Annotated in this window: 97 protein-coding genes (2 of these 97 running past the window's edge); 55 read left to right on the top strand and 42 right to left on the bottom strand. The window is 72.4% G+C overall.

The features are described 5' to 3' along the window. Window positions 1-687: the 3' portion of a hypothetical protein gene (locus J2S55_RS11265; RefSeq protein WP_306859549.1), read on the top strand. It extends 6 nt beyond the left edge of the window; 687 of the gene's 693 nt are visible here — the last part of the coding sequence; the start codon falls outside the window, past its left edge; it ends in the stop codon at window positions 685-687. Window positions 688-873: 186 nt separating this feature from the next. On the opposite strand, the gene J2S55_RS11260 is transcribed toward J2S55_RS11265, so the two are convergent. The 5 genes from J2S55_RS11260 to J2S55_RS11240 form a co-directional block, all read right to left on the bottom strand. Beyond that, the gene (locus J2S55_RS11260) at window positions 874-1,590 is read right to left on the bottom strand and encodes an ABC transporter permease (RefSeq protein ID WP_306859547.1); all 717 of its coding nucleotides are present in this window, start codon (window positions 1,588-1,590) and stop codon (window positions 874-876) included. Window positions 1,591-1,592: 2 nt separating this feature from the next. Beyond that, a complete protein-coding gene (locus tag J2S55_RS11255; protein ID WP_306859545.1) occupies window positions 1,593-2,507 on the bottom strand; it encodes an ABC transporter ATP-binding protein in 915 nt (304 codons plus the stop codon). Further along, on the bottom strand, window positions 2,504-3,382 hold the full coding sequence (locus tag J2S55_RS11250) for an ABC transporter permease (protein ID WP_306859543.1): 879 nt from the start codon (window positions 3,380-3,382) through the stop codon (window positions 2,504-2,506). The genes J2S55_RS11255 and J2S55_RS11250 overlap by 4 nt, the downstream gene beginning before the upstream one ends. Beyond that, window positions 3,375-4,280: an ABC transporter ATP-binding protein gene (locus J2S55_RS11245; RefSeq protein WP_306859541.1), complete on the bottom strand. Its 906-nt coding sequence runs from the start codon at window positions 4,278-4,280 to the stop codon at window positions 3,375-3,377. The genes J2S55_RS11250 and J2S55_RS11245 overlap by 8 nt, the downstream gene beginning before the upstream one ends. An 83-nt stretch (window positions 4,281-4,363) precedes the next feature. After that, window positions 4,364-5,323, bottom strand: a complete 960-nt coding sequence (locus J2S55_RS11240; protein WP_306859539.1) for a DUF389 domain-containing protein — start codon at window positions 5,321-5,323, stop codon at window positions 4,364-4,366. Window positions 5,324-5,441: 118 nt separating this feature from the next. On the opposite strand from J2S55_RS11240, the gene J2S55_RS11235 reads away from it, so the two are divergent. Further along, window positions 5,442-5,870, top strand: a complete 429-nt coding sequence (locus tag J2S55_RS11235) for a protein-tyrosine phosphatase family protein (protein ID WP_306859537.1) — start codon at window positions 5,442-5,444, stop codon at window positions 5,868-5,870. Window positions 5,871-5,922: 52 nt separating this feature from the next. Here J2S55_RS11235 and coaA read toward each other — a convergent pair whose 3' ends face one another. Next, window positions 5,923-6,855: a type I pantothenate kinase gene (gene coaA, locus J2S55_RS11230; RefSeq protein ID WP_306859535.1), complete on the bottom strand. Its 933-nt coding sequence runs from the start codon at window positions 6,853-6,855 to the stop codon at window positions 5,923-5,925. Between the two features lie 140 nt (window positions 6,856-6,995). Here coaA and glmS point away from each other — a divergent pair, with 140 nt between their 5' ends. The 8 genes from glmS to J2S55_RS11190 all read left to right on the top strand — a co-directional run bounded on the left by glmS (window position 6,996) and on the right by J2S55_RS11190 (window position 15,423). Continuing rightward, window positions 6,996-8,840, top strand: coding sequence for a glutamine--fructose-6-phosphate transaminase (isomerizing) (gene glmS / locus J2S55_RS11225; protein ID WP_306859533.1), 1,845 nt, complete (start codon window positions 6,996-6,998; stop codon window positions 8,838-8,840). Window positions 8,841-9,077: 237 nt separating this feature from the next. Continuing rightward, a complete protein-coding gene (locus J2S55_RS11220; protein WP_306859531.1) occupies window positions 9,078-9,428 on the top strand; it encodes a holo-ACP synthase in 351 nt (116 codons plus the stop codon). Window positions 9,429-9,604: 176 nt separating this feature from the next. After that, the gene (locus J2S55_RS11215) at window positions 9,605-11,197 is read left to right on the top strand and encodes an NAD(P)H-hydrate dehydratase (RefSeq protein WP_306859529.1); all 1,593 of its coding nucleotides are present in this window, start codon (window positions 9,605-9,607) and stop codon (window positions 11,195-11,197) included. A gap of 17 nt (window positions 11,198-11,214) precedes the next feature. Beyond that, window positions 11,215-12,342: an alanine racemase gene (gene alr, locus J2S55_RS11210; RefSeq protein WP_306859527.1), complete on the top strand. Its 1,128-nt coding sequence runs from the start codon at window positions 11,215-11,217 to the stop codon at window positions 12,340-12,342. 20 nt (window positions 12,343-12,362) lie between these two features. Continuing rightward, a complete protein-coding gene (locus J2S55_RS11205) occupies window positions 12,363-13,430 on the top strand; it encodes an alpha/beta fold hydrolase (protein WP_306859525.1) in 1,068 nt (355 codons plus the stop codon). An 86-nt stretch (window positions 13,431-13,516) separates the two neighbouring features. Continuing rightward, window positions 13,517-13,960, top strand: coding sequence for a tRNA (adenosine(37)-N6)-threonylcarbamoyltransferase complex ATPase subunit type 1 TsaE (tsaE, locus tag J2S55_RS11200; protein WP_370879619.1), 444 nt, complete (start codon window positions 13,517-13,519; stop codon window positions 13,958-13,960). A gap of 221 nt (window positions 13,961-14,181) precedes the next feature. Then, window positions 14,182-14,802, top strand: coding sequence for a hypothetical protein (locus J2S55_RS11195; RefSeq protein WP_306859523.1), 621 nt, complete (start codon window positions 14,182-14,184; stop codon window positions 14,800-14,802). 6 nt (window positions 14,803-14,808) lie between these two features. Further along, window positions 14,809-15,423: a class F sortase gene (locus J2S55_RS11190; protein ID WP_306859521.1), complete on the top strand. Its 615-nt coding sequence runs from the start codon at window positions 14,809-14,811 to the stop codon at window positions 15,421-15,423. Between the two features lie 180 nt (window positions 15,424-15,603). On the opposite strand, the gene J2S55_RS11185 is transcribed toward J2S55_RS11190, so the two are convergent. Then, on the bottom strand, window positions 15,604-16,788 hold the full coding sequence (locus tag J2S55_RS11185) for a Cmx/CmrA family chloramphenicol efflux MFS transporter (RefSeq protein ID WP_306859520.1): 1,185 nt from the start codon (window positions 16,786-16,788) through the stop codon (window positions 15,604-15,606). A 479-nt stretch (window positions 16,789-17,267) separates the two neighbouring features. On the opposite strand from J2S55_RS11185, the gene tsaB reads away from it, so the two are divergent. The 3 genes from tsaB to tsaD are packed head-to-tail and all read left to right on the top strand — an operon-like array spanning window position 17,268 to window position 19,424. Then, window positions 17,268-17,951 carry a tRNA (adenosine(37)-N6)-threonylcarbamoyltransferase complex dimerization subunit type 1 TsaB gene (gene tsaB, locus J2S55_RS11180; RefSeq protein ID WP_306859518.1) on the top strand — a complete coding sequence of 228 codons (684 nt, stop codon included), beginning with the start codon at window positions 17,268-17,270 and terminating at the stop codon, window positions 17,949-17,951. Beyond that, window positions 17,948-18,400, top strand: a complete 453-nt coding sequence (rimI, locus tag J2S55_RS11175) for a ribosomal protein S18-alanine N-acetyltransferase (RefSeq protein WP_306859516.1) — start codon at window positions 17,948-17,950, stop codon at window positions 18,398-18,400. Before tsaB ends, rimI begins: the two co-directional genes overlap by 4 nt. Then, window positions 18,393-19,424, top strand: coding sequence for a tRNA (adenosine(37)-N6)-threonylcarbamoyltransferase complex transferase subunit TsaD (gene tsaD, locus J2S55_RS11170; RefSeq protein WP_306859515.1), 1,032 nt, complete (start codon window positions 18,393-18,395; stop codon window positions 19,422-19,424). The genes rimI and tsaD overlap by 8 nt, the downstream gene beginning before the upstream one ends. A gap of 63 nt (window positions 19,425-19,487) precedes the next feature. Here the strand turns inward: tsaD and J2S55_RS11165 are convergent, their stop codons facing one another. Then, a complete protein-coding gene (locus tag J2S55_RS11165; RefSeq protein WP_306859513.1) occupies window positions 19,488-20,681 on the bottom strand; it encodes a hypothetical protein in 1,194 nt (397 codons plus the stop codon). Window positions 20,682-20,873: 192 nt separating this feature from the next. Beyond that, on the bottom strand, window positions 20,874-22,040 hold the full coding sequence (locus J2S55_RS11160) for a class I SAM-dependent methyltransferase (protein ID WP_306859511.1): 1,167 nt from the start codon (window positions 22,038-22,040) through the stop codon (window positions 20,874-20,876). A gap of 356 nt (window positions 22,041-22,396) precedes the next feature. Between J2S55_RS11160 and groES the strand changes: the two genes are divergently transcribed. From groES to J2S55_RS11140, 4 genes are all read left to right on the top strand, one after another. Next, window positions 22,397-22,708, top strand: coding sequence for a co-chaperone GroES (gene groES / locus J2S55_RS11155; RefSeq protein WP_012887898.1), 312 nt, complete (start codon window positions 22,397-22,399; stop codon window positions 22,706-22,708). 90 nt (window positions 22,709-22,798) lie between these two features. Continuing rightward, window positions 22,799-24,424: a chaperonin GroEL gene (gene groL, locus J2S55_RS11150; protein WP_306859509.1), complete on the top strand. Its 1,626-nt coding sequence runs from the start codon at window positions 22,799-22,801 to the stop codon at window positions 24,422-24,424. A 275-nt stretch (window positions 24,425-24,699) separates the two neighbouring features. Next, window positions 24,700-25,344, top strand: a complete 645-nt coding sequence (locus tag J2S55_RS11145) for a sigma-70 family RNA polymerase sigma factor (RefSeq protein WP_306859507.1) — start codon at window positions 24,700-24,702, stop codon at window positions 25,342-25,344. Between the two features lie 136 nt (window positions 25,345-25,480). Further along, a complete protein-coding gene (locus J2S55_RS11140; RefSeq protein ID WP_306859505.1) occupies window positions 25,481-25,624 on the top strand; it encodes a hypothetical protein in 144 nt (47 codons plus the stop codon). On the opposite strand, the gene J2S55_RS11135 is transcribed toward J2S55_RS11140, so the two are convergent. Next, window positions 25,585-25,962 (bottom strand): DUF5319 family protein, encoded by a 378-nt coding sequence (locus tag J2S55_RS11135; RefSeq protein WP_306859503.1) that lies wholly within the window; start codon window positions 25,960-25,962, stop codon window positions 25,585-25,587. The two genes, J2S55_RS11140 and J2S55_RS11135, sit on opposite strands and share 40 nt — an antisense overlap. 103 nt (window positions 25,963-26,065) lie before the next feature. Continuing rightward, window positions 26,066-27,076, bottom strand: a complete 1,011-nt coding sequence (locus J2S55_RS11130) for a helix-turn-helix transcriptional regulator (protein ID WP_306859501.1) — start codon at window positions 27,074-27,076, stop codon at window positions 26,066-26,068. Window positions 27,077-27,629: 553 nt separating this feature from the next. Here J2S55_RS11130 and guaB point away from each other — a divergent pair. The 3 genes from guaB to J2S55_RS11115 all read left to right on the top strand — a co-directional run bounded on the left by guaB (window position 27,630) and on the right by J2S55_RS11115 (window position 31,510). Further along, window positions 27,630-29,111 carry an IMP dehydrogenase gene (guaB, locus tag J2S55_RS11125; RefSeq protein ID WP_306859499.1) on the top strand — a complete coding sequence of 494 codons (1,482 nt, stop codon included), beginning with the start codon at window positions 27,630-27,632 and terminating at the stop codon, window positions 29,109-29,111. Between the two features lie 136 nt (window positions 29,112-29,247). Next, complete coding sequence (locus J2S55_RS11120) at window positions 29,248-30,366, top strand: GuaB3 family IMP dehydrogenase-related protein (protein WP_306859497.1); 1,119 nt, start codon at window positions 29,248-29,250, stop codon at window positions 30,364-30,366. Window positions 30,367-30,574: 208 nt separating this feature from the next. Next, window positions 30,575-31,510, top strand: a complete 936-nt coding sequence (locus J2S55_RS11115) for a hypothetical protein (RefSeq protein ID WP_306859495.1) — start codon at window positions 30,575-30,577, stop codon at window positions 31,508-31,510. Here the strand turns inward: J2S55_RS11115 and J2S55_RS11110 are convergent, their stop codons facing one another. The 4 genes from J2S55_RS11110 to J2S55_RS11095 are packed head-to-tail and all read right to left on the bottom strand — an operon-like array spanning window position 31,511 to window position 35,476. Then, on the bottom strand, window positions 31,511-32,335 hold the full coding sequence (locus tag J2S55_RS11110) for a class II fructose-bisphosphate aldolase (RefSeq protein WP_306859493.1): 825 nt from the start codon (window positions 32,333-32,335) through the stop codon (window positions 31,511-31,513). It abuts the gene before it with no gap. A gap of 52 nt (window positions 32,336-32,387) precedes the next feature. Beyond that, window positions 32,388-33,434 (bottom strand): 1-phosphofructokinase family hexose kinase, encoded by a 1,047-nt coding sequence (locus tag J2S55_RS11105; protein ID WP_306859491.1) that lies wholly within the window; start codon window positions 33,432-33,434, stop codon window positions 32,388-32,390. Continuing rightward, window positions 33,431-34,567, bottom strand: a complete 1,137-nt coding sequence (gene nagA, locus J2S55_RS11100) for an N-acetylglucosamine-6-phosphate deacetylase (RefSeq protein ID WP_306859488.1) — start codon at window positions 34,565-34,567, stop codon at window positions 33,431-33,433. Before nagA ends, J2S55_RS11105 begins: the two co-directional genes overlap by 4 nt. Before the next feature lie 36 nt (window positions 34,568-34,603). Beyond that, window positions 34,604-35,476 carry an SIS domain-containing protein gene (locus J2S55_RS11095; protein WP_306859486.1) on the bottom strand — a complete coding sequence of 291 codons (873 nt, stop codon included), beginning with the start codon at window positions 35,474-35,476 and terminating at the stop codon, window positions 34,604-34,606. Between the two features lie 104 nt (window positions 35,477-35,580). On the opposite strand from J2S55_RS11095, the gene J2S55_RS11090 reads away from it, so the two are divergent. Next, window positions 35,581-36,351, top strand: a complete 771-nt coding sequence (locus tag J2S55_RS11090) for a DeoR/GlpR family DNA-binding transcription regulator (protein WP_306859484.1) — start codon at window positions 35,581-35,583, stop codon at window positions 36,349-36,351. A 303-nt stretch (window positions 36,352-36,654) separates the two neighbouring features. Then, entirely contained in the window at window positions 36,655-38,409 is a 1,755-nt protein-coding gene (locus J2S55_RS11085; RefSeq protein ID WP_306859482.1) for a glycerol-3-phosphate dehydrogenase/oxidase, read from the top strand. Window positions 38,410-38,595: 186 nt separating this feature from the next. On the opposite strand, the gene J2S55_RS11080 is transcribed toward J2S55_RS11085, so the two are convergent. Further along, complete coding sequence (locus J2S55_RS11080) at window positions 38,596-40,746, bottom strand: beta-propeller domain-containing protein (protein ID WP_306859480.1); 2,151 nt, start codon at window positions 40,744-40,746, stop codon at window positions 38,596-38,598. A gap of 87 nt (window positions 40,747-40,833) precedes the next feature. Between J2S55_RS11080 and J2S55_RS11075 the strand changes: the two genes are divergently transcribed. After that, entirely contained in the window at window positions 40,834-42,399 is a 1,566-nt protein-coding gene (locus J2S55_RS11075; RefSeq protein ID WP_306859478.1) for a succinic semialdehyde dehydrogenase, read from the top strand. Between the two features lie 217 nt (window positions 42,400-42,616). Next, the gene (locus J2S55_RS11070; RefSeq protein ID WP_306859476.1) at window positions 42,617-44,308 is read left to right on the top strand and encodes a GMC oxidoreductase; all 1,692 of its coding nucleotides are present in this window, start codon (window positions 42,617-42,619) and stop codon (window positions 44,306-44,308) included. 18 nt (window positions 44,309-44,326) lie between these two features. On the opposite strand, the gene J2S55_RS11065 is transcribed toward J2S55_RS11070, so the two are convergent. Beyond that, window positions 44,327-44,794: an Lrp/AsnC family transcriptional regulator gene (locus tag J2S55_RS11065; protein ID WP_306859474.1), complete on the bottom strand. Its 468-nt coding sequence runs from the start codon at window positions 44,792-44,794 to the stop codon at window positions 44,327-44,329. 69 nt (window positions 44,795-44,863) lie between these two features. Between J2S55_RS11065 and J2S55_RS11060 the strand changes: the two genes are divergently transcribed. From J2S55_RS11060 to guaA, 3 genes are all read left to right on the top strand, one after another. Then, the gene (locus tag J2S55_RS11060; protein WP_306859472.1) at window positions 44,864-46,282 is read left to right on the top strand and encodes a pyridoxal phosphate-dependent decarboxylase family protein; all 1,419 of its coding nucleotides are present in this window, start codon (window positions 44,864-44,866) and stop codon (window positions 46,280-46,282) included. A gap of 10 nt (window positions 46,283-46,292) precedes the next feature. Continuing rightward, window positions 46,293-47,813 (top strand): DUF885 family protein, encoded by a 1,521-nt coding sequence (locus tag J2S55_RS11055; protein ID WP_306859470.1) that lies wholly within the window; start codon window positions 46,293-46,295, stop codon window positions 47,811-47,813. 142 nt (window positions 47,814-47,955) lie between these two features. Beyond that, a complete protein-coding gene (gene guaA / locus J2S55_RS11050) occupies window positions 47,956-49,527 on the top strand; it encodes a glutamine-hydrolyzing GMP synthase (RefSeq protein WP_370879618.1) in 1,572 nt (523 codons plus the stop codon). A gap of 58 nt (window positions 49,528-49,585) precedes the next feature. Here guaA and J2S55_RS11045 read toward each other — a convergent pair whose 3' ends face one another. Beyond that, entirely contained in the window at window positions 49,586-49,993 is a 408-nt protein-coding gene (locus tag J2S55_RS11045; protein ID WP_306859465.1) for a hypothetical protein, read from the bottom strand. Window positions 49,994-50,049: 56 nt separating this feature from the next. Next, window positions 50,050-50,418, bottom strand: coding sequence for a nuclear transport factor 2 family protein (locus J2S55_RS11040; protein WP_306859463.1), 369 nt, complete (start codon window positions 50,416-50,418; stop codon window positions 50,050-50,052). A 290-nt stretch (window positions 50,419-50,708) separates the two neighbouring features. Here J2S55_RS11040 and J2S55_RS11035 point away from each other — a divergent pair, with 290 nt between their 5' ends. After that, on the top strand, window positions 50,709-51,965 hold the full coding sequence (locus tag J2S55_RS11035) for an acyltransferase family protein (RefSeq protein ID WP_306859461.1): 1,257 nt from the start codon (window positions 50,709-50,711) through the stop codon (window positions 51,963-51,965). On the opposite strand, the gene J2S55_RS11030 is transcribed toward J2S55_RS11035, so the two are convergent. Further along, window positions 51,872-52,744, bottom strand: a complete 873-nt coding sequence (locus J2S55_RS11030; protein WP_306859459.1) for a polysaccharide deacetylase family protein — start codon at window positions 52,742-52,744, stop codon at window positions 51,872-51,874. The two genes, J2S55_RS11035 and J2S55_RS11030, sit on opposite strands and share 94 nt — an antisense overlap. A gap of 289 nt (window positions 52,745-53,033) precedes the next feature. Here J2S55_RS11030 and J2S55_RS11025 point away from each other — a divergent pair, with 289 nt between their 5' ends. From J2S55_RS11025 to pseH, 4 genes are read left to right on the top strand one after another with little or no spacing between them, the layout of a single operon-like run. Beyond that, complete coding sequence (locus J2S55_RS11025) at window positions 53,034-55,409, top strand: hypothetical protein (RefSeq protein ID WP_306859457.1); 2,376 nt, start codon at window positions 53,034-53,036, stop codon at window positions 55,407-55,409. 53 nt (window positions 55,410-55,462) lie between these two features. Then, the gene (locus J2S55_RS11020; RefSeq protein WP_306859455.1) at window positions 55,463-55,729 is read left to right on the top strand and encodes an acyl carrier protein; all 267 of its coding nucleotides are present in this window, start codon (window positions 55,463-55,465) and stop codon (window positions 55,727-55,729) included. Further along, window positions 55,726-56,769 carry an HAD-IIIC family phosphatase gene (locus J2S55_RS11015; protein WP_306859453.1) on the top strand — a complete coding sequence of 348 codons (1,044 nt, stop codon included), beginning with the start codon at window positions 55,726-55,728 and terminating at the stop codon, window positions 56,767-56,769. The genes J2S55_RS11020 and J2S55_RS11015 overlap by 4 nt, the downstream gene beginning before the upstream one ends. 5 nt (window positions 56,770-56,774) lie before the next feature. Beyond that, the gene (gene pseH, locus J2S55_RS11010; protein WP_306859451.1) at window positions 56,775-57,263 is read left to right on the top strand and encodes a UDP-4-amino-4,6-dideoxy-N-acetyl-beta-L-altrosamine N-acetyltransferase; all 489 of its coding nucleotides are present in this window, start codon (window positions 56,775-56,777) and stop codon (window positions 57,261-57,263) included. Window positions 57,264-57,682: 419 nt separating this feature from the next. Here pseH and J2S55_RS11005 read toward each other — a convergent pair whose 3' ends face one another. Together J2S55_RS11005 and J2S55_RS11000 are read right to left on the bottom strand one after the other, a co-directional pair. Further along, a complete protein-coding gene (locus J2S55_RS11005; protein ID WP_306859449.1) occupies window positions 57,683-58,921 on the bottom strand; it encodes a PseG/SpsG family protein in 1,239 nt (412 codons plus the stop codon). After that, a complete protein-coding gene (locus tag J2S55_RS11000) occupies window positions 58,918-59,655 on the bottom strand; it encodes a cytidylyltransferase domain-containing protein (protein ID WP_306859447.1) in 738 nt (245 codons plus the stop codon). Before J2S55_RS11000 ends, J2S55_RS11005 begins: the two co-directional genes overlap by 4 nt. A 104-nt stretch (window positions 59,656-59,759) precedes the next feature. Here J2S55_RS11000 and pseB point away from each other — a divergent pair, with 104 nt between their 5' ends. From pseB to J2S55_RS10950, 10 genes are all read left to right on the top strand, one after another. Continuing rightward, window positions 59,760-60,743, top strand: coding sequence for a UDP-N-acetylglucosamine 4,6-dehydratase (inverting) (gene pseB / locus J2S55_RS10995; protein WP_306859445.1), 984 nt, complete (start codon window positions 59,760-59,762; stop codon window positions 60,741-60,743). Then, window positions 60,743-61,867: a DegT/DnrJ/EryC1/StrS family aminotransferase gene (locus tag J2S55_RS10990; protein ID WP_306859443.1), complete on the top strand. Its 1,125-nt coding sequence runs from the start codon at window positions 60,743-60,745 to the stop codon at window positions 61,865-61,867. The genes pseB and J2S55_RS10990 overlap by 1 nt, the downstream gene beginning before the upstream one ends. Window positions 61,868-61,878: 11 nt before the next feature. Next, window positions 61,879-62,709 (top strand): hypothetical protein, encoded by an 831-nt coding sequence (locus J2S55_RS10985; RefSeq protein ID WP_306859441.1) that lies wholly within the window; start codon window positions 61,879-61,881, stop codon window positions 62,707-62,709. Beyond that, complete coding sequence (locus tag J2S55_RS10980) at window positions 62,699-64,492, top strand: class I SAM-dependent methyltransferase (protein ID WP_306859439.1); 1,794 nt, start codon at window positions 62,699-62,701, stop codon at window positions 64,490-64,492. The genes J2S55_RS10985 and J2S55_RS10980 overlap by 11 nt, the downstream gene beginning before the upstream one ends. A 25-nt stretch (window positions 64,493-64,517) precedes the next feature. Next, window positions 64,518-66,368, top strand: a complete 1,851-nt coding sequence (locus J2S55_RS10975; protein WP_306859438.1) for a glycosyltransferase family 2 protein — start codon at window positions 64,518-64,520, stop codon at window positions 66,366-66,368. Continuing rightward, a complete protein-coding gene (pseI, locus tag J2S55_RS10970) occupies window positions 66,358-67,398 on the top strand; it encodes a pseudaminic acid synthase (RefSeq protein WP_306859436.1) in 1,041 nt (346 codons plus the stop codon). The genes J2S55_RS10975 and pseI overlap by 11 nt, the downstream gene beginning before the upstream one ends. A 275-nt stretch (window positions 67,399-67,673) precedes the next feature. Continuing rightward, complete coding sequence (locus tag J2S55_RS10965; protein ID WP_306859434.1) at window positions 67,674-71,270, top strand: bifunctional glycosyltransferase/CDP-glycerol:glycerophosphate glycerophosphotransferase; 3,597 nt, start codon at window positions 67,674-67,676, stop codon at window positions 71,268-71,270. A gap of 314 nt (window positions 71,271-71,584) precedes the next feature. Then, the gene (locus J2S55_RS10960) at window positions 71,585-72,406 is read left to right on the top strand and encodes a CDP-alcohol phosphatidyltransferase family protein (RefSeq protein WP_306859432.1); all 822 of its coding nucleotides are present in this window, start codon (window positions 71,585-71,587) and stop codon (window positions 72,404-72,406) included. A 25-nt stretch (window positions 72,407-72,431) separates the two neighbouring features. Next, window positions 72,432-73,442 (top strand): sulfotransferase family protein, encoded by a 1,011-nt coding sequence (locus tag J2S55_RS10955; RefSeq protein WP_306859430.1) that lies wholly within the window; start codon window positions 72,432-72,434, stop codon window positions 73,440-73,442. 2 nt (window positions 73,443-73,444) lie between these two features. Further along, window positions 73,445-74,488, top strand: a complete 1,044-nt coding sequence (locus J2S55_RS10950) for a sulfotransferase family protein (RefSeq protein WP_306859428.1) — start codon at window positions 73,445-73,447, stop codon at window positions 74,486-74,488. A gap of 34 nt (window positions 74,489-74,522) precedes the next feature. Here J2S55_RS10950 and J2S55_RS10945 read toward each other — a convergent pair whose 3' ends face one another. From J2S55_RS10945 to J2S55_RS10935, 3 genes are all read right to left on the bottom strand, one after another. Continuing rightward, the gene (locus J2S55_RS10945; protein ID WP_306859427.1) at window positions 74,523-75,587 is read right to left on the bottom strand and encodes a glycosyltransferase; all 1,065 of its coding nucleotides are present in this window, start codon (window positions 75,585-75,587) and stop codon (window positions 74,523-74,525) included. 68 nt (window positions 75,588-75,655) lie between these two features. Next, window positions 75,656-78,553, bottom strand: coding sequence for a bifunctional glycosyltransferase/CDP-glycerol:glycerophosphate glycerophosphotransferase (locus J2S55_RS10940; RefSeq protein WP_306859425.1), 2,898 nt, complete (start codon window positions 78,551-78,553; stop codon window positions 75,656-75,658). 20 nt (window positions 78,554-78,573) lie between these two features. Beyond that, window positions 78,574-81,774 carry an AfsR/SARP family transcriptional regulator gene (locus J2S55_RS10935; RefSeq protein WP_306859424.1) on the bottom strand — a complete coding sequence of 1,067 codons (3,201 nt, stop codon included), beginning with the start codon at window positions 81,772-81,774 and terminating at the stop codon, window positions 78,574-78,576. 171 nt (window positions 81,775-81,945) lie between these two features. On the opposite strand from J2S55_RS10935, the gene J2S55_RS10930 reads away from it, so the two are divergent. Further along, the gene (locus tag J2S55_RS10930) at window positions 81,946-82,503 is read left to right on the top strand and encodes an RICIN domain-containing protein (RefSeq protein WP_306859422.1); all 558 of its coding nucleotides are present in this window, start codon (window positions 81,946-81,948) and stop codon (window positions 82,501-82,503) included. Between the two features lie 265 nt (window positions 82,504-82,768). Here the strand turns inward: J2S55_RS10930 and J2S55_RS10925 are convergent, their stop codons facing one another. The 8 genes from J2S55_RS10925 to J2S55_RS10890 form a co-directional block, all read right to left on the bottom strand. Then, window positions 82,769-83,674 (bottom strand): SRPBCC family protein, encoded by a 906-nt coding sequence (locus tag J2S55_RS10925; RefSeq protein ID WP_306859420.1) that lies wholly within the window; start codon window positions 83,672-83,674, stop codon window positions 82,769-82,771. A 174-nt stretch (window positions 83,675-83,848) separates the two neighbouring features. Then, window positions 83,849-84,733 (bottom strand): FAD binding domain-containing protein, encoded by an 885-nt coding sequence (locus J2S55_RS10920; protein WP_306859418.1) that lies wholly within the window; start codon window positions 84,731-84,733, stop codon window positions 83,849-83,851. Then, window positions 84,730-87,228, bottom strand: coding sequence for a xanthine dehydrogenase family protein molybdopterin-binding subunit (locus J2S55_RS10915; RefSeq protein WP_306859416.1), 2,499 nt, complete (start codon window positions 87,226-87,228; stop codon window positions 84,730-84,732). Before J2S55_RS10915 ends, J2S55_RS10920 begins: the two co-directional genes overlap by 4 nt. Further along, window positions 87,225-87,722, bottom strand: a complete 498-nt coding sequence (locus tag J2S55_RS10910; protein ID WP_306859414.1) for a (2Fe-2S)-binding protein — start codon at window positions 87,720-87,722, stop codon at window positions 87,225-87,227. The genes J2S55_RS10915 and J2S55_RS10910 overlap by 4 nt, the downstream gene beginning before the upstream one ends. Before the next feature lie 92 nt (window positions 87,723-87,814). Beyond that, complete coding sequence (locus J2S55_RS10905; RefSeq protein WP_306859412.1) at window positions 87,815-88,240, bottom strand: nuclear transport factor 2 family protein; 426 nt, start codon at window positions 88,238-88,240, stop codon at window positions 87,815-87,817. Between the two features lie 61 nt (window positions 88,241-88,301). Then, window positions 88,302-89,195 carry a pyridoxamine 5'-phosphate oxidase family protein gene (locus J2S55_RS10900; protein ID WP_306859410.1) on the bottom strand — a complete coding sequence of 298 codons (894 nt, stop codon included), beginning with the start codon at window positions 89,193-89,195 and terminating at the stop codon, window positions 88,302-88,304. A gap of 18 nt (window positions 89,196-89,213) precedes the next feature. Beyond that, a complete protein-coding gene (locus J2S55_RS10895; protein ID WP_306859408.1) occupies window positions 89,214-89,657 on the bottom strand; it encodes a VOC family protein in 444 nt (147 codons plus the stop codon). Window positions 89,658-89,973: 316 nt separating this feature from the next. Further along, on the bottom strand, window positions 89,974-90,549 hold the full coding sequence (locus tag J2S55_RS10890) for a CGNR zinc finger domain-containing protein (protein ID WP_306859406.1): 576 nt from the start codon (window positions 90,547-90,549) through the stop codon (window positions 89,974-89,976). A gap of 227 nt (window positions 90,550-90,776) precedes the next feature. Here J2S55_RS10890 and J2S55_RS10885 point away from each other — a divergent pair, with 227 nt between their 5' ends. Next, window positions 90,777-91,736, top strand: a complete 960-nt coding sequence (locus tag J2S55_RS10885) for a phosphotransferase (protein WP_306859404.1) — start codon at window positions 90,777-90,779, stop codon at window positions 91,734-91,736. A gap of 234 nt (window positions 91,737-91,970) precedes the next feature. Then, on the top strand, window positions 91,971-92,729 hold the full coding sequence (locus J2S55_RS10880; RefSeq protein ID WP_306859402.1) for a dienelactone hydrolase family protein: 759 nt from the start codon (window positions 91,971-91,973) through the stop codon (window positions 92,727-92,729). Between the two features lie 276 nt (window positions 92,730-93,005). Here J2S55_RS10880 and J2S55_RS10875 read toward each other — a convergent pair whose 3' ends face one another. The 3 genes from J2S55_RS10875 to J2S55_RS10865 form a co-directional block, all read right to left on the bottom strand. Continuing rightward, complete coding sequence (locus J2S55_RS10875; protein WP_306859400.1) at window positions 93,006-93,392, bottom strand: hypothetical protein; 387 nt, start codon at window positions 93,390-93,392, stop codon at window positions 93,006-93,008. A gap of 349 nt (window positions 93,393-93,741) precedes the next feature. Next, window positions 93,742-93,948: a hypothetical protein gene (locus tag J2S55_RS10870; RefSeq protein ID WP_306859398.1), complete on the bottom strand. Its 207-nt coding sequence runs from the start codon at window positions 93,946-93,948 to the stop codon at window positions 93,742-93,744. After that, the gene (locus J2S55_RS10865; protein WP_306859396.1) at window positions 93,938-95,644 is read right to left on the bottom strand and encodes a PspC domain-containing protein; all 1,707 of its coding nucleotides are present in this window, start codon (window positions 95,642-95,644) and stop codon (window positions 93,938-93,940) included. The genes J2S55_RS10870 and J2S55_RS10865 overlap by 11 nt, the downstream gene beginning before the upstream one ends. Window positions 95,645-95,786: 142 nt before the next feature. Between J2S55_RS10865 and J2S55_RS10860 the strand changes: the two genes are divergently transcribed. The 6 genes from J2S55_RS10860 to J2S55_RS10835 all read left to right on the top strand — a co-directional run bounded on the left by J2S55_RS10860 (window position 95,787) and on the right by J2S55_RS10835 (window position 101,379). Further along, window positions 95,787-97,001, top strand: a complete 1,215-nt coding sequence (locus J2S55_RS10860) for an ATP-binding protein (RefSeq protein WP_306859393.1) — start codon at window positions 95,787-95,789, stop codon at window positions 96,999-97,001. Between the two features lie 70 nt (window positions 97,002-97,071). After that, entirely contained in the window at window positions 97,072-97,710 is a 639-nt protein-coding gene (locus tag J2S55_RS10855; protein WP_306859391.1) for a response regulator, read from the top strand. Between the two features lie 79 nt (window positions 97,711-97,789). After that, window positions 97,790-99,238 carry a glutamate-cysteine ligase family protein gene (locus tag J2S55_RS10850; RefSeq protein ID WP_306859389.1) on the top strand — a complete coding sequence of 483 codons (1,449 nt, stop codon included), beginning with the start codon at window positions 97,790-97,792 and terminating at the stop codon, window positions 99,236-99,238. A gap of 74 nt (window positions 99,239-99,312) precedes the next feature. Continuing rightward, a complete protein-coding gene (locus tag J2S55_RS10845) occupies window positions 99,313-99,963 on the top strand; it encodes a neutral zinc metallopeptidase (protein ID WP_306859386.1) in 651 nt (216 codons plus the stop codon). Window positions 99,964-100,064: 101 nt separating this feature from the next. After that, window positions 100,065-100,328 (top strand): WhiB family transcriptional regulator, encoded by a 264-nt coding sequence (locus tag J2S55_RS10840; RefSeq protein WP_306859384.1) that lies wholly within the window; start codon window positions 100,065-100,067, stop codon window positions 100,326-100,328. Window positions 100,329-100,515: 187 nt separating this feature from the next. Beyond that, window positions 100,516-101,379, top strand: a complete 864-nt coding sequence (locus J2S55_RS10835; protein ID WP_306859382.1) for a CPBP family intramembrane glutamic endopeptidase — start codon at window positions 100,516-100,518, stop codon at window positions 101,377-101,379. 183 nt (window positions 101,380-101,562) lie between these two features. Here J2S55_RS10835 and J2S55_RS10830 read toward each other — a convergent pair whose 3' ends face one another. Both J2S55_RS10830 and J2S55_RS10825 read right to left on the bottom strand, forming a co-directional pair. After that, window positions 101,563-102,303: an ABC transporter permease gene (locus J2S55_RS10830; RefSeq protein WP_306859380.1), complete on the bottom strand. Its 741-nt coding sequence runs from the start codon at window positions 102,301-102,303 to the stop codon at window positions 101,563-101,565. 45 nt (window positions 102,304-102,348) lie between these two features. Beyond that, complete coding sequence (locus J2S55_RS10825) at window positions 102,349-103,068, bottom strand: PIG-L deacetylase family protein (protein WP_306859378.1); 720 nt, start codon at window positions 103,066-103,068, stop codon at window positions 102,349-102,351. A 122-nt stretch (window positions 103,069-103,190) separates the two neighbouring features. On the opposite strand from J2S55_RS10825, the gene pcrA reads away from it, so the two are divergent. Then, window positions 103,191-105,449, top strand: a complete 2,259-nt coding sequence (gene pcrA, locus J2S55_RS10820; RefSeq protein WP_503167707.1) for a DNA helicase PcrA — start codon at window positions 103,191-103,193, stop codon at window positions 105,447-105,449. A 457-nt stretch (window positions 105,450-105,906) separates the two neighbouring features. Here the strand turns inward: pcrA and J2S55_RS10815 are convergent, their stop codons facing one another. The 3 genes from J2S55_RS10815 to J2S55_RS10805 form a co-directional block, all read right to left on the bottom strand. Further along, window positions 105,907-106,821, bottom strand: coding sequence for a hypothetical protein (locus tag J2S55_RS10815; RefSeq protein ID WP_306859375.1), 915 nt, complete (start codon window positions 106,819-106,821; stop codon window positions 105,907-105,909). A gap of 227 nt (window positions 106,822-107,048) precedes the next feature. Beyond that, a complete protein-coding gene (locus J2S55_RS10810) occupies window positions 107,049-107,933 on the bottom strand; it encodes a hypothetical protein (RefSeq protein WP_306859373.1) in 885 nt (294 codons plus the stop codon). 414 nt (window positions 107,934-108,347) lie between these two features. Next, complete coding sequence (locus J2S55_RS10805) at window positions 108,348-109,205, bottom strand: hypothetical protein (RefSeq protein ID WP_306859371.1); 858 nt, start codon at window positions 109,203-109,205, stop codon at window positions 108,348-108,350. 378 nt (window positions 109,206-109,583) lie between these two features. Here J2S55_RS10805 and J2S55_RS10800 point away from each other — a divergent pair, with 378 nt between their 5' ends. Then, on the top strand, window positions 109,584-112,490 hold the full coding sequence (locus tag J2S55_RS10800; protein ID WP_306859368.1) for a YbhB/YbcL family Raf kinase inhibitor-like protein: 2,907 nt from the start codon (window positions 109,584-109,586) through the stop codon (window positions 112,488-112,490). 144 nt (window positions 112,491-112,634) lie between these two features. Here the strand turns inward: J2S55_RS10800 and J2S55_RS10795 are convergent, their stop codons facing one another. Beyond that, window positions 112,635-113,387 carry a hypothetical protein gene (locus J2S55_RS10795; protein ID WP_306859366.1) on the bottom strand — a complete coding sequence of 251 codons (753 nt, stop codon included), beginning with the start codon at window positions 113,385-113,387 and terminating at the stop codon, window positions 112,635-112,637. Window positions 113,388-113,629: 242 nt separating this feature from the next. Between J2S55_RS10795 and icmB the strand changes: the two genes are divergently transcribed. Next, window positions 113,630-114,037, top strand: a complete 408-nt coding sequence (icmB, locus tag J2S55_RS10790) for a coenzyme B12-dependent isobutyryl CoA mutase small subunit (RefSeq protein ID WP_306859364.1) — start codon at window positions 113,630-113,632, stop codon at window positions 114,035-114,037. Between the two features lie 130 nt (window positions 114,038-114,167). After that, window positions 114,168-114,440, top strand: partial view of an ADP-forming succinate--CoA ligase subunit beta gene (sucC, locus tag J2S55_RS10785; RefSeq protein WP_306859362.1) — the 5' end (the start) only. 909 nt of this gene lie beyond the right edge of the window; only the first 273 of its 1,182 coding nucleotides appear in the window; the start codon lies at window positions 114,168-114,170; the stop codon falls past the right edge of the window.

The raw sequence follows: 114,440 nt of genomic DNA, 5'->3' as shown, positions 1-114,440 counted from the left end.
GACAACCGTTCCAGCGGAGCCGTACGGCGCGCCGCCGGCCGCGGAGCCGGCGCGGCCCTCGTCCTCATCCTCGTCGCCCTCGCCGCACCCGCGGCGGCGTCCCCGCACAGGCCGTCCCCGGGCGAGGGCCGGGGCGGGGACCGGGGCGGGGAGACCGCCGGGACGGCCCCCACGCTGAGCATCAGCGTCGACAACGGCCGCACCAGCGCCCGGCAGGGGGACCGGCTCAGCTACACCGTGACCGTCCGCAACACCGGCACGGCCGACGCGGACGACCTGCGGCTGACGCAGAGCCTGCCGGCCGGGCTGAAGCTCCTGTCGGCCGACCGCCACGGCGAGGCGGAGCCGGGGCGGGTCGTCTGGACCGTCGACCTGAAGGCGGGCAAGGACACCGCCTTCCACACCACCGCCGAGGTGCAGGCCACGCCGGACGACCTGCTGCGCCTGGCCACCGTCGCCTGCGCGAGCACCGAGGCGGCCGACCGGCCGATCGTCTGCGCCACCCACTCCGACGAGCTGCCGGCCGGCGCCGCGGCGGCGGCCGCCGCCCACGGGGCGGCCGTGCCGGCGGCCGTCCGGCCCTGGTATCTCCTGGTGGCGGCCGGGACGCTGATCCTGGTGGCGTTCGGGCTGCGGACCGGCCTCCTCGCCAGGCTCCGCGACCGCTGTCGGCGGTCGCCCTCGTGACGACCCGCCCCCGGAGCCCCCGGATCCCGAGCCCCGCCGTCACACCCGGGGTCCGGCCGCTCCGAGCGCGGTGGGCCCCGACCGATCCAAGCGCGCTCCGAGTACGATCCGTCCCGGCCGCTCCGAGCGCGCTCGGCCCGGCCGGGCCGTGCGCGTGCGCCCCCGCGGCGGAGGGCGCACGCGCGGTCACTCGTCGCCGGTGAGGGAGAAGCTCCGCAGGCGCTGGCCGGCCCAGACGACGGCGCCGACGGTGACGGCCAGCAGCGCGGGTACGGCGAAGCCGAGCGTGATCTCGGTGGTGAGGAACGGTGAGGACGACAGCTGGTCGGCGACCGACTGGGCCCACTGCTGGATGGAGAACCTGCGGGCCCCGGGGACGAAGTTGCCCACCACGCCCTCCCAGACCAGCGCGTAGGCGATGCCGATCGTCACCGCGTGGCGAGTGAGCACGCCCAGCAGCATGAACACCGCGGCGTAGGCGATGCCGCCGACGAGGGCGCCGAGGGCGAAGCCGTAGGCGATCCCGGATTCGAGGCCGACCAGCAGGTAGGCCGCCACGAACGTCGGCACGGCGGCGAACAGCGCGAGGACCGAGGCGGCGACCAGGAACTTGGTCTGCGCGATGACCGGGCGGGAGATCGGCTTGGCCAGCAGGTGGATGATCGTGCCGTCGTCGATCTCGGGCGCGATCACGCCGGTCCCCGCGATCAGGCCCAGCAGCGGCAGCATGGTGCCGACGGCGAAGGTCCGCATGAGCGTGACTGTGGCGTTCTCGCCCCCGCTGTCGATCAGCCGCAGGAGCAGGGCCAGCCCGATCAGCACCAGCGGCAGCATGACCAGCAGCCAGACCCGCCGGCGGCCGAGCAGCGCCCGGTAGGAGATTCCGGCGATGACACCGTTCATGGTCAGCTGCTCCTGTTGATCAGGTAGGAGAAGACGCTCTCCAGGTCTTCGTCGGCCGGGGAGATCTGCCAGACCCGCACGCCGCTGTCCCGGGCGATCCGGGGCAGCAGCCAGGTGAACCGGCGGAAGTCGACGGCCTGCACCTCCAGGCCGGCCCCGGTGAGCGAGACCGACCCCGAGGAGGCGTCGGCGATCAGGGCCGAGGCCAGGCGGCGGTCGTCGCTGGAGCGGACCCGGAACACGTGGGGCCGGTCGGTCATCCTGCGGCGGATCTCACGGAAGTCGCCGGAGGCGGCGTGCCGGCCGGCGACCAGGACCTCGATGTGCTGGGCGACCCGCTCCACCTCCTCCAGGATGTGCGAGCTGAACAGGATGGTCTTGCCCGCGGTGCCCATGGCGCCGATCAGGTCCATCAGGTGCAGCCGCTGGCGCGGGTCCATGCCGTTGAACGGCTCGTCGAGCAGGAGCACCTCCGGGTCGTGCACGAGCGCGGCGGCGACCTTGACGCGCTGGCGCATGCCCTTGGAGTAGGTCTCGACCCTGCGGTCCTTGGCCGGCTCCATCTCGACCATGGCCAGCGCCTTGCGCGCGGCGTCGTCGGGGTTGGGCAGGCGGTGGAGCCTGGCGCTGGACAGCACGTACTGCCAGCCGGTGAGGAAGCCGTAGACGGCCTCCCGCTCGGGGACCAGGCCGATCGAGCGGTAGACCTCGTGGTTGCGCCAGATCTTCGTGCCGTCCAGGGTCACCGTGCCGCCGGAGGGGGCCAGGAAGCCGGCCATCATGTGCAGCAGCGTGGACTTGCCCGCGCCGTTGGGGCCGAGCAGGCCGGTGACGCCCGGGCCGATGGTCATGGTGACGTCGTTGACGGCGACCACGTTGCCGTACCAGCGTGAGACCTGGGCCAGTTCGATTCTCATCGCGCGGCCGCCTTCCGGTAGCGCAGGATCAGGGCGGTCACCGACAGCGCGATCAGCCCGAGCAGTATCAGGATCGTCACCGCCACGCCCGCCCCCGTCGGGTAGGTGGTGGGCGCCGCGGGGGCCGCGCCGAAGATCCCCACCTGCACCGCGGCGTCGACGAGGAAGAACGGGTTGATCATCCAGGCCCACGCGGCGGCGGTGTAGTTGTTCACCGACTCCATCGTCGCGGCGACGACGGTGGAGACGGCCGAGGTGAGCAGGTAGAAGGCGATGACCGAGGCCACCCCCAGACCGCGCCTGGGGGTGAAGGAGGCGATGGCCACGCCGAGGCAGGACAGCAGCACGGCGTAGACGACGGCCCCGGCCATGCCGGTCAGGTAGGCGGTGGTGTGCGCCGGCCCGGGCAGGTCGATGACCACCTCGCCGACGAACAGCACGGTGAGCGGGACCGCCAGCAGCAGGAACATCGCCACGGCCATCGCCGCCAGCTTCGCCCCGACGTAGTCGGCCAGCGTCACCGGGCGCGACAGGTAGAGGGGCAGCACGCGGAAGCGCAGGTCGGGCGCGACCGCGTATGGGGACTGCGAGGCGAGGAAGATCGCCAGTACGGCCTGCATGGTGACCGCGTAGGCGGTGTAGCCGATCACCTCCTGCTTGATCAGCGCCATGGCGGCGATGGAGACGACCGCGGGGAGCATCATGACGCCCGCTAGCAGGAACGGGATGATCTTCGAGCGGGCGGTGCGGCCCAGTCCGAACACCCCGCGCAGGCTGTGCACGGCCAGCGACACGGCGGCGTGGGCACGGCCGAGCCGCACCCCCTCGTAGTGGCGGTATCCGATGTCGTGGATGACACCCGTCGGCTCAGACATTGACCGGCTCCCTGAAGACGTCCTCGATGCGCTGGCGGCCCTGCTCCATGCGGACGAGGCAGAGGTCGAGATCGCAGACGGCGTCGCGGAGGGTGTCGAAGGTCTCCGGCGCCCGGATGCCGACCAGGAGCATCCGGCCGTGGACGGTGACGGTCTCGCCCAGCTCGGCCAGGCGCGCCGCCAGGGCCTCCTGACCCTCCTCGACCTCCACGGCCACGGTCTGGGTGTTCTGGGTGAACTCGGAGATGGACGACGAGCGCAGCAGCCTGCCGCCGTCGATGACGATGACGTGGTCGCAGACCCGCTCCAGCTCGCCCAGCAGGTGGGAGGTGACCAGCACGCTGATGCCGAACTCGGTGCCGATCCTGCGGATCAGCGCGAGCATCTCGTCGCGGCCCTGCGGGTCGAGGCCGTTGGTGGGCTCGTCCAGCAGGACCAGGCGCGGATCGTGCACCAGGGCCTGGGCCAGCTTGACCCGCTGCTTCATGCCGGTCGAGTAACCGCCCATCGCGCGGTAGCGCTCCTCGTAAAGTCCCACGTGGCGCAGCACGTCGGCGGCGCGCTCCCGGGCCGCGGTGCGCGGCAGGCCCGACATCTGGGCCATGTGCACGGTGAACTCGGTGGCGGACAGGTCCGGCGGCAGGCAGTCGTGCTCGGGCATGTAACCCACGGCCCGGCGGATCTCGGCGCCGTGGGTCGTGACGTCCATGCCGAGCACCTGGGCGCCTCCGGCGGAGGGTTCGAGCAGGCCCAGCAGGATCTTTATCAGCGTGGACTTGCCCGCGCCGTTGGCGCCGACCAGGCCGGTCACGCCGGGATCGACGGTGACGGTGAGCCGGTCCAGTGCCGTCACCCGGGGGAAACGTCTGGTCAGTCCCTCGGTGGCGAGGATAGTCATGGTCGGACACTACCTACCGGATGGCGCGGATTCCTCCGCCCCGCGAAGGAGCCGCCCCTCATCCGCAAGGGCGGGCCGGGCTCCTACCCGGGCCCGGGGCCGCCCGGCCGCCGGAGCGGGAGCCGCACGCCGAACCTCGACCAGTAGGCCCGCTGGACGATCAGCGTCACGGTGCCGGAGATGACCATGCCCGCGATGTTCACCCCGAGCTGGGCGACCGACCACGCCATGTCGTCCCAGCGGGACAGCGCCGCGGCGACCGCGAAGTATCCGGCGGCGGGGACCGTGGTCACCGAGATGAACACGCCGACCAGGGCCGAGGACTTGCCCGCGGTGACCGACAGCACCCCGGCCGCCCCGGCGAGCAGCGCCACGATGAAGGACCACCTGTCGGGTTTGACGATGAACTCGATCTCCTTGTGGCCGGTCAGGCTGGACGGCTCGATCCAGCCCAGCCCGCGCGAGACCAGCGCGCAGGCGAAGGTGACCGCGACGGCGGCCGCGAAGCCGACGGCCAGCGTGCGGAGGGCGGTGCCGATCAGCCGCCGGTCGCCCCGGAGCAGACCGAAGCAGACGGCCGCGATCGCCCCGAACTCCGGCCCCAGCACCATCGCGCCGACGATGAGGACCGGCGAGTTGACGATCACGCCTATCGCCGCGATCTGGGTGGCGATCGCCAGGAACGCCAGGAAGGCCCAGGTGAGCCGGGAGTCGTCGCTGACCCGCCGGGCGAACTCCGCCCAGACCACGGCGTCGTCCCCCTCGCCCGGCGCCTCCCGCTCGGCGCGGTCGGCCGCCTCCGAGAGCGACAGGTCGACCTGCTCGGCCGCGATGGAGCCCTCCGCCCACAGGCCGAGCCGCTGGAGCCGCTCGATCACCTCGTTGGCGGCCTCCCGCGCGACGTCGAACTGGACCAGGTCGCCCTTGGGGGAACGGGCCGCGCCGGGGAGCAGGACCAGGTTGACCACCCCCACGGCGCCGTCGAGCAGCTCCAGGACGTCGTCCGTCAGCTCCGCCGGACTGATCACGCGTAGATGCAGCACGGAGCCAACCCTAGGTCGTGATCCGCCGTTCACCGGAGCCCGGGGACCGGCCCGCGGCCCCCGGGGATCCGCGGAAAACCGCCTGACCGGCGACGGGCGGGGCGGTTACGCTCGCATCATGATCGCTACATGGGAGCCTGCGGCGCCGGGTGTGCTACGGCTGCCCTCGGGCCGGCTCGTCCGCGGCCGGGGACTGAGGCGGCCGCTGCCGCAGGGGCCGGAGCCCGCCTTCGCGCTCTACCTGCTGGGCCGCCGGCCACCGCCCGTCGCCTGGGAGAGCCGCTGGCTGCGCTGGCCCGACTTCTGGCTGCCGTCCGACCGCGCGGCGACCGCCGACGCGCTGCGCGAGGCATTGGCGCGGGCCGGGTCCGAACGCGTCGAGATCGCCTGCGCCGGCGGGCAGGGGCGCACCGGCACGGCCCTGGCCTGCCTCGCCGTACTCGACGGGGTCCCCGGCGGTGAGGCGGTCGCCTACGTCCGCGAGCACTACGCTCCACACGCCGTCGAGACGCCCTGGCAACGCCGCTTCGTCGCCCGCTTCCCGTAGACCCCGGCCGCCGGGGCACCCCGCAGGGCCCGGTCCGGGGCGTGCGCCGGGGTCAGACGCGGCGCAGCCGCACCCGCCGGATCGAGTGGTCGGCGCCCTTGTGCAGCACCAGGCCGGCCCTGCCCCGGGTGGGGGCGATGTTCTCCACGAGGTTGCGCTCGTTGATGTCGCGCCACACGTTCCTGGCGAACTCGGTCGCCTCGGCCTCCGACAGCTCGGCGAGGTGTCTGAAGTAGGACTTGGGGTCCTCGAAGGCCGTGCGGCGGAGCTTGTGGAAGCGGTCGACGTACCAGTCGCGGATGTGCTCGACCTTGGCGTCGACGTAGATGGAGAAGTCGAAGTAGTCGTTGACCGCGAGCGCGGTGGGCGGGGCGGGCTGCAGGACGTTGAGGCCCTCGACGATGAGGATGTCGGGCCGGCGCACGGTCTGGGTCGCCCCGGGCACGATGTCGTACTCCAGGTGGCTGTAGACGGGGGCGCTCACCTCGGGCAGGCCGGCTTTGACGTCGGCGACGAACCTGACCAGGGCCCGCCGGTCGTAGCTGTCCGGGAAGCCCTTCCTGTGCATGATGTCCTTCTCGGCGAGGACCTTGTTCGGGTGCAGGAAGCTGTCGGTGGTGATCCGGTCCACCCGGGGGTGCTCGGGCCAGCGGGCCAGCAGGGTGTGCAGCAGCCGGGCGGTGGTCGACTTGCCGACCGCGACGCTGCCGGCGACCCCCAGGATGTACGGTGCCGGCCGCTGGCTGGCCCCGAGGAAGGTGTTGAGCGCCGCGCTGCGCTGCCTGGCCCCGGTGAAGTGCAGGTTGAGCAGTCGGGTGAGCGGCAGGTAGATGTCGGTGACCTCGGCCAGGTCGATCGGGTCGTCGACGCCGCGCAGCTCCTCAAGCTCGTCCTCGGTGAGTGTCAGGGGCGTGTTCTTGCGGAGCTCGCTCCACTGCGCCCGGCTCAGTTCGACGTACGGCGTCGCGTCCCACCCGTTGGCCATAGCCCCGAAGCCTACTGATCGGTCGTAAGTGCTTCGGGGTGGGTACGGCGTTGCCCGATCCCGGGCAGGATTCTTGGGTTCTCCAGGGGGTTCTCCATAGGCTCGGCGGTCGATCTTTCCCATGACGAAGGGGGTTGGCCATGTGTGGAATCGTGGGATACGTCGGCAGGCGGCAGGCCGTCGAGGTCGCGATCGAGGGGCTCGGCCGTCTGGAATACCGCGGGTACGACTCGTCCGGGGTCGCCCTCGTCGGGGCCGACGGGGCGCTGACCGTGGAGAAGCGGGCGGGCAAGCTGGTCAACCTGCGCGCCAGACTGGCCTCGCGGCCGGCGCCGCCGGCGACGGCGGGGATCGGGCACACCCGGTGGGCCACCCACGGCGCGCCGACCGACCGCAACGCCCACCCGCACACCGACTGCGAAGGACGGATCGCGGTCATCCACAACGGCATCATCGAGAACTTCGCCGAGCTCAGGGCCGAGCTGGAGAACGACGGGCACAAGCTCGTCTCCGAGACCGACACCGAGGTGGTGGCGCACCTGCTGGAGCGCTCGTCCGGGGACGGCCTGGCGGAGGCGATGCGCCGGGTGTGCCGGCGGCTGGAGGGGGCGTTCACGCTGCTGGCGATCTCGGTGGACGAGCCGGAGGTGGTGGTGGGGGCGCGGCGGAACTCGCCGCTGGTGGTCGGGCGCGGTGAGGGGGAGAACTTCCTCGGCTCGGATGTGGCGGCGTTCATCGCCTACACGCGGGAGGCGGTCGAGCTCGGCCAGGACCAGGTCGTGGAGCTGCGCCCGTCGGGGATCACGGTCACCGACTTCCACGGCCACCCGGCCCGGACGCGGGAGTACCACGTGGACTGGGACGCCTCCGCCGCGGAGAAGGGCGGCCACGACTACTTCATGCTCAAGGAGATCGCCGAGCAGCCGAGGGCGGTCGCCGACACGCTGCTCGGCCGGATCGGGCCCGACGGGCGGCTGGTACTGGACGAGATGCGGCTGTCGGACCAGGAGCTGCGGGACATCAGCAAGATCATCGTGGTCGCGTGCGGGACCTCCTACCACGCCGGGCTCATCGCGAAATACGCCATCGAGCACTGGGCCGGTGTGCCGTGCGAGGTCGAGCTGGCCAGCGAGTTCCGCTACCGCGACCCGATCCTCAACCGCGACACGCTGATCATCGTGATCACCCAGTCCGGCGAGACGATGGACACGCTGATGGCCGTACGGCACGCCCGCGAGCAGCGGTCCCGGGTGCTGGCCATCTGCAACGTCAACGGCTCCACGATCCCGCGAGAGTCCGACGCCGTCCTCTACACCCACGCGGGCCCGGAGATCGCCGTCGCCTCCACCAAGGCGTTCCTGACCCAGCTCGTGGCCTGCTATCTCGTGGCGCTCTACCTGGCCCAGACCCGGGGCACCAAGTTCGGCGACGAGATCTCCCAGATCATCGACCACCTGTCCCGGATGCCGCTCAAGGTGGAGGAGGTGCTCGGGACCGTGGAGCCGGTCCGCGCGCTGGCCCGCTCGCTGGCGACCGAGCGCTGCGTGCTCTTCCTCGGCCGTCACGTGGGCTTCCCCGTCGCGCTGGAGGGGGCGCTGAAGCTCAAGGAGCTGGCCTACATGCACGCCGAGGGCTTCGCCGCGGGGGAGCTCAAGCACGGCCCGATCGCGCTGATCGACGAGGGGCTGCCGGTCGTGGTCGTCGTCCCTTCACCGTCGGGCCAGCGGGTGATCCACGACAAGATCGTGTCCAACATTCAGGAGATCAGGGCCAGGGGCGCCAAGACCATCGTCATCGCGGAGGAGGGGGACAGCGCGGTCGAGCCCTACGCCGACACGCTGATCCGCATCCCCGTCGTGCCGACATTGCTGCAGCCCCTGGTGGCCACGGTTCCGCTGCAGGTCTTCGCCTGTGAGCTGGCCGCGGCCAAGGGGCACGACGTCGACCAGCCCCGCAACCTGGCCAAGTCCGTCACGGTGGAGTAGGCGTCCTCGCCGTGGCCGTCCCCGGCGGCCCGGGGGTCCGGGTGGTCCGGGGTGGCCCGCCGGGGCGCGGTGGAGGCCGGTGACCTCCCCCCGGACGGGTAATCCACAGCCTGTGGACAACGCCTCTGGATTACCCGTCCGGGAAAGTGGGAAGAGATCGGGATCGCCGTACGGGCCGGCCCTTCCGGACGGCCGCCGTGGAGGGCCGCGGCGCGCGGGCTCCGCTAGCCTGGAGCCGTGATCGTGGGCATCGGCGTGGACGTCGTGGACGTGGCCCGGTTCGAGGCGACGCTGGAGCGGACCCCCGCGCTGCGGACGCGGCTGTTCACCGACGTCGAGCGGGTGCTGGCCGTGCAGTCCCTGGCCGCGCGGTTCGCGGCCAAGGAGGCGGTGGCCAAGGCGCTCGGCGCGCCCCCGGGGCTGGCCCACCTGGACGCCGAGGTGCGGACCGGCGAGCACGGCCGGCCGGAGCTGCACGTGAGCGGCCGGGTCGCCGAGGTCGCGGCCGCGCTCGGCGTGACGCGCTGGCACGTGTCGTTGACGCACGACGGAGGCGTGGCCGTCGCCTACGTGATCGCCGAGGGCTGACCCGTCCCGGCACGCGCGGGGGAGGATCTGGCACGCCCCGGACGCGCGGGCGACCGTCCCACCCCGGCCCCGGCCCCGGCCCCGACTCCGGTGCCGTCCCCGCCCATCCCGGAGGCACGGGTGATGGGCCCTGCCGGAGCACACGCCGGTGATCGGCGGGGGATAGCGTCAGAACCATGCTGAGCGCGTACACCACCGATCAGATCAGGGCGGCCGAGGCGGCGCTGATGGCCGGACTGCCCGAGGGCACGCTGATGGAGCGGGCGGCCGCCGGCCTCGCGGTGACCTGCGCCAAGATGCTCGGCCGGGTGTACGGCTCCCGCGTCGTGCTGCTGATCGGCAGCGGTGACAACGGGGGTGACGCCCTCTACGCCGGGGCGCGCCTCGCGTCCCGGGGGGCCAGGGTGGAGGCGATCCTCGCCGGGACGCGGGTCCACGGGGCCGGGCTGGCGGCCCTGCGGCGGGCCGGGGGCCGGGTGACCGACCTCCGCGACCACGCGGCGTCCAGGGACGGCGTGACGGATCTCCACGGTGCCCCGGCCGGAGGCGAGGGGGAGGACTCCCCGGACGGCCGGGCGCAGGCGCCGGGAGCCGCGTCCGGGGGCGGGACGGGCACCGCGGTGGCCCGCGGGCTCATCCAGGCCGCCGACCTGGTCGTGGACGGGCTGGTCGGGATCGGCGGGTCGGGACCCCTGCGCGAGCCGTACGCCACCCTCGCGGAGCTGGCCGGCGAGGCGCCCGGCGCGGTGGTCGCGGTGGACGTGCCGAGCGGCGTGGACGCCGGCAGCGGGCAGGTCGACGGGGCCGCGGTCCGGGCGGACGTCACCGTGACGTTCGGCGCCCGCAAGGTCGGCCTGCTCGTCGACCCGGGCGCGGTGAACGCGGGCCGGGTGGAGTTCGTCGACATCGGGCTCGGACCGTGCCTGCCCGATCCCGAGGCGACCGCGCTGACCGGCGTCGACGTGGCGCTGATGCTGCCCAGGCCGGACGCGGAATCCGACAAATACCGCAGGGGCGTCGTCGGCATCGCCGCCGGGAGCCACCGCTACACCGGCGCCGCGGTGCTGGCCGTCGGCGGGGCGGTCCGGGCGGGGGCGGGCCTGGTCCGCTACGCGGGGGTGGCCGAGCCGGCGGCCCAGGTGCGGGCCCGCTGGCCGGAGGCCGTGATCACGCCCTTGCGGCCGGGCGAGGGGATCGACGAGGTGGGCCGGGTGCAGGCGTGGGTGCTCGGCCCCGGGCTCGGCACCGGGCCCGAGGCGCTCGCCGTCGCCCGTTCGGTGCTGGCGAGCGACGTCCCGGTCCTCGTGGACGCCGACGGCCTGACGCTGGTCGCCCAGGACAGGTCGCTGCTCCGCCGCGCCGCGCCGGTGCTGATCACCCCGCACGCGGGTGAGCTGTCCCGGCTGCTGGAGGTGCCGCGGGCGCGGATCGAGGCCCGGCGGCTGGAGCACGTACGGCGGGCCGCGTCGGAGCTGGGCGTGACCGTGCTGCTGAAAGGCTCGACCACGCTGGTCGCCCAGGAGGGGCTGCCGGTCAGGATCAATCTCACCGGCAGCCCCTGGCTGGCCACCGGTGGCACCGGCGACGTGCTGGCCGGGCTCGCGGGCATGCTGCTGGCCGGGGGACTCAGCGCCTACGACGCGGCCTCCTGCGCCGCCCACCTGCACGGAACGGCGGGGCGGAACGGCCCGCTCTCAGCCTGGACCGTGGTCGAATCCTTACCCACAGTCATCAAATCACTCACCGGTCGGCTCCAGGGGGACGACTGACCTGCCAGACTGAAAAGATGAGTTTCCCGATGAACCCGGCCGAGGCACGGGTGGACCTCTCGGCGATCCGGGACAACATCGCCCTGCTCAAGGAGCACGCTCCCGGCGCCGAGACGATGGCTGTGGTCAAGGCCGACGGTTACGGACACGGGCTGGTCGCCTGCGGCCGGGCCGCCCTGGAGGGCGGGGCCACCCGGCTCGGCACCGCCTACATCCGTGAGGCGCTGGAGCTGCGGGCCGCGGGGATCACCGCGCCGATCCTGTCATGGATCATCCCGCCCGGCGAGCCGCTGGACCAGGCGGTCGCCCAGGACGTGGAGCTGTCGGCCGCCACGCCGGCGCTGGTGGACGAGATCGCCCGGACCGCCCACCGCGCGGGCCGGACCGCCCGGGTGCACCTGAAGGCCGACACTGGCCTCACCCGCGGCGGTGCGGCGCTCGACGAATGGCCCGCGCTGGTGGACCGTGCCATGGCCCGGCAGGCCGAGGGGACGGTCGAGGTCGCCGGGCTCTGGTCGCACTTCGCCTGCGCCGACATCCCGGGCCACCCGTCCGTCGACGCCCAGCTCGCCGTCTTCGACGAGGCCCTGGTCATCGCGGAGAAGGCGGGCGCCGGAGGCTCCCACGTGCTCCGGCACATCGCCAACTCGGCGGCGGTGCTGACGCTGCCGCAGGCGCGCTACGACATGATCCGGGCGGGCATCGCGGTCGTCGGCCTGAGCCCCGTGCCCGAGCTCGGGGACTTCGGCCTCCGCCCCGCGATGACCCTGGTGGCGCGGACCGCGCTGGCCAAGCGGGTCCCGGCGGGTTCGGGGGTGTCCTACGGGCACCTCTACGTGACAGATCGCGAGACCACGCTTGGCCTGATCCCCCTCGGGTATGCGGACGGCGTCCTGCGGCACGCCACCAACCGGGCGGAGGTGCTGGCGGGTGGCCGGCGGCGGCGGATCGCCGGACGGGTCTGCATGGACCAGTTCGTGATCGACATGGGGGACGACCCGCTGGAGGAGGGGGACGAGGTGATCCTGTTCGGCGACGGTTCGCAGGGCGAGCCGACCGCACAGGAGTGGGCGGATTCCCTTGGCACGATCACGCATGAGATCGTGACCAGGATCGGTTCGCGGGTCCCACGCGTTTACCGGTGAGAGGCATCCCAGGGGGTCGCATGAGCACTACCACACGGCGCAGGGTCGGAATCGCGGGCGCGATCGTCGGTGTGGCATCAGCGGGAGTGGCCGCCGCGGCCCTCGCCAAGCGATACGCCGTCGGCCGCATCAGGCTCCGGCCCGACCTGGAGGCGAACGAGCCGCTGGGCGAGCTGCGCGGCCGACCGGCCACGGTCGTCACCTCCGACGGCGTGTCCCTCTACACCGAGGTGGACGGACCCGAGGACGCCCCGCTGACCGTGGTGCTGTGCCACGGCTACACCCTCAACCTCGACTCCTGGCACTACCAGCGGCGCGACCTGCGCGACTCCCACCGGCTGGTCCTGTGGGACCAGCGCTCCCACGGGCGCTCGCCGCGCACCACGGCCGAGGACTCCACCATCGACCGGCTCGGCGACGATCTGGCCGAGGTGATCGACGCGCTGGTGCCCGGGCCGTGCGTGCTGGTGGGGCACTCCATGGGAGGCATGACGGTCATGGCGCTGGCCGACCGGCACCCCGAGCTGTTCGGCGACAGGATCAAGGGCGTCGCGCTGATCTCCACCTCCTCGGGCAAGCTGGCCGAGATCTCGCTGGGCCTGCCCGCGCTGCTGGCCAAGGCGGTGCACAAGATCACCCCGGGCACGGTGTCGGTGCTGGGCCGTAACGGCACGCTGGTGGACCGGGGCCGCGAGGCGGGCAACGACGTGGCCTTCCTGGCCTTGCGCCATCTGGGCTTCGGCGACTCCAAGAACGTCAGCCCCACGGTGGTGGACTTCGCCGAGTCGATGATCCGCTCCACCCCGTTCGAGGTGATCGCCGACTTCTACCCGGCGCTGATGTCGCACGACAAGCTGAACGCGCTGCGGGTGCTGGACGGCCTGCCCACCTCCATCATGGTCGGCGACAAGGACTGGCTGACGCCGGTGGAGCACAGCAGGGCGATGGCGGAGGCGCTGCCCCGCGCCCAGTTCACCGAGGTCCCCGACAGCTCGCACCTGGTGCAGCTGGAGCGGCCCACCGTCGTCAACGACGCGCTGCGTGACCTGCTCAAGCGGGCGGCGGCCGACGGCGGCGCCGAGCGGTGAGACCGGGGCCCCGGGGCGGGAGCATTCCCGCCGGAGCCGCCCCGGGGGCTCCGGCGGGCGTGACCATCGACAGGAGTGATCAAGCAGTGAGAATCGTGGCGACCGCCGAAGAGATGCGCGAGCTGGGCGCGGAGCTGGCCGGGCTGTTCCGCCCGGGAGACCTGGCGGTGCTGTCCGGGCCGCTCGGCGCGGGCAAGACGACCCTGGTCCAGGGGATCGCCGACGGGCTCAAGGTGCGCGGGCCGATCACCTCCCCGACCTTCGTCATCGCCCGGGTGCACCCCTCGCTGTCGGGCGGCCCCGCGCTGGTGCACGCCGACGCCTACCGGCTCGGCGGCGACCTGGAGGTCGACGACCTCGACCTGGACGCCTCGCTGGAGGATTCGGTGACGGTCGTGGAGTGGGGTGAGGGCCTGGTCGAGGGGCTCACCGAGGACCGTCTGGAGATCTCCATCGAGCGGGGCGAATCCGGTGAGGAACGGACAGTACGGCTCCGCGGGATCGGCGCCCGCTGGGAGGGCGTCGTCTGATTCACCCCCGTAGCCGCGGGAATCCTGGCACTCTGGCACTACATCCCACTTGATGTAGATCATCACCATTGAAGATCGACTCTGACGCTTTCGCCCATGTTTAATGGGGAAGTGGTGGGAAGTTGTGCCGGGTGAGGGTCGTCGGCCGGACTGCGGAGTGGAGTGCGACGGTGCCAAGGGTCAGACGTGTCGCGGTTCTAGGGGCCATCACCCTTTTCGGGATGGCCGGGATGGTCGGATGCACGGCCGAGGCGAACTCGGGCGCTCCCACGGGGACCGCCTCGCCCACCGCCTCGGGATCGGGGATCAGCAGGCAGGACATCGAGGTCCAGCTCCAGCCGGCCCGTGTCAAGGCCGGACAGAAGGTGTGGGTGCTGGCGAACTGCCCGATCCCCCAGGGAGGGCCCGAGCACCGCGGCACCGCCTCGTCCAAGATCTTCCGCACGCCCGTCACGCTCGATCCGATCCTCACCACGCCCACCCCGGTGCCCTCGGCCAGCGCCACCCCCGTGGCCAAGCCGTGGGTCCGCGGCCAGGCCACCGTCGCCACCGGTAGCGCGACCGGGGTCTACGACGTCAACGCCAGGTGCGAGGGGACCAACGACACCGGCAAGGCCAGCCTCAGGGTCGTGACCGACGCCAAGCCGACCCCGAAGGACACCCCCACCTCCAAGCCGACCCGGACCGTCATCAGCACCCACGCGCCGGGCACGGGCGGCGGCGGCACCGCGGCCGGCGGCCCCCAGGACGCGGGCATGCCGTCCGGCGTGACCTGGGCCCTGGTGGCGGCGGTCCTCGCCGGCGGCATCGGCTTCGTGGCCGTGCGCCGACGCCGTCCGTGACACCCGATGGCCGAATCCCCTCGCTGGTCACGGATCATCGTGGCCGGGCTCGTCACCGGTGCCGTCATGGTCGCCTTCCACCGGGGCGGCGGCGGTGACACGCCGCCGGTCCGGCCCTCGGTCGTGCCCAGCCGCATCGACATCCCGTCGCTGGGCATCAAGGCACCCCTGATGAAGCTCGGCGTGACCGACGGCCAGATCGAGCTCCCGCCGTACGAGAAGCCGGACACGGCGGGCTGGGTCAAGGACAGCGCGGTCCCCGGCGACCAGGGCTCCGCGGTGATCCTCGGGCACGTGGACACCAAGACCGACCCCGCGGTCTTCTACCGGCTCAAGGAGATCCGGGAGGGGCAGGTCGTGAAGGTCGCGCGCAGTGACGGCAAGGTCGCCCAGTATCGCGTGGACTCCGTCGAGCGGGTGAGCAAGGAGCGCTTCCCGGCGGACAAGGTCTATCTGGAGGACGGGCTCCGGCTGATCACCTGCGGCGGCGACTTCGACTGGGACAAGCGCGAATACCGCGACAACGTGATCGTCTACGCCACCCTGGTCAAGCCGGCCCGCGAGAACGCCTGGCCAGGGACCCGCCTGACCCCGGACCCACCTGGCCAGGGACCCGCCTGACCCCGGACCCGCTTGGCCAGGGACTCGCCTGACCCCGGACCCGCCTGGCCAGGGAGCCGCCTGACCCCGGACCCGCTTGGCCAGGGAGCCGCCTGGCCAGGGAGCCGCCTGTCCGCGGACTCGCCTGGCCAGGGACCTGCCCGACCCCGGACCCGCCTGGCCAGGGAGCCGCCTGTCCGGCTACAGAGCCGCCGCCGGCGCCTTCCCGCGCCGGTCCGCCGCCCTGCGCCAGACCCCCCGGGCCAGGCCGGCTGTGACGAGTGCGAGGGCCACCAGCAGCGCGCTGACCCACAGCGGCGAGCGGTAGCCGAGCCCCGCGCCGATGGCGGCCCCGCCGAGCCAGGGGCCGATCGCGGCGCCCACGTTGAACGCGGCCGTGGCGGACCCGCCGGCCAGGGTCGGCGCCTCGGCCGCCGCGTAGAGCGCCTGCGAGATCAACGTCGACCCGACGGCGAAGGAGAGGGTCCCCTGGACGAAGACGAGCACGATCGTGATCACCGGGTTTCCGGCGGTCACCGCGGCCACGGTCCAGCCGGCGAGCAGGGCCACCCCGCCGGCCACCAGGAGCGGGACGGGCCGCACGTCGGCGTAGCGGCCGCCGACGGTGACACCGAGGAACGACCCCAGGCCGAACAGCGCCAGTACGGCGGGCACCCACGCGGGTCCGATCCCGGTGACGGTGGTGACCAGCGGCGCGAGGTAGGTGAACGTGCAGAACGTCGTGCCGTTCACGAGGGCCCCCAGCAGCAGGGTCACCAGGAGCCGCGGACTGCGCAGCGAGCGCAGCTCCCCGCGCGCGCTCGCGGGGGCGGTCCCGGAGCCGCCGGCCGGCACCGACCGCAGGATCGCGACGACGGCCGGCACCGACATGAGGGCCACCGCCCAGAACGCCGAGCGCCACCCCCACAGCTGGCCGAGCAGCGCGCCGGCGGGGACGCCCACGACACAGGCGACGGTGACGCCGCCGAGCAGGACGGAGGTGGCCCGGCCCTTGGCGTCCGGCGCGACCATGCCGGTCGCGGTCGCCAGGGCCACCGCCAGGAATCCGGCGTTGGCCAGCGCCCCGACGGACCGCGTGGCCAGCAGCACCCCGTAGCTGGTGGTGACCGCGCCGAGGACATGGACGAGCAGGAAGACGAGCAGGAAGGTCAGGAGCGAGCGGCGCCGTGACCAGCGCAGGCTCACCATCGCCATCAGCGGCGCACCGATGACCATCCCCACCGCGAACGCCGAGGTCAGAAACCCCGCGGTGGGGATGGACACGTGCATGTCCCGGGCGATGTCCGGCACGAGGCCGGACAGCATGAACTCGGAGGTCCCCTGAGCGAAGACCGCCAGTCCGAGCAGGTAAAGAACGAATGGCATGACAAGAACTCCGCAACCACATCGCGGATCGGCAAGGAAGCGGCAGGCCGCGGCGGCCCCCGGACCGGCGTCGCGGATGACGACCGTCCGGCCGGAGGGCGCGGCCGGCGCGCGGAAGGGCCTGCCGGCGTCACGGAGGTGACGCGCGGTCCAGGCCGGACACAGCCCGCACTACGGTGATCCGGTGGCAGTGGGCACGGCCGACGGCGCCCGCGGCCTCATGGGCGGCAGGACTGCGATACGCCGACGTGGATGGCCACCGGAAGTCCGGTGGCTAGAGTCTTGACGCCTCGGGGCTGGACATGGGCACAGGCTAGCGACCCCGGGCGCGGCACGTCCACGCGTTTGTCGGTGGACCCGTCGCGCGGCGGTGCCGGCCGCCTCCGGCGTGGGTCGCGCCCGTGCCGGGAGCGGTTCCGGGGCGGACCGGTGGAGCGGAGTGGGCCCTGACGCCCCATGACGGACTAGGCTAACTGTCCGTGCTGGTCCTGGCCTTTGATACCGCGACCCCCGCCGTCACCGCAGCCCTGCACGACGGTGAGAGGGTCCTCGCCGAGTCGGCGACCGTTGACGCGCGCCGCCACGGTGAGCTGCTCGTACCCACGATCAAGACGGTCCTGCAGGAGGCCGGAGTCTCGCTCGGCGACGTCACCACCGTCGTCGCGGGCTCCGGCCCCGGCCCCTACACCGGCCTGAGGGTCGGCCTGATGACCGCCCAGGCCCTCGCGACGTCACTGGGCGTCCCGGCCTACGGCGTGTGCACGCTCGACGCCGTCGCCTACGGCAGCGGGCTGACCGGGCCGTTCCTGGTGGCCACCGACGCGCGGCGCAAGGAGGTGTTCTGGGGGCACTACGAGGACCCGCGGGTCCGGCTGTCCGGCCCCGCGGTGGACAGGCCGCACGACCTGCCCGCGGAGCTCCCGCTCGTCGGCGCGGGCGCGCGGATGTACGCCGAGGTCGTCGGGCCCTCCCGCCTGGCCGACGCGCCGCAGTACCCCTCCGCGGGGGCGCTGGCGGCGCTGGCCGCCGAGCAGCTCGTCGGGTCCGACGTCCGGGAGGTCGTGGAGAGCGGCACGCACCCCGTGCTGAGCCTGCCCCACCCGATCTACCTGCGCCGCCCCGACGCCCAGGTGCCCTCGGCGCCGAAGAAGGTCTCCGCATGACCGCCGCGCTGCGCCTGATGACCGTAGACGACCTGCCCGCCGTGCTGGAGATCGAGCGGGAGACCTTCCCGCGCGACGCGTGGAGCGAGGGCATGCTCCGCGGCGAGCTCGACGACCAGCCCCGGACCCGGCACTACGTGGTGGCCCTGGTGGACAAGGAGATCGTCGGCTACGCCGGGCTCTTCGCGGCCGGGGACCAGGCGGACGTGCAGACCATCGCCGTCTCGGCCCACCGGCGCCGGGCCGGGATCGGCGCGGCCCTGCTGGCCGAGCTGCTGGCGGAGGCCGTACGGCGGGGCGCGCACGCGGTGTTCCTGGAGGTCCGCGCCGACAACCCGGACGCGCAGGCGATGTACGACCGCTTCGGGTTCGAGCGGATCGGCCTGCGCCGCCGCTACTACGAGGACGGCACCGACGCGATCACGATGAAGAAGGACCTCAATGCGTGACGAACCTCTAGTCCTGGGCATCGAGACCTCCTGCGACGAGACCGGGGTGGGCATCGTCCGGGGGCACACCCTGCTGGCCAACGCGATCGCCTCCAGCGTCGAGCAGCACGCCCGGTTCGGCGGCGTGGTGCCGGAGGTGGCCTCCCGGGCGCACCTGGAGGCGATGACCCCGACCGTCGAGCGGGCCCTGGAGCAGGCCGGCCTGCGCTTCACCGACATCGACGCGATCGCGGTGACCGCCGGGCCCGGCCTGGCCGGCGCGCTGCTCGTCGGCGTCGCCGCCGCCAAGGCCTACGCGCTCGGCCTGGGCCTGCCGCTGTACGGCGTCAACCACCTGGCCGCCCACGTGGCCGTGGACCAGCTCGAACACGGCGCCCTGCCCAAGCCGTGCATCGCCATGCTGGTCTCGGGAGGCCACTCCTCCCTGCTGCTGGTGCCCGACGTCGCCAAGGACGTCATCTCGCTGGGGTCCACGGTCGACGACGCCGCGGGCGAGGCGTTCGACAAGGTGGCCCGGGTGCTCGGCCTGCCCTTCCCCGGCGGCCCCTACATCGACCGCGCGGCCCAGGACGGCTCCGGCACTGCCATCGCCTTCCCCCGCGGCAAATACGACGACGGGACGCTGGACTTCTCCTTCTCCGGGCTGAAGACCGCCGTGGCGCGCTGGGTGGAGGCGCGGGAGCGGACCGGCGAGGCGATCCACGTGCCCGACGTGGCGGCCTCGTTCCAGGAGGCCGTGGTCGACGTGCTGACCCGCAAGGCCCTGCAGGCGTGCCGCGAGCACGGCGTCCGGGACCTGCTGATCGGCGGCGGCGTGGCGGCCAACTCCCGGCTGCGCGCCCTCGCCCGGGAGCGCTGCGAGGCGGCCGGCGTACGGCTGCGCGTCCCGCGCCCGGGGCTGTGCACCGACAACGGGGCCATGGTGGCCGCGCTCGGCTCCGACCTGGTGGCGGCCGGCATCACCCCGTCCCCGCTGGACATCCCCGCCGACTCCTCACTGCCGATCACCACAGTCCACGTGTGACCTCGCGGATCCGCCCGCGCGTGTCCGCCGGCGGAGTCCGCGGCGGGGCGCCGCCGTAGGGGGTCAGTCCTTGTCGTTGCGGGTGGGGCGCAGCAGCGCCTCGGCGAGGGCCAGCATGGTCTCCTCAAGGGCGCTCAGGTGGCGGGTGAGGTCGGTCCGGGCCGGCTCCACGGCCTCGCCGAGGGCCTCGGCCAGCTGCTCGCGGTCGGGCTGGGCGCGGAGCATGTCGGCCAGGGGGAGGAGAGCGGCCTGGGTCTGGACGACGCGCTCGTCCAGGGAGGCCAGCCGGCCGGCGTGATCGGCGGTCTGGGCGTCGATGAGCTCGCCGACGTTCAGGACGGCGGGCAGCCCGTCGACGCGCCGGCCGACGGCCTCGACGTGGTCGTCGACGCCCTCCAGCCGGAGCCCGAGCTTCTCCGCGTGGCCCTCCAGCGTGCACAGGCGGGAGCCGACGGCGTCGACCCGGCCGGTGACGCGGCCCTCGACGTCGTCGAGCCGCTCGTCGAGGGCGTCGAAGCGGCCGTCGGTGCGGGCCGTGAGCAGCTCGACCCGGCCGTTGACCTGCTCGACCGCGGCCAGCAGGCGCCCGGCCGCCTCGCCGACGCTCTCCCGCACGCTCGCGGACAGGTCGAGCAGCCCCGACTCCAGGCGATCGGCGCGCTGGGTGAGCTCGGCCAGCGACCTGTCCAGGCGGGTGAAGCGGCCGGCCGCGGCCTCCATGCCGGCCTGGAGCCGGCCCAGGCGCTCGGCGAGGTCGCCCACCAGGTCGCCGACGCCCTGGGTGCCGTCGGCGATCGACTGGAGGCGGACGAGCGCCTCGTCCACGCTCTCGCCGACGGTGCCGACGTCGGCCCAGAGGCTCGGCAGCTCGCCGATGGGCGTGACCTGGTCGCGGACGGTCTCGACCCCCTGGCCGAGGGAGCCGACGCGCTCGCCCACGGCGTCCACGTGGTCGCGGACCGCCTCGACGTGCTGGGCCAGACCCTCGGCCCACGCCGGCGGGCGGACGGCGATGTCGTCCAGGCGGCCGTGGACGGATTCCAGCGTCCCGCCCAGCCCGCCGAGCTCGCGCTCCCTGACCTCCCGCAGCAGCCACTCCATGCCCTCCAGGCGCTGGCGGATCTCATCCAGCACGGCGCCCTGGGTGCGCTGTTCGTACACGTGGTCCTGGGCGGCCCGGGCGAGGAGCTCGCGCATCCGGTCGGAGATGGCGGTCTGACTGCCTGCCTGGAGCAGGGTGTGGTCGGAGTGATCCACCGAGAGCTCCTTCACCCGCCGACGGTGAGCCGCGCGGCGGGGTTGGTCCTTTTTGCTGGCGAACGCGGTCGAACCGCAGGCGGGGGAAGAACTCCCGCCTGGCAACCCTAGCCTCTGGATCAAGGTTTTTCGGAGCGGAATTTAAAAGATCGTGATTGCCAATGGAATGTCGGAATTTGCCGTTTCGGCAGGTCAAGAAGGGGTGCAGATGAGGGCGAACGGCCTTTCGACAATCCGGGTGAGAATGACGACCGCCGAGCGGTCACCGGATAGTCGCAGGTCTTTCCGCAGGCGTTCGACATCGACCGCGGAACCGCGCTTTTTGATCGTCGCATTGCCGACCCCGCGCTCGCGGAGCGCCGCCCGCAGCCGTTTGAGCGAGAACGGCAGCATCTCGTGGACCTCGTACCGTGACGCCCACGGCGTCTCCACGGCGGCGTCCCCGGTGATGTAGGCGATGTGCGGGTCGAGCAGGTGGCCGCCGACCATCGCGGCGATCTCCGCGACGAGGTGGGCCCGGATGGCCGCGCCGTCCGGTTCGTACACGTAGCGGCCCACGGGACCGTGCCCGGCCGGGCCGAGCGCCGGGTCGGACGTCACCGTCGCGCCCGCCGGCAGGATCGTGGCCCTGCGCCCCGCGCCGCCGGCCAGCCCGCCGCACCAGATCACGGCCTCCTTGACGTCGCCCTTGTAGGAGACCCACTCGGCCTCGGCCCCGGCGGGGATGAACTCGTAGGGGATGCCGGGGGCGACCTTCAGGCAGGCCGCCTCGGCCCGCGCCACCATCGTCAGCACGTCGGGCCAGGGTGGCGAGTAGGCCATCGGGTCGAAGGTCCGGCCCCGCGCGGTACGGCGGGCGGGGTCGGCGAACAGGACGTCGAAGGCGGCCGGGTCGATCGTGGCCGCGTCGGCCGCGCGGACCGAGACCCGGTCCCCGAACCCGAGGGCGTCGGCGTTGGCCCGGGCGACCGCGGCCGTGAGCGGGTCGGCGTCGACGGCCTCCACCACGCATCCGGCCCTGGCCAGCGCGAGGAGGTCCCCGCCGATGCCGCAGCAGACGTCGGCGACCCGGGAGCCCGGGGCGATGCGGCGGGCCCGGTGGTCGGCGACCTCGCGGCGGGTGGACTGCTCCAGACCGCCCGGGGTGAAATACATGAGATCGGCGTCGTCGCCGAACTTCTCCCTGGCCCGCCGCCTGAGCGTGGCCTGCGTGAGCGCCGCCGAGGTCAGATCGGCGTCGTAGGTCTTCCGGAGCCGCGTCACCGCCGCCACCGGGTCGTCGCCCGCGATCTCGGCCGCCGCCCCCAGGGCCTCCTGGCCGCGCGGCGTCAGCAGCTCCCGGAATGCGTCAAGGTCCACGCCGTCCGACGTTACCGCCTGGCCGAGGTGCCGCCCTCCGCCTCGTCCGGCGGCTCGGGCCCGGCGGCTCGGGCCCGGCGGCTCGGTCCGGCCCGGTCCGGTCCGGCCCGGTCCGGTCCGGTCCGGCGGCCCGGTCCGCGCGGGCCGGAACCCCTCGACGCCGGGGGGCCGACGTTCGCGGGAAGCGCACAAGGGCGGTTCGTGTTGACTGTCAAGCCCTCCTTGCATACTGTTCCGTATTGGCACTCTCCCCTTGAGAGTGCCAATAAATATGCGACGAGGCAGGTCTGACACCCGCGACGGCAGACCGCTGGTCGCCTCTTCTAGATCATCCAAATCTGAAGGGGAGGTCCGACGTGACGACCGCCACCAAGGTTCCCGTTAAGCCGCTCGGCGACCGCATCGTGGTCCAGCCGCTTGAGGCCGAGCAGACCACCGCTTCCGGCCTCGTGATCCCGGACACCGCCAAGGAGAAGCCGCAGGAGGGCAAGGTCCTCGCGGTGGGCCCCGGCAACTGGGACGAGGACGGGGACAAGCGTATCCCGCTCGACGTCAAGGAGGGCGACATCGTCCTCTACAGCAAGTACGGCGGCACCGAGGTGAAGTACGGCGGCGAGGAGTACCTGGTGCTCTCCGCCCGCGACGTGCTCGCCATCATCGAGAAGTAATCCACGCTTCATAAAGATGACGTATCGAGCCCCGGGCCGCGCGAGCGCCCGGGGCTTTGATGCGCCGACGTGCTTTTAGAGAGGACTGTCATGCCGAAGATCCTGTCGTTCGAGGAGGACGCCCGCCGCGCTCTTGAGCGTGGCGTGAACGCCCTCGCGGACGCCGTCAAGGTCACGCTCGGCCCGCGCGGCCGCAACGTCGTCATCGACAAGAAGTTCGGTGCGCCGACCATCACCAACGACGGTGTCACCATCGCCCGCGAGGTCGAGCTGGAGGCTCCGTACGAGAACCTCGGCGCCCAGCTCGCCAAGGAAGTCGCCACCAAGACCAACGACATCGCCGGTGACGGCACGACCACCGCCACCGTCCTCGCCCAGGCGATGGTCCGCGAGGGTCTGCGCAACGTCGCCGCCGGTGCCCAGCCGCTGTCGCTCAAGCGCGGCATCGACCTGGCCGCCAGGGCCGTCAGCGACAAGCTGATCGAGTCGGCCCGCCCGGTCGAGGACAAGAAGGAGATCGCGCACGTCGCGACGATCTCCGCGCAGGACGCCAAGATCGGCGAGCTGATCGCCGAGGCGTTCGACAAGGTGGGCAAGGACGGTGTCATCACCGTCGAGGAGTCCAACACCATGGGCCTGGAGCTGGAGTTCACCGAGGGACTCCAGTTCGACAAGGGCTACCTGTCGCCCTACATGGTGACCGACCAGGAGCGCATGGAGGCGGTCCTGGAGGACCCCTACATCCTGATCACCCAGGGCAAGGTCTCCTCCGTCGCCGACTTCCTGCCGCTGCTGGAGAAGATCGCCCAGACCAAGAAGGCGCTGCTCGTCATCGCCGAGGACGTCGAGGGCGAGGCCCTGGCCGTCCTGGTCACCAACAAGATCCGCGGCACCTTCACCTCCGTCGCGGTCAAGGCCCCCGGCTTCGGCGACCGCCGCAAGGCCATGCTGCAGGACATCGCGATCCTCACCGGCGGCGAGGTCGTCAGCGAGGAGGTCGGCCTCAAGCTGGAGCACGTCGGCCTTGAGGTGCTCGGCACCGCCCGCCGCGTCGTGATCACCAAGGACGCCACCACCGTCGTCGACGGTGCCGGCGACCAGCAGGCGATCTCCGACCGGGTCAAGGAGATCAAGCTCGCCATCGAGCAGTCCGACTCCGACTGGGACCGCGAGAAGCTCCAGGAGCGCCTGGCCAAGCTCTCCGGCGGTGTCTGCGTGCTGAAGGTCGGCGCGGCCACCGAGGTGGAGCTCAAGGAGAAGAAGCACCGCCTGGAGGACGCGATCTCCGCCACCCGCGCGGCGATCGAGGAGGGCATCGTCTCCGGCGGTGGCTCCGCGCTCATCCACGTCTCCAAGGTCCTGGACGACCTCGGTCTGTCCGGCGACGAGGCGACCGGCGTCGCCGTGGTCCGCAAGGCGCTCATCGAGCCGGCCCGCTGGATCGCCGAGAACGCCGGCCTTGAGGGCTACGTGGTGACCACCAAGGTCGCCGAGCTCTCCGTGGGCGAGGGCCTCAACGCCGCCACCGGCGAGTACGGTGACCTGATCAGCCAGGGCGTCATCGACCCGGTCAAGGTCACCCGCTCGGCCGTCCAGAACGCCGCCTCCATCGCCGGCATGCTGCTGACGACCGAGGCCCTCGTGGTGGACAAGCCCGAGGAGGAGGCCCCGGCCGCCGCCGGCGGCCACGGCCACGGTCACGGCCACGGCCACTGATCTCCACCGGATCCGGTACGGCCCGCGTCCCCTCGGGGGGTGCGGGCCGTTCGGTTTTCCGGTAAACCGAAAGGGACCCCAAAGCGTCATCGCCGGCCGCGCGGAAGGCCAAACATCCTTCTAACAAATAGCCGACATATTCGGCTATCCAATGAAATATTTGCGCATACCAAGGTCATTGCTGTCGCCATTCGATTACGCCCCGTTATCTCCGCCTCAATGTGACCAATCCGTAGCCGTTCGCCATGACGACAGGCCCGATCGGGGCGGGCATCATGCCTAACGTGACCGAGGGATGCGTCGCCGACGCCAAAAGTGGGGTAAGGCTTGCGACGAGATCTGACGGGGTCGCCCACAGGGATGATCTCAAGGATCTGACGAGCCTCGCCGTTCAGGGTGATCGCACCGCGATCGAAACCCTGATCGCGCAGTTACGGCCAATGGTCGTCCGTTATTGCCGTGCTCGTCTCGGCCGGGTCTCCGGTCAGTATCACATCGCAGACGACGTGGCCCAGGAAGTATGCATCGCGGTGCTGTCCGCGCTGCCCCGCTACCGGGACATGGGACGCCCGTTCGCGTCCTTCGTCTTCGGCATCGCCTCCCACAAGGTGGCCGACGCGCTGCGCAGCTCCGTGCGCTCCGCCGTGCCCACCCAGGACCTCCCGGACGGGCCCGACGAGGGCCCGGGGCCGGAGGAGACCGTGGTCCGCTACATCGAGGCCGAGCACGCCCGCAGGCTGCTGTCCAGGCTCCCCGACAACCAGCGCCAGCTGCTCATGCTCCGGGTGGTGTCGGGCCTCTCGGCGGAGGAGACGGGTAATGTACTCGGCATGTCACCAGGTGCGGTCCGGGTCGCCCAGCATCGGGCGCTGGCCCGGCTGCGGGCGATGGCGGAGCTGGAGCTGGAGTCGACGGCTTGACCGCCGAGCAGCCGAGCGTGGTCCGGCGGTGCGCGGCGCCGGGCGCGGCCCGCGGCGCCGGCGGGCGGGCGGGGCCATGACGGCGGTCCATCCGCGGCGTCCGGCCCGCAGATACGGGCCGGAGGAGGATCCGGCCGTGGCCGAGACCGACGCGGTCCTGGAGGCGCTCTCCCGGAGGGAGGCCGTCCCCACCTCCGATGTCGCCGTCAACCTGCTGGCCGCGCTGATCGACGACGTCGATCAGCGCTGTTCCTCGGTGTCGATCACCCCGTCCACGTAACCCCGGGCGTACTCCCAGGTGACGTAGTCGGTGGGGTCGGGCTGGTAGGCGGGCTCGTGCACCTGCGGCTGGCCGTTCTCGATCATCTGCCGCAGGTTGCCGCGCAGCAGCTCCCAGTCGAAGTAGTGCTGCTCGCCGCACTCCGGGCAGTCGAGGACCAGGCCGAGCACCCCCTGGGGCTCCAGCAGCGAACGGAAGACCTCCACGTCGGCGAGATCGGTCATGGCCTCGTCGCGTTCGGCTGAGGTCAGCGGCTCGGGGTCGTCGGGCTCTCCCAGCGCCGCCGCCGGGTCGTCGGGGTCATCCGCGAACGGGTCGCGAGGGACATCGTCGAGCACGTTCCCACCTTATGACCTCGATGCGGCCAACAGGGGCCGAACTACACCAGTCGCCCACGACCAGGTCCCGAACCGCGCCAGCCGCCCACGACCGGGTCCGGAACTACACCAGCCACCCACGGCGGGCGGCCTCCACGCCCGCCTGGAAGCGCGACTGCGCGCCGAGCTCGGCCATGGCGTCGGCGAACCGGGCCCGCACCGTCCGGACCGAGATCCCGAGCTGCCGGGCGATCACCTCGTCGGAGACCCCCTGGGCGGCCAGCCGCAGCACCCGCGCCACGCCGTCGCCGCGGTGCGTCCACGGCAGCGGTGCCGCGCGGGTCCACAGCTCCTCGAAGAGCGAGCGCAGCGCGGCCACCACGATGGCCGCCCGGACCAGGTGGAAGTTGTAGGCGTTCTCGGCGAGGGCGCCGCCCCACTGGGCGGGCATGCCCGCGGCGTCGGTCCCGGCGATCAGGAACCAGCTCGGCACCACGTCGAGGGTGCGGATCTGGGCCCCGGCCCGCTCGAACTGGTCCAGCTTGTCCCGCAGGCCGGCGGTCTCCAGCGTGTGGACCGGGATGACGACCCGGCAGGAGAGCAGGCCGCTGCGCTGGGCCCCGATCCACTGGTCGGCGTAGCGGTGCGCGAAGTCGCTCATCGTCCGGGTGTCGGGGACGGCCGACAGCAGCTCCAGCGGCGGCGCCTGGACCGCCATGCCGATCACGCTCTCGTAGAGCTCGTCGGCCCCGCCGACCAGGTCCACCGCGAACTGGCCGGTCTGGTAGTCGAGCCCGGCGTCGTACTGGTGGATGAAGCCGCGGATCGACCCGAGCACGGTGTCGATCCTGCGGCTCTCGGCGGCGAGGCGGTCCAGCCGCTCGGCGATCAGGTGGCCGAGCGCCGCGGCGGGGTGCCTGGCGAGATACTCCCCGGCCTGCTCGTCGACCACGCCCAGCCGCACGAGGCTGGCCAGCTCGCGCTCCAGCGCCTCGGGCGAGCGGTCGGTGGCGTCGGCGAGCGCGGCGCAGGTGGCGCGGTGCAGACGCAGCACCGTGTTGTACAGCGCGGTCTGGCCCGGGGTGAGGCCCAGGGTCGCGAGCGGATCGGGCGGTGCGGATGTGTCGATGCGCATCGGGGAGGGGCTCCTGAGGTGACACGATCCCGAGAGAATAACCCGGCGAATCATCCCTGTCCGGACGTTGCCAGGACTGGCGCGCCCGGCATCGGGCTCCGCCTCCGGCCCGAGGCTCCGCCCGCCGTCACGTTGCGCGCGGCCCGCGGATCGGCCCGCCGGCGCGACGTGCGCGGGGCCTGACCCGGCCCGGCGCCGGGCTCCGCGCCCGGCCCGCGGATCCGCCCGCCGGCGCGTCACGTCCGCGGCGCGCCACCGCGGTGCAACTTCGTGCAATTGCACGTTTGCCCATTGCGGGTGGACAGGCGGTGACGCACCCTTGACAGAGCGTCGGCACCGGTCACGAGCGCCGCCGCCCGGACGCGGAGGGGGGTCCGGCGGCACGCAGGCGCCTTGTGGCGGTGCCGGTGACCGGGGGACCGGGCGGGTCACCGACCGCTCGGTCCCTCGTTTATCCCCGATGTCCCCCTGGTTTGGAGCCAGACTCTAAACTATGACCAGGGGGCCGGCGCCTTTCCCCGCTTATGAGAGCGCCGTGGTAGGAGGGTTGCAGATGGCCAGGTTCACCGAGCCAGGACTCACGTTCGACGACGTGCTCCTGGTGCCCGCTTATTCGGATCTGCAGCCGGGGGAGGCGGATACCAGCACGCGGCTGTCTCGCGGGATCACCCTGCGCATCCCGCTGGTGTCGGCGGCGATGGACACCGTCACCGAGGCCCGCATGGCGGTGGCGATGGCCCGCCAGGGCGGCATCGGCATCCTGCACCGCAACCTCTCCATCGAGGACCAGGCCCAGCAGGCCGATCTCGTCAAGCGCTCCGAGGCCGGGATGGTCACCAACCCGGTCACCTGCTCGCCGGACGACACCCTCGCCGACGTCGAGCGCCTGTGCGCCACCTACCGGATCTCCGGTGTCCCGGTGACCGACCCGACCGGTGTGCTCGTCGGCATCGTCACCAACCGCGACATGCGCTTCGAGACCGACCAGCGCCGTCCCGTGCGCGAGGTCATGACCCCGATGCCGCTGGTCACCGCGCCGGTCGGGGTGTCCAGGGACGGCGCGTTCGAGCTGCTCAGAAAGAACAAGATCGAGAAGCTCCCGCTGGTCGACGCCGACGGGCGGCTCCGCGGGCTCATCACCGTCAAGGACTTCACCAAGAGCGAGCAGTACCCCCTCGCCACCAAGGACGCCGATGGCCGGCTCGTCGTGGGGGCGGCCATCGGCGTCGGGGGCGACGCCGAGAAGCGGGCGATGGCGCTGGTCGAGGCCGGCGTCGACGTGATCATCGTGGACGTCGCCCACGGCCACTCCAAGGGGCTCGCCGACATGATCTCCACGATCAAGGCCAACAGCCGGGTCGAGGTGATCGGCGGCAACATCGCCACGCGCGCGGGCGCCCAGATGCTGATCGACGCGGGGGCGGACGCGATCAAGGTCGGCGTCGGCCCGGGCTCCATCTGCACCACCCGCGTGGTCGCCGGCGTCGGCGCCCCGCAGGTGACGGCCATCCACGAGGCCTCGCTGGCCGCCGGCCCGGCCGGGGTGCCGGTGATCGGCGACGGCGGCCTCCAATACTCCGGCGACATCGTCAAGGCCATCGCCGCCGGCGCCGACGCGGTGATGCTGGGCTCGCTCCTCGCGGGATGCGAGGAGTCGCCGGGTGAGCTGATCTTCATCAACGGCAAGCAGTTCAAGTCCTACCGGGGGATGGGCTCGCTCGGCGCGGTCCGCAACCGCGAGCGCGGTGGCGCCTCCTTCAGCAAGGACCGCTACGCCCAGGCCGACGTCGGCGGCGAGGACAAGTTCATCCCCGAGGGCATCGAGGGCCAGGTCCCCTACCGCGGTCCGGTCGCGGCGGTCGCCCACCAGCTCGTCGGCGGTCTGCGCCAGGGCATGTGGTACGCCGGGTGCCGCACGGTCGAGGAGATGCACACCCGGTGCGAGCTGATGCCGATCACCGCCGCGGGCCTGAAGGAGAGCCACCCGCACGACATCCAGATGACGGTCGAGGCTCCGAACTACCACCGTCGGTAGAGTCCTGTCGCGGACGCCGAGGACGGACGTCGAGGTGCCCGCGCCAGGTCCGGCGAGCAGGCGGGCCACAACGGCCCTGTACGGCTTGCGCCGCTCGGCGTGAGCCGTACACGCATGGAATGGGAAAGACAGACATATGACTCAGGTGGAGATCGGACGCGGCAAGAACGGCCGTCGCGCCTACGCGCTCGACGAGATCGGCATCGTCCCGTCCCGTCGTACCCGCGACCCGGAGGAGGTCTCGATCGCCTGGCAGATCGACGCCTACCGGTTCGAGCTGCCCGTCGTGGTGAGCCCGATGGACAGTGTGGTCTCGCCCAAGACCGCGATCGAGGTCGGCAGGCTCGGCGGTCTCGCGGTGCTCGACCTCGAAGGTCTCTGGACCCGCTACGAGGACCCGACGCCGTTGCTGGCGGAGGTGGCCGAGCTCAAGGGTGAGGCCGCGACCAGGCGGCTCCAGGACATCTACGACGCGCCGATCAAGGACGAGCTGATCGGCCGCCGCATCGAGGAGATCCGCGCGGCCGGGGTGACCACCGCCGTCCGCCTGTCCCCGCAGCGCACCGTCCAGCACCACAAGGCCGTCATCGACGCGGGCGTCGACATCTTCGTGATCCGCGGCACCACGGTCTCCGCCGAGCACGTCTCCAGCCGGGCCGAGCCGCTGAACCTCAAGCAGTTCATCTACGAGCTCGACGTCCCGGTGATCGTCGGTGGCTGCGCCACCTACACCGCGGCGCTGCACCTGATGCGGACCGGCGCGGCCGGCGTGCTCGTCGGCTTCGGCGGCGGCGCCTCGCACACCACCCGTACGGTGCTGGGCGTGGTGGTGCCGATGGCGACCGCGATCTCCGACGTGGCCGCGGCCCGCCGCGACTACATGGACGAGTCCGGCGGCCGCTACGTCCACGTCATCGCCGACGGCGGCATGGGCACCTCCGGCGACATCGCCAAGGCGATCGCCTGCGGCGCCGACGCGGTCATGGTCGGCTCGCCGCTGGCCAGGGCGGTCGAGGCCCCCGGCCACGGCTTCCACTGGGGCTCGGAGGCGCAGCACCCCGAGCTGCCCCGGGGCAAGCGGGTCGAGTTCGGCACGGTCGGCACGCTGGAGCAGATCCTGCACGGCCCGTCCTCGGTGGCCGACGGCTCGATGAACCTGATGGGCGCGCTCAAGCGCACGATGGCCACCGCCGGATACTCCGACCTGAAGGAGTTCCAGCGGGTCGAGGTCGTCGTCGCCCCGCACACCAGCTGACGCGGTCGACGTCCCACCCGGACGCCCGGCCCGCCGGGCCGGGCGTCCGCCGTTCTCACGGCCCGTCCCCTGTGCCGCGGCGCGCAGGCGGCGTGCGCGGGCGCGTAGACGGCGTGCGCGGGTGCATGGACGGCGTGCGGACGGCGTGCGCGGGCGGGTACGGGATCGCGAAAGTGACGTATGGGGGAAAATCTGTGAACATGCCCATGTGTCGGATGATCGCGAGCTCCGGGTCGCTCTCAGCGAGGGCCCGTTCCACGTCGCGCTCCGGGCCGCGGTGGAGGCGCGCGGCCTGACCCTGGACCGGCTCCGCCAGCGCCTGGAAGAGCGCGGCCTGCGGGTCGGGATGACGAGCCTGAGCTACTGGCAGCAGGGCCTGCGCCGCCCCGAGCGGCCCGAGTCGCTGCGCGCCGTACGCGCCCTGGAGGAGATCCTCATCCTGCCGCCGCGCTCGCTGATGGGCCTGCTCGGCCCGCCCCGGCCGCGGGGCCGGGGCCAGAGCGCCGGGCCCGCGGCAGGGGCGGGCCCCTACCCCTCGGCCGTGGGCCCCGCGCGCGCCCTGTCGACCCTGCTGCACGAGCTGGACGGGGTGGCCGACGACCGCAGGCTGCACATCGCCGGCATGTACGAGTCGCTGCAGATCGGGGCGGACCGCAGCACCACGCGGCGCGAGACGCTCCAGGTGGTGCAGGCGCACGAGGACGCCGCCGACCGCTACATCATGGTCTACCGGGGCGACATCGGGTGCGACGTGGAGCGGGTGCGGATCCGGGCCCTGGAGGACTGCCGGGTCGGCCGGGTCCGCCGCGACGGGCCGACCGCCCTGGTGGTGGCCGAGCTGCTGTTCGACCGGGCGCTCCGGACCGGCGACACCCAGGTGATGCGCTACGAGCTCGCCGATCCGAGCGGCGTGGAGGCCACCGAGTACGAGAGGGGTTTCCGCTTCCCGGCGGGCCAGTACGTGCTCCGGGTGAGCTTCGCCCCCGAGGCCCTGCCGGTCAGCGTGCGCCGCTTCGCCCGCCACGAGTCCGCGGCGGGCGAGCACGACCAGGGCGAGCTCGCCCTCAACGCCCACCACGCGGTCCACCTGGTGACCGGCTCGCTCCAGCCCGGCCTGGTCGGCATCCGCTGGAAATGGTCGTGATCAGCCGGTCAGGACCCCGAGGAGGCGGGTGACCTCGGTGGCGACGGCCGCCCGGCCCGCCGCGACGTACTTGCGGGAGTCCACGACCTTCTCGTCGGCGGCCAGGTGGTCGCGGATCGCGCGGGTGAAGGTCTTGTTGAGGTGCGTGGCAATGTTGATCTTCTTCATGCCGTGCCGTACGGCGGCGCGCAGGGTCTCGTCCGGCACGCCCGAGGAGCCGTGGAGCACCAGCGGGACCGGGACCGCGGCGCGCAGGGCGGCGATCAGCTCCAGGTCGAGGACGGCGTCCCTGGTCGTCATGGCGTGGGAGCTGCCCACGGCCACGGCCAGCGCGTCCACGCCCGTCCTGGCCACGTAGTCCACGGCCTCGTGCGGCTTGGTCCGCGCCCCCGGCGCGTGCACGCCGTCCTTGCCGCCGACCTCGCCGAGCTCGGCCTCCACCCACACGCCCCGCCGGTGGCACAGGGCGGCGACCTCGGCCGTGAGTGCCACGTTCTCCTCGTCGGGCAGTGCCGAGGCGTCGAACATCACCGAACCCAGGCCCAGCTCCACGGCCTCCTCGACGAGCGCTCGGTCGGTGGCGTGGTCGAGGTGCACGGCCACCGGCACCGCCGAGGCCCTGGCCACCGCGAGCGACGCGGCGGCGATCGGGGCGAGGGCACCGTGGAAGCGGACGCAGTTCTCGCTGATCTGCAGCACGACGGGCACCCCGGCGGCCTCCGCCCCGCTGACGATCGCCTCGGCGTGCTCCAGCTGGATGACGTTGAACGCGCCGACGCCGGCCGGAGCGTCGCGGACGATGTCGCCGATACCGACAACAGGCATGTTGACCCTTTCGTATACGGGATGAGCGGTGTGATGCGGAGCGCCGGACGCCCTACGGGCGGGCCGGCTCCACCCGTATCTCCGGGTGGATCCTCCGGAACGTCTCCGGGTCGAAGTCGCCGGCGACCGGGGAGGCCACCGCGGCCGCGCCCAGGGCGGCCGCGCGGCGCAGCCGCTCGGGCCAGGGCATGCCCTCCACCAGGCCCAGCGCCAGCCCCGCGACGAGCGCGTCACCGGCCCCCGTCGGGTTCCCCTCCACCCGGTACGGCATGGCGGCCCGCCAGGCGCCCTCGGGGGTCACGGCCAGCAGCCCGCCGGCGCCGAGGGAGACCACGACCGCCTCCGCCCCGTCCCGCCGCAGCATCTCGGCCCCGGCGAAGTCCCCGCCGGAATCCCCACCGGAGTCCCCGCCGGAGTTCCCAGCGGGAGCTCGGAGGTTGTCGCGGGCCAGGGCGCGGGCGAGCTCCTCGGAGTTGGGTTTGACGATCGAGGGGCGGCCGGCGGGGGCGTGCCTGAGCGGCTCGCCGTCGGCGTCCACGATCGCCGGGACGCCCCGCTCGCGGGCCCGGGCCGCGAGCTCGGCGTAGAAGGCGGCGGGCACCCCGCGGGGGAGGCTGCCGGAGATCACGACCGCCCCGGCCCGCCCGAGCAGCGTGTCGTAGTCGCGCAGGAAGCGGCTCAGCTCCTCGTCGGTCACGACCGGTCCGGGCTCGTTGAACAGCGCCGTGCGCCGCGCGGTCCGCTCCGCGCCGGGGGCGGGAGCCGGGCCGGACGGGGCGCCGCCGAGGTCGGAGACGGCCAGGGTGGCGCGTGACTCGGCGGCGATCGGGGTGAGGGCGGCGGGCAGGCCCGCCGCCGCGAGGTCGGCTCCGACGGCGTCACCGGTCGGGCCGCCCGCCAGGCCGGTGACGAGCACGTCCCTGCCCAGGGCGGCCAGCACCCTGGCCACGTTGACCCCCTTGCCGCCCGCTCTCCGGTGCACGGTCCGCACCCGGTTGACGCCGTCCCAGTCGACGCTGTCGGCCACGTAGGTGACGTCGAGGGCCAGGTTCAGTGTGACGGTCAGGACCGTGCCGTGCGGGGCGGGCGAGGAGGTCATGAGGGTTCTGTGATCCAGTTTCCGTGCTTCATGACACCGGCGACCTCCAGGTCGCCGGTGAGCACCACCAGGTCGGCCTGCTTGCCGACGGAGACGGAGCCCAGGCGGTCGGCGAGGCCGAGCACCCGGGCGGGGGTGAGCGAGGCGATCTCGGCCGCCTCCGGCAGCGACAGCCCGACCTCCTGGACGCTGCGCCGGAAGGCGACGTCCATGGTCAGGGTGCTGCCCGCGATGGAGCCGCCCTCGGCCAGCCGGGCGACGCCGTCCACGACGTCGACCTTCATCGGGCCGAGCCCGTAGACGCCGTCGCCCATGCCCGCCGCCGCCATGGCGTCGGTGATCAGCGCGGTCCGGCCGGGGCCCGCGACCTCGTAGGCCAGGCGCATCATCGCCGGGTGCACGTGCACGCCGTCGTTGATCAGCTCGATCGTGACGCGCTCGTCCTCCAGCAGCGCGGCGATCGGGCCGGGGGTGCGGTGGTGCAGCGGCGGCATCGCGTTGTAGAGGTGGGTGGCGACGCTGCCGCCCGCGTCGATGCCCGCGATGGTCTGCTCGTAGGTGGCGTCGCTGTGCCCGAGCGCGGCGATCACGTTGTTCGCGACGGCCTCCCGGATGGTGTCGAGGGCGCCGGGCAGCTCGGTGGCGATGGTGAGCATCCGCACGTGGCCGCGGCCGGCCTTGAGCAGCTCGGCGAACTCCTGCGGGGACGGCTCGCGCAGCAGCGCCGGGTTGTGCGCGCCGCAGCGGGCCTTGGAGATGTAGGGGCCCTCGAAGTGGATCCCGGCCAGCAGGCCGTCCTCGCACAGGTCGGCCAGGGCGGCGGTCGCCCTGGCCAGATCGTCCGGGGCCGCGGTGACCAGGCTGGCCATGAGCGTGGTGGTGCCGTGCCGGGCGTGCAGCGCGGCGACCCGGCTCGCCTCGTCCGGATCGCCGGTGGGGAAGGAGCCGCCAGCCCCGCCGTGGTTGTGGATGTCGACGAAACCCGGCACGACGTATCGGCCCGCGAGGCTGTGGCCCGGCCCGGGGGCGGAGCCCTGGCCCACGTGGGTGATGCGGCCGTCTTCGATGGTGAGCCAGCCTCCGTGGACACCTTCGGGGGTCACGATACGGGCGTCGGCGAGTGTGATGCTCATGGCACTATCCTCTCCGGTCCTGGGGAGGACCGGTCATCAGGAGGAGAGGATCACTGACCTGGTGAGGTGGAGCGGCTCGTCGGGGTCGAGTCCCTGGGCGTGCGCCCGGGCCACGGCCACCCGCTGGACCTTGATGAGCTCGGCCATCGGGTCGAGGGCGCTCTCCAGGAAGGACCCGCCGGTGGCCTCGACCTCACCGCGCAGGCCCTCGGGGGCCTCGCCGAGCATCCAGGTGACCCGGTTGGGCCCGGCGATGCTGATCGGGCCGTGCCGGTATTCCATCGCCGGGTAGGACTCGGTCCACGCCCGGCAGGCCTCGCGCATCTTCAGTCCGGCCTCCACCGCCAGGCCGTAGGCCCAGCCGCGGCCCAGGAAGGTGAACTGCTCGGCGGCGAGCAGCTCGGCCGGGAGCGGGTCGGCGACCGCGCGCTCGGCGTCGGCGATCGCGCCGCTCAGGTCCTCACCGAGGTGGGCGCGGAGCAGGGCGAGCTGGGTGGTGGCGAAGCGGGTCTGCACGACCGACTTCTCGTCGGCGAAGTCGAGCACCACGACCTGGTCGGCGAGCGTCATGACCGGGGTCGCCGGGTCGGCGGTGATCGCGCTGGTCCTCGTGCCGGCACCGCGGAGCAGCTCCAGCACCTCGGTGGTGGTGCCCGACCGGGTCAGCGCGAGCACCCGGTCGTAGGAACGGCCGGCCGGGAACTCGGAGGCGGCGAACGCGTCGGTCTCGCCGTGCCCGGCGCGCTCGCGCAGGACGGCGTACGCCTGGGCGATGAACCAGGAGGTGCCGCAGCCGACGACGGCGACGCGCTCGCCGCGCTGGGGGAGCGCGTCGGCGGACACCTCGCTGACGGCGCGGCGCCAGCAGTCCGGCTGTGACGCGATCTCGGCTTCGGTGTGCGTGGTCACGGCGTGCCTCCCCGAATTTGCTTTGTTGTGAGTGATTTATAGCAGAAATGAGCACAATTGTGCAGAGGTAGGTTTTGATCCCTCGCTGTGTCACCCTGTTCATCGTGAGCCGATATGAGCGCTGGAACGCCATCCTCGAACTGCTCTCGCAGGAGGGGCGCCTGTCGGTGGAGCAGGCGGCCGAGGCGCTCGTCGTCTCAACCGCCACGATCCGGCGTGACTTCGACCAGCTCGCCCAGCAGCAGATGCTCATGCGCACGCGCGGTGGCGCCGTCGCCCAGAGCGTGAGCTACGACCTGCCGCTGCGCTACAAGACGGCGCGGCACGCGGGGGAGAAGCAGCGGATCGCCGAGGCGGCGGCGGGGCTGGTGGTGCCGGGGGCGATCATCGGCATGAACGGCGGCACGACCACCTCGGAGGTGGCGCGGGCGCTGGCCATCCGGGCCGACCCGGAGATCGGTTTCACCATCGTCACCAACGCGCTGAACATCGCCGCCGAGCTGACCGTGCGCCAGCACGTCAAGATCGTGCTGACCGGCGGCGTGGCCAGGCCGCAGTCCTACGAGCTGATCGGCCCGCTGGCGTCGGGGGTGCTGGAGCAGGTCACGCTCGACATCGCGTTCCTGGGGGTGGACGGGATCGACGCCGAGGAGGGCGCGTCGGCCCACCACGAGGGTGAGGCGAGCGTCAACAACCTGCTGATCAGCAGGGCCACCCAGGTCGTGGTGGTCGCCGACACCTCCAAGATCGGTCTGCGTGCCTTCGCCCGCATCTGCCCGCTCGGCGCCATCGGCACGCTGGTCACCGGCGAGGGCCTCTCGGACGAGGCCGCGGCCCGCTTCACCGACGCGGGCGTCAAGGTGATCCGTGCCTGAGCCCGCCCGGTGAAGGGCACCACCGGGCGGCCGGTCCGCCCGTCCCGGGGTTCACCGGACCGTCCGGTGGCACGTCACGCCCGCACCGTGATCGATCCCGGGCGGTCGGTCCCCGGCGCCGGACCACGGCCCCCTGAGGGCTCGGCGCCGTCGGCGATCAGCGCTTCCGGGAGGATCTCCCGATGTCCACCGGGTTGTGGCGTGAATCTGGCCCGCTGTTCCCTACCGGTCAGTAGTGATGCCTAGGGTGGATGGGTAGAGACCTGACGCAAGGTGACAATCCGTACATCAGGGGGATGCAGCATGACGGCGCGAATGGGCACGGCACGGCTCGGTCCCGCCGAGCGGACCGCGGCACTGACGCAGATGGGCGCTCAGGAACTCGACGTGGTGGTGATCGGCGGCGGCGTCGTCGGCGCCGGGGTCGCGCTGGACGCGGCGACCCGCGGACTGAGCGTCGGGCTGCTGGAAGCGCGGGACTTCTCCTCGGGCACCTCGTCCCGATCGTCCAAGCTGATCCACGGTGGCCTGCGCTACCTGGAGCAGCTCAACTTCGACCTGGTCAGGGAGGCGCTGCAGGAGCGTGCCCTGCTGCTGCAGCGGATCGCCCCCCACCTGGTGCGGCCGGTGCCCTTCCTGTTCCCGCTCACGCACATCGGCTGGGAGCGGCCGTACGTCGGGGCCGGCCTGGCGCTGTACGACATGCTGGGCTTCTCCTTCGGCTTCACCCGGGGCGTCCCCGGACACCGTCACCTGTCGCGCCGCAGGGCGCTCCGGCTCGCCCCCTCGCTGCGGCGGACCGCCTTCTCCGGCGCGGTGCAGTACTGGGACGCCCAGGTGGACGACGCCCGCTACGTGATGACCATGCTCCGGACCGCCGCCTCCTACGGGGCGCACGTCGCCTCGCGCGCCCAGGTGGTGGGCTTCCTGCGGGAGGGCGAGCGGGTCACCGGGGTCCGGGTGCGCGACCTGGAGGGCGGGACCGACATGGACGTGCGGGCCCGGCAGGTGGTCAACGCCACGGGCGTGTGGACCGACGACATCCAGGAGCTGGTCGGCGGCCGGGGGCAGATCCACGTCCGCGCGTCCAAGGGCATCCACCTGGTCGTCCCGCGCGACCGCATCCACTCCCTCACCGGGATCATCCTGCGCACCGAGAAGTCGGTGCTGTTCGTGATCCCCTGGGGCCGTCACTGGATCATCGGGACCACCGACACCCGCTGGGACCTGGACCGGGCCCACCCGGCCGCCTCCCGCTCGGACATCGACTACGTCCTGGAGCACGTGAACGAGGTGCTCTCGGTGCCGCTCACCCGCGACGACGTCGAGGGCGTCTACGCCGGGCTGCGCCCGCTGCTGACGGGGGAGTCGGAGGAGACCTCCCAGCTCTCCCGCGAGCACATGGTGGCCCACCCGGTGCCCGGCCTGGTCATGGTGGCCGGCGGGAAGTACACGACCTACCGGGTCATGGCGCGGGACGCGGTGGACGCGGTGGCGCACGGGCTGGACCAGCGGGTCCCGCCGTCGTGCACCGACCGGATCCCGCTGGCCGGGGCGGAGGGATACCAGGCGCTGTGGAACTCCCGCTACCGGCTGGCCCAGTCGTCCGGGCTGCACGTGGCGCGGATCGAGCACCTGCTGCAGCGCTACGGGTCGATGATCGACGAGATTCTCACGCTGATCGAGCAGGATCCGTCGCTGGCCCTCCCGCTGACCGGGGCGGACGACTACCTGCGGGCGGAGATCGTCTACGCGGCCACCCACGAGGGCGCCCGCCACCTGAACGACGTGCTGGCCCGGCGCACGCGCATCTCGATCGAGACCTTCCACCGGGGGCTGGGCGTGGTCGAGGAGGCGGCGCAGCTGCTCGCCGGGCCGCTGGGCTGGGACGACGAGCAGGTCAAGCGTGAAGTGGAGTACTACACCAAGCGGGTCGAGGCCGAGCGGCTCTCCCAGGAGCAGGACACCGACCAAGAGGCCGACGCGATCCGCCTCGGCGCCCCCGACGTCGTCCCGGTCGCCAAGCCCGTCGCCGACCACAGCAACAACGGCAGATGAGCGCGGCCCCCGCCGCGGAGGCGGGGGCCGCGCGAGGCCGTTCCCGGGCGGGACAGGGCCGTTCCCCGTGCGGGGCCGGGCCGTTCCCGGGCGGGCCGGCCCCGGGCAGGACCGGGCTGTTCCCGGACAGGACCGGCTGTTCCCGTGCGGGACAGGGCCGGGCCCTGTCCCGCGGGTCTTCGGGCGCTACTCGAAGGGGATCCAGGCCTGGTCGGCGAGGCCGTTCAGGTCGTTGACCTTCAGCCCCAGGTCGGAGACCGTCCAGAGGCTGTCGCCGATGACGATCGAGCGGCGGATGCCCGGTTCGTAGGCGGCCACGCGGGCGTCGCCGGCCGCCTTGGGCCGGGGGTGGACGATGGTGCCGACCTTGGTGACGGCCGAGTCGTCGATCTTCAGGACGAGCGCGGCGCCGTTGGTCTGCTCGGTGCCGTTCCAGGTGTTCAGCGGCAGGACCGCCGTGCCCGTCCTGGCCCAGTAGAGGAAGGCGTGCGGGTCCCACTCGGCCTCGGAGCCGGAGTCCTTCTGGAACATCTGCGACAGGCGGCGCGGGGCGGCCGGGTCGCTGACGTCGAACAGCGAGACCTGGGTGCCGAGCGTGCGGCCCTTCTCGCTCGCCTCCTGCCCGAGGCCGATCAGCCGCCCGTCGCCGGCCGGGTGCAGGTAGGCGGAGTAGCCAGTGATCTTCAGCTCGCCCGTCTTCCGCGGTGCCGCCGGGTCACGCAGGTCGAGGGTGTAGAGCGGGTCCACCTGCTTGAACGTCACCACATAGCCGACCGGGCCGATGAACCGGACGGAGTAGATCCGCTCGCCGTCCCCCAGGCCGCCGACCTCGCCGACCTTGGCCAGGGTGTCGGCCTTGAGCACGTAGACGGCGCTGGAGCTGTTCTGGCCGGAGGTCGAGGTGGTGGCGACCCGCAGGTACCCCTCATGCTCGGACAGGGAGTACTGGTTGAGCAGCCGGCCGGGCACCTTGCCCGAGGCGACGTAGCGGGGCGCGCCCGGCGCGCTGATGTCGAACCGGTGGACCTCGGTCTCCTCCGGCGGCTCGGCCGGCGTCGTCGCGGTCACGGTGGGGTCGGCCGGCGCCGGGGTGGCGGTGGCCGTGGGGTCGGCCGGGCCGGCGGTGGGGTCGGCCGGGGTGGGCGAGGCCGGGGTGGCGGGGGCGGACGTGGCCGGAGTGGGGTCGGCCGGGGCCGCGGAGGAGTCAGCCGGGGAGGGGGAGACGGTCACCGTCGGCTCCGTCGGCACCGGCTCGACCTGCGGGGCCTGCTCGGTGGCCGGGGCCGTCGGCGCGTCGTCGACCACCGGCGGCTCGATCGGCCGGGGCCACCACCAGCTCGGGTTGCTGGTCACGTACAGGCTGGAGTCGGTGCCGTAGACCGTGTCGCCGTCGGCCGCCACGCTGACCGGGGAGGTCTCCGCGAGCCCCTGGGACAGGTCGAAGCTGTGCACGGTCAGCATCGACGTGCCGCTGTAGTCCGCGGGGTGGCTGACCTGCTCGCACTTGACCGAGCCGGTGGAGGTCGCGCCCTTGGCGTCCGCCGTCTCGAACGTCGGCAGCCACGCCTCGATCGGCGCCTTCTTGATGATGTCCGCGTTCCGGCGGGTCCGCTCGTTCTCCGAGACGTCGGGGCCGTGGTCCGGGAAGTCGATCCGGGGCTGGCTGCGGACCACGATCCGCACCGTCGAGCCGACCAGCCTGGCGTCCACGTGGGAGCCGTCCGGCGTGAACGAGCCCATCACCTCCGGTTTGCCGGACAGGTCGACGAGGACGTAACGCGGTCCCGGGCTCGCCGGCCGCTTGGCCATCGCGCCGAACGGGATGATCCCGCCGCCGGAGAACAGCACCAGCGCCCGGTCCCCGCTGACCAGCAGGTCGGCCGGGGCCCACGCCTGCTCGGCGTCCACCAGCTTGAGCGTGCCGGTGACCTTCCTGGTCGCGGCGTCCACCACCCGCAGCACGCCGCGGTTGACGGTGATCACCCGGTTGCCGTCGGTCTTCACCAGGTCCGGCTCGTCGACCCCGGCCTCGTGCACGTTCGTGGTCGAGTGCTCGGGCGCGGGGACCTTGGCCCGGGCCGTGGCGACATCCGAGCGGCTCTCCATGTACATGATCTGCGGGCCGGCCAGGCCCCACGGCCCGACCCGCTTGGCCGCCGCCGTCCGCAGCCCGGCCAGCATGTCGTCGCAGCCGCTGTAGGAGACCAGCTTGATGTCGCCCAGGTCGACCGGTGTCGTACGGCCCGCGCCGCGTTCCGTCTCTGTCGGGCTGCACGCCGTGGCGAGCAGGGCGGCGGCCAGGGCGACGGCGCCCGCCGTACGGATCGATGTCCTCATGCCCCCTACGACGGATCGACATCATGTCCGGTTCAACCCGTTACCGACCGGTAGCCACAGATGGGCACCCCAGAATATTCTTCGAGCATGGCTGTCACTCTCGGAGCTACCCGGACACTCGACCCAAGCATGATCGAACGCGTCGTCCGGCAGGTGACCTCCAGCGGGAAGACGCAGACGATCACCGCGCCGTTCACCGGCGAGCCCCTCGCCGAACTGCCCGTCTCCACCGCCGAGGACGTCCGCGCCGCCCATGCCAGGGCCCGCGAGGCTCGCGAGGCGTGGGCCGCGCTGCCCGTGCAGGAGCGGATCAAGCCCTTCCTCCGCCTGCACGACGCCATCCTCGACCGGCGCGAGGAGATCCTCGACGTGGTCCAGTGGGAGACCGGCAAGGCCCGCAGGCACGCCTTCGAGGAGGTCCTCGACGTGGCGGGCTGCACGCTCTACTACGTGCGGCGGGCGCCCGGCCTGCTCGCGCCCAGGCGCCGCGCCGGCATCTTCCCCGTCGCGACCAAGACGGTCGAGGTGCGCCAGCCCAAGGGGACCGTGGCGCTGATCTCCCCGTGGAACTACCCGCTCTCGCTCGGCGTCACCGACGTCGTCCCGGCCCTGCTCGCGGGTAACGCCGTGGTCCACAAGCCCGACACCCAGACCGCGCTGTCCACGCTGTGGACGATCGACCTGCTGGTCTCCCTCGGGATGCCCCGGGAGATCTGGCAGGTCGTGCTCGGCGAACCCGCCGAGATCGGCGACGCGCTGATCGACGGCGCCGACTACGTCGCGTTCACCGGCTCGACCCGGGGCGGCCGGAAGATCGCTGAAGCGGCGGCCAGGCGGCTGATCGGCTGCTCCCTGGAGCTCGGCGGCAAGAACCCCATGGTCGTCCTCGACGACGCCGACCTCGACATGGCCGCGCAGGGCGCGCTGCGCGCCTGCTTCACCAACGCCGGGCAGCTGTGCATCTCGATCGAGCGGCTCTACGTGCACGAGGCCGTGCACGACGCGTTCGTGGAGAAGTTCGTCCGCCAGGCCCGCAACATGAAGCTCGGCGCGGGGCTCGACTGGAGCGTGCAGATGGGCTCGCTCACCTCCCAGCGCCAGCTCGACGCGGTCGGCGCCCACGTCGACGACGCCGTCGCGAAGGGAGCCGAGGTCCTCGCCGGGGGCAGGGCCCGCCCCGACGTGGGCCCGCTGTTCTACGAGCCGACGATCCTGGGCAGCGTGGACGAGAGCATGAACCTGTGTCGCGAGGAGACCTTCGGCCCGGTCGTCTCGGTCTACCGGTTCTCGGGTGAGGACGAGGTGGTCGAGAAGGCCAACGACACCGCCTACGGCCTCAACGCCTCCGTCTGGACCCGCGACCTGTCCCGCGGCCGCGCGCTGGCCTCCCGGATCAAGGCCGGGACCGTCAACATCAACGAGGGGTACGGCTCGGCCTACGCCTCCTACGACGCTCCCATGGGCGGGATGAAGTCCTCCGGTCTGGGCCGCCGCCACGGGGCCGAGGGCCTGCTGAAATACACCGAGGTGCAGACCATCTCCAGCCAGGCGTCCTGGATGGGCTTCGAGCCGATCCTCGGCATGACCTACGACAAATACGCCGACACCCTGTCGGGTCTGCTCAAGACCATGAAGAAGTTCCACCTGAAGTGAGGCCCGCGTGGCCGGTGACGGCCGCGCCCCCACCGCTGGTCGCCGGTGACGGCCGTGCCCCCCGCCGGCGGTCGCCGGTGTGGCCGTCACGCCGGTCCGCCGGTGATCGTCACATCTGTCCGCCGGTGGCCGTCATGCGGGTCACGGGGATCGGGGGAGCGGTGAGGGGAGGCGGGCGCCCCACCGCGGTCCGGTACCGCCCGAAGGGAGTCCGCGGATGTTCGACTACGACGTGCTGGTGATCGGCTCGGGGTTCGGCGGGAGCGTCTCGGCGCTGCGGCTGACGGAGAAGGGCTACAAGGTGGCCGTGCTGGAGGCCGGCCGGCGCTTCGACGAGAGCACGCTGCCCCGGACCTCCTGGCGGGTCCGCGACTTCCTGTGGGCGCCGGGGCTCGGCCTGAAGGGCATCCAGCGCATCCACGTGCTGCGCGGCCAGAAGGGCACCGGCGTCATGGTCCTGGCGGGCGCGGGGGTCGGCGGCGGCTCGCTGGTCTACGCCAACACCCTCTACGAGCCCCTCGACCCCTTCTTCCAGGACGCCCAGTGGTCGGGCATCACCGACTGGAAGGCCGAGCTCGGCCCCTACTACGACCAGGCCAAGCGCATGCTGGGCGTGGTGCTCAACCCGACCGTCACCCGCGCCGACGAGGTGATGCGGAAGGTCGCCGACCGGATGGGCGTGGGCGACACCTTCCACCTGGCCCCCGTCGGCGTTTTCTTCGGCGAGCCGGGCGTCGAGGTCGACGACCCCTACTTCGGCGGCGCCGGGCCGCGCCGCCGGGGCTGCACCGAGTGCGGCGAGTGCATGACCGGCTGCCGCCACGGCGCCAAGAACATGCTCGTCAAGAACTACCTCTACCTGGCCGAGAAGGCCGGGGCCAAGGTCCACCCGGAGACCACGGTCACCTCGGTCCGCCCGGTGGAGGGGGGCTACCGGGTCGAGGTGAGCAAGACGGGGGCGCCCTGGCGCCGCCGTACCCTCACGGCGGAGCAGGTGATCTTCGCGGCCGGCACGTACGGCACGCAGCGCCTGCTGCACCGCCTCAAGGCCGAGCGGGTCCTGCCCCGGCTGTCCGACCGGCTCGGCGCTCTGACCAGGACGAACTCCGAGGCGCTGCTCGGGTTCGAGCGATTGTCGATCGAGGGGGAGAAGCTCAACCGCGGCGTGGCGATCACCTCCTCCATCCATCCCGACGCCCACACCCACATCGAGCCCGTCCGCTACGGCGACGGCTCCAACGCGATGGGCATGCTCCGCTCCCTCCTGATCGACGGCGGCGGCGCCCCCCGCTGGCTCAAGTTCCTCGGGGAGGCCGCGCGCCGGCCCCGTCTGGTGCCGAGGCTGTTCGACCACCGCAGGTGGTCGGAGCGCGCGCTCATCGCCCTCGTCATGCAGGCGAAGGACAACTCGATCACCCTGTCGGCACGGAAGGGGGCGTTCGGCTGGAGGCTCCGCTCCAGGAGAGGCCACGGCGACCCCAACCCCACCTGGCTCCCGGCCGGTCACCGGTTCGTCCGGCACGCCGCCGAGGAGATCGGCGGCATGCCGGGCGGCTCCTGGCTCGACCTGTTCGACATCCCCGCCACCGCGCACTTCCTGGGCGGCTGCGCCATCGGCGCCGACCGCGACAGCGGGGTGATCGACGCCTACCACCGCGTCCACGGCCACGAGGGGCTGCACGTCGTCGACGGCTCCGCCGTCTCCGCCAACCCCGGCGTCAACCCCTCCCTGACGATCACCGCCCAGGCCGAGCGCGCCATGGCGCTCTGGCCCAACAGGGGAGAGGCCGACACCCGTCCCGCCCCGGGCTCCCCCTACGTCCGGCTGTCGCCTGTCGCGCCCAGGCACCCGGCCGTCCCCGCCGCCGCTCCCGGCGCGCTCCGCCTGCCCATCGTGGACATCACCTAGCCCGCCGGCCGGGACCGCTCAGCCGACGGGGCGCTGGAGAGGCTGGTGCTCGGTCCTGAAGATGAGCGTCGTCTCCAGGTGCACGATCTCGGGGCGGATCAGGAAGCGGTCCAGGACGAGCCGGTGCAGGTGGTCGGCGTCGGGGACGGCGACGTGGACCAGGAAGTCCTGCGGGCCGGCCACGTGGAAGAGGGCGACGGTCTCGGGCAGGCCGAGCACGAAGGCCCGGAGCGGGTCGACGAGCTGGCTGGTGTGCGGGCGGACCCGCAGGGCGAGCATGGCCTGGAGCGGGCGGCCCAGGGCTGTCGGCTCCGTCTCGGCGCGGAAGGCGGTGATCACCCCGCGCCGGCGCAGGGCGCGCACGCGCTCCAGGGCGGTGGAGGGGGCGACGCCGACGCGCTCGGCGAGGTCCTTGTTGGGCAGGCGCGCATCCTTCTGCAGCTCGGTCAGGATCGCGCGGTCGATCGAATCCAGTGCGGTGTTCATCGAGTTTTCTGCTCCAGAATTCGGCATAGCTGGCGATTTGCCGTAGATTCGATCAGTATCTCGCATGTGATGTGGAACGTTGAAGAGTTCATGCGCGCCGCGACTGTGACCGTCGACGGGCTGGCCACCTACGTGGACGAGAGCCAGCGGGGCCTGCCGCCCGTCCTGCGCCGCCGGCCGCCGCGGGAGCTGGCCGAGCGGCTCGGGCTCGCGCGGTGGATCCGCGAGGGCGGGATGACGCCGGACAGCTACGCGGACTTCCTCGCGGCCTACCTGGACGAGGGGACCCGGCTGCACCACCCCGCCTACCTCGGCCACCAGGTCGCCGCCCCCGACTTCCCGGCCGCGCTCGCCGACTTCGTCCACGGCGCCGCCAACAACCCGATGGCGATCTACGAGATGGGCGCCTCGGCGGCGACCGTCGAGTTCGGGGTCCTGCGCTGGATGCTGGACAAGGTGGGCTTCGGGGAGACGGGTGGCGGGGTGCTCACCCACGGCGGGTCGCTGGCCAACCTCACCGCGCTGCTGGCCGCGCGCGCGGCGGCCGCGCCGGAGGCGTGGACCGAGGGGGTCCCCGCCGACCTCGCCCTGCTCGCGCCGGCATCGTCGCACTACTCGCTCACCCGCGCCGCCGCGATCCTCGGCCTGGGGGAGCGGGCTGTCATGCCGCTGGACGTGGACGAGCTGGGCAGAATCGACGTCGCCCGCCTGCCCGAGGCCCTGGAGCGGGTACGGCGGGCGGGACGGCGGCCGATGGCCCTGGTGGCCAACGCCTGCTCGACGGGGACCGGGCTCTACGACGACCTGCGCGGCGTCGGCGAGTTCTGCGCCGCCAGCGGCGTCTGGTTCCACGTGGACGGCGCCCACGGGGCGTCGGCGCTGCTGGTCGAGGAGCACCGGCACCTGCTCGACGGGATCGAGCTCGCCGACTCCCTGATCTGGGACGCCCACAAGATGCTGCGCACCTCCAGCCTGGCGGCGGCGGTCCTGACCAAGAGAGAGGGCGACCTGGACGCCGCCTTCCAGCAGCGGGCGAGTTACCTGTTCTACGGCGACCAGGGCTTCGACCTGATCGGCAGGACCGTGGAGTGCAGCAAGGCCGAGCTGGGGCTGAAGATCTTCCTCAACCTGGCCTGGCGGGGCGAGCGGGGCCTGGGCGACTACGTCGCGCGGCAGTACGCGACGGCGCACCGTTTCTGGGAGCTGGCCCAGGAGCGGCCCGGCTTCGAGTGCCCCTACGAGCCGGAGAGCAACATCGTCTGTTTCCGGTACGGCACCGCCGACCAGGCGGTGATCCGCGAGGACCTGATGGCGGACGGCGCCTTCCACCTCACCTCGACCGAGGTCGGCGGAGTACGCCACCTCCGGATCACCGTGATGGCCCCCGCCACGGACGACAAGACGCTGGAGCAGCTGCTCGACCTGATCGGCGAGCGGGGCGGTCCGCGCGCCGACCGTCCGTACCCGCCGCGGGATGTCCTGGGATAGCGTCGCGTCCATGACCGAACTCGACAGCCGCCTGCGCGCGGTGTGTGATCTGGCCGTCGCCGACGTCCGCGAGACGGCCGGCCGGCACGAGTACGACGGCCGGATCCAGGATCTCTCGCCCGAGGGCGTGCGCACGGGGCTGGCCGCGCTCGGCGCGGGGGAGGCGCCCGCCGACCCCTACGACACGGCGCACCTGCAGATCTTCGAGGAGGCCGCCCGGGTCCGGTTCGGCGAGCTGGAGCTGCACCGCCGCAGCCCGCTCGACCACCTGAACAACCTCGACCTCGCCGCCTACGACCGCGACTACGCCCCCGAGGCCGAGCGGACCGCCGCCAAGCACGCCCACCTCGCCCGCTGGCCGGAGGCCGTGGAGCACGCCGTCGCCTCGCTCGACCGCCTCAGCGCGCCGGTCGCGACCGCGCTGCTGGGGGCCGTGCGAGGGCTGGCGGCCGGGGTGCCGGCCGACGCGGAGGAGTCCGTGCGCGAGGCGGCGCTCAAGGCGCACACCCGCCTGGTGGAGCACGTCGAGGAGGCCGCGCGCTCCGGCGACCCGGACGCCTCTCTCGGCGCGGAGGGCCTGTCCCTGCTGATGGGCGCGGGCGACGGCCTCCAGGTGGACCTGGGCGCGCTCGCCGCGCGGGCCGACGCCGAACGCGACCGCCTCATGGCGCGGCTCACCGAGGCGTGCGCCGAGCTGGGCTCCGGCGGCCGGCCGCCGCTGGAGGTCGCGCGTGAGCTGGTCAGGCAGCACCCCGGCATCGACGGCGTGATCGACGCGGCCAGGGCCGGCACCGAGCGGGCGATCGCCTTCACCCGCGAGAAGGACCTGGTGCCCTACAACGACGGCGAGTGCCTGGTCGGCCTCGCGCCGGAGTCGCGCCGGTGGGCCATGGCGATGATGAGCTGGTCGGCGCCCGGCGAGCCCGACGGCCCGTCCTGGTATCACATCACCCCGCCCGACCCCTCCTGGCCGGAGCGCGAGATCGAGGAGTGGCTGGAGGTCTTCAGCGAGACCACCCTGCCGGCGATCAACGTGCACGAGGTCGCCCCGGGCCACTTCTCCCACGGCCGGGCGCTGCGGCACGCACCCTCCGAGGTGCGGCGGACGCTGATGTCGATGGCCTTCGCCGAGGGATGGGCGCACTACGCCGAGGAGCTCTGCGTCGAGGAGGGCTACGCGCCCGGCGACCCGCGCTTCGAGATCGGCGTGTGGCTGGAGGCGCTGATCCGGGTGACCCGCCTGGCCTGCGCCGTCGGCGTGCACACCGGCGCGATGACCGTCGAGGAGGGCGCCCGCCGCTTCGAGGCCGACACCCACCTCGCCGGCCCCGCGGCGCTGTCGGAGGCGGCGCGGGCCACCTTCGACCCGACCTACGGCCGCTACACCTGGGGCAAGCTGGAGATCCTCGACCTGCGCGAGCGGGCCAGGGCCGAGTGGGGCGCCGGGTTCACCCTCAAGCGCTTCCACACGGCCATGCTCGGCCTCGGCTCCCCTCCGCTGGGCCTGCTCGGCCACGCGCTCCGCGGCTAGCCGTGCTCACCGGTCCGGGCGCCGCGGGGGCTCCCCCGCGGCGCCCACCGGCCCCGGGCGGCGGGACGGAGCGGGTCTTTGCCCGCGTTTTCCACCTACGCGTAACCGTGCTGACAAGCGCCGATAGACTGGACACACCGCTGTGTTTCCTTTGGGGGTCTTGGTGTCTGAGTTCGACACGGTCCTGGTCGTCGACTTCGGTGCGCAGTACGCGCAGCTCATCGCGCGACGAGTGCGTGAATGCCACGTCTACTCCGAGATCGTCCCTTCGACGATGCCGGTGGAGGAGATGATGGCCAAGAAGCCCAAGGCCATCATCCTGTCCGGTGGTCCCTCGTCCGTATACGCCGAAGGCGCCCCCGCCGCGCCCGCCGGCCTGTTCGAGACCGGGGTGCCGACCTTCGGGATCTGTTACGGCTTCCAGGCCATGGCCCAGGCCCTCGGCGGCCAGGTGGCCCGGACGGGCGTCGCGGAATACGGCGGGACCCAGCTGGACGTGGTCCAGGAGGGCGTCCTGTTCGCGGGGCTGCCCGTCAAGCAGTCGGTCTGGATGTCCCACGGCGACAGCGTCGCCGCCGCCCCCGAGGACTTCCTCGTCACCGCCGCGACCGCCGAGACGCCGGTCGCCGCCTTCGAGCACCCCGGCAAGGGCCTGTACGGCGTGCAGTTCCACCCCGAGGTCCTCCACTCCGAGCACGGCCAGGCCGTGCTGAAGCACTTCCTCGACGCGGCGGGCTGCCGCCCGTCCTGGACGATGCTCAACATCGTCGAGGACGCCGTCGAGGCGGTCCGCGCCCAGATCGGCCCGGAGGGCCGCGCCATCTGCGCGCTGTCCGGCGGGGTGGACTCCGCGGTCGCGGCGGCCATGGTGCAGCGCGCCATCGGCGACCGTCTGACCTGCGTGTTCGTCGACCACGGGCTGCTGCGCAAGGGTGAGGCCGAGCAGGTCGAGCGGGACTTCGTGGCCGTCACCGGCGTCAAGCTCCGCGTGGTGGACGCCCAGGAGCGCTTCCTCAAGGCGCTCGACGGGGTCACCGACCCGGAGGAGAAGCGCAAGATCATCGGTCGCGAGTTCATCCGGGTCTTCGAGGACGAGCAGCGCGCCATCATCGCCGACGGCCCGGTCGACTTCCTCGTGCAGGGCACCCTCTACCCCGACGTGGTCGAGTCCGGCGGCGGCACCGGCACCGCCAACATCAAGTCGCACCACAACGTCGGCGGCCTCCCCGACGACCTGCAGTTCTCGCTGGTGGAGCCGTTGCGCGCGCTGTTCAAGGACGAGGTCCGCCGGGCGGGCGAGGAGCTCGGCCTGCCCGCCGCGATGGTCTGGCGCCAGCCGTTCCCCGGTCCGGGCCTGGGCATCCGCATCGTCGGCGCGGTCACCCGCGACCGCCTGGAGATCCTCCGCGAGGCCGACGCCATCGCCCGTGAGGAGCTCTCCCGCGCCGGTCTCGACCGCGACATCTGGCAGTGCCCGGTCGTCCTGCTCGCCGATGTCCGCTCGGTGGGCGTCCAGGGCGACGGCCGCACCTACGGCCACCCGATCGTCCTGCGCCCGGTCTCCAGCGAGGACGCCATGACCGCCGACTGGTCCCGTGTCCCCTACGACGTGCTCGCCCGCATCTCCACCCGGATCACCAACGAGGTCCGCGAGGTCAACCGTGTGGTGCTCGACGTGACGAGCAAGCCGCCGGGCACCATCGAGTGGGAGTAGGACATACGGCGCGGCCCCCGGAGATCCCTCTCCGGGGGCCGCGCCGTTCCTCCCGTCCTCACCGGGCCTTGCGGAGGCCGAGATACTGCAGGGCGGCGAAGCCGCCGACGGTGGCCGCCTGCATGAGGACCCAGGTGGCGCCGAGGGCCGTGACCTCCAGGCCGCCGAGGGCCAGTTCGGCGACGCTGACCACGCTCCACAGGGCGTTGAGGGTGACGGCCGCCAGGACCGCGGCCCGGTTGACCGCGGCCGGCATCGAGATCAGCCAGACCGCGACGCCGTAGACGGTCAGGAAGGCGCCGATGCCGTACTGGAGGGAGACCGGCAGCCCGAGCAGGTCGTTGATCGGAGCGGCCAGGGCGAGATAGGCCAGGCCGTTGACAGTGGTGACGACGGCGTCCAGACGCAGGGCCAGGCGGACGAGCCGGTGGGGGTCGGTGACGGGGCGGGCGGCGACGGCGGTCATCTCGGAAACAGCCTTTCCTGGTGGGAGGACGGGGTCGGGGGGTGCGGGGCCGGCCGTCAGAGGGCGGCGGGGACCTGGTCGAGGAAGCCGTGGACGGTCTGGATGCGGCCGTCCTCGGTCAGGACCGCGACGTCGAAGCCGATCACGATGGCCTCGCCGCCCTCGGGGCCGAGGTTCCAGGTGAAGCGGGCCACGTCGTGGTGGGCGTCGACGTCGCCGCCGAGGGTGAAGACCAGGCCGGGGAACTGCTGCTGGACGGCGGCGATGGTGGCGTCGATGGCGTCGCGGCCGGTGGCGTCGACCAGGGGGTCGACGTAGCGGGCGTCCTCGGCCCAGATGGCGTCGATCTCCGCGCGGCGCTCGGCGGCGTCGGTGATGTTCCAGGTGGCCAGGTAGCGCTCGACCAGCTTGGCGGTGTCGTTCATGTCGTCCGTCTCCTTGCTCTGTCTGCTCTGTCCGCGTTTCCTGCGGTTGTTCTCGCAGGTCATTAAGTTACGGAGATCGGCCGGGCGCGGAATCCGTCATCCACCGGTACTTACCGGGCCTCCTGCGGACCGGCTTAGGTAGGTCCGGGGCCGGCTTAGGTAGGTCCAGGACCGGCTTAGGTAGGCGCCGGGATTACGGGCTGTCCGCGTGAGCGTGAGATGGGCGGCCGTATCGGCGTAGATGGCTATCCGACCAGTTTCAGCACTTCTGTCCAGGTAAGTTGGGGCAGGTGCCGCCAACAGACGCCGATGTCAGACCCTCCGCCGCACCCGCCGCCCGGCTGGCCTGGCTGGACGCGCTGCGCGGGCTCGCCGCCGTCGCGGTGCTGCTGGAACACCTGCTGCCCTGGTTCATGCCTCAGCTCCGGCCGTACTGGTTCAACCTCGGCATGTACGGCGTGCTGGTCTTCTTCCTGGTCAGCGGCTACATCATCCCGGTCTCGCTGGAGGGGCGCGGTGACGTCCGCGCCTTCTGGATCAGCCGGCTCTTCCGGCTCTACCCGGTCTACCTGCTGGTCGCGGCCGCAGTCCTGATCATGGCCTTCTGGGTCCCGGTCCGCGAGCAGGTGCCCCGCGGCCTGTCGTCGGTCTCGGCGCATCTCACGATGCTGCTGGACGTGGTCCACCTGGGCGGGCTGGCCGACACCATGTGGACGCTCTCCTACGAGATGGTGTTCTACCTGCTGGTCACCGCGCTGTTCGTGCGCGGCCTGCACCGCCGGAGCGGGACCTTCGCCGTGGCGGCCGGCGCCGTGGCGGTCGCCGCCGGGCTGGCGCTGACCGCGCCGCCGCTGGCGGGCCCCTGGCCCGCCTACGTCTCCGGCGCGCTCTTCCTGGTGGGAATGATCTGCCTGATCAGCGGCCGGTTCCGGACCGTCGCCGCCTACGTCCTCGGCGGGATGGCCGTGGTGCTGCTGCTCCTGGGCAGCTTCGTGCCCTGGCTCGGGGCGGCGATCCTCGCGGTGATGTTCACCGGGACCGCGATCCGCCGCTGGGAGCAGGGCGCGGGCGGGCTCCGGCCGGTGGCCGCCGCGACCGTCCTGGTGGCGCTGGCCCCGGTCTGGTCGGACCAGGCGGGCTGGTGGTGGGTCCAGCCGGGTGTGTGGTTCACCACGATGGCGCTGGCGGGGGCGACGTTCGCGGGCGCGATGGCCCTGCGCCACCGCCGCCTGCCCCGGTCCCTCGTCGGGCTGGGCCTGATCAGCTACTCGCTCTACCTCCTGCACCACCCGCTGCTGAGGCTCGTGCACGTCGCCGTCGGGGACGTGCGGGCCATGCAGCCGGTGGTGCAGGTGTCGCTGTCGGCGGGTTTCGTCGCCGTGGTGATCGGCCTGAGCTGGCTCACCTACCGCTACGTCGAGCTGCCGATGCAGCGGCTGGGCAGGCGGCTGGCTCAGAGGCCGTCGACGGGCGACTCGGCGCTCTCGGCGTCCTCGGCGGGAGTGTCCGCCGTCAGCCCCTCGTCCTTCTCGCTGCCGACCGGGTAGATGTCGGCGGCCTGAAGGTCCTTCGCGCCGCGCAGCGAGGAGACCGCGACGACGTGGTAGCCCTGCTTCTGCAGCGCGGTCAGCAGCTTGGGCATCACCTTGACGGTCTGCTCGACCCAGTCGTGCATGAGGATGACGCCGTCACGCTTGGCGTTCTTGAGGACCTCGTCGTAGATGGCCTTCTCGTTCCTGGTCGCCCAGTCGCGGGAGCCGCCGTTCCACAGCACGAGCGGCATGCCCATCTCCGCCGCGACCGTCTTGACCCGGTCGTCCATCTCGCCGTACGGCGGGCGGATCATGGTCGGCGACTTGCCGGTGACCTGCTTGACGAGCTCCTGGGTCTTGGTCAGCTCCTCGCGGATCTTGTCCTCCGACACCTCACGCAGGTGCGGGTGGGTGTAGCTGTGGTTGCCGAGGTCGTGGCCCTCGACGGCCATCCGCTTGGCGAAGGCCGGGCGGGACTTCACGTACTGGCCCTCAAGGAAGAACGTGGCCTTGGACTTGTACTTCTTGAGGGTGTCGAGCAGCTTGTCGGCGTACTTGCCCGGGCCGTCGTCGAAGGTCAGCGCGATGCACTTGACCTTCGCGCAGTCCACCGGCGCGACCTTGGCGGCGGACTTGGCCTTGTCCGACGCCGTGGCCTTGGCCGTGGTGGTGGCCGTGGTCGTGGTGGCCGCGCCGGCGGCCTTGGGCTGGTCCGCGCTCCAGGCGGTGGTCGGCGCGGCTATCAGGGCCAGCGCGCAGGGGACGGCCAGCAGCATTCGAGCGGGAGGCTTCATGAGGGGAGCTCCGGGTGATACGAGAGTTGCGGGCGGGACAGAAAAAAGCATCTTATCCGGACACTTCGCCCAAACGATGGGGGATCGATCGGCTGCCAGCTGATGTTCAGGCTTCTACCAGCCGGCACTCAGGAAGAGCCGTCTCCCCGGGTGCCGTTAAAGGCTCGGTAAGAGCACGGTGCGCGGAAGGCGGATCGCGGGGGCCGGTCCCGTCCCCGGAAAGATCATTGTAGCCGGGGCGCGGGTGCCGCCCGGGGCCGGCACGGCCGTGCGCGACGGGCGGTGGATCATGGACGCGGCGACACTGGTCGCGGGCGCGGAGCAGGTCGAGGGGGCGCCGGCAGCGCCGCGGCGCGGACCGCGGTCACGGCCGTGGAGACGGTGGCTCACGGTGCTCCCGGGCGTGGTCGCCGGCCTGGTGACCGCCGGGACGCTGCTGGCCCACGCCACCCCGGCCAGGGCGATCGGCCTCTTTGCGATCTACGTCGCGCTCTGCCTCACCCTCCCGGGGACCCTGCTCTGGCGGGCTCTCACCCGGCTGCCGTCCCCGCCGGCCGTCGACCTCGCCGCCGGCACGGCGCTGGGGTACGCGCTGGAGATCCCGCTCTACCTGGCGGCCCGCGCCGCGGGCCGGCCCGGGCTGGTCGTGCTCGGCCCGCTGGCGGTGATCGTGGTCTTCCTCGTCCGTCCCCGCCTGCGCCGGCACTGGCGCTCCACCGCGGCGGCGCGGGTCCCCGCCGGGGCCGCGGCCGCCATGGCCGGGGTGTTCTGCTTCCTCGTCGTCTCCGGCGCCCTCACCTTCTTCGGCGCCAACGGTCCCCGGTGGCCGGGGAACGCCGCCCCGCACGTCGACATGCCCTTCCACCTCGCACTCGTCGCGGAGCTGCGCAACCACCTGCCGCCGACCGTCCCCCACGTGCTGGGCGAGCCGCTGTCCTACCACTGGTTCGTCTACGCGGACATGGCCGCCGCGAGCTGGGTGACGGGGATCGAGGCCCAGACGATCCTGTACCGCCTCGCGATCCTGCCCATGGTGGCGGTCTCCGTCGTGCTCCTCCCGGCCACGGCCCTCATGGTCACCGGCAGGTGGCGGGCCGGCGTCCTGGGACTCCTCATCACCTACTTCGCCGGCCCGCTGAACCCGTACTCCAGGTCGGCGGAGGACTTCCCCGGCGGCCCGCTGGACGCGGTCCTGGCCTGGTCGAGCCCCACCCACACCTTCGGCGCCGCGATCTTTGCCGCTCTCGCCCTGCTGGTGGCCGCCCTGCTGCGGGAGCGGGCGCCGGGGAAGGCGATCTTCGTGCCGGTGGCCGCGCTGCTCGCCGCCCTGACCGGGGCGAAGGCCACCTACCTCCCGCTGCTGGCCGCGGGCGTCTGCCTGCTCGCCGCGGTGGACCGGGTGCGGTCGAGACGGGTGGACCGCACCCTCGTGACACTCGGCCTGCTCACCCTCGCGGCACTGGCGTTCGCCCAGGCGGTCATCTTCGGCGGGGCGTCCCAGGGGTTGGGGCCGCGGCCGTTCTCCACGGCGGTCAGAACCCTCGGGAAGATCGTCTCCGGGGTGGACGTGAACGGCCCGTGGGCCGTCCCCGCCGCGCTCTCCCTGATCTTCCTGCTGGCCTGGGCCGTCATCTGGGCGGGTGTCTTCGGCCCCCGGCCCGCTCCCGGCTCCGGGGCGGACCGGACGTTGACGCTGTTCCTCGGGATCGGGCTGGGCGGCGTCGCCGCCGTGACGCTGCTCGGGCACCCAGGCCTGAGCCAGTTCTACTTCCTCAGAGCGGCCCGGCCCTACCTGTCGATCGTCGCCGCGGCGGGCGTCCTGGCCGCCCTCGCCACGGTCCCCCGGCGCCTGCGCGCCCTGGTGGCCGGCGCCTGCGTGGTGGCCGGCGGGGCGACGGCGGGGGCGGTCCGGGCGGCGGTACCGGAGTCGCCGCCCGACCTCGCGGCCCTCGGCGGCGTGGGGTTCGCCGTCGCCCTGGCCCTGCCCTGGGTCCTGCTGTGCACGGTGCCGGCCGCCGCCCTGTTCCTGCTGCGGCGGGCGGAGTGGAGGCGGGCGGCCGTGATCCTGGTGATCGCGGGCTTCTCCGTGCCGTCGGTGGTCCAGTCGACGGCCAGGGCCCTGTCCCCGGAGCCCGCACCGCGGCGGTGGGAGATGCCCCGGGCCGGCCTGGAGGCCGCGCGGTGGCTGCGCGACCACTCGGGCGTCGACGACGTGGTGGCGACCAACGCCCACTGCCGGTTCAGCTCCACGTACTCGTCCTGCGACAACCGGCATTTCTGGATATCTGCCTACACCGAGCGCCGGATCCTCGTCGAGGGATGGGGCTACACGCCCCGGACCATGAGGTCGCTGACCGACGTCGACCGGCAGACCATGCCGCTGCTGCCCTTCTGGGACAGCGGACTGCTGGCGGCCAACGACGCCGTCTTCACCGCCCCCACCGCCCAGGCGGTCGGCTCGCTCAGGGAGAGGTACGGCGTGCGCTGGCTGCTGGTCGACGGCAGGCGTCCGGCGGTCTCACCGGACCTGGGGCGCTTCGCCGAGCTCCGTCACGAGAAGGGGCGTTTCGCGGTCTACGAGATAACCGCCGGAACACCGGACGGGCCATGGTCTCCCACGCGCCCGTTTGATTACAGTACGCTTTCGCGGCGACGCCCAGAGTAACTTCGGCGCCTGCCGTGACCGGAGGGCTTGCCGCGACCGAAAGGGTGATACCGGTGCAAGATCATATCGACGCGCGGATCAGGGCATTCATCGAACCCCGCTTCCCCGGCCGGAGCTGGGGCGATGACGACGACATCTTCGCCCTGGGGTTCGTCGACTCGATGTTCGCCATGGAGGTGGTGGTGTTCGTCGAGCGGACCTTCGCGGTGACGGTGCCCAACGAGGAGCTCCACATGGACAACTTCCGCAGTGTCCGGTCCATGGCGGCGCTGGTGCGGCGGATCTCGGCCGCCCCGCGGACGGGGGGCGTGCCCGCATGACCGCGAGCGTCGACCGGCCGGGCCCGGTCAAGTGCCTCGTCTGGGACCTGGACGACACGTTGTGGGACGGTGTCCTGCTGGAGGACCGGGAGGTCACGCTCCGACCCGGGGTCGCGGAGGTCATCCGGGTGCTCGACGAACGGGGGATCCTGCAGTCGATCGCCAGCAAGAACCACAGCGAGACCGCCATCGAGCAGCTGGAGCGGTTCGGCCTGCGCGACTACTTCCTCGTCCCCCAGATCTGCTGGAGCCCGAAGTCCGAGTCCGTGGCGGCCATCGCGGAGTCCCTGAACATCGGGATCGACACGCTGGCCCTCATCGACGACCAGTCGTTCGAGCGGGAGGAGGTCGCCTTCAGCCATCCCGGGGTGCTCTGCCTGGACGCCGGCGACGTGTCGAGGATCCCGGAGATGCCGGTCTTCACGCCGAGGTTCGTCACCGACGACTCCCGCAACCGGCGCTCGATGTATCTGGGGGCGGAGCTCAGGGACGCCGCCGAGCGCGAGTTCGGCGGGACCAGCGACGACTTCCTGGCCACGCTCGACATGACCTTCACGATCTCCACGGCGGGCGAGGCGGACCTCCGGCGCGCCGAGGAGCTCAGCGTCCGGACCAACCAGCTCAACTCCACCGGGATCACCTACTCCTACGAGGAACTGCGCGGATTCGCGCGGTCCCCCGGCCACCTGCTGCTGGTGGCCGGCCTGGAGGACAGGTTCGGCTCCTACGGGAAGATCGGCCTTGGCCTGGTCGAGCGCGGGGCCGAGATCTGGACGCTCAAGCTGCTGCTCATGTCCTGCCGGGTGATGTCCCGGGGCGTCGGGACGGTCCTGCTGAACCACATCATGCGGTTGGCGCGGGAGGCCGGCGTGCGGCTCCAGGCGGAGTTCCTGCCCAACGACCGTAACCGGGTGATGTTCGTGACCTACCGCTTCGCGGGCTTCCAGGAGGTGGGGACCCGGGGCGACCTCCAGATCCTGGAGTCCGACCTCAGCCGCATCCAGGACCCTCCCGCCTACCTCACGGTGCGGACCGGCTGACCGCCATGCTCAGGAGAGCGCTCGGGCGCGAGAGCGAGATGATCCGGCGGTGGCGCAACCATCCCCGCGTGCGGGGGGTCAGCTTCACCGCCCACGAGATCGGCCAGGAGGAACACCGCAGGTGGTGGACGGCGACGATGGCGGACACCACGCGCCGGATCCTCGTCTACGAGCACGACGGCGTGCCCAGCGGGGTGGTGAACCTCTTCGACCACGACGTCCGGGCGCGGACGGCCGGGTGGGGCTTCTACCTCGACGTCGACGGGCTCGGCGAGCGCGGTGAGCTCCTCGCCGCCTGGATGCGGATCGAGGGCGAGGCCGTCGAATACGCCTTCGCCGAGCTGGGGATCAGCACGTTGCGCGGGGAGGTCCTGGTCCGCAACGAGGCGGTCCGGACCCTGCACCGCCGCTACGGCTTCGCCGAGGTGGGCACCTACACGCGCGAGGTGGACGGGGTCGAGGAGCCCGTCGTCGTCATGGAGCTGGCGCGGTGACCCCGGCGCGGTGTCCACGGTCACGGCGATGATCGCGGTCATGGCCACGGGCATGGTGGTGTCCACCGTCATGACGGTGATCATTGCTGCGGCTGCGGCTGCGGCTGCGGCTGCGGCTGCGGCTGCGGCACGGCGGTGATCGCGGTCATGGTTGCGGGCATGGTGGTGTCCACGGTCATGACGGTGATCGTGGCCGCGGCTGCGGCACGGCGATGTCCACCGTCACGGACACGGCGGGGAGCCGTCACCGTGACGGCAGGCCGCCGGCGGCCGAAGCCGTCACGGTGAGAGCGGGGCGTCGACCGCCGGGGCGGTCACAGCGGGGACAGGCCGCCGGCGGCCGGGGTCGTCACTGTGAGAGCAGGACGTCGGCGGCCGGGGTCGTCATGATGAGAGCAGGACGTCGGCGGTTGAAGCCGTCACGGTGAGAGCAGGACGTCGGCGACCCTCACCCGGCCCTCGCCGTCGACCAGCTCGGGCCCGCGCGCGCCGAGCCGCCGGCGGACCTGCGGGCCGGTGAGCAGCTCCCGCAGGTGCGCGCGGGCCGGACCGTCCAAGCGGGCCGGACCGTCCAAGCGGGCCGGGGCGTCGAGGCGGCCGAGCCCGGCGGCCAGCCCGCGCGAGATCACCTCCCGGTAGCCGGGCCACTGGTTGTCGGCCACCCAGCCGAGCGCGGTGGCCTTGCCCAGGTAGAGAAGCTCCCACACGCTGCTGCCGGCCGCCGTGACGACGAGGTCGGCCGCCGAGATCAGGCCGGGGAGATCGTCGGTGGGAGGGATGCCCCGGATCACCTGGCCCGCCGCCGGCCGGAGGTGGTCCAGCACCCCCTCGCGCGGAGTGACGACCGTCGCCTGGAACGGCACGCCCGTCGCGATGAGCTCACCCGTCACGAGGGGGGCCGCCCCGGCCGCGTCGGTGCCCCCGAAGAAACACAGCACCCGAGGCGGTCCCCCGGGCTCGGCCGCCCTCCGGGATTCGATCGCCTCCACCGGCCCGGCGGGATTCCCCGGCTCGATCGCGTTTCCGGGCTCGGCCGGTCTCCCGGGCTCGGCCGGCCTCCGAGATCCGGCCGGGTCTCCGGATCGGGCCGACCTTCGGGATTCGATCGCCTCCAGAGGCCCGGTGGGATTCCCGGGCTCGATCGCATCCTCGGGGCCGGCCGGGTCCCCGGGCTCGGGTGGCACTTGCCGGCGCAGCCGCCGTACGTCGTCGCGGAGGAGGGCGTAGCGCACCCCAGCGAGCCGGATCGATCCGGCGGGAGTGCCGCCGCGCCGGCGCTCGGCGCCGAGATTCTGGTCCAGGTAGATGTCGGCGTCCTGGCCGCGTTCGTCGCCGTCGACCACGGCCAGCACCCTGACCCCGGCCTCGCGCAGCGCCCCCGAGCAGCGGGGGTCGAGGTCGTAGGAGTCGATGACCACGGCGTCGAGCGCGAGGCGGCGGGCGGCCCCGACCATGGCGGCCACGCCGTCCGGCCCGGGGAGCAGCCGCAGGCCGCGCCGGGCGAGCTGCCCGCCGGCCCAGTCGAGCCCGCCCAGGTCGCCGAGGACGACGACCTCCACCCGCCGCCCGCGCAGCTCCTCGGCGAGGGCCAGGCAGCGCATCAGGTGGCCGACGCCCCGGGCGGCGCCGGCGTCGCACCGGATCCCGACGCGTCTCACGCCTGTTCCAGGGACTTCTGCCGCACGCCGGCGTTGAGCGCCACGACCTCCGGCCGCTCCCTCAGCCACCCGACCAGGGTCCGCAGCGGCACCGGTCCGTCCCCGAAGTGGTCGACGACCGTCTTGATCAGCTCCCAGTCCTCCGCGGTGTCGAGCGTGAGGCGCAGGTCGGCGTCGCCCGGGGGGAACATGAGGCCGGCGATCCGGAAGCGCTCGGCGTGCGTGTAGACGTATGAGGTCACGTGGGTGCGGTGGTGGCCGGTGGCCGCCGCGTCGAGGCTCCGGAGCGCCTCCGCAGAGATGATCTCCACGTCCAGGCCCCTGGGCAGGGTCCTGGGCTGGGGGCTGGTGCTCAGGTAGTCGAGCGTGGGCGTGGCCCGCCAGGTGCCCGCCGCCATCGCGATGATCTCCGGGTCGAGCAGCGGGCAGTCGGCCGTCAGGCGCATGACGGCCTCGCACTCCAGCCGGTCGAGGACGCCGAGGAAGCGGGTCAGCACGTCGTCCACCGGACCGCGGTGCCAGGGGACCCCGAGCCGCTCGCACTCCGCGACGACGGCGTCGTCGGCGGGCTCGGCGGTGGTGGCCACCACGAGGTCGTCGAGGACGCCGCCGCACGAGGCGGCGCGCACGACCCGCTCCAGGACGGTGCGCCCGCCCAGCCTCCGCAGGACCTTCCCCGGCAGGCGGGTGGACCCCATGCGGGCCTGAATGACTCCGGCGATGTGAACGGCCAAAACATTTCCTAACTCGGTTGGGCGGTGATGATGCTGCGTTATGCTACGAGCTTGTCACTGAATGACTACCGTAAGTTACGGAAGTCTTGTATGGGGGGACTCGGGTGGGCGAGCTTGAAGGATCATCGATCCTTGTCACCGGGGCGACAGGATCATTCGGAAAGGCTTTCATCCGGCACGTGCTCGACCATCACGACCCGCGCCGGGTGGTCGTGTTCTCGCGGGACGAGCTGAAGCAGTACGAAATCCGGCAACTGTTCGCCGACGACTCCAGGCTCCGCTGGTTCATCGGTGACGTGCGCGATCGTAGCCGTCTGACCCGCGCCATGCACGGCGTCGAGCATGTCGTGCACGCGGCCGCGCTCAAACAGGTCGACACGGCCGAATACAACCCGTTCGAATATGTTCTGACCAATGTCAGCGGTTCCCAGAATGTCGTCGAGGCGGCCATCGACTGCGGTGTCCGTAAAGTGATCGCGCTTTCGACGGACAAAGCCTCCAGCCCTATCAATCTTTATGGGGCGACCAAGCTGGTAGCGGACAAACTGCTGGTATCGGCTAATCACTACGCTTCCAACCATGTGACCCGGTTCGCCGTGGTCAGATACGGAAACGTGATGGGCAGCCGCGGCTCGGTGATCCCTTTCTTCCAGAAGCTGGCGGCCGAGGGCGCCAGCCTGCCGATCACCGACAAGCGGATGACCCGCTTCTGGATCACCCTGGAGCAGGCCGTCCGTTTCGTGGTCGACTCCTTCGACCTGATGCAGGGGGGCGAGCTCTACGTCCCGCGCATCCCCAGCATGCGGATCATGGACCTGGCCGAGGCCGTCGCCCCGGGCGCCGCGATGCACGAGGTCGGCATCCGCCCGGGGGAGAAGCTCCACGAGGAGATGATCGCCGCCGACGACAGCCGCAGGACGATCCGGCTCGCCACCCGCTACGTGGTGCAGCCCACCATCGCGACCTGGGGATACGTCCCGCCGCCCGGCGGTCAGGGCGTCCCCGAGGGGTTCTCCTACCGCTCCGACACCAACGACCAGTGGCTGTCGGCCGAGGACATCCGCGAGCTGCTCGCGGTGAGGGCCTGATGCTTCCGTACGGTAGACAGTCGATCGACGAGCGTGACATCGAAGGTGTCCTTAGCGTCCTGGAGGGAGACTGGCTGACCACCGGTCCGGCCGTCGCCGCGTTCGAGGCGGAGCTCGCGGCCTGGACCGGAGGCGTGCCGTGCGTGTCGGTGACCTCGGGCACCGCGGCGCTGCACACGGCCTACGCGGCCGCGGGCGTCGGCGCGGGGGACGAGGTGGTCACCTCGCCGATCACCTTCGTCGCCACCGCGGCCACGGCCGTGATGCTCGGCGCCCGCGTCGTCTTCGCCGACGTGGAGGAGGACACCGCCAACCTCGACCCGGCGGCCGTGGCGGCGGCGGCCGGCCCGCGCACGCGGGTGGTCACGGCCGTCGACTACGCCGGCCACCCGGCCGAGTACGACACGCTGCGCGAGGTCGCCTCGCGGGCCGGGGCACTGGTCGTGGGCGACGCCGCCCACTCCGTCGGGTCGCGCTATCGCGACCGGCCGGTGGGCACGCTCGCCGACCTGACGACCTTCTCCTTCTTCCCCACCAAGACGATCACGACGGCCGAGGGCGGCGCCGTCGCCACGGCCGACGAGGAGCTTCTCCGCCGTGCCCGGCGCTTCAGGAACCACGGGCTGGTCAGGGAGGCGGAGGAGCAGCGCGAGCTGGGCGAGGGCGGCTGGCATCAGGAGGTCCACGAGTTCGGCCTGAACTACCGCCTGCCCGACGTCCTGTGCGCCCTCGGCATCAGCCAAGTACGGCGGCTGGGCGAGTTCAAGGCGCGGCGGGCCCGGCTCGTCGCCCGCTACAACGGCGCCCTGGCCGGTCTGGCCGGGCTGCGGCTGCCCGCCTGCCGTCCCCATGTCGACCCCGCCTGGCACCTGTACGCCGTGGGGATCCCCGACGGGCGGCGGCGCGAGGTCTACGAGCGGATGCGGGAGGCCGGCATCGGCGTCCAGGTGAACTACCTGCCCGCCTACTGGCACCCCGCCTTCGCAGACATGGGCTACCGGCGCGGCATGTGCCCGGTCGCCGAGGAGTTCTACGCGCGGCAGCTGTCGCTGCCCCTGTTCCCCGGCCTCACCGACTCGGAGCAGGACCGGGTCATCGGAGCTCTCCACGCGATTCTCGGCTGAGCGGAGAAACGATGCACCACACGAACCACTTCTACGGGCACGCCCATGTCTTCGCCCGGTTCTGCGGGCTCGACGGGCGCAGGCCGCCGCGCATCAACGGCTACCTCCAGCACGGCTGGAACGCCCTGGACGGGTTCGGCCCCCGTGAGAAATACGTCCCGGTGACGCCGAAGTTCGTCTGGTCCGACGCGATGCGCCGCCGGGGCTGGGCACGGGGGCGCCGCGACTACTACCCGATCGGCGCGCCGTGGCTCTACCTGACGCAGCTGGAGCCGGCCGGGCCGCAGGAGCCGCGGGAGGGCACGATCTGGTATCCCTTCCACGGCTGGGAGCGCCAGCACGTGGACGGGGACCACCGGCGCCTGATCGACGAGATCCGCGAGGTCGAGCAGGGGCCGGTCACCGTCTGCCTCTACTGGCTGGAGTTCGGCGAGCCCGCCGTCCGGGACCTCTACGAACGGGCGGGCTTCCGGGTGATCAGCCACGGGGCCCGGGGCTGGATGAAGAAGGGGACCGATCCGCGCTTCCCCTACCGGCAGCTCGCCGAGCTCCGCCGGCACCGGCGGGTGGCGTCCAACCGGCTGAGCACCGCCGTCTTCCACGGCATCGCGGCCGGGTGCGAGCCGGCCGTCTACGGCGACCCCATGGTCCTGGCCGGGGAGGACCCGATGCACGGCGGGGTCGCGCGGATCCGGCGGCTGTGGCCGGAGCTCCACGGCGCCGAGGTCGATCTCGCCACCGCGCGGCAGATCGCCGGACAGGAGCTGGGGGCCGGATGTCTGGCGTCCCCCGAAGAGATCAGAACAGTTTTCGGATGGTCGGGGGAGACCAATGACCTGTGACGACGCCGCGGCCCGCGTACATCTCATCGGGGGCGAGATGCTTGAGTGGTCCGACGCCGCGGGCGCCGGGGCCGACGGGGCCGGAGTGCTCGGCGAGCTGCTGCACCCGCTCCTTCCCGGCGGCGCGCGGGTCCTGGTCGCGGGGCCGCACCCCGCCGGCCTCTTCGAGGATCCGGCCGTCGCCGCGTGCGAGCCGAGCGTGCTGGTGCGCTCCTACTCCGACGCCTGCCGCCTGGCCGGGCACCACGAGCTGACGGTCCACTGCGGGAGCCTGGAGAAGGCGGCCTTCCCCGGGGCGTTCGACGTGGTGGTCGCCCTCGACGGAGTCGGGCGGCTGACCTCCTTCGACCACGCGGGCGGCACCTGGGCCGAGTCGCTGGAGCGGCTCACCGGGATGCTCGCCCCCGGCGGGACGCTCGTGCTGGGCGCGGAGAACCCGCTGGGCCTCCACCGGCTCGCCGGAGACCCTCACGAGGTCCATCGGCGCGCGGACGACGACTGGGCGGCCGCCGAGCTGGACGGCTCCCGCCCGGTGAGCCTGGAGCAGCTCACCGGCCTGCTGACCGCCGCCGGTCTCACGGTGGGCAGGAGCTACGCGGCCTACGGCCGGCCGTACGGGCCGCACCTGCTGATGGACGTCCCGGTCCTGGAGGCCGCCTCGGCGCCGGCGGCCCTCACCGTGGCCGCCTGCGCCGGGGCGTTCGGCGCGCCCGCGGCGGGCCACGACCCGCGGCACCTGGCACGCGCGGTGATGGCCGGCGGGCTCGGGGCCCGGGTCGCGGCCCGCTGGGTGGTCGCCGCGCACGCCGACGGCGCACGCCCCGCGGCCCTGCCGGTGGCGCTGACCGTCGACGCCGGAGCCGCCCCCTACTGGCGGCTCCCCTGTGAGCTGGCCCCGGCCGCCCAGGGCGGATGGACGCGCAGGGCGCGCGGGGACCGGACGCTGCGCGTGTCGGGGCGGGTGACCCGGACACCCGGGCTGCTCGACGGGCCGGTCCCCGAGGGCCGGTCCCTGGCCGAGATCCTCATGACGGCCTGCGCGCGCAACGACGTCGTCGCGGTCCGCGAGGTCCTCGGCCTCTTCCTGCGGTGGCTGGAGGGCCACGGCGGCGACGGGAGGATGCCCGGCTGGACGGCCTTCGCCGTGGCCGACAACGTGGTCTTCGACGGCGCCCGGTTCGCGATGCTGGACGCCAGCTGGCAGCTCCCCGGCGAGCTCGACGCCGGCGCCGTCGTGGCCCGGATCATGCGTCACTTCGCCGCGCGCCTGCTGGAGTCGGGGCAGTGGCATCCGTGGTCCTGGCAGCTCGGCGCCGACCGGCTGACGCTGACGCTGCTGGCGATGGCGGGCGCGACGGCCGGCGAGGAGACCGTACGGCGGGGCGCGGAGCTGGAGGTGGAGATCGCCGCCGATCTGGGCGCCACCCCGCAGGACGGTCCCCGGGAGGAGGCCGGCCGGGACGGGGAGGAGGACGGCCCCGGCGGGGACGGGCCCGGGGAGCGGTGGGAGGGCTACCGCGAGCTGTACGCGGCCAGGGGGCGGCTCAGCGCGCGGCTGGAGGAGGCCCAGCAGAAGATCACCATGCTTGAGCGCGACCTGGAGGCAGCCGAGGCCCGGCTGGCGAAGGCTGTCCGCGCCGTCAAACAGGCGCGGCGGCGTGACAAGAGACCGCAGCCCTCCGGGGGTTCCCGGCTGGGGCGTGTGATCACCGCCCCGGCGGCCGCGCTCCGTCCGGTGCGGCGGATGTTCGGTGCCGGTCCGGGTGGAAACGCCGCACGTTAGTCCAACGTTCCTGGGGGTGAACCGTATGCCGCGGCTCAGCGTGATTGTTCCGTACTACAACGTCGAACCGTATTTCGACGACTGCCTGGCCTCGATCCAGGGCCAGACACTCGGTGATCTTGAGGTCATCTGCGTGGACGACGGATCGACGGACGCGAGTGCGGTCATAGCCAAGGACTACGTCTCACGGGACCCGCGCTTCCGGGTGGTGGTCCAGGACAACCAGGGCCTCGGCCCCGCCAGGAACACCGGGGTGGAGCACGCGTCGGGACGGTATCTCGCCTTCGCCGACAGCGACGACATCGTCCCCCCGCGCGCCTACGAGCTCCTGGTGGACTCCCTGGAGCAGAGCGGGTCCGACATCGCCTCGGGCAACGTGCAGCGGCTCACCTCCGACGGGCTGGTCCAGTCCTGGGCGCACCGCAACGCCTTCAAGAAGACCCAGACGGGCACGCACATCACCCGTAACGTGCACCTGCTCTTCGACCGCTCGGTATGGAACAAGGTCTTCCGGCGCTCGTTCTGGGACACCCTGGGCATGGAGTTCCCCGCCCGGCTGTACGAGGACATGCCGGTGACCATCCCCGCCCACGTCCGGGCCCAGGCCGTGGACGTGCTCTCCGAGGTCGTCTACATCTGGCGCCTGCGCGAGGGGTCGATCACCGAGCGCCGCTTCCGGGCGGAGAACGTCACCGACCTCATGATCTCCGTCATGGAGACCGCGAGCTTCCTTGAGGAGCACGCCCCCGGGCTGCGCCGTGTCTACGAGCGGGACACGCTCTTCAACGATCTGCGGGTGGCGGTCGAGGCGCTGGCGGCGGGCGTCGAGCCCGATCTCCTGCTGGACGCCGTCTGCTCCTATCTCGACACGGTGCGCCAGGAGACATATCTGGAACTGCCCGCGATCCGCCGGCTGCAGGTTCAGCTGATGCACCGGCGCAAGGTCGCGGAGCTGGCCGAGGCGGTCCGGTTCGAGCGGGAGAGCATGGACGAGACCCGCATCCGGCGGAGCCTGCTGTCGCGGCGCAAGTGGTATGCCGACTATCCCTTCCGGCGGGGGCACGGGATACCCCGCTGGGTCTTCGACGTCTCGCGGGAGCTCACGATGACCGGCCTGCTGGAAGGCTGGCAGTGGCGCGAGGGCCGGCTGCACGGCGAGGGCAGGGTGAAGCTGCCGGGGGTCATGGTGGGGGCGTCGTCGTCGTGCTCGATCGACCTGTGGCTGCTCGAACGCGCGGGCGGCACGGTGCTGGAGCTGCCCGTGGAGCGGGAGGACCTGGGGTTCGCCTTCGTCTGCGACCCCGGGCCGCTGTGCGAGCAGGCCGCCAAGTGGGAGCTGTGGGTCAGGTTCACCGTGGACGGCATCGTCCGGGAGACGCGGCTGAGGGGGCAGACCCCGGCCCTCGGCCCCCACGTGACCGACGCCGGGATGTGGGTCCAGCCGCTGGTGGACGACAAGGGGTCCGCCGTCCTCACCGTGAAGCGCCCCCGGGCGGCGGTGACCGGCTGCGAGCTGGCCGGCGGCCGGCTGCGGATCCTCGGCTGGCACGCCGAGCAGGAGACCGCCGAGGGCGTCGCCCTGGTGATGAGCGTCATGAGCGGCCCCGCGCGGTCCTACCCCGTGGAGACCACCGCGGGGCCGGAGGACCGCCGGGAGTTCGTCATGGAGGTGCCCGCCGAGGACGTGCGGGTCGAGCAGGAGACGGCCACCTGGAACATGTTCCTGTCCGGCATGGCCGACGGCAGGCCGCTGCGGATGCCCGTGGCCCTCCACGAGCTCCCCGAGTGGGAGCTGGACGGCTGGCGGATCCAGACGGCGCGCACATCACGCGGGAACATGGCGCTGCGAGTCCAACGGAGTGAAGATGATCATTAATGGGCGGCCCGTCGGCGTGCAGGTCCCGCCGTACGTCATCGCGGAGATGTCCGGCAACCACGACGGGGAGCTCGCCAGGGCGATGAAGATCGTCGACGCGGTGGCGGCGTCGGGGGCGCACGCGCTCAAACTCCAGACCTACCGCGCGGACACCATCACCATCGACGCCGACGGGCCGTCGTTCCGGATCTCCGGCGGGCACGACCTGTGGGGCGGCGAGCGTCTCTACGACCTCTACAACCGCGCGCACACGCCCTGGGAGTGGCATGGGCCGATCTTCGAGCGGGCGCGGGCGGCGGGGCTGACCGTCTTCTCCAGCCCGTTCGACCCGACGGCCGTGGACCTCCTGGAGAGCCTGGACGCGCCCGCCTACAAGATCGCGTCATCGGAGATCGTGGACCTGCCGCTGATCCGCCGGGTGGCCCGGACCGGCAAACCCCTGATCATCTCGACCGGGATGGCGAGCCTGGGGGAGACGGACGCGGCGGTCCAGGCGGCCCGCGAGGCCGGGTGCGGGCAGCTGGCCCTGCTGGGCTGCACGGCGGCCTATCCCGCGGCGGTCTCCGACAGCAACCTGCGCCGGCTGCCCGTCCTGGCGGAGGCGTTCGGGCTGCCGGTCGGACTGTCGGACCACACCCCGGGCATCGGCGCCGCAGTGGCCGCGGTCGCGCTCGGCGCGTGCGTGATCGAGAAGCATGTGACCCTCGACAGGGCGGGGGGCGGCGTCGACGCGGCGTTCTCACTGGAGCCGGCGGAGCTGTCGGCGCTCGTCGTCGAGAGCGACCGGGCGTGGCAGGCGCTCGGCAGCGCCGTGGTCCGCCCCGTCTCCGCCGAGAGCGAGGGGATGCGCTTCCGCCGGTCCCTGTACGTCGTGGCCGACGTCCGGGCCGGGGACGTGGTCTCCGAGCGCAACGTCCGCTCGATCCGCCCGGCCGGCGGGCTCCCGCCGGACGCGATCACGACGGTCGCCGGCCGGACGTTCCGGTGTGACGTCCCGCGCGGGACCCCGCTCACCTGGGAGCTGATCTGACCGGACCGCGGTGGCCCGGCGGGTCATGAGGCCCATGAGGTCCGCGGAGCGGCGAGCACGCCGCTCCGCGGACCTTCGCGTGTCAGGGGGGCGTCGCCGGGCCCTCCGGGGCGGTCAAGGCTCGACAAGAGTCGCGTCATTTAACCGCATGGCCAGTATGCCTATCGGGCGTTCTCCTCATTCTCGTGGGGACGGAGCACGTCCGGACCGGCTCCGGGTCCCTCCGTGCGATCACCTCGGCTATCCCGGATCTCGAGAATGTTGGAGGCTGACTCTTGTCCCCGCTTCTGAGCGTCGTCGTCCCTTTCTTCAACGTGGAACGGTATTTCGAAGCGTGCCTGGCGTCGATCGCCAGGCAGACGCTCCGCGATCTTGAAGTCATCTGCGTGGACGACGGGTCGCCCGACGGCAGTGCCGTCATCGCCAAGGCGTTCGCCGGGAGGGACCGCCGCTTCCGGGTGATCCACCAGGAGAACGCCGGGCTGGGGACGGCCAGGAACACCGGCGCGCTCCACGCGACCGGCCGCTACCTGTGCTTCATGGACAGCGACGACGTGCTGCCCCCCGACGCCTACGAGCTGCTGGTCTCCTCGCTGCGCGAGTCGGACTCCGACTTCGCGTGCGGCAACGTCCTGTATCTCAACTCGGCCGGGACCTGGCGCTCGGGCCTGCACTCCCGGCCTTTCCGGGAGACCGTACGGCAGACGCACGTCAGCGCGCGGCCCGAACTGCTCCTGGACCGCACCGCGTGGAACAAGGTCTTCCGGCACGACTTCTACCGGGAGCACGGTTTCCGCTTCCCCACGGGCCTCTACGAGGACGCGCCCGTCACCATCCCGGCCCATGTGCTGGCGCGCTCGGTCGACGTGCTCGGCGACGTGGTCTACTACTGGCGGCAGCGGGAGCCGGGAGACCCGTCGATCACGCAGAGCCGTACCGCGCCCGGCAACCTGGAGGACCGGATCGCGTCGATCACGCGCGTCCAGGAGTTCCTGGCCGCGCACGGTTCCGCCGCTCTGCGGCGCCAGTTCGACGAGTCCGTCCTCCGCAGCGACCTGACCCTCTACGTCAACGCGGCGCTGGACGCCGACGAGGACTACCGCGCCCGCCTGGTGGAGAACGCCGGGTCGCTCGTCGAGCGCATGGACCCGGAAATCCTGGCCGAGCTCCCCTGGGAGCAGCGCCTGATGTTCGAGCTGCTGAGACGCCGCCGGGCCGAGGAGTTCACCGAAGTGCTGGCCGACCGGCGGGAGGGCGTCTTCCACGGTCTGACGCGCCACGCGTCCGGCTGGTACGCCGACCACCCGATGATGCACCGGGGCGTGCTGCCCAGGGAGGTCTTCCGCGCGGGCGACAACGACCTCAGCCTGGTCTGCCGGGTCGACCAGATCGAATGGCACAGCGACGACCACCGCCTGCGCCTGTCCGGCCGCGCCTACATCAAGGGCATCGGCCTGCCCGCGGAGGACTCCTCCGAGATCACGGTGACGCTGCGCAACACCCGGACCCAGCGCACGGTCGAGCTGCCGGTCCGGCGGCTGCTCCGCACCGACGTGACCGCCTCCCGCCAGGGCGTGACCTGCTACGACTGGTCGGGCTTCGAGGTCGACATCGACCTCGCCGTGCTGGTCAGGTCAGCCCGGAAGGCCAGATGGCAGGTGGAGGTCGGGCTCACCGCGCAGGACGTCCAGCGCTCCGGCCCGCTGACCGCGACGCCGAGCAGCGACGTCCGCCGCTTCTCCGGTGTCCCGGTCGCCCCCCACATCAGCCTGTACGTGGAGGTGAACCCCGACGACGAGGTCCTGTTCAGGGTCCAGCGGGTCCACACCGTGGCGGAGCCCCGGCCGGGCGGCGAGGGGACGATCGAGGTGTCGGGCTGGGTGGCCTCCGAGGCGCCGGACGGCCCGGACCGGCCGGACGGTTCAGACGGTTCAGACGGTCCGGACAGCTCCGCCGGTCCGGAGGGTCAGGGCAGTCCGGACGCTCCGGAGGCTCTGGACGGGAGGCTGCTGGCGCGGCTGCGCCGCAGCGGCCGGGAGGTCGGCGTCCCCGCGCGCTGCGAACCCCTCGGCGGCGGCCGGGTCGGGTTCAGCGCCCGCCTGCCCGTCGCGGACCTGCTCCCGGCCGACCTGCCGGCCGGTGACCCGGCCGACCCGCAGATCGACCCCGACCTCAAGTGGGACCTGTCGGTCGCCGTGGGCCAGGACAGGCCCCGCAGGCTGATGGCCGGGCTCGTGGCCGCCGAGGAGTACGTGACCGTGGGGGACCGCGAGGTCGGCGTCGTCGCGGCCAGGCTCGGCCCGCTCAGCGCGGTGGTCCGCCCCGTCCGGCCGGCGGTGACCGGGGTCGGCTGGGGCGCCGACGACAGCCTTGACGTGACGGGCCGGTCCGCCGGGCCGGTGGACCCGCGGGCCCGGCTCGTCCTGCGCAGGGTGGGCGGCGGAGGGATCCACCACGTGCCGCTGGAGCGGGAGGGGGAGCGGTTCGCCTGCGCGCTCCCGCTGACCCGCGCCGAGCTGTACGGCGAGCACGTGCCGCTCGGCGGCGGCCGGTGGGAGGTCCTGATCGAGTCCGGGGGGGAGCTGTCTCCCGTGAGGCTGGCCAGGAGCCTGCTCGCCGACCTGCCCGCCGTCCACACCGCCGGCCTGCAGACGTTCCGGGTGCGGGCGCACCGCGCGAACGGCCTGGCCGTCGACGTCCAGCCGGCGCTCGGCGCCGACCGGGGATACCACGCCCAGCGGCGCCTCACCGAGCGTGACTACCCGGCCTTCATGAAGGAGCCGCTCCGGGATCTCGTGGTGTTCGAGTCCTGGCGGGGGCATCAGTACTCCGGCAGTCCGCGGGCGGTGTACGAGGAGCTGCGGCGCAGGGGAGACGGCCGGGAGTGCGTGTGGGTCTCCGCGGACGGCGGGGGACGGCCGCCCGAGGGCGCCCGGGTCGTGCTGCGCGACAGCCGGGCCCACTACGAGGCCCTGGCCCACGCCCGGCACGTCCTGTCCGACGACAGGGCGCCGAGCTGGTTCACCAAGCGCGACGGCCAGGTCTACGTGCGGACGTGCCACGGCACCCCGCTCAAGCGGGTCGCCCACGACATCGCCGGCGGCCGCTTCGGCGCCGGAGCCGACCACCTGCGGAGGCTCGCGCTGGAGGTGGCGAAGTGGGACCTGCTGGTCTCGCCCAGCTCCTTCGGCACCTCGGTGCTGCCCCGCGCCTTCCGGTACGGCGGGCCCGTCCTGGAGGCCGGCAGCCCCCGCAACGACCCGCTGCACCGGCCCGGGAGCCGGGAGGAGGCCGCGCGGGTGCGGCGGGCACTGGGGCTGCCGCCGGACAGGCGCGTGGTGCTGTACGCGCCGACCTGGCGCGACGACCAGGTCCTGCCGGGCGGCAAGTATCACCTGGACATCCGGCTGGACTTCGGCCGGGCGCGCCGGGCGCTCGGTGACGGCCATGTCTTCCTCTTCCGGGGCCACCCGCACGTGTCCGAGACGCTGAGGCCCCTCGGCCCGGAGTCGGGGGCCGTCGACGTCACCCGGTATCCGGACGTCACGGACCTGCTGCTCGTCGCCGACGTCCTCGTCACCGACTACTCCTCGCTCGTGTTCGACTACGCGGGCACCGGCCGGCCGATCCTCCTGTTCGCCCACGACCTGGAGCACTACCGCGGGCGGCTGCGCGGTCTCTACCTCGATCCGGCCGAGGACGTCCCAGGACCCCTGCTGGAGACCTCGGACGAGGTGATCGAGGCGCTGGCCGGCCTCGACGCGACCGCCCCGGCCCACGCCTCCGCCTACGGCCGCTTCCGGGAACGCTTCTGCCACCTCGACGACGGAGGCGCCGCCGCGCGGGTCGTCGACCACGTCTTCGGGGACTGACCCGGCCGGACGCCTCGCGGGCCCGCCGTACGGTCGCAGGGCCCGCCGTACGGTCGCAGGCCCCGCGGCGGCGGCCGGGGCGGGGTGTCGCGCCCGTGTCGCGGGGGACCGGGCGGCAACCCCGGCAGGGGCGGCACTCGGGTAGGCATGCATGCTTTCCCGGAAAATCACGGTAATTGTCCGATCGTCCGTCGGGGAGAGTCGCGGGCACCGGCGCCCCCGAATGACGCTGCTGGTCAAGAACCGGTATGGAGATGCTCTCTTGGCGCCCGAGTGTCAACCTTCGATCACGCAGGGTGGCCATGCTTGAAGGCATGAGGGCCTATTCGTTGAACGACGTTCACGCGACCCGCAAACGAAGAGACTCCTGGTGGACGGTCTTCGTGGTCGATCCGGTGGCGTGCAGGCTCACACTGCTCGTCGCCAACCACACAGCCATGACCCCCAACGGGCTCACACGTCTGTCGCTGGTTCTCGGAATGGGGTCGGCGGTCTGTTTCGCGTTGGGACAGCTCGTGGCGGGGGCCGCGCTGTTCTACGTGAGCTTCATGGTCGACTGCATGGACGGGAAGATCGCGCGGCTCAAGGCGACGGGGACCGCGTTCGGCCTCTGGCTCGACTACGTGGGCGACCGGATCCGGGTGGTCTGCTGCGCGGTCGGGCTGGCGTTCGGCCAGTACATGGCGACGAGGGACGTCTCCTACATCATGCTCGGCGCCGGGGTGGCCGTCCTGGACCTGTTCCGCTACGTCAACGCGCCGCAGATGAAGCGCGTCCGCGAGGTGGTCAAGGAGAACAGGCCGGAGCCCCGGGCGAAGGTCGAACCGATGGTGCCCCGGCAGCCCCGGCAGCCCGGGGAGCCCCGGACCGCCAGGCCGATCGGCCTGCGCCGCAGGTTCGGCCGGTTCCTGGTCCGCCACCGGGTGCGGACCCACCTGATCAGCGGCATCGAGTTCCACGCGGCGGTGTTCGTGGTCGCCCCGCTGATCGGGGTGGCGGCGCTGCTGCCCGTCTCGATCGTCGCGGGGGTGCTGCTCCTCCTCAACGAGGTCTTTTTGATCTACCGCATGTGGCTGTTCACCCGGGCCGTGCCTACCGTGCCGCACCCGGAGAACGTGCAGCGCGTACCTGTTTGATCATCTTTTACGGGGGTTCGTTGTCATGCAGTCAGACCGACCGATCTTTGTGATCGGCTGCCCGCGCTCCGGCACCACCATGCTGCAGCTCATGCTGCACTCGCATCCGCGCATCGCGGTGCCTCCGGAGACACGGTTCGTGGTGCCCGGTTACTACCGCAGGTTCGTCTTCGGGGACCTGCGCGAGCAGGGGAACCGGCGCAGGCTGGGCCGATGGATCGTGAGCGACAAGGACACCAAGTTCAAGGAGCTCAAGCTCAACGGGGAAGAGCTGATCGAGAGCATCGCCGCCGGGCCGCCCACGCTGGGCTCGGCGATGGGCATCACCTTCCGCTCCTACGCCGAGCAGCACAGCAAGTCCCGCTGGGGCGACAAGCGGCCCAGCTACTACCACCACGTGGACCTACTGCTGCGCCTCTTCCCGGACGCCCAGTTCGTCCACCTGATCAGGGACGGCCGGGACTGCGTGTCGTCGCTGAAGGAGATGCCCTGGTACACCAAGGACATCTTCCACGCGGTGACCAACTGGGCCGAGGCGATCGACTTCGGCCGGCGGCACGCCAAGAACCTCCCGGCCGACAGCTACTACGAGCTGCGCTACGAGGACCTGACGGCCTACCCGGAGACCGAGCTCAGCAAGCTGTGCGACTTCCTCGGCGAGGACTACGACCCGGCGATGAGCGAGCCGCAGCATGTGGCCCGGATGGCGATCCCCGAGCACAAGGTCTGGCACAGCAACACCCACGGAGACGTGACCACCGCCCGGACCGGCTCGTGGAAGTCCAGGCTGGAGCCCTGGGAGCTCTCGGTCTGCGAGACCGTGCTGGCCGAGCGGCTGACGGCCAACGGGTACGAGCTGAGCGGGGCCCCCAAGGCGGGCCGGGAGCACGTCGAGGCGTGCGAGAGGGCGGCGACCAAGCGGCGCTGGGCCCGCCGACGCAAGGAGTTCCGTGACCGCCTGAACCGCTTCCGCGAGCCGAGTCCGGTGGCCGCCCAGCTCACCACCCGGCAGCTCGGCGAGCTGGCGAAGGTCTGACAATGCAGTCGGATCGGCCGATCTTCATCGTGGGCTGTCCCCGCTCGGGGACGACGATGCTGCAGCTCATGACGCACGCCCACCCCCGCATCGCGATCCCTCCGGAGACCCGGTTCATGGTCACCGCCTACCAGCGGCGGCTGCACTTCGGCGATCTGAACGACCCGGCACGCAGGCGGGAGCTGGCCGAGTGGGTGGTCAACCGCCGCCAGTCGCGCTTCCACGATCTGGGGCTGGACGGCGAGGAGGTCATCCGGCAGATCGTCGACGGGCCGCCGACGCTCGGCTCGGCACTGGGCATCATCCTGCGCTCCTACGCGACCCGGCACGGCAAGCCGCGCTGGGGCGACAAGCGGCCGTCGTACTTCCAGCACATCGACGTGCTGCTCCGGCTCTTCCCGGACGCCCAGTTCGTCCACCTGATCAGGGACGGCCGGGACTGCGTGGCGTCGCTGAAGGAGATGCCCTGGTACAACGGGAGCGTCTACAGCGCGGTCGCCGGCTGGGCCGAGGCGATCGACTTCGCCCGGCACGGCGCGCCCAAGCTCCCCGAGGGCAGCTACCACGAACTGCGCTACGAGGACCTGACGACCGACCCCGAGGCCCATCTGCGCCGGCTGTGCGAGTTCCTCGGCGAGGAGTTCGCCCCGGACATGTGTGAGCCGAAACTGGTGGCCGGCATCGCCTGCCCCGAGCGCAAGACCTGGCATTCGCGTACGCACGAGGACGTGACCACCTCGCGGTCGGGCTCCTGGCGGGAGCGGCTGGATCCCTGGGAGATCTCGCTGTGCGAGAGCGTCCTCGGAGACCGGCTGGAGACCTACGGCTACGAGCTCAGCGGGGCGCCGAAGACCGACACCTCGCGGATGGTCGCCTACGAGCGGACCGCGGCCAAGCGCAAGCTGGCCCGGGTCAAGCGGGTGGCCTTCGACCGGCTGATACGGCTCCGCGAGCCGAACCCGCTGGGCGCCCGGCTCACCGCCGGCCAGCTCGTGCTGGCCGGGGTGCCGCTGCCCCGCACCGAACCCGCCAAGGTCAACGGCTGACCCGCCCGGACGGACGCTTCCGCCGGGCCGGCGGTCAGCGGCCGACCTGCGCGAACAGGGCCTCCCAGCGGTCCAGGACCCGTTCCAGCCGGAACGCCTCGACGTGCGCGCGAGCGGCGGTGCCCAGCCGCCGCCGCTCCTCCACCGAGGACATCAGCCCGGCCAGGGCCGCGGCGAGGGCCGTCACGTCGGCCGGCGGCACCAGTAGGCCGGTCTCCTGGTCGACGACCAGCGTCCGCACCCCGCCCGACACGTCGAAGGCCACCGAGGGCACGCCGTGGGAGGCGGCCTCGCCGAGCACGAGCGGCAGCCCCTCGTGCTCGCTGGAGAGTCCGAGCAGCGATCCGTCCAGATACTCGCGGCCCATCTCGGCGGCGGGCACCGCGCCGCGGAACACCACCCGGCGGGCCACCCCGCACGCCCGCGCGTGCGACCGGAGGCGCTCCAGCTCCTCGCCCTCGCCGATCAGATGCAGCTCCCAGTCCCCGCCCACGGCGCGGCAGGACTCCGCGAAGGCCGAGATCAACCGGTCGAACCGCTTGACGCCCTCCAGCCTGCCGACCCCGAGCACCCGGTGGCCGGTCAGCTCGGCGGTCCGCGTCGGCCAGGCGGGCAGCGGATTGGGGATGGCCCAGGTGTTGGGCAGCAGCGCGTGCTCGGAGAACAGCCAGGCGTCGTCCTCGCTGAGGAACACCGCCTTCTCCAGCCGGCCGTAGTGGCCCCGGACCGAGCCGAGGTGCCAGGAGCCCCGCGCGTGCTCGTAGGACCCGTGATACTGGCCGATCGGGAGCAGGTGCTCCGGGAGCAGGGGCGCGAGCCGGGTCACCACACCCGGGGAGGCGAGCACCGCGAAGCCGGCCCCCAGCTCCCGGAACAGCCCTCCGAGCACGCGGCGCTCGCGGTGCCTGCCCAGCCGGGAGACCTTGCCGATCGGCGTGCGGTGGATCACGTGGTGCCGGTATCCGGGCCGCTCCACGTAGCGGAACGGGCTCTCGGCCCGGTGCAGCCCGACCACGTGCACGTCGTGCCCCCGCTCGGCCAGGCCCTGCGCCACGGTGTGGGTGACCCGCTGTATCCCGCCGAGCGTGTCGGCGTCCATGCAGGCGAACACCACCGGACCCGTCCGGACATGCGGCTCCGGACCCGTCCGGACGCGCGGCTCCGGGCTCACCGCGACCACCACGGCGGGGTGAGCCGGATGGGCGACCACGCCGGCAGGGGCAGGCGGACCGTCCGCCGCGCGCCGTCCCGGCCGCGGACGCCGTCCCCAGTACGGCTGCCGTCCCGAGTGCGGTCGTCGTCCCGAGTGCGGTCGTCGTCCCGGGCGTGGCCGTTGATCCGGGCCCGTCCGCCGGCCGGGGCCGGGGCCGGGCCGAAGAAGGCGTCCACCACCTTCGCCGAGGCGTGCCCCTTCTCGTCGGCGCACCACGTCCGGCGGAAGGCGATGTATCGGGCGGCGAACGACGCGGCCACCCCGTCGAGATCGCGGAGCGCGCCGATCAGCTCCTCCGTGGTGGTCAGGCAGGGACCGGGGGCGATCGACGGCAGGTCGTGGTAGACACCCCGCTCCACGCGCCGGTATTCGTCCCAGTCGTCGATCAGGAACAGCATCGGCCGGCCGGTGATCGCGTAGTCGCACATCAGGGAGGAGTAGTCGGTCAGCAGCGCGTCGGAGGCCAGCATCAGGTCGTTGACCTCGGGATAGGAGCCGGCCGGGCGGACGAAGTGGCGCAGGTCCTGCGGCACCCGGTAGCGCTCCACCGGGTGGGGGCGCAGGATCACCACCCATTCGTCGGCGAGCGCCTCGGCCATCATGGTCAGGTCGGCCCGGACGGACCGCCCGGAGGATCTGGCCCGGTCCCGGTAGGTGGGCGCGTACAGCAGCACCCTGCGCCCCGGCGGGAGCTCCAGACGCTCCCTGACCCGCCGTACGGCCCCGTCGTCGCCGTGGACGAGCACGTCGCACCGGGGTGAGCCGTAGCGCAGGACCGGCCCCTCGTATCCGTGGGACGGCAGGAAGACCCGTTCGAACTCGGCGCTCGGCGACACCAGCGCGTCCCAGCGCGCCACCGCCGCCCGCCACTGCTCCCGCGGCCCGGGGAAGTCGGCCCGCAGGTCCGGCGAGTTGAAGCCGACCGACTTGATGCCCTGGCCGTGCCAGGTCTGCAGGTAGCGGGTCCTGGGTGGTTTGGGGTAGCCCAGCGGCATGCCGTGGCTGTCCACCCAGTAGCCGGCCCTGGCCATGGTCCACAGATGGCGCCAGCTCATGCGGCGCACCACCTTGGCGTCGGCGGGGAAGTTCCGCCTGTTCCTGGCGACGGACCAGACCATGTCGAGGGGCGCCCGCCGCCGCCTGAGCTCCTCGTAGACGTAGCGCGGATTGCCGGTGTATCCGGCGCCGACGTCGGACTCGAACAGCGCCAGGTCCCGGCGCGGCGGCACGATCCTGATCAGGCCCTTGTAGACGCGGAGCTTCACCTCCGGCCGCCCTACCCGCCTGATCACCCGTCGGGCGAACCGCCCCAGCCGGGGCACCGGCCGGAGCAGGCCCCTGCGCCGCCACTGCACCCGCAGGACCGCGGCGTGCCCCTCCGCCCTGACCGTGACCCGGTGCCCGGGGACGGTGGCGGTGAACGGCCCGGCGGCCGGGTCGACGAGCAGCCGGTCGGTGGTCACCCGGCCGTCGGCGCGGACGATCCCGACCTGGGGGTCGTAGTGGCCGCCGAAGCCCAGTGGGCCATGCCTGAACGTGGCGAGGTCGACGGTCGCCTCGCTCAGGTGGCTGCCGTCGTCCTGCGCGCGCGGTGCCAGCGGCACCTGCCGGTCCCACATGCGCAGGGACGCGCTCCAGCCGGGGTTGGCGGCGAGCACCCCGAACGGGTCGTAGGTCCTGATCGTCAGCGTGACCCGGGTGCCCTCGCCGGTGAAGGCGGCCTCGTGACGGAGCCGGGAGGCGGTGTAGGGCAGCTCGGCCATCCGCAGCGAGGTGATGTCCATCCGCTCGTCGGGGACGGTGCCCCAGTAGGTCCGGCCGCCCTGCCGTACGGCGGAGCGCGGCGCGGCCTGCGGCCCGTTCAGCGAGCGGGCGGCGACCAGGAGCTCGTCGGTCCGGCCGTCGAGGATCAGCCCGCAGCAGACCCGGGCGACCGGCTCGATCCGCGTGAAGACCTCGGGGTCGATCTCGGCCAGGTAGGGCCGGACGAGCGAGGCGAACTCCTCGGCCCACGCCAGGTCGCGCGAGGGCAATGGGTTGAGGTAGACCCGCAGGTCCTGGCGGAGGAAACGGCGATGGCGCTCGGGCACCAGGTGGGCCAGGCCGTGGGCGCGCAGGGTGTCGTCGCTCAGCCGGGCCGCCCGGATCCGGTGCCGGACGTTGTCCAGCTCCTTGACGCGCAGCGAGATGGACAGCCGTGCCCCGTCCTTCTCCTGGGCCCGGTGCCAGAGGTAGACGACCCACGGGACCACGGCGAAGCGCCGCGCGGCGCAGTAGAGCTCGGCGCTGAAGACGTGGTCCTCGTAGTACAGGTCCTCCCGGAAGGGCAGCCGCCGCAGCAGCTCGGCCGGGTAGAGCTTGTTGGTGCTGAAGGAGTCGAGGAACAGCTCGGGCTCCTGGGCGATCCCCTCGACGGTCCTGCGCCTGGCGAACAGGTCGGGGTAGTAGCTCTGCGTCCTGCCGCTCCACTCGTAGAGCCGGGAGATCTGCCCGGTGACGAAGTCGGCGCCGGTCCGTTCGATCTCCAGCACCATGCTCTTGCAGGCGTGCCGGGTCAGCCGGTCGTCGCTGTCGAGGAACATGACGTACGGCGCGCGGGCCGCCGCCACCCCGCTGTTGCGCGGCCGTCCGCAGCCGCCGCTGTTGACGTCCGCGCGCAGGTAGCGGACCCGGGGGTCCTCCCGCTGGAGCTCCCGCGCGACCCGTTCGGTGTCGTCGGTGCTCGCGTCGTCGGAGATGATCACCTCGACGTTCCGCAGCGACTGGTCGAGCACCGACCGCACGGCTCTGGGCAGCCGTGCGGCGTCGTTGTAGGTGATGACGACCACGCTGCAGTCCGGTGGATTGATCACATTATGTGGTGTTCCCGTAACTAAGGGATGTCCTGTCTTGCTTGTGAACTGCTGAAGCTGTTTTTAACGGCTCCCGCACCACGGCCCCCGCGATCCCCGCCGACCGGGTCCTCCTCCAGGGCCAGGCCGATGACGTCCTCGGTGTGGGCGCCGTGCTCGAAGGCGGTCGCGTAGGCGCGGGCGTCGAGTGTGCGGCGGATGAGGCGGCCCGCCCTCGTGTGGGCGTCGTGGAAGGGCCGCAGCCCGGCGAGCACGACGCCGGTCGACTGCCGTAGCCGGTGCGCGGCCCCCAGCAGCCGGGTGGCGTGATCATGCTGCCCGGCGGCGGCGACCGCCCAGGCCAGCGTCTCGACTCCCCATACGGGGCCCCAGGAGTCGTCGATCTCCCGCTGGCGGCGCAGGGAGTCGCGGATCAGGGCGGCGGCCCGGCGTGGCTCGCCGTGCCTCAGCTCCGTGAGGCCCAGACACCACAGCGCCCACGAGTGGGCCCAGACCCCCCGGGACGTCTCGGCGTCGGCCAGGTAGGCGTCGCCGGCGGCGACCGCGATGTCCCGGTCGCCGAGGAAGGCCGCGGCCATGGCCCACATCATCGTGGCCATGTGGGCGTCGCCGACCTCGCCGCCCTGCCGGAAGCGGTCGCGCGCCCGCGCCAGCAGCGGTATGGCCCGCGCGTCGCCGTGGACGAGCATCGCGTGGGCGCCCTCGATGTATTCGACGGCCGCCACCGCACCGGCGACCGCCGGGTCCTGCCCCGCGGTGGTCACGGGGTCCTGCCCGGCGACCGCCACCGGGTCCTGCCCGGCGGTCACGGGGTCCTGTCCGGCGACCGCCACCGTGTCCTGTCCGGTGAGCTGCCGCGCCGCGTCGCGGCAGTCGGCCAGGAAGGCGTCGGCGGCCTCCTGGTCGCCCTGGCAGAGGGCGATCCATGTGATGAGCGCCGCCCCGCCGGCGCGCAGCGGGCCGGGCCGGCGCGGGGACAGGGCGAGCGTGCGCTCCAGCCAGTGGCGTCCCTCACTGAGACTGCCGAGGAAGAACCAGCATCGGGTCCGGGTGAGGCCCGCGGCGATCTCCACTCCGGCCGGGGCCTGCCCCGGCTGCGTGATGCAGAAATCCAGCGCGGCCCGCAGGTTGGGCAGCTCCTGCCGGAGCCGGGCCATCCACTCGGCCTCGCGGGGGCCGCACCAGTCCGCCGCGGCCCGGGCGACCAGGTCGCGATAGTGGTCGCGGTGGCGCCGCCGCAGCGCTGTGCCCTGGCCGAGGCCGTCGAGCCGCTGCTGTCCGTACTGGCGGATGGTCTCCGGCAGGCGGTATCGGGTCCGGTCGCCGGGACAGCTCGCCGTCACGATCGACTTGTGCACCAGGCCCGCGAGGACGTCCATGACGTCCTCGTGGGCGAGCCCCTCGCCGGAGCACACGGCCTCGGCCGCCGCCAGGTCGAACCCGCCGGAGAACACCGACACCCGCGCCCACAGCCGCCGCTCGTGCTCGGTGCACAGGTCGTGGCTCCAGTCGACCACGCCGCGCAGGGTGCGGTGGTAGCGGGGGGCGCTCCGGGCCCCGCTGTCGGTCAGCAGCCGGAACCGGTCGTCGAGCCGGTCGAGGATCTCCTCGACCGAGAGCGTGCTCAGCCGTACCGCCGCCAGCTCGATGGCCAGGGGGATGCCGTCCAGCCGCCGGCAGAGCTGGGCGACGGCGCCGCGGTTGCGGTCGGTGATCTGGAAGTCCGGGGCCGAGGCGGCGGCGCGGTCCGCCAGCAGCCGTACGGCCTCATAACGGGTCAGCGGCTCGTCGCCCCCGCGGGCCGGTGCCGGCGGGGGCGGCACCGGCGGCACGGACGGCACGGGCGGTACGGATGGGACCGGTACGGGCGGGACCGGCAGGGACGGCGCGGGCAGGGACGGCGCGAGCACGGGCAGGAGGGGCGGTACGGGCAGGGGCGGTACGGGCAGGCAGTGCTCCCCCTGGAGACCGAGCCGCTGCCTGCTGGTGGCGAGCGCCCGCAGGCCGGGCGCCGCGCGCAGGAGCGTGGCCATCAGCGCCGCGACGGCGTCCACCACATGCTCGCAGTTGTCCAGCACCAGCAGCATCTGCCTGTCGCGCAGATGCTCGACCAGGACGTCCACACCGGAGCGCGTCGAGCGGTCGCGGATCCCCAGGGCCTCGGCCACCGCCCGGTCGAGCAGCCCGGGTTCGGTCAGCGGGGCGAGGTCGGCCAGCCACACCCCGTCCAGGAACGCGTGGGAGACCCGCGCCGCCACCCGCAGCGCCAGCCGCGTCTTGCCCACCCCGCCCAGGCCGGTCAGGGTGACCAGCCGGGTGCTCTCCAGCAGCCGCTGGGCCTGGACGAGCTGCCGCTCACGGCCGACGAACGTCGTCATCTCGGCGGGCAGGTTGCCGGCCGCCCGCGCGCCGCCGTCACGCGGCACCGGGCGGGCGAGCGCGGGATCGGCGGCCAGCAGCCGCCCGTGCAGCTCCCGCAGCTCCGCGCCGGGATCGATGCCCAGCTCCTCGGAGAGGATCTCGCTGACGGTGCGATAGCACTGCAGGGCCTCGCCCTGGCGTCCCGACCGGTACAGTGCCAGCATCCGCTGCGCCCAGAACCGCTCCTTCAGCGGGTGCGCGCCGGTCAGCTCCCGCAGCTCCGGGAGCACGTCCTGGTGCCGCCCCAGCGCCAGGTCCGCCTCGATCCGCAGCTCGACCGCGCCCAGCCGGCGCTCGGTCAGCGCCGGCACGACCTCCCGCTGGAGCGGCTCCGAGGGCACATCCGACAGCGGCTGCCCGCGCCACAGCCCCAGCGCCTCCCGCAGCAGCGCCGACGCCTGCTCCGCCTCGCCCGCGGCGACGGCCGTCCTGGCGTGGCGTACCAGGGCGTCGAAGCGGTGCAGATCGATCGCGTCGTCGGCCACGCCGATCAGATAGCCCTGCGGGCAGGTCCGCACGGGACCGCCGCCTCCGGGGCCGCCCAGCACCCGGCGCAGCCGCATCACGTAGTTCTGCAGGGCGTTCCGTGCCCCGTCGGGTGGGTCCTCCCCCCACAGCCGGGCCGTCAACGTCTCGACGGGGACGACCCTGTTGGCCTCGATCAGCAGGCAGGCCAGCAGCACCCGCTGCTTGGCCGCTCCGACCGCCACGGGAGCGCCGTCGCGCAGCACCTTGAGCGGCCCCAGGACTCCGAACTCGAAACCCGTCCCTGACAGGCGGTTGTCCCGCCGAGCATCCATCACGTGACTTTACGTTACCTTGCCATGACTCTGAGTCACTATGCGATGGCGTGCTGTGAGTGCCGGGTGACCGTAAGGTGACCGCCGCGACAGCGGCCTCTGAAAACGTCTCCCCTGCCAGGCGCCCCCGTGCCTGCCCAGAGCAAGTGAGACAAGGAGAACGAGATCCAGATGCGGAATCACACAGCACGCCACCGCCTCCCACGCGTCACCGCTACCGCCACCGCCGTCGCCACCGCCGCCGTTTCGGCGCTGACCTTCCTCGCACCCGGCGTCGCCCTGGCGGACGCCCGGCCGGCGGAGGCGGCCAGCGGCGATCTGACGATCCGGAACGAGCTCCTCGCGGGCAAGTGCCTGGACGCGGACCTGGACAGCCTCGCCAGTCCCGGCACGAAGGTCCAGCTGTGGTGGGACTGCAACGGCCAGCCCCAGCAGAAGTGGTTCATGCCGGGCGACGGCACGATCCGCAGCCGCGTCGACGCGGGCAAGTGCCTGGACGCCGACCTGAACACCCTCGAAGACCCCGGCACGAGGGTCCAGCTGTGGTGGGACTGCAACGGCCAGCCCCAGCAGAAGTGGGACCTGCCGGGCGACGGCACGATCCACAGCCGCATCCGCCCGCACAAGTGCCTGGACGCCGACCTGAACACCCGCGAGAAGCCCGCCACGGTCGTCCAGCTGTGGGCGTGCAACGGCGAGCCCCAGCAGAAGTGGGCCCTCGCCGGCTGAGCACCGCCGCCCGCCGGACCGCCGGCGGCGTCCGGGGCCGTGCGGTCGCCGCACGGCCCCGGCCCGCCTCCGGCGGTCGCGGGCTCCGGCAGGATCCGGGGACAGGACATGGCGTGAAAAACCGGGAAGGGGGTGCGGCCATCGGGCAAGAAGGGATGTCCTGTCCTTCCGGCAAGGGAGATCCTTGCATGATCGCTGTTCCCGACACCGCAGGTCCCGGCGCCGCGGCCGGGACACGCGTGACGGCCGGTGGTGAGGGGCCGGCTCAGCGGCGGCGCAGCATCCGGCGGACCAGCCAGCCGGCCAGGACGAGCCCCGCCAGGGCGGCCAGCAGCGGGGCGGCGCGCTTGAGCAGGGGCAGGCCCGCGATCTCCATGAGGTCGAGGGCCTCCTCCTCGGCGGTGCGGGAGGCGCGGTGGGCGCCCGCCGGGTGGGCGTCGAGGCCGAGCGCCTTCTCCACCGCGGCCCCCTCGGGTGAGGAGGGCACCGCGGTGAGGTGACGGACCGGCTCGCTCCTCCTGGAGGGCTCGCCGGAGCCCTCGCCCGCCCCGCCTGCCCGACCCGCGGCGTCCTCCGGCGCCGAGAGATCCGCGGGCTCCGCCAGGCCCGGTGCCCCCGTCGCGCCCGCGCCTGTGCCCGCCGCGCCCTCCACGCCATCGGTGACCTGCTCGGCCGTGCCCTGCCCGGGGACCAGCGGCGGCGTGGCCGGCTCGGCGACCGGGCTCTCCCCGAGCAGCCCGGCGAGGTTGGCCGCGAACCTGTCGATCAGCCTGCCGCCGATCTCGGCCATGACCCCCCGGCCGAACTGGGCCGGGCGGCCGGTCACGTTGAAGGAGGTCTCGACGGCGACCCGGGTGTCCGCGCCCGCGGGGTGCAGCCGCGCGGTGACCGTGGCGCCGGCCGTGCCCGAGCCCCGCGTCTCCTTGCCGGCGGCCTTGATGGTCAGGGCGTGGGCGTCCTTGTCCACGTCTTCGAACGCGGCCTCACCCTGGTAGGTCACGGTGATCGGGCCGACTTTGACCTTCATCCGGCCGGTGAAGGAGTCGCCCTCCACCGTGTCGAGGGTGGCGCCCGGCAGGCAGGGCGCGACCCGCTCGACGTCGAGCAGCACCGACCATGCCTGCTCCACCGGCACCGGAACCGTGAACTCGTGCTCGAACCGCATCGCCATCGATCCGCTCCTTGTCGATCGGCCACCGTCGACCGGCCGCCCCCGCTCCTGCGACATGGCGACCGCGCGGCTGTTACCAGTCTGCCTGCCCGCACCGGCGGGAGGTGAACTCGCCACCGGCGCCGACCTGCCCCGCACCGCCGGGAGCGGGCTCCCGGCGGTGCGGGGCGCGGTTCAGCCGGCCGTGGCCCGGACCGCCCGGTGGGTCAGCACCCGGGCCAGGTGGCGGCGGTAGTCAGGTCCGGCGTGCAGGTCCGACGGGGGCGAGGTGCCGGAGTCCGCCTGGCCGCACGCGTCCCTGACCCGGTCGTGCGCCCCGTCGTCACCGGCCGGTGGGGAGCTCAGGCCGCGCAGCGCCGCCTCCACCACCCGCGGCCGCACCGGCGTCGGCCCCATGTTGGTCAGCCCGATCCGCGCCTCCTCGATGGTCTCGCCGGCACGCCGTACGGCCGCCGCCACGCCGACGATCGCCCACGCCTGCGCGGTCCGGTGGAACTTCTCGTAGTGGTAGCCCCAGCCGGGGCCGAGTTTGGGCACCCGGACGCCGACCAGCACCTCGCCGGGCCCGAGCGCGGACTCCAGGTAGTCGACGAAGAACTCGGCCGCCGGGATCTCCCGCTCGCCCTCGCCCGACCTGACGACGAACACGCAGTCCAGCGCCAGGGCGACGGCGGGCAGGTCGCCGGCAGGGTCGGCGTGGGCCATCGATCCGCCGAACGTGCCGCGGTGCCGTACGGCGGGGTCGGCGACCGTGGCGGTGGCCAGCGCGACCAGCGGGATCTGCTCCCTGACCAGGCCGGAGCGGAGCACCTCGTCGTGCGTGGTGAGCGCGCCGACGAACACGTGGTCGCCCCGGTCCTCGATGCCGTGCAGCTCGGGCAGCCGGCCCAGGTCCACCAGCGCGGCCGGGTAGGCCAGCCGCAGGCGCAGCAGCGGCAGCAGGGACTGGCCGCCGGCCAGCACCTTGACGTCGTCGCCGGAGGCGTCGGCCTCGGCGAGCACGCCGCAGGCCTCCTCCAGCGAGGCGGGCCGGATGTAGTCGAACGGCGCGGGGATCATCGGGCGCTCTCCTCGGGCGTGGAAGCGGACGTGGTCGTCTCCCCGGCTCCGGACGCGGCCGGCTCTCCGGTCCCGGCCGTGGCCGCCGGCGCGGGCGCTCCCGCCTCGGCGACCAGGCGCCAGATCCGTTCCGGGGTGCACGGCATCCGCACGTCGTGCACGCCGTACGGGCGCAGCGCGTCGACGACCGCATTGACGACGGCCGGGGTCGAGGCGATCGTCCCGGCCTCGCCGACGCCCTTGACGCCCAGCGGGTTGCTGGTCGCCGGGGTCTCGGTGCGGCCGGTGGTGAAGTCGGGCAGGTCGGCCGCCGACGGGATCAGGTAGTCGGCCATGGTCGTGGTGAGCAGGTTGCCCTCGGAGTCGTGGACCGCCTCCTCGAACAGCGCCTGGCCGATGCCCTGCGCGATGCCGCCGTGCACCTGGCCCTCGACGATCAGCGGGTTCACCACGGAGCCCACGTCGTCCACGGCCACGTAGGAGCGGATCGCGCACGCGCCGGTCTCGGTGTCCACCTCGACCGCGCACAGGTGGGTGCCGTGCGGGAAGGAGAAGTTGTCCGGGTCGAAGGTCGCCTCGGCGTCGAGCCCGGGTTCGACGCCGTCGGGCAGGTCGTGCGCGGCGAAGGCGGCCAGCGCGAGCTCCTGGATGGTCTTCCCCTCGGCCGTCCCGCGCACGGTGAACGACCCGTCGGCGAACTCGACGTCGTCGGCGGCGGCCTCAAGCATGTGCGCGGCGAGCTGCCGGGCCTTGTCCTTCACCTTCTCGCAGGCCGCCAGGACGGCGACGCCGCCCACGACCAGCGAGCGTGAGCCGTAGGTGTCCATGCCCTTGTGGGAGATCGCCGTGTCGCCGTGGAGCACGGCGACGTCGCCGAACGGCACGCCCAGCGCGTCGGCCGCGATCTGGCTCCAGGCCGTCTCGTGCCCCTGGCCGTGCGGGCTGGTCCCGGTGACCACCTCGACCTTGCCGGTGGGCAGCATCCGGACCGTGGCGTGCTCCCAGCCGCCGGCGCCGTAGCTCAGGCTCCCCAGTACGCGCGAGGGCGCCAGGCCGCACATCTCGGTGTAGGTCGAGACCCCGATGCCGAGCTGCACCGGGTCGCGCCGCTCCCGCCGGTCGGTCTGCTCGGCCCGGAGCTTGTCGTAACCGAACAGGGCGAGAGCCTTGTCCGTCGCGGCCTCATAGTTGCCGGAGTCGTAGGTGAGCCCGCAGATCGTCTCGTACGGGAACTCCTGGTGGGTGATCCAGCTGCGCCGCCGTACCTCGACGGGGTCCAGGCCCAGCTCGTGCGCGAGCTCGTCCATGGCCCGCTCGATGGCGAAGGTGGCCTCGGGACGGCCGGCGCCCCGGTAGGCGTCGGTCGGCATCTTGGTGGTGAAGACGCCGGTGCAGGTGAAGTCGTAGGCGTCCATCTTGTAGATGCCGTTGTACATGAACGCGCCGAGCAGCGGGACGCCGGGTGTGACCAGCATCAGGTAGGCGCCCATGTCGGCGAGGAGGTCCACCCGGACGCCCCGCAGCCGCCCGTCCCGCTCGGCCGCGAGGGAGATCCGTTGGAGCTGGTCGCGGCCGTGGTGCACGGTCAGGTTGCCTTCCGAGCGCGACTCGGTCCACTTCACCGGCTTGCCCAGCCGCCTGGTGACGAGCAGGGCGAGCACCTCCTCGGCGGTGACCTGGAGCTTGGAGCCGAAGCCGCCGCCCACGTCGGGGGCGACCACGCGCAGCTTGTGCTCGGGGATGCCGGTCGTCAGCGCGAGCATGACGCGCAGCACGTGCGGGATCTGCGTGGCGGAGTAGAGGGTGAAGTCGTCGCCGTCGGTGGTGGCCACGACCGCGCGGGGCTCCATCGCCGTCGGGATGAGCCGCTGCTGCACGTAGGTGCGCTCGATCACCACGGGGGCGTCCCGGAACGCCGCGTCGATGTCACCCCCGGCGAACTTCCAGGTGAAGGCCCGGTTGCCGGACTCGTGGACCAGGGGAGCGTCCTCGGCGAGCGCCTCGGTCATGTCGGTCACCGCGGCCAGCGGCTCGTAGTCGACCTCGATGGCCTCCAGGGCGTCGGCGGCCTTGTAGCGGTCGGTGGCGACCACGCAGGCCACCGCCTCGCCCGCGTAGCGGACCTCGCGCACCGCCATCGGCGGGTGGTCGGGGATGACGATGTCCTCGGTGACCGGCCACGCGCACGGCAGGCTGCCCTGCTCGTCGGCGAGATCCTGGCCGCTGTAGACCGCGACCACGCCCGGCCGGCCGCGTGCGGCCGAGGTGTCCACCCGGGTGATCCGGGCGTGCGCCATCGGGCTGCGCAGGAACGCCATGTACAGCATGCCGGGGAGCTGGATGTTGTCGGTCCACGTGGTCCGGCCGGTGACCAGCCGGGCGTCTTCCTTGCGCCTGCGGGCCCGGCCGACCTCGCGCGCCCCGGAGGGCTCGCCGAGCCGGCCGCTCTCGGCGATCTGCTCGGCGACCAGCCCGGCGTCGAGTTCCTCGCTCATGATGCCGGGACCTCCCGCTCCTGCCGGGCCTGTGACATCTCCTGGGCGCCGCGCCGTACCGCCCGGACGATGTTGCAGTAGCCGGTGCACCGGCACAGGTTGCCCTCCAGCCCCTTGCGGACGGCCTCCTCCGACGGGTCCGGGTCGTCGCGGAGCAGGTCGATCGCGGCCATGATCATGCCTGGGGTGCAGTATCCGCACTGCAGGGCGTGCTCGGTGTGGAAGGCCTTCTGCATGGGGTGCCACTCGCCCCCCTGCGCCAGGCCCTCGATCGTGACGACGTCGCTCCCGTCGGCCTGTACGGCGAGCACCGAGCAGCTCTTGGCGCTCCTGCCGTCGAGCAGCACCGTGCAGGCTCCGCAGTTGCTCGTGTCGCAGCCGACGGGTGTCCCCGTCTTGCCGAGCCGATCTCTCAGTAGGTGGACGAGGAGAAGGCGCGGCTCGACCTCCTCCTCGTAGGTGATTCCGTCGACGGTGACGGTGATGCGAGGCATACGTCCTCCAAGAACACCCACGCGGGGCAGGAGAAGTGAGAGCCGACAAAAGTGAACGTACGCCCCTGTTGTGCCCGGTCAACCCCCTGGTATCACGTCAACGGAAGTTCCTTCGGTGTGCGGCCGCCGAGGATGCGGCGGTCCGCCTCGTCGATCCGGACGTCGTTGATGCTCGCCTCGCGGCGCCGCATCAGCCCGTCGTCGGCGAATTCCCACAGCTCGTTGCCGTAACTGCGCCACCACTGACCGTCCGCGTCGTGCCACTCGTACTGGAACCGTACGGCGATGCGGTTGCCGCCGAACGTCCACAGCTCCTTGCGGAGCGCGTAGTCCTGCTCCCGGGCCCACTTGCGGGTGAGGAACTCCCTGATCTCCTCGCGTCCGGTGACGGACTCCTCCCGGTTGCGCCAGACCGAGTCAGGTGTGTAGGCGAGCGAGACCCGCTCGGGATCCCGCGTGTTCCACGCGCCCTCGGCGGCCTGCACCTTGGCCCTGGCCGTCTCCTCGGTGAAATTCATGCTTCCTCCAGGGATGTCGCCTGCACGGGGCAGGCCCGCGCGGCCTCCTCGACCGCGTCGATCAACTCGTCGCCCGGTCCGGCGACAGTGGCGGGTTGAAACGGGAGTATCCGTCCAATCTCCAGCGGAGCGGGCTCGCCCCCCGGACGTGGACGGCCCGGTCCACCTCGAACTCGACCAGTCGCTGCGCCCCCGGGACGTCTCGCGGGTCCCAGTCGACGCGTGCCCTGCCGGTCAGGTGCAGCGCCTCGCCGCTGTCCCAGCCGAGGAAGAGCAGGCCGCAGCTGTCGTCCAGCTCCAGGTTGCCGAGCGTCATGTACATCGAGTTGCCGACGTAGTCGGGCCAGACCAGCCGCCGCTCGTCGACCACCCGGACGAACCCCGGGTTGCCGCCCCGGTGGGACAGGTCGGCGCCGAGTCCCGCCGCCCGGGTGGCGACGAAGAACGTGTCGGCGCTCTTGATCCAGGCCCGATGCCCGCCGGTGAGCGCCTCCGTGGTCGAGACGGTCGCGGGAGGTCCGGCGGGCCCATCCGAGATGTCCCGCGTCTGGATGTATTTGGGGCAGTTCGCATATGTCTGCTCGGTGTGGACGATCAGCCGCCCGCCGTCACGCCGGACAGTGCCGTTGATCCGCATCCTGCGTCTGGTCTGCGGCTCGACGGCGAGCATCCCGATCTCCCCGGCGGTCAGCCCCGCCAGCGGGTCGTGGTCGCCGGGCACCGCCTCGATCACGACCGTCCGCTCGTCCACCGCCTCGGCGAACCCCGCCGCCCCTGTCAGCGGGCTCGCCCACAGCAGCCCTTCCCGGTCCGCGGCCCCGATCAGCAGCATCCGCTGCCGCCGCAGGAATTCGGCGGCCACCGCCGGGATCTCCGGCCTGGCCGAGGCCGAGCCCCACGCCCCGGGGCGCACCCCGGCCCGCCGCTGGACCGCCAGCTCTCCCGCGTGTCTCATGGTCTCAGTCCCATGGTCTTAGAAGAAGCCGCAGGTGGGAGCGCCGGCGGTCGGGGCGGGCCGCGTGTCGGCACCGCTAGGCGCGAAGATCTCCAGCCGGATCCCGTCCGGGTCCTCGAAGAACACCCCGCCCGAGGACGCCCCCTCGCCGTGCGGCACCACGCCGTCGTGGTGGAGCGTGGCCCCGAGCTCCCGGATCACGGTCTCGGCCCGGTGGACCGCCTCGATGTCCGGTACCTGGAAGGACAGGTGGTGCAGCCCCGGCAGATCGGTGGCGGAGCGGCCCTCGCTCTGCTGCCAGAGGGTCAGCAGGAGGTCTCCGTCAAGGCCGAGGAGGGCGTAGCGGCGGTCCGCCTCGTCCGACTCGCGGAAGACCTCGAAGCCGAAGACCTTCAGGTAGAAGTCCTTGGACCTGTCGAGGTCGGTGACGTTGAGCCCGACATGGCCGGTCTTGAAGGTCATCCCATCTCCCATCACATTTCTAACGGATGCATCCGTTAGGTACCTGAAAGTAATCTAACGGAATTTACGAGAAAATTCCGTTAGAAATATGTGATGTAGCTCACTTCTACCTGGAGTCGCGATGCCCCCGCCGTCCGCCCGCGCGCTCCGGAGCCGCCGCGCGGGGCGTCCACGCGGCGGAAGGAGGAGGGGGTAAGCCGAAAGGGAGGCGGAAAGGGAGAAGGGGGCGGCGAGGAGGGGCGCGGCGGGGGGAGAAGGACGCGGCGAGGGGGGAGGGGCGCGGCGGAGGGGCCGATCAGGCGGGCGGGCCCGCGGGTCACCGACCCTTGTGCTGGTGGTAGTGGCGGGCGGCGCGGGCCCGGTTGCCGCACCCGACCGAGCACCACTCCTGGCGCGGATGCTCCTTGACGAAATAGAGCACGCAGCGCGGGGCCGGGCAGGCGTGCAACTGCCCGCGCTCCGGCCCGGCCAGCAGCTCTATCGCCGACGCCGCGAGAGCCGCGCGGATGCGCGCCGACTCGCCGGCCCGGCCCGCGGGGACGTCCGTGGCCACCGGCTCGCCCCCGTCCGGCCACTCCAGCCTCGGGGCCCGCGGCACGGCGAGCGCCGCGGCGTTGACCAGGTCGAGCGAGGCGGCGGCCCCCGGCAGCCGGTCGGCGTCGGCGCTGCTCACCGGGCCTGGCGCGACGGCCCTGGCGAACAGGGCCCGGACGGCCTGCCGCAGCTCGATCACCTCACGCCACAGGTCCTCCGTGGCGGTGAAGTCGGTGGCGAGCCCCAGCTCGGCGGCGTGCGCCCGGCCCCAGCCGGTCATGTCCGCGACGTCCGAGAGCGTGTCCAGAGGACCGCTCCGCGTCGCGCGGACCGTGCTGACGAACTCCAGGGCCAACATCCTTCAAGCCTAACGCTTGAGGGGCCTTGAGGCCGTGAGGTCGGCATGGACCCTGTTCCGTGGACCACGCCGGAGAACCGCTGACGCGACGAGCCCGGATGCCGCGAGCCGATCGGCGTGCGGCCGGGGCCGGCCACGCCCCTTCCGGTGCGCCGGGTGACTCCGCGCCCGTCGGGAAACGGTTCGCCGCCGGCCGCCGGCCGCCGGCTCCTGGTTGGCTGGGACGTATGAGAACCCGACGGCGTGACTGGGCCGAGCTGCCGGACGTCATGAGACATGAGGTCGAGCGCCGGCTGGGCTCCGCCGTACAGGGCTTCGAGGATCGTCAGGGCGGCTTCTCCTTCGGCGTCTCCGGCGTCGCCACGCTGTCCACCGGCGAGCGGGTGTTCATCAAGGCCGTAGGCGACGACGCGGCCAACGCGTGTGACTACCGGACCGAGACGGTCGTCGCCGCCGCGTTGCCGCAGACGGTACCCACGCCGCGGTTGCGGTTCGCGTGTGAGCTGGCCGGATGGCTGCTGCTCTGCTTCGACGTCGCCCCCGGCGCGCTGCCCCATGAGCCGTGGCGGCCCGGCGAGCTGTCCGCCGCGCTGGAGGCGCTGGCCGTGTGCGCTCGGGAGCTGACGCCCTCACCGGTCGGCGGCCTGGCAACGCTGGCCGAGCAGATGTCCGGGCGGTGCGAGACCTGGCGGGCGCTGGAGCGTGACGGCGCCTGGGCCGGGGTCACCGCCGACAGTATCGGCGAGTGGGAACGTGACCACCTGTCCCGGCTCGCCTCGGTGGAAGCGGTGTGGACCGAGCTCGCGGTCGGCGAGACGCTCATGCACTTCGACCCCCGTTTCGACAACATCCTCATCAGCCCGTGCGGCACGGCGCGCCTGGTCGACTGGGGGCGTGCCTGCACCGGCCCGGCCTGGGGCGATCTGGTCTGCCTGCTGTTGCAGTCCGATCTGGGCGGCGTCGACCCCGAGGAGATCTTCGTCGGTCACCCGGTCGGCCGGGCCGCCGAGGCGGAGCGGGTCGACGCGTTCCTCGTCGCGCTGGCCGGCTACTGGACCCACACGGCGTCCCTTCCGGGGCCGGCGCACGCTCCGGATCTGCGCGTCCGGCGTGAATACTCACGAGGAGCGACGATCGACTGGCTCCAGCGCCGTTGGGCGCGGAAACCACCTGACGCGATGAGCTGAGGCGGCGATCGCGGATCATGATTCGCGGTCGCCGGGGCCGGACGTCCCGGACGTGGCGGGAGTCTGATACCGTCGCGCTGCACGTTATCGACCCGTCGCCGTGGAGGCGACCGGACTTGGGAGGTGAGACCCATTCCCGCTGTATCAGGCAGGGTGCTCCCTCAGTCCGCCGTGCGGTCAAGCTGACACAGGTGGCCGAGGGAATGCCCGCAGGCATTTCGAAAGGCAGAACCTGTGCGTTTCACCTCTCAGACGGTCTCCGACGGCATCTCGGAGCGGCTGTTCACCCTCAGTGACGTCCCCGGCGTCCTCTGGTCACCTGACGGCGCCACCGGCCGCCGTCCCCTGGTCCTGCTGGCCCACGGCGGTGGCCAGCACAAGAAGGCCCCTGGTCTGGTGGCCCGTGCCCACCACTATGTGAAGGAATGCGGCTTCGCGGTGGCGGCCATCGACGCGCCCGGGCACGGTGACCGGCCCCGGTCGGAGCAGGACATGCGGTCCGTGGCGGTCCTCAGGGAGCAGATGGCGGCGGGTCGGCCCGTCGGCCGGCACATCGCACGCGACAACGCCGCACGGGCGGTACGAGCGGTTCCCGAATGGCGGGCCGCGCTGGACGCGCTGCAGGGACTCGACTGCGTCGGCGCGGACGGGCCGGTGGGGTTCTGGGGCGTTTCGATGGGCAGCGCGATCGGCGTCCCGCTCGCCGCCGCCGAACCGCGGATCACCGCCGCCGTCTTCGGCCTCGCCGGCCATGAGACCCTGGCCGAGGCGGCGTCCCGGGTCACCGTCCCGGTCGAGTTCCTGCTGCAGTGGGACGACGAGCTGGTGCCGCGCGATTCGGCTCTCGCGCTGTTCGACGCCTTCGCCACGCGGGAGAAGACGCTGCACGCCAATCCCGGCGGCCACACGGCCGTGCCCGCGTTCGAGCTGAGCAGCTCCCAGCGCTTCTTCACCCGTCACCTCGTCGGTGACGCTTCGGCGGCGGCCGGGTGACGGCCGGCTCCGCGGCGCGTGAGTAAGGGCGCATGAGCCGCGTGAGTAAGGGCGCATGAGCAAGGCGGAGCCGGCCGCTACCCGGCCGGCTCCGCCGCGCGTGAGTGGGATGGAGGCGTACGCCAGGGCGGCGCCACCGTCGGCGGTGAGGGTGGCGCCGGTGCCGGGCGGTTCGGACGGTGAAAGGCCGGCGCCGCTCCGCCTTCCTGCTCCGCCGAACGGAGCACCGGAGCACCGGAGCACCGGAGCACCGGAGCGCCGGGGCGTGTCCCGCGATCACGTGATGGGGTCACGTGACGTGCGCCGGGGCAGCCACCGCAGAGCTGCGTCGGCGCAGTTCTCGGGGCTGCTGTTGAAGGCGATGGCCGCGTCGGGCGCGTGCCGGCGGACCAGGTTGACCACCTTCTCGAAGAGTTCGAGCAACGGCTCGTGCGTGCGGATGCCACCCCCGATCACCACGCAGACGTAGTCTTTGCGGGTCAGCGCCTCCTCGATCGCTCCTTCGGGGTTCTCCTCAAGCGCCACCAGGCACCAGTCGGCCTCGACGCCGTAATCTTCGAAGCGGGCCTGACCGCGTGCTATCGCCGCCTGGACGGGCCCGGGGTCCCAGCCCTGGATCTTGGCGGGATCGAGGCCGAGCACCAATACCGGTGTCGCTGTCACGCGTCCTCCTTCTCGCAGAACGATTCCACGCCGGCGCGATGGTCGAGGGTGGTCACCGGGTCCATCGACATGGCCGATCTCCTCCAGAGGGCGCCACGTCATCCCGATCTTGCCGCGCGTGCTTCTCGACGTGCTCTCCCCAGAGTGACAGAACGCCGGGCCGGGCGTTTTTCGTGATCTTGGTGGCGGTCCGGTGCAGGTCTTCCGTGTGGATGAGGAGCGTCTGAAGCGGCACGATCCGACCCTCGAACGGGACTCGGGAGATCGCGAACGAGTGGCGGCGAGTCGTGAAGCACTCGGCCGGCCACCCACCCGCCGGCCGCGCACCTGACCTCTCAGGTCAGTACGGCTAGCGCCGGAACGCCCGGGCGAGGATGGCGGCCAGGCCCGCGAAGCCCAGGCCGCCCAGCACGACCGGGAGCATGATCATCGGCTCGATGGCGGGCCGGCTGATGAACACGGTCCCGACGGCGATGAACAGCACGCCGCTGAGCAGGGCCATCCAGTCCGTGCGGTGCCGCCCGCCGCGCTCGGTCCGCTCGATCTCAGGCCGCACGGCGCACCTCCACGTCTCCGATGCCCGCCCTGACGGTCAGGACGATGGTCGCGACGTCGCCCTCCGGGGTCACCTCCGGCTCCAGGACCTTGCTGAGCTGGATGTCGGCCCCGCCCTCCAGCTCGTGGTCGATCTTGACGTCGCCGAGCTTGGTGTAGCCGTTGACCTCGATCCGGGCCGTCGGCGGCAGGATCACGCTGATCTCGCCCACCGAGACGGACGCCTCAAGGACCGTCCGCGAGCCCGGTGGGAAGGTCAGCTCGCTGAGGTCGAGCGCGCCCTCGCCGACGCCCACCGTGTATTCCTTGGCCACATCGGACATCAGGACCGGCTCCCAGTGGTAGCTGCCGAACTTCTTCGGCATGTCGGTCAGCGTGGCCCCCGCGACCAGGGCGATCGAGATGAGCGTGCCCGCCGCGACCAGGGCCGCGCCCCGGCCGAACCACGCGGCGACCAGGAGACCGGCGCCGATGGTGACCAGCGCCGCGCCGCCGGCGATCGTCATGTTGACCGTCCCCGAAGTGGCTTGGATCGCCATGATGATCCCTCCAACGACCATGGCCAGGCATAGGGTGACGCTTCCGACGAACGACCGGGGCCGCTTCGGCCGGGGCGCGGTCCGGACCGGCCCGCCGTACCCGGAGAGGTCATAGGGGGCGTAGGGCTGCTGCCGCCTGCGCGGGTCCAGGGGCTGGTAGGGACCGTACGGCGAGAACGGCTCGCCGGAGGAGTCGAACGACGGCACGGCGGTGCGATAGGGCGGGGGCGCGCTCGCGGCCGGCGGCGTGTTCGGCGGCGGGGGCGGCGCGTTCCCGGCCCGCGGCGTGCTCGGGTACCGCGGCACGTCCACGGAGGGCGGGGCGCTCTCGGAGGACGGCGTGCTCCCGGAGGGCGAGGTGCCCTCCGCGGGCGGGGTGCTCCCGGAGGCCGGCGCGCCCGTGGAAGGCAGGGCGCTCCCGGAGGACGGGACGCTCTCGGAGGACGGCGCGCCCGTGGAGAACGGGACGCTCGTGGAGAACGTGACGTCCCCGGCCGCCGAGGTGCCCGCGGTCGGCCGGGCGGTCCCCGGGGCCGGGCCCGGGGACGGGGGCTGGGCCGCGTGGGGGGCGGTGGGCGCCGCTCCGGCCCACGGGCGCCCGGTGGGGTAGGGCTCCGCGATGGGCGGCTGCGCGGGGCCGAAGGCCGCGGGCGGCCGGGGAACGCGGCGGCCGCGCAGCCGGTCGGGCAGGGAGCGGGCCACGGCGAGCAGGTCGACGCCGCGCGCGTGGGCGGCGAGCATGGCGATGGCGAACAGCGTGCCGACCACGACCGTGCCGGTGCTGACGCCGTCCGAGGACACATTGATGATCAGCCCCAGCGCGAACACGCCGGTCAGCAGGGCCAGCACGGTCTCGCTGTCGAAGGTGCGCCGGGTCCACTGCTCCATGTATCCCGGACCGCCGTTGGTCTCCCGCATCAGCAGGAACGCCGCGATGTAGAGCATGACGCCGATCCCCGAACCGAGGATCAGCACGGCGAAACCGACGCGGAACAGTACCGGGTCGACACCGGCGTAGCGGCCGAGGCCGGCGCATACGCCGGTGAGCATGCGGCCCTCGTTGCTGCGGTGAAGCACGCGCTCCTCGCCGAGGGTGGATGCGGAGGGCGAGTCGGACAAGGTGCTCGCCGGGTCCTGTGCGCTCCCGGGGTCGGTCATGTTCCCATCGTGGCCCCTCTCCGGTGGGGACCGCATCCGGGAGACCCCTGAGTCCTCCCGGAGCGCGCGGCCCCTCCTCAGGGTCGTGTCAGGGGAACGCCGGATGCGGTGAGGGGCCCCGACGTGTGACGATGCTGACGATATGGCTGAGCGACAGACAATTCATGACGCGGCGCCCGCGACCTCCGAGGAGCCCGCCTCCCCCCGGCTGATGAGGCCGGTGGAGGGGCGCCTGGTCGCCGGCGTGGCCCAGGGCGCCGCCGCCCAGCTCGGGCTCGACCCGGTCGTGCTGCGGCTGGCGTTCGTGCTGCTCACCGTGTTGGACGGGATCGGCACCGTGGCCTACGCGGCGCTGTGGATGTTCACCCCGCGTGAGCCGTACGAGGGCAGGGAGCCCGACCGGGACTGGAGCCAGCTCGCCGCCTACGGCGCGGTGGGGTTGGCGCTGATGGCCCTGGGCTGGCTCACCGGCACCTCGAAGGGCGGGATCGGCGCCTGGCCCATCGCGGTCGGCGGGATCGGCTCGCTCATCCTGTGGCAGCAGGCCGACCCCGACCGGCGACGGCGCTGGATGAGCACGACGGTCGGGCAGGTGCGCCGGAACCGGGTGCGCACCTTCGCCGGCCTGGGGCTCGTCGTCATCGGGGCGATCGGTTTCCTGGTGGCCAACAACGAGCTGAGCAAGGCGCGTTCCGGCATCGTCTTCACGCTGGTGGTCGTGGGCGGCGTCGCGCTCATCGCGGCCCCCTGGCTGGCCGCCCTGTGGAAGGAGCTGCAGCGGGAGCGCCGTGAGCGCATCCGCCAGGAGGAGCGTGCCGAGATGGCCGCGCACGTGCACGACTCCGTGCTGCACACGCTCACGCTGATCCAGCGCAACGCCCATGACTCGCGCGAGGTGACGCGGCTGGCCCGCTCCCAGGAGCGCGAGCTGCGCAACTGGCTCTACCAGCCGAAACAGGACGCCGACGCGTCGGTGGCCGCGGCGGTGCGCCGGGCCGCGGCCGAGGAGGAGGACACGCACGGGGTGCCGATCGAGGTCGTCTGCGTCGGCGACCACCCGCTGACCCCGGAATTGTCGGCGATGATGCAGGCCGCCAGACAAGCTATGGTCAACGCCGCGAAATACTCTGAATCATCGGTCATCTCCGTCTACGCCGAGGCGGAGCCGGAGGAGGTCGTCATCTTCGTCCGGGACCGTGGTGTCGGGTTCGACATGGAGCAGGTGCCCGTGGACCGGATGGGCATCCGCCAGTCGATCATCGGCAGGATGGAGCGCCACGGCGGCAGCGCCCGCGTGCGGGCCGCACCCGGCGAGGGCACGGAAGTGATGTTGACCATGAAGCTGGAGAAGACGTGAGCGAGCGAGCCAGGAAGAATCGGGCCGGAGAGAGCGGCGGTGCGGGGACGCGGCCGGTGAGGGAGGACTCATGAGCACCGTCAAGGTCTTGATCGTCGACGACCACCGGCTGTTCCGCTCGGGTGTCCGCGCCGAACTGGGCGACTCCATCGAGGTGATCGGGGAGGCCGAGGACGTCGAGTCCGCGGTCAGGACGATCGCCGAGCTCCAGCCCGACGTGGTCCTGCTCGACGTGCACATGCCCGGCGGCGGCGGTCAGGAGGTCCTGCGCCGCGTCCTGGGCTCCGGCTCCACGGTCCGCTTCCTCGCGCTGTCGGTCTCCGACGCGGCCGAGGACGTCATCGGCGTGATCCGCGGCGGTGCCCGGGGCTACGTCACCAAGACCATCAGCGGTCGCGAGCTCACCGACGCGATCCGCCGGGTGGCCGAGGGCGACGCGGTGTTCTCCCCGAGGCTGGCGGGCTTCGTGCTGGACGCCTTCGCCTCCAGCGAGGCTCCGCCGATCGACCCCGAGCTCGACTCGCTGACCCAGCGCGAGCGCGAGGTCCTGCGCCTGATCGCCCGCGGCTACGCCTACAAGGAGATCGCCAAGGAGCTGTTCATCTCGGTCAAGACCGTGGAGACCCACGTCTCGTCCGTCCTGCGCAAGCTCCAGCTCTCCAACCGCCACGAGCTCTCCCGGTGGGCGACCGCGCGACGCTTGGTCTGACCCGTACTAACTTGGTCTGACCTGTACTATCTGTAACTTATGTGCGACTCTGCGAAGTATGGGTCGCGATGTGCCTGCGATGGTGTTCAACCGGGAGGACCGACGGCGATACCGGGACAAGGTCCGCCGATGTCTTGACGTCTTCGCGCAGCTGCTGCGCGAGTCCAGGTTCGAGTTCGACCGGCCGAGAGCCGGGCTGGAGATCGAACTCAACCTGGTGGACGATCGCGGCGAGCCCGCGATGAAGAACGCCGAGGTACTGGCGGCGATCGCCGAACCGGACTGGGCGACCGAGCTCGGCCAGTTCAACGTGGAGATCAACGTCATGCCGGAGTCCCTTGAGGGGGACGGTCCCGTGCGGCTGGAGAAGGTGGTGCGGGACCGGCTCAACCACGCGGAGGAACGCGCGCGCACGGTCGGCGGGCACCTGATGATGGTCGGCATCCTGCCCACGCTCCAGGAGCAGGACGTGCACGAGGGCACCCTGTCGGCCAACCCGCGCTACAAGCTGCTCAACGAGCAGATCTTCCAGGCCAGGGGCGAGGACCTGCACCTGGCGATCCACGGCGAGGAGGCCCTGGAGACCTACGCCGACAGCATCACCCCCGAGGCGGCCTGCACGAGCCTCCAGCTTCATCTCCAGGTCAGCCCGCAGGCGTTCGCCGCCCACTGGAACGCGGCCCAGGTCATCGCCGGCCCCCAGGTGGCGGTGGCGGCCAACTCGCCGTTCCTGTTCGGCCGGCGGCTCTGGCAGGAGACCAGGATCCCGCTGTTCGAGCAGGCCACCGACACCCGTCCGGTGGAGCTGAAGGCCCAGGGCGTGCGGCCCCGGGTCTGGTTCGGCGAGCGGTGGATCACCTCGGTCTTCGACCTGTTCGAGGAGAACGCGCGCTACTTCCCCGCGCTCCTGCCCATGTGCGAGGATGCCGACCCGCGCGAGGAACTGGCCCGTGGCGTCACCCCCGAGCTCGGCGAGCTGACCCTGCACAACGGCACCGTCTACCGATGGAACCGGCCGGTCTACGCCGTCGTCGACGACACCCCGCACCTGCGGGTGGAGAACCGGGTGCTGCCCGCCGGACCGTCGGTCGCGGACGCCGCCGCCAACGCCGTGTTCTACTACGGCCTCATGCGCGTGCTCCCCCACGCCGAACGGCCGGTGTGGACGCGCATGTCCTTCGCCGCCGCCGCGGACAACCTGCACGCCGCCGCCCGGCACGGGCTGGAGGCGCGCCTCTACTGGCCGGGCCTGGGCGAGGTGGCCGCCGCCGAGCTGATCCTGCGCCGCCTGCTGCCGCTCGCCTACGAGGGCCTCGACCTGTGGGGGGTCGACCCCGGCCCCAGGGACCGGCTGCTCGGCATCATCGAGCGACGGTGCGTGACCGGCAGGACGGGGGCGAACTGGCAGATCGACACGGTGAACGCGCTGGGAGATCTCGACAGGCACGAGGCGCTGCGCCGGATGACCCTGCGCTACATCGAGCACATGCACACCAACGAGCCCGTGCACACCTGGCCGTCCCCCTGACCCGGTGGGGGCCGTCGTCCGCGCCGTGGGCACCCTGTCGCACGAGGAGGGCCGGCTGGGTGAACATGAGGCGTATGAAAGCCTTCCGCTGTCTTCTCGTGCTCCTGATGGCCACGGCCGCGGCCTGCGGGAGTGACCGGCCGGGCACCGATGCCGCCACGCCCGCCCCGCTTGGCCAGACGTTCGAGTCCGACCTCCGGCTGGCCAAGGAGTTCGGCGAGGCATACTGGCGGCAGACCTTCTCCACCGACGGGCTGACCTACCGGCCGGTCACCGCCTTCGTCCCCTACCGGGGGGACAACGGCCCCGACTGCGGCGGGCAGCCCTCGGCGCCGAACAACGCCTTCTACTGCCCGGCCGGGCACTTCATCGCCTACGACGAGAGCTGGATGCGCGAGCTCTACGACAAGATGGGGGACGGCTCGGTCTACGTGATCATCCCGCACGAGCTCGGGCACGCCGTACAGGCACAGCTCAACAGCGACTTCAGGCTCAACGTGGAGCGGGAGCTGCAGGCCGACTGCTACGCGGGCGGCACCCTGGGCACGCTCGTCAGGAGCGGGTCGTTGCAGGCGGAGCCGGGCGACGAGGACGAGCTGCTGCTCAACCTCGCCGCGGCGGGGGACCCCACCGACGACTGGCTGCGCCCCGACGCCCACGGTACGGCGGAGCAGCGCCAGGCGGTCTTCGCCAAGGGCTACAACGAGGGCGCCGCGGCCTGCTGAGATACATCCCGACGGTGACCCGCGAATCCACCGGGAGGCTGATGTCGCGCCACTGGGATCCGCCTAGTCTGAGGGCCGTCGATCCATCAGGGGGTGATGGCATGCGGAAGACGGTCCGCGAGATCGGCTGGGCCATCCGGGGAGCCTGCCGCGCGAGTGACCCCGAGCTGTTCTTCCCGCTGGCGCAGTCGGTCGAGCAGGAGGCGCGGGCGAAGGCGGTCTGCGCGGAGTGCCCGGTCCTGACCGACTGCCGGGCCTATGCCGTACGGGCGGGGGAGCCCGAGGGGATCTGGGGCGGCCTCACCGTCCAGGAGCGGCGCAGCCTGAGGTTCCCGTCCGGATGGCGGCAGTCCGCCGCGGGGTGAGCCCGCCTCGCATAGCCTCGGACCCGAGGCTGAGGAGGATCAAGGTGCGCGGACCCCAGGAGGAGCGCCGGCGGCGGAGCGCGGAGCCGCGCGCGGGCGGGTGCGACCGTGACGGCGGGACGGGAGGCGGAGTCCGGCGCGTGGCGGTGGCTGTGGGGCGGAGTGCTGTGTCCGGGCGGGTGCGGTGGTGACGGCGGATCCGAGGCGTGGTGAGGCGGCCGTGGGGCAGGGGGCCGCGCTCGCGGGCGCGGTGACCGTCCTGGTGGCGGCCAACGTGCTCAACAACCGCGTCGCGCCGCGCCTCGCCCCGCTGACCTCGGCCGCCGCCACCTGCGCGCTGCTCACCCTGGCCCGCCGCTCCGGGCTGTCCTGGTCCGAGCTGGGGTTCCACCGGCGCTCGCGCGGCCTGCGGATCGGCGGCGCCCTCGCCCTGGCCGTCGCCGGGGTCTACGGCGTGGGGATCACCGTCCCGGCCACCCGTCGCTTCTTCCGCGACGAGCGGGCGCTGTCGCTCTCGCGGGCCCGCGTGCTGGAGGAGGCCCTGCTCCAGGTGCCGGTCGGCACGGTCCTGCTGGAGGAGGTCGGCTTCCGGGGCGTGCTCCACGCCCTCCTGGCCCGCTCCCACGGCCCCCGTACGGCCGTCGCTGTCTCGTCGGCCCTGTTCGGCCTCTGGCACGTGCTCCCCGCGATCGACATGGTGACCGCCAATCCCGCGCTGAGCGGCCTGGCGTCAGGGGAGGCGCCGGGCGGCGGGCGGCGGGAGGACGGCGCCGGCGGGGCCGTGCCGGGACCGCCGGCGGGGGCGTCGCCGTGGCAGACGTCGCGGGCGGTGGCCGGGTCGGTGGCTGCGACAGGGCTCGCCGGGGTGCTCTTCTGCGAGCTCCGCCGCAGGGGCGGCCTGGCCGCGCCGTCACTGCTCCACATCGCGACCAACTCGCTGGGCTACCTGTCCGCCCGCCTCGCCCCGGCGGAGCCCGGCGCGGCGCGGAGCGCCGGGGACGGCACCGCGGGGGGACGCCCCGCCGCCGGGCCGGGAGATCCGGTGGCGTGAAGGGCCGGCGGGGTTCCGCCGCCCGAGCCGCCGGGCCGGGAGCCCGGCCGTCTCACCGCCGGGCTGTTCACCACTGGGCCGGGAGGTTGACTGTCTCACCGCCGGGCCGGTCACCGCTTGGCCGGGAGATCGACTGTCTCACCGCCGGGTTGTTTCACGGCCGGGCCGGGGAGGTCGACTGTCTCACCGCCGGGCCGGGAACCGGCCGCGGGCGGCGAGCTCGATCGTGACGAGTACGGCCACCGCCTCGGAGGCCAGCAGCGCGACCAGCACGACGAGCTGGACGACCCCGGCCTGGATGGGGCTCGCCCCGCCGAGCAGCATGCCCACGAAGGCCCCGGGGAGCGTGACCAGCCCCACGGTCGATGTCTGGTCCAGCGCGGGCACCAGTGCCTGGGCGGCCGCCGGGCGGCAGATCTCCAGTGCCGCGTCCCGCCCGGAGAAGCCCAGCGCGAGCGCCGCCTCGACCTCGCCGCGCCGCTGGATGAGCTCCTCCACCGCCCGCCGTCCCGCGAGCGCCGTGGCCGTCAGGCAGCCGCCGAGCAGGATGCCCGCCACCGGGATCAGCGTGATGCCCTTCAGCGGGACGGTCCCGGTGCCGACGAGCAGCGCGAGCACCGGCAACGTCCCCGCCGCGACCGGCAGGGCGGCCCACCGGACCGCCCGGCCCGAGGTGATCCTGCGGCCCGCGGTCAGGCTCGCCACGCCGTACATGACCAGGATGAAGGCCGCCACCGCGAGCGGCCGCTCCACGGCCCAGACGATGATCAGCGCCACCGCGCCGAGCTGGACGGCCGCCCGCAGGCACGCGGTGATGACGGCGCGGGCGTGGCCGAGGCGGCCGAGCAGGGCGGCGGCGGCGCCCCCGGCGGCCAGGAGGGCGACGACGACGGCGGTGACCGGCGACAGGTCGACGGTGTTCACGGGTGTGAGATGCCTTCCGGCGGGGCGTTCCCCGTCCCGGTCCGCTCAGGCGGTGGGGACCCGCTGGAAGGCCTCGGCGTAACGGCCCTCACCGAAGCCCCCCTCGGTCGCGACCTGGGAGAAGCGGGTCCGGAGGAAGTCTTCGAACCCCTCCATGTGGCTGATCTGGCTCACATGGGCGCGCAGCGCGGCGAGCTTACGTTCGAAGGTGTCGGTGATGTCGATGTGATGGTCGGGGGTCTGGCCGCCGTTGAGCCAGACCTCCCGGACCGTCCACGCCTCCAGGCCCTCCTGGAGCAGGAGCTCCGGGAAGGTGTAGGGGTTGCGCGCGTCGGGGTAGACGGCGTCGAGCGCGGAGCCGCCGACCGCGCGGTGGTCGGGGTGGCTGGGGGCGATGAAACTGTAGTTGCGCTCCGGAGTGTGGGTGATCACCAGGTCGGGCCTGACCTGGCGGATGACGCGGGTGATGTCGCGCCGCAGGTCGAGGCTCTGGACCACGGTCCCGTCGCGGTGGCCGAGGAAGCGTACGTCGGTCACCCCGACGATCTTCGCCGCGTTGGTCTGCTCGGTACGGCGGAGCTCCGCCATGCCCCCGTTGTCCAGCTCGCGGTCGAAACCGCCCGCGTCCCCGTCGGTGACGACACAGTAGGTCACCTCGACGCCCCGGTCGGTGAACCGCGCGATCGTGCCCGCCGCGGCGAAGTCGACGTCGTCCGGATGCGCGGTCACCACGAGCACCCGGTTGATTTCGTTCTCAGACAACATGAGAGGCCCCTCTGTTCTTCCGCATATCGATCATCTCTCACAACCGGTGACAAGTCAGTCGGCATTCCTCTCCGGTGCTGGACCCGGTTGTCGGTGGACCGCCATAACCTAGGAGCGTGTCGATCCCAGCCGCTTCCCTGACCCACCCGTTGCTCGACGGGCTCAACCCCCAGCAGCGCGAGGCCGTCGTCCACCACGGCAGCCCGCTGCTCATCGTCGCGGGCGCCGGTTCGGGCAAGACGCGGGTGCTCACCCACCGCATCGCCCACCTGCTGGCCGAGCGGGGCGCGCAGCCGCAGGAGATCCTGGCGATCACCTTCACCAACAAGGCCGCGCGGGAGATGAAGGACCGGGTCGACAACCTCATCGGTCCGCGGTCGGCGGCGATGTGGGTGATGACCTTCCACAGCGCGTGCGTGCGGATCCTGCGCCGCGAGGCCAAGCGGCTGGGCTTCCCCTCCAGCTTCTCCATCTACGACCAGGCCGACTCCCAGCGGCTGATGGCCATGGTCTGCCGGGAGATGGACCTCGACCCCAAACGCTACCCGCCGCGCTCCTTCTCCGCGCAGGTCAGCAACTTCAAGAACGAGCTGATCGACTACGAGACGGCCGCCGACCAGGCGTCCTCCCACCTGGAGCGCACGCTCGCCGAGGCATACCGCAACTACCAGCGGAAGCTGACCGAGGCCGGCGCGATGGACTTCGACGACCTCATCATGCTGACGGTCACCCTGTTCCAGATCTTCCCCGACGTGGCCGAGCACTACCGGCGCCGCTGGCGCCACGTCATGGTCGACGAATACCAGGACACCAACCACGCGCAATACACCCTGATCCGTGAGCTCGTCGGCGCCCCCGAGCTGCGCACCGCCGACGGCGACCTGATCCGGGAGGGCACGGTCGCTCCCGCCGAGCTGTGCGTGGTCGGTGACGCCGACCAGTCGATCTACGCCTTCCGGGGCGCGACGATCCGCAACATCCTGGAGTTCGAGCGTGACTATCCCAACGCCAGGACGATCCTGCTGGAGCAGAACTACCGCTCCACCCAGACGATCCTGAGCGCGGCCAACGCGGTGATCTCGCGCAACGAGAGCCGCAAGCCGAAGAACCTCTGGTCCGACCAGGGCACCGGCCCGAAGATCGTCGGATACGTCGCGGACAACGAGCACGACGAGGCCATGTTCGTCGCGCAGGAGGTCGACAAGCTCACCGACGACGAGGGCGTCGTGCCCGGCCAGGTGGCGGTGTTCTACCGGACCAACGCCGCCTCCCGGGTGTTCGAGGAGATCTTCATCCGGACCGGCCTGCCCTACAAGGTGGTCGGCGGGGTGCGCTTCTACGAGCGCAAGGAGGTCCGTGACCTGCTGGCCTACCTGCGGGTGCTGGCCAACCCCGGCGACGTGGTGTCGCTGCGCCGCATCCTCAACGTGCCCAAGCGCGGCATCGGCGACCGGGCCGAGGCGATGGTGGAGGCGTTCGCGGCGCGCGAGCGGATCTCCTTCTGGGAGGGGCTCCGCCGGGCGGACGAGGCACCCGGCATGGCCACCCGGTCGCTCAACGCCATCAAGGAGTTCGTCGCGCTGCTGGAGGAGCTGAGGGTCAAGGCCGCCGACATGCCGCCGTCGGAGCTGGCCCAGGAGGTGCTGGAGAGCACCGGTTACCGCGCGGAGCTCGCGGCCTCGGGCGACCCGCAGGACGAGAGCCGCCTGGAGAACCTGGACGAGATGGTCTCGGTGGCCTCGGAGTTCGAGGAGGCCAACCCCGAGGGCACGCTCGTGGAGTTCCTGGAGCAGGTCTCCCTGGTGGCCGACGCCGACCAGATCCCGGCCGGTGACGGCGGCCAGGGCGTGGTCACGCTGATGACCCTGCACACCGCCAAGGGCCTGGAGTTCCCGGTGGTCTTCCTCACCGGCATGGAGGACGGCGTCTTCCCGCACATGCGCTCGCTGGGCGAGCCGAAGGAGCTGGAGGAGGAGCGCCGCCTGGCCTACGTCGGCATCACCCGGGCGGAGAAGCGCCTCTACGTCTCCAGGGCGGCCGTCCGCAGCTCCTGGGGGGCGCCCGCGTTCAACCCGGCCTCCCGCTTCGTCGCCGAGATCCCGTCGGAGCTGGTCGACTGGCGCAGCGACCCCGGCAAGAACGCCTGGAGCGCGGCCTCGGGCGCCTCCCGCCGCGACGCCCGCCCCGCCCCCGCCAAGAAGCCCGGTGGGCGCCCGGTCCCCAACCTGGCCCCGGGCGACCGGGTCACCCACGACAAGTTCGGCCTGGGCACGGTCGTGTCGGTGGACGGCGTGGCGGAGAAGACCAAAGTCAAGATCGACTTTGGCAGCGGAGGTGAGAAGACCCTCCTGCTGGCCTACGCGCCGGTGGAGAAGCTCTGACCGGCGCCGAGCGGCCGAACGCCGGGTGGGCGGCCGTCGACCTGGGCGAGTGCCGGGTGACCCGGGTGGGTGACCGGCGGGCGGGGTGAGCGCTGGACGGGCTGGTGAAGTGCCGAGCGGTCCAGGAAGGCGTTCCGGGCGAGTGCCGGGCGGCCTTGGTGACGCGGGGCGGCCGGGACGAGTGCCGGGCGGCTGTGGGGGAAGGCCCGGTGGGTTCACCGGGCCTTCCCCGGACCGGCTTACGGGGGGGATCGACCCCGAGCCGGATCGGCTTACGGGGGGGATCGACCCCGAGCCGGATCGGCTTACGGGGTGGATCGACCCCGAGCCGGACCGGCTTACGGGGTGGATCGACCCCGAGCTGGACCGACTCTCGGCGCTGATCACGTGGCCGGATGGGCCGGGTCCGGGGACGGTCCTCGCGGTGGACCAGCGCTTGCGGACCAGCGCTTGCGGATCAGTCCTTGAAGACCTGGGTGTAGGGGTCCTCGCTCTGCTCGTCACCGAGGTCGAGCTCGTCGAAGTCCGCGACCTGGGCGGCGGACGGAGCCTTGATGGCCGACTTCACGCCCCAGCCGGAGTAGCGGCTGTCGTTGAGGTAGGTCATGTCCAGGCTGGTCAGGCCCCGCAGGGACTGGGTCCAGGACGAGACGGCCCGCCGTACGAGCTGGTCGGGGCCGAGGTAGAGCTTCCAGCTCACCGGCAGCGTGGCGGACTTGGCCGAGGGCTTGGCGCCCAGCAGCGCGCGGACCGTGGGGGAGACCTTGTAGAGCTCGCCCAGGGTGATCGTGCCCGAGTGGACGACGGTCCGGGTGCCGTCCCAGGTGCCGCCGGGACGCTTGGCCGTCGTGTGGGCCAGCGCGGCCTTCAGGGTGGCGGGTTCGAGGGGGTTGACGATCTGCTGGGCGGGGTTGCCGGCCACCACCGCGCCGCCCTTGACGCGCAGCCACTCCTTGCCCTCGGGCAGGGCGTCGCCGTAGAAGCCGCCGGAGATGTAGGAGACGCCCTTCACCATGAGGGTGCGGGAGGGGCCGAACAGGTTCTTCAGCTCCTTCTCGGCCCCGGGCAGGGTGAACTTCTCGGTCAGGTCCGAGGCCACCACGCCCTGCTTGCCGAACTCCAGCACGCCGTTGCGCCGGCTGAAGATCGCCCGGTTGTTCTTGCCCTCGCCGATGATCTTCGAGTTCTCGGCGAGCTTCACGCCGCGGTGGGTCCTGAACTGGCTCTTCAGTGCGGAGACCGGGTCCGTCTGCGCGATCTGGGCGGCCGGGGCGGCCGGGGCGGCCTGGGCGTTGGCGGGGGCGGCCACGAGTGCGGGCGCGATCAGCGCCGCCGCGGTGGCGCCGGTCAGGGTGGCGATCATTCGCCTCATTTAGGGGGTCCTCCTGTATGGGTCCTCGCATCCTCGCGGAGCGATCATCGAGATTCTTGCTCAATACATGACATGGAGGGTGAAAATCTGATCAATCGACCGCGCCCGGCAGGCGAGGCCTGCCGGGCGCGGGGATGTGATCACCGGACAGCCGATCACTGAACGGCCGATCACCGAACGGAGATCGGCTGTCCGGTGATCAGTGCAGGGCGACCGACGCGAGGTGATCAGTTCTTGATCAGCGGGATCGTGGCGACGGCCTTCACGCCCTTCTCCAGCTCCTTCATCTCGGCGACCTGGTCGGCGGCCGGGGCCTCGATCGTGACCTTGGAACCCCAGCCGGTGTAGCGGGTGTCGACCGTCGTGGACGAGTCCTTGCCCTCCGAGTAGGTCGTCACCAGCCGCTGGGGGAGCTGGTCGGCGCCGACGTACAGCTTCCAGCTCACCGCGGACTTGGCCCTGTCCTCGGGGAGGAAGGGCGACGAGGCCCGGAACCACGGTGACACCTTCTGCAGCTCGGCGAGGGTGATCTTCCCGCTGTAGACCCCGGCGCGCTTGGTGGCGTGCGCCAGCAGGGCCTTGAGCGTCGCCGGCTCGGCGGGGTTGACGTACTGGCTCATCGAGCCGATGAGGCCGAGCGGGGCGGGCGGGTTGCGGACCCAGGTCTTGTCGGCGGGCAGGAACTCGCCCATGACGCCGCCGGAGACGTAGGAGGTGTCCTTGACGCGGACGACCCGCTCGGGCTTGGCCATCCCGGTGATGACCTTGGAGAGCGTCTCGTTCTTCGCGTCCTCGGTGTCCTCCGCGTCCTCCGTCGCCGCGAGGAGTTCTTCGAGTTCCTGCTGCTTGATCCGGAGCTGGGCGGTCTGGTCGGACGCGATGATGCCGGAGGCGCCGAACTGGAACTCGCCGGTGCGCTTGGCGAACACCACGTTCCCCTCCGGGCCCTGGGATTTCGTCGTGTCGACGAAGCTCACCCCGCGACCGCCGCCGAACTGGCTCTTCAGCGCGGTGACCGGATCGGCGGCCTGGGCGTGCGCGGTCGAGGCGAGCGCGGGGGCGCTCAGCACGGCCGTCGCAGCGCATGCCAGACCGGCGATGTATCGCTTCAAGGAAAATTCCTCCTGAATGATCCCTCCACCCCGTGTGGGAGGGATGGGGGCATTCTGGCGGATCAAGATCGCGACGGCATCTCGTATATGGATAAATGCCTTGAAATACCTGTGAATGTTCCGTGCAGACCTCCGCCGCCTCCGGGATCCCCGATGGGAGGTCGGCCGCCCGCGGGAAGGCCGACGGGGGACCTGGGAGGCGGGGGACCTGGGAGTGGCGGCTCTCCGCGCCGGCGAGGGATCCCGGCACCGTCGAGCGACGGTCGCGGACGGGGTCCGCGTCGAAGGAGAGCCGTGGATCGACCGTGGGGTTCCACGCGGACTCCCCGCCCGCCGATCGGCGGTGGGCGGTGTCGCGCGCCCTGTCCGACCGGCGATGCCGCGTGCTCTGTCCGGCCGCCGGTTCCGCGCGCCCTACCCGATCGGCAGCACCGCGGGTTCCGGGAAGTCGGCGCCGACGCGTCCGGCGTCGGCGGTGTCCTCCGGAGGCGGTGGGGTGAGCGTGACGGGTGAGCCCCAGCCGGTGTAGCGGGTGTCGGCGACCGTGGTGGTGTGCTGGCGGGGCCGCCCGGGGAGGGGCTGCTTCCAGGTGGTGGTCAGGCGGCGGGCCAGGCCGGACCGGTCGAGCCAGAGCCGGAAGCCGATCGGGATCCGGCCGCTCCGGGCGCCGGGCGGCCCCGGGAGCCGGTCGCGGAAGCTGGGGGAGACCCTGTAGAGCGTGCGCAGCGTGACGGCCCCCTGGAGGAACGTCCCGGACGGGACGCGCCTGTTCACCGCGGCGTGTGACAGCAGGGTGCCCAGGGTGGCGGGCTCGAAGATGTTCACGATCTGCGGCAGCGCCGCCGTCTGCTTGATGTTGGCCGGGCCGATCAGGCCGAGCCAGGTCTTGCCCTCCGGCAGCCACGTCTCGTAGCCGGGGCCCGACAGGTACGCCTCGTTTGGGAAGCAGATCACCCGCGTCGAGCCGAGCCGCCGCCCGATCTGGGCCTCCAGCTCCCTGACGACCCCCTTCCCCAGCTCCGTCCGCCCCACGGTGTCCGTGCCGTACACCCCGGCCGCGTCGAACTCCACCCTGCCCTTGCGCCAGATGGTGACGGCCGGCTTGCCGTCTTTGTAGACCCGGCCGAGGTCGGAGATCCGCAGCCCCACGTGCTCGCCGAACTGCTGCTTCAGCTTCTGCACCGGGGAGGGCGGCGCCTGCGCCCGCGCCACCCCCGTCGACAGCGCCGAAGCGGCCAGCACCGTCGCCAACGCGGCAACCCACCGTCTCATCGGATCTCCCTCTCCGGGGCCAGGATCCGCCAAGCTAGCCAACCGCCGCGGCCCCGGATATGGCGTGGGCCAACAAGTCGGGCCCGTGGATTGCGCGTGCGTGAGCCGTACGGCGGGCCGTGCCGGGCGGGTGCGGCGCGGGGGAGCCGCGGGCGGTCTCTCGGCGGTTCCTCGTCGGCGGCCGAGGTCCCGCGCCGCTGCCGCCGGGCCGCCCGGGGGCCAACAGTCCCCCGTCCCCCCACGGAAGGCCGGGGTCAACCGTCCCCGTCGCCTCCATTGACAGGGGGCGGAGGAGATGATCCCCTCCATGCATAGTTAGGAAGGCTTCCTAACTAGCTGTGCCGTCTCACCCCCCTCAGGACAACAGCAGGAGGATCGATGAGATCTCCTATCCGAGCGCGCTCGCTGGTCGGCGCGCTCGTGGCCGGACTGCTGCTCAGCTCGCTGGCCGCCCTCCCCGCCACCGCCGCGCCGACCCGGTACGAAGCGGAAGGCGCCACCGTCTCCCAGGGCGCCGTGGAGTCCAACCACGCCGGATACTCCGGGACCGGGTTCGTCAACACCGACAACGTCGTCGGCTCCTACGTCGAGTTCACCGTCAACGCGGCCGGCGCCGGGTCCGCCGCCATCGTCATCCGGTACGCCAACGGCACCACCGCCGACCGCCCCGCCGACGTCGCCGTCAACGGCGCCGTCGTCTCGGCCGGCCGCTCGTTCAACGGCACCGGCGGCTGGGACACCTGGGCGACCTCCACCCTGACCGCGCCGGTGAACGCCGGCGCCAACACCGTCCGGATCACCTCCACGACCGCGGGCGGCACCCCCAACCTCGACTTCGTCGACGTCGAGGTGACCGTGGCCGGCAACGACCACCAGGCGGAGAACGCCACCGTCTCCCAGGGCGCCGTGGAGTCCAACCATGCCGGGTTCACCGGTACCGGGTTCGTCAACTACGACAACGTCGCCGGCTCCTACGTCGAGTTCACCGTCGACGCGGCGACCGCCGGCAACTACCGCCTGGCGTTCCGCTTCGCCAACGGCACCACCGCCGACCGTCCGATGGACATCGCCGTCAACGGCGTACCGGTCTCGGCCGGGCTGTCCTTCCCCGGCACGGGCGCGTGGACCACCTGGGTGGAGAAGTCCGTCACCGCGGGCCTCGTCGCCGGTGCCAACAAGGTCCGGGCCACCGCCACCACCGCGGGCGGGGGCCCCAACCTCGACCGGCTGAGCGCGACGGCGCCGGCCGACGCCGAGCCGCCGACCGCGCCTGCGGGCCTGCGCGCCGTCGGCGAGATCAGGCCGACCTCGGTCGACCTGGCCTGGACGGCGTCCACCGACAACGTGGGCGTGTCGCAGTACAAGATCTACAACGGCGGCAACGTGCTCATGACCGTGGGCGGCAACGTCACCGGCACCACGCTGTCCGGCCTGACGCCCAACACCAGATACGTGCTCAGCGTGCTCGCCTACGACGCGGCGGGCAACGCCTCCCAGGGCAGCAACAACGTCGACGTCACCACGCCGCCGAGCGACGACACGCAGCCGCCCGGAACGCCGGCCGGTCTGCGCGCGACCAACGTCGGGGCCGGCACAGTCACGCTGGCCTGGAACGCCTCCACCGACAACGTCGGGGTCACCGGCTACAACCTCTACCGCGACGGCACGGCGTTCGCCACCGTGCCCGACCTGACCGCGACCGCCGACGGGCTGGCGCCCAACACGGCCTACGCGTTCGCGGTCGAGGCTTTCGACGCCAACGGCAACGTCTCGCCGCGCAGCGCGCCGCTGACGGTGCGGACGACTGGTACGGCGGCCGGCGGCGACCCCGTCCACGACAAGGACATCGCCAAGCTCGACCTGCCGTGGGGCATCGCCTTCCTGCCCGACAACAGCGCGCTGGTCGCCGAGCGGGACCGTTTCGAGATCGCCCGCGTCACCCCGGACGGGCAGAAGACCGTGGTCGGCAAGATCACCGAAGCGGTGACGACCAGCGGCGAGGGCGGGCTCCTGGGCCTGGCGGTCTCGCCGACCTTCGCCACCGACCACTACGTCTACGCCTTCCACACGGCCGCCTCCGACAACCGTGTGGTGCGCTTCAAGTACGAGAACGGGCAGATCGGCGCCCGCGAACCGCTCGTCACGGGCATCGCCAAGAACAAGTTCCACAACGGCGGCCGGATCAAGTTCGGCCCCGACGGCTTGCTCTACATCACCACCGGCGACGCCCAGGACGGCAACCGGGCGCAGAACCTCAACTCGCTCAACGGCAAGATCCTGCGGGTGACGCCGACCGGCGCCGGCGCGCCCGGCAACCCGTTCCCGAGCGCGCCGCGGGTCTACACCCTCGGCCATCGCAACCCGCAGGGCCTGGCCTGGGACTCCCGGGGACGGCTGTGGGCGTCGGAGTTCGGCGACGCCACCCTGGACGAGCTCAACCTGATCCAGCCCGGCAAGAACTACGGCTGGCCCAACTGCGAAGGTGGATGCGGTAACCCGGCCTACGTCGACCCGGTCCGGCAGTGGGACGTGGCCGCCGCGTCGCCGAGCGGTCTGGAGATCGTCAACGACTGGATCTACATGGCGGCCGTCCGGGGCCAGCGGCTCTGGGTCATGAAGATCACCGGTAACACCACCGACACGCCCCGGGCGTTCTTCAACGGCCGGTGGGGCCGCCTGCGCACCGTCGTCAAGACCCCCGACGGGGGGCTCTGGCTCACCTCGACCAACAACGACAAGAACGGCGGCACGCCGACGGTCCTCGACAACACCATCGTGCGGCTGAAGTTCGCCGCGGCGCCGTCCGTGCTGACCAGCAGCGCGTTCGCCGCCGGCGGCACCATCCCCGCCAAGTACACCTGCCAGGGGGACGGGGTGGCCGGCAACGACATCTCGCCCCCGCTGGCCTGGACCACGGCACCGCCGGGCACGCAGAGCTACGCGATCACCTTCGTCGACACCGCCAACGGCGGCAAGCACTGGGTGATCTGGGACATTCCCGCCGGCAGGCTGTCACTGCCGGAGGGGCTCGGCCTCGGCTTCAACGTGCCGCAGGTCCCGGGCGCCAAGCAGAAGGCGATGAGCAGCGGGAACAAGGCCCTGCAGTACTTCGGGCCGTGCCCCGGCGGGTCCACGCACAAGTACGAGTTCACGCTGTACGCCGTGAACACCGCGACGCTGCCGGGAGTGAGCTCCGGTTCGTCGGTGGCGGCGGTGGAGACCGCGATCCTGGCCAACGACCTCGCCGCGGCGACGCTGGCCGGCACCTCGAACGCCGGCACCTGAACGCCGGCACCTGAACGCCGGCACCTGAACGCCGGTGCCCCAAGGGGGCGGGCGCCCCGGCCGGGACGGAGGGATCCGGTCCGGGCGGGGCGCTCCGGGCCGGCCGGGCTCGGCGCCCCCCGGAGTGGGCCCGCCCGTCCCGCGCTACTCGGTGGCGGTCTCCTCCTGCGGCGCGACGAGGTGCACCGGGGTCCCCCACGAGGCGAACCGCACGTCGCTGACGCGGGTGACCCCCATGCTGAGCGGCGGCTCCGCCCACGAGGTGACCAGCCTGCTGGGGAGCCCGTCGCGTCCCGTCCACAGCCGCCAGGCCACCTTCATGGCCGCGACCTTGGCGTTCGGCCTCTTGCGCAGGTCCGCCCGGTAGGACGGCGAGACGCGGTAGAGCGCGCCGAAGGTGATCACGCCCTTGTGGAGGGTCGCGCCGGGCTTCTTGACGGTGCTGGTGGACAGCAGGGCCTTCAGCGTGGCCGGCTCCAGGACGAGGACCGGGGTCAGGAAGGGAGACAGATCACGGATCTTGCCGGGCGTCCGCATCCACTTCCGGCCCTCGGGGAGGCTCTCGCCGATCACTCCACCGCTCATGTACACGTTCCCGCCGACGGCGAGGTTGCGGACCGGGGTGGCCTTCTCCCCGGGGAGATCAGACCTGGTCAGGATGTCGTATCCGGCCACGCCCGAGGCGCCGAACTGCACGACGCCGCGGCGCTTCTGCGCGGAGAGGGGCTTGCCGTCGGAGTTGGTCCGGCCGCTCTCGACGATCTTCACACCGCGCTGGGCGACGAACTGGGCCTTCAGCGCGGTCACCGGGTCGGTGGGCGCGGTCCGGGCGTGCGCCGGGGCGGCGGTCGTGGACAGGATCAGAGCGCCGGCCACCAGGATGATCCATCGCTTCACGGGGAAGTCTCCTCCTGAGGATAGAAGATCAAAAACCCTAGGGTATGTCGTACCGGAATGTAGGGGTAATACCGATAAAGGCAGCGGATTGGGTGTGATCCTATGGAAACCGGGCCTGTGGACGGCTGAAAGCCGTCATCGGGCCGGGCCCTCACCGCGTGGGCGGTTACGCTGCCCGTAGCTCCCGTCGCGGGTGCCGGTGGCTCCCACGGCGTGGACGGGGCGCAGACAAGGAGGTCTGTATGGACGCCGTGCCGAGGATCCGCGTCGTCATCGCCAAACCCGGGCTCGACGGGCACGACCGCGGTGTGAAGATCGTGGCGCGGGCGCTGCGGGACGCCGGGATGGAGGTCGTCTACACCGGCCTGCACCAGACGCCCGAGCAGATCGTGCGCACCGCCGTCCAGGAGGACGCGGCCGCGATCGGGCTGTCCGTCCTGTCGGGCGCGCACATGACGCTCTTCGCCAGGGTGCTCGAACTGCTGAAGGACGGCGACGCCGACGACATCACGGTGTTCGGCGGTGGGATCATTCCGGAGGCGGACATACCCGAGCTCCACCGGATGGGCGTGGCCCGGATCTTCACACCGGGCGCGACCACCCAGGAGATCGTCGAGTGGGTGCGGAGCGCCGTTCCCGCCCGCGTTTAGGACCCGGTGACCTGCTCATGCCCTTCAGGGGGCTAGGCTTCATTGGCGCAAAACCCGCCGGGCTCCCCTCACCCGTGGAGCCGGCCCGCCGACATCTGTACACCAGCCGGACAAGCAAGGACGGACCCTCGTGGACCTGTTCGAACATCAGGCGAAGGAGCTCTTCGCGGAGTACGGCATCCCGGTGCCGCGTGGCATTGTCGCGCACACCGTGGAGGAGGCACGCGCGGCAGCCGAGCAGCTGACCGGCCGTGTCGTCGTCAAGGCACAGGTCAAGACCGGTGGCCGCGGTAAGGCCGGCGGCGTGAAGGTCGCCGACGACGCCGCCGACGCCGAGCAGAAGGCCACCCAGATCCTCGGCATGGACATCAAGGGCCACACGGTCCACAAGGTCCTGATCGAG

The sequence above is a fragment of the Streptosporangium brasiliense genome, from assembly GCF_030811595.1.
In the GTDB taxonomy this organism is placed as follows: Bacteria; Actinomycetota; Actinomycetes; order Streptosporangiales; family Streptosporangiaceae; genus Streptosporangium; species Streptosporangium brasiliense.
Note: the sequence above shows the minus strand (reverse complement) of the source record. Positions and strands in the feature narration are given on the sequence as shown.

What these genes read in the sequence shown, in the direction of transcription:
- J2S55_RS10930 (WP_306859422.1), top strand. Translation starts at nt 81,946, where the DNA reads ATGCGGAATCACACAGCACGCCACCGCCTCCCACGCGTCACCGCTACC.
- J2S55_RS11260 (WP_306859547.1), bottom strand. Translation starts at nt 1,590, where the DNA reads ATGAACGGTGTCATCGCCGGAATCTCCTACCGGGCGCTGCTCGGCCGC.
- J2S55_RS11045 (WP_306859465.1), bottom strand. Translation starts at nt 49,993, where the DNA reads ATGACCGCCGTCGCCGCCCGCCCCGTCACCGACCCCCACCGGCTCGTC.
- J2S55_RS10975 (WP_306859438.1), top strand. Translation starts at nt 64,518, where the DNA reads ATGCCGCGGCTCAGCGTGATTGTTCCGTACTACAACGTCGAACCGTAT.
- J2S55_RS11065 (WP_306859474.1), bottom strand. Translation starts at nt 44,794, where the DNA reads ATGAACACCGCACTGGATTCGATCGACCGCGCGATCCTGACCGAGCTG.
- alr (WP_306859527.1), top strand. Translation starts at nt 11,215, where the DNA reads ATGAGTTTCCCGATGAACCCGGCCGAGGCACGGGTGGACCTCTCGGCG.
- J2S55_RS10850 (WP_306859389.1), top strand. Translation starts at nt 97,790, where the DNA reads ATGGTGTTCAACCGGGAGGACCGACGGCGATACCGGGACAAGGTCCGC.
- J2S55_RS10955 (WP_306859430.1), top strand. Translation starts at nt 72,432, where the DNA reads ATGCAGTCAGACCGACCGATCTTTGTGATCGGCTGCCCGCGCTCCGGC.
- J2S55_RS11185 (WP_306859520.1), bottom strand. Translation starts at nt 16,788, where the DNA reads ATGCCATTCGTTCTTTACCTGCTCGGACTGGCGGTCTTCGCTCAGGGG.
- J2S55_RS11195 (WP_306859523.1), top strand. Translation starts at nt 14,182, where the DNA reads ATGGCCGGGATGGTCGGATGCACGGCCGAGGCGAACTCGGGCGCTCCC.
- J2S55_RS10960 (WP_306859432.1), top strand. Translation starts at nt 71,585, where the DNA reads ATGAGGGCCTATTCGTTGAACGACGTTCACGCGACCCGCAAACGAAGA.
- J2S55_RS10805 (WP_306859371.1), bottom strand. Translation starts at nt 109,205, where the DNA reads ATGAGACGGTGGGTTGCCGCGTTGGCGACGGTGCTGGCCGCTTCGGCG.
- J2S55_RS10865 (WP_306859396.1), bottom strand. Translation starts at nt 95,644, where the DNA reads ATGACCGACCCCGGGAGCGCACAGGACCCGGCGAGCACCTTGTCCGAC.
- nagA (WP_306859488.1), bottom strand. Translation starts at nt 34,567, where the DNA reads ATGAGCATCACACTCGCCGACGCCCGTATCGTGACCCCCGAAGGTGTC.
- J2S55_RS10920 (WP_306859418.1), bottom strand. Translation starts at nt 84,733, where the DNA reads ATGATCCCCGCGCCGTTCGACTACATCCGGCCCGCCTCGCTGGAGGAG.
- J2S55_RS10910 (WP_306859414.1), bottom strand. Translation starts at nt 87,722, where the DNA reads ATGCCTCGCATCACCGTCACCGTCGACGGAATCACCTACGAGGAGGAG.
- J2S55_RS11105 (WP_306859491.1), bottom strand. Translation starts at nt 33,434, where the DNA reads ATGACCTCCTCGCCCGCCCCGCACGGCACGGTCCTGACCGTCACACTG.
- J2S55_RS11025 (WP_306859457.1), top strand. Translation starts at nt 53,034, where the DNA reads ATGGACGCGGCGACACTGGTCGCGGGCGCGGAGCAGGTCGAGGGGGCG.
- coaA (WP_306859535.1), bottom strand. Translation starts at nt 6,855, where the DNA reads ATGGCCAACGGGTGGGACGCGACGCCGTACGTCGAACTGAGCCGGGCG.
- J2S55_RS10840 (WP_306859384.1), top strand. Translation starts at nt 100,065, where the DNA reads ATGCGGAAGACGGTCCGCGAGATCGGCTGGGCCATCCGGGGAGCCTGC.
- J2S55_RS11120 (WP_306859497.1), top strand. Translation starts at nt 29,248, where the DNA reads ATGACTCAGGTGGAGATCGGACGCGGCAAGAACGGCCGTCGCGCCTAC.
- J2S55_RS10950 (WP_306859428.1), top strand. Translation starts at nt 73,445, where the DNA reads ATGCAGTCGGATCGGCCGATCTTCATCGTGGGCTGTCCCCGCTCGGGG.
- J2S55_RS10915 (WP_306859416.1), bottom strand. Translation starts at nt 87,228, where the DNA reads ATGAGCGAGGAACTCGACGCCGGGCTGGTCGCCGAGCAGATCGCCGAG.
- J2S55_RS11085 (WP_306859482.1), top strand. Translation starts at nt 36,655, where the DNA reads ATGACGGCGCGAATGGGCACGGCACGGCTCGGTCCCGCCGAGCGGACC.
- icmB (WP_306859364.1), top strand. Translation starts at nt 113,630, where the DNA reads ATGGACGCCGTGCCGAGGATCCGCGTCGTCATCGCCAAACCCGGGCTC.
- J2S55_RS10890 (WP_306859406.1), bottom strand. Translation starts at nt 90,549, where the DNA reads ATGTTGGCCCTGGAGTTCGTCAGCACGGTCCGCGCGACGCGGAGCGGT.
- J2S55_RS11110 (WP_306859493.1), bottom strand. Translation starts at nt 32,335, where the DNA reads ATGCCTGTTGTCGGTATCGGCGACATCGTCCGCGACGCTCCGGCCGGC.
- groL (WP_306859509.1), top strand. Translation starts at nt 22,799, where the DNA reads ATGCCGAAGATCCTGTCGTTCGAGGAGGACGCCCGCCGCGCTCTTGAG.
- J2S55_RS10825 (WP_306859378.1), bottom strand. Translation starts at nt 103,068, where the DNA reads ATGTTGTCTGAGAACGAAATCAACCGGGTGCTCGTGGTGACCGCGCAT.
- J2S55_RS11030 (WP_306859459.1), bottom strand. Translation starts at nt 52,744, where the DNA reads ATGAAGCCTCCCGCTCGAATGCTGCTGGCCGTCCCCTGCGCGCTGGCC.
- J2S55_RS10945 (WP_306859427.1), bottom strand. Translation starts at nt 75,587, where the DNA reads ATGGACGCCGACACGCTCGGCGGGATACAGCGGGTCACCCACACCGTG.
- J2S55_RS10985 (WP_306859441.1), top strand. Translation starts at nt 61,879, where the DNA reads ATGCACCACACGAACCACTTCTACGGGCACGCCCATGTCTTCGCCCGG.
- pseI (WP_306859436.1), top strand. Translation starts at nt 66,358, where the DNA reads ATGATCATTAATGGGCGGCCCGTCGGCGTGCAGGTCCCGCCGTACGTC.
- J2S55_RS10845 (WP_306859386.1), top strand. Translation starts at nt 99,313, where the DNA reads ATGAAAGCCTTCCGCTGTCTTCTCGTGCTCCTGATGGCCACGGCCGCG.
- J2S55_RS11040 (WP_306859463.1), bottom strand. Translation starts at nt 50,418, where the DNA reads ATGAACGACACCGCCAAGCTGGTCGAGCGCTACCTGGCCACCTGGAAC.
- J2S55_RS11250 (WP_306859543.1), bottom strand. Translation starts at nt 3,382, where the DNA reads ATGTCTGAGCCGACGGGTGTCATCCACGACATCGGATACCGCCACTAC.
- rimI (WP_306859516.1), top strand. Translation starts at nt 17,948, where the DNA reads ATGACCGCCGCGCTGCGCCTGATGACCGTAGACGACCTGCCCGCCGTG.
- J2S55_RS10855 (WP_306859391.1), top strand. Translation starts at nt 97,072, where the DNA reads ATGAGCACCGTCAAGGTCTTGATCGTCGACGACCACCGGCTGTTCCGC.
- J2S55_RS11130 (WP_306859501.1), bottom strand. Translation starts at nt 27,076, where the DNA reads ATGCGCATCGACACATCCGCACCGCCCGATCCGCTCGCGACCCTGGGC.
- J2S55_RS11075 (WP_306859478.1), top strand. Translation starts at nt 40,834, where the DNA reads ATGGCTGTCACTCTCGGAGCTACCCGGACACTCGACCCAAGCATGATC.
- tsaD (WP_306859515.1), top strand. Translation starts at nt 18,393, where the DNA reads ATGCGTGACGAACCTCTAGTCCTGGGCATCGAGACCTCCTGCGACGAG.
- J2S55_RS10815 (WP_306859375.1), bottom strand. Translation starts at nt 106,821, where the DNA reads ATGAGGCGAATGATCGCCACCCTGACCGGCGCCACCGCGGCGGCGCTG.
- J2S55_RS10860 (WP_306859393.1), top strand. Translation starts at nt 95,787, where the DNA reads ATGGCTGAGCGACAGACAATTCATGACGCGGCGCCCGCGACCTCCGAG.
- guaB (WP_306859499.1), top strand. Translation starts at nt 27,630, where the DNA reads ATGGCCAGGTTCACCGAGCCAGGACTCACGTTCGACGACGTGCTCCTG.
- J2S55_RS11190 (WP_306859521.1), top strand. Translation starts at nt 14,809, where the DNA reads ATGGCCGAATCCCCTCGCTGGTCACGGATCATCGTGGCCGGGCTCGTC.
- J2S55_RS10980 (WP_306859439.1), top strand. Translation starts at nt 62,699, where the DNA reads ATGACCTGTGACGACGCCGCGGCCCGCGTACATCTCATCGGGGGCGAG.
- J2S55_RS11060 (WP_306859472.1), top strand. Translation starts at nt 44,864, where the DNA reads ATGTGGAACGTTGAAGAGTTCATGCGCGCCGCGACTGTGACCGTCGAC.
- J2S55_RS11055 (WP_306859470.1), top strand. Translation starts at nt 46,293, where the DNA reads ATGACCGAACTCGACAGCCGCCTGCGCGCGGTGTGTGATCTGGCCGTC.
- J2S55_RS10990 (WP_306859443.1), top strand. Translation starts at nt 60,743, where the DNA reads ATGCTTCCGTACGGTAGACAGTCGATCGACGAGCGTGACATCGAAGGT.
- glmS (WP_306859533.1), top strand. Translation starts at nt 6,996, where the DNA reads ATGTGTGGAATCGTGGGATACGTCGGCAGGCGGCAGGCCGTCGAGGTC.
- J2S55_RS10800 (WP_306859368.1), top strand. Translation starts at nt 109,584, where the DNA reads ATGAGATCTCCTATCCGAGCGCGCTCGCTGGTCGGCGCGCTCGTGGCC.
- J2S55_RS11080 (WP_306859480.1), bottom strand. Translation starts at nt 40,746, where the DNA reads ATGAGGACATCGATCCGTACGGCGGGCGCCGTCGCCCTGGCCGCCGCC.
- J2S55_RS11245 (WP_306859541.1), bottom strand. Translation starts at nt 4,280, where the DNA reads ATGACTATCCTCGCCACCGAGGGACTGACCAGACGTTTCCCCCGGGTG.
- J2S55_RS11215 (WP_306859529.1), top strand. Translation starts at nt 9,605, where the DNA reads ATGCTGAGCGCGTACACCACCGATCAGATCAGGGCGGCCGAGGCGGCG.
- pseH (WP_306859451.1), top strand. Translation starts at nt 56,775, where the DNA reads ATGCTCAGGAGAGCGCTCGGGCGCGAGAGCGAGATGATCCGGCGGTGG.
- J2S55_RS10885 (WP_306859404.1), top strand. Translation starts at nt 90,777, where the DNA reads ATGAGAACCCGACGGCGTGACTGGGCCGAGCTGCCGGACGTCATGAGA.
- J2S55_RS11015 (WP_306859453.1), top strand. Translation starts at nt 55,726, where the DNA reads ATGACCGCGAGCGTCGACCGGCCGGGCCCGGTCAAGTGCCTCGTCTGG.
- J2S55_RS10895 (WP_306859408.1), bottom strand. Translation starts at nt 89,657, where the DNA reads ATGACCTTCAAGACCGGCCATGTCGGGCTCAACGTCACCGACCTCGAC.
- J2S55_RS10925 (WP_306859420.1), bottom strand. Translation starts at nt 83,674, where the DNA reads ATGGCGATGCGGTTCGAGCACGAGTTCACGGTTCCGGTGCCGGTGGAG.
- J2S55_RS11205 (WP_306859525.1), top strand. Translation starts at nt 12,363, where the DNA reads ATGAGCACTACCACACGGCGCAGGGTCGGAATCGCGGGCGCGATCGTC.
- J2S55_RS11070 (WP_306859476.1), top strand. Translation starts at nt 42,617, where the DNA reads ATGTTCGACTACGACGTGCTGGTGATCGGCTCGGGGTTCGGCGGGAGC.
- J2S55_RS10935 (WP_306859424.1), bottom strand. Translation starts at nt 81,774, where the DNA reads ATGGATGCTCGGCGGGACAACCGCCTGTCAGGGACGGGTTTCGAGTTC.
- J2S55_RS10905 (WP_306859412.1), bottom strand. Translation starts at nt 88,240, where the DNA reads ATGAATTTCACCGAGGAGACGGCCAGGGCCAAGGTGCAGGCCGCCGAG.
- J2S55_RS11235 (WP_306859537.1), top strand. Translation starts at nt 5,442, where the DNA reads ATGATCGCTACATGGGAGCCTGCGGCGCCGGGTGTGCTACGGCTGCCC.
- J2S55_RS11145 (WP_306859507.1), top strand. Translation starts at nt 24,700, where the DNA reads ATGCCTAACGTGACCGAGGGATGCGTCGCCGACGCCAAAAGTGGGGTA.
- J2S55_RS10900 (WP_306859410.1), bottom strand. Translation starts at nt 89,195, where the DNA reads ATGAGACACGCGGGAGAGCTGGCGGTCCAGCGGCGGGCCGGGGTGCGC.
- J2S55_RS11255 (WP_306859545.1), bottom strand. Translation starts at nt 2,507, where the DNA reads ATGAGAATCGAACTGGCCCAGGTCTCACGCTGGTACGGCAACGTGGTC.